This is a genomic window from Streptomyces sp. NPDC058052, from assembly GCF_042885515.1.
In the GTDB taxonomy this organism is placed as follows: Bacteria; Actinomycetota; Actinomycetes; order Streptomycetales; family Streptomycetaceae; genus Streptomyces.
Window position 1 is genome coordinate 257,247 of sequence record NZ_JBHVRX010000002.1, and the last position, 86,129, is coordinate 343,375.

Below are 86,129 nucleotides of genomic sequence, written 5' to 3' on the forward strand. Positions count from 1 at the left end.
CTATTCTGTGTATGCCCCTTTCCGCGTCACCCCGGCCCCCCGCCGGGGGGGGGGGGGGGGGGGGGGGGGGGGGGCGGGGGGGGGGGGGGGGGGGGGGGGGGCCCGGGCGGGGGGGCCGGCCCCACCACCGCCCCCCGCCGACGGGTCGGCCGACGGTCAGCGGGAGAGGAACTCCTGCCGGAGGGCGTCCAGGACGCGGGACGCGTCCGGATGGCCGGTGTTGCGGCAGCGGGCCGCCGCGGTGGTGAGACGGGCGATGGCCTCGTTGGTGCGGTCCAGGCCGTCGCCCTCGATCAGGGCGGCGACGCGGACGGCCTCGGCGCGCGCGAGTTCGCCCCGTTCGCCGCCCTCCTCGTGGGCCGAGATGGCGGCCTCGGCCTCCGGCAGTGCCTCGTCGTGGCGGCCGGACTCGGCGAGGACGCGGGCGCGGCGGTAATGGATCTCGCCGCGCTCGTACCAGACGGCGAAGCCGTCCTCGTCGGGCGCCAGCTCGGCGAGGACCGCGTCGGCGCGGGCCAGGTGCTCCAGGGCGGTGCCGGTGCCCTCGGTCTCGCGGCTCCGCATGGTGAGGCGCGCGAACTCCCGCATCATCAGGGTGATGAGCGGCGGGTTGGGGGCCTCGGCGTGGGCGGCGACGGCGCGTCCGTACGCCAGGTCCGCCGCGTCCCAGCGGTCCGCGAGAGCGAGCGTGGTCGCCGCCTCCGCGGCCACCAGGGTGAGGACGGCGCCGCGGTCCTCCTCGGGCCAGCCGGCGACGGTGTCCGCGAGGCGGAGCAGTTCCTCGGCGGCCGGGAGGTACTCCTCCAGGTCGCGCAGGCCCCGGCCGAGGGTCAGGCGGGCCTGGGCGACGGCCCGTTCGCCGATGCCGGACGTGGAGTCGTCCGCGAGGACGGACTCCAGCACGGCGACCGCGTCGGCCTGCCGGCCGGAGCGGGAGAGGACCTCGGCGAGCTGGAGGCGCGCCTCGGTGGCCTCGCCGGGCTCCTCCGTCTGGTCGAACCGGGCCGCGGCCTCGGAGAGATGGCGGACGGCGCCGTCGAAGTCCCCGAGGTGCGTGGAGGCGTGGCCGAGGAGCCTGTACGTCGGGGCGAGCGCGAAGGAGGTGTCGTCGTACGCGACGGCGTCCGCGATCGCGGAGTGGAGCAGGTCCACCGCCTCCTGCGGCTGGTCCTGGGCGAGCAGGGTCTGCGCGAGGAGCGCGGACGGGCGCGGGCGGCGCCAGGGCCGGCCGGCGGCTTCGATGTCCTGGAGCGCGGCGCGCAGCTCCCGCTCGGCCTCGGCGAGATCGCCCCGCCGGCCGGACATGTCCGCGCGGAACTGGCGCGCGTTGGCGCACTGGTGCGGGTGGCCGAGGCGTGTCGCCTCGGCCAGCAGCGCGTCGACGGCCCTGTCGAACCGTGCGGCGACGGCCGCGGTCTCATCCGCCGGCGTCAGGGCCGCCGCGTCACCGTCCTGGCCCCCGTCCGCATGCTCCCCGGACGCCCCGGACGCTCCGGACGCCCCGGACGTCTCGCCCGCCTCGCCCGTCCGGACCTCCTCCGGCGCGTGGCGGTGGGCCCGGCCCAGGACGTCGAGCAGTTCCTGGTACGCGGCGAAGGCCGCCGAGTAGAGGACGGCGAGGTACGCCAGGGTGCGCTCGGCGCGCAGGTCGGTGCCGAAGGCGGCCTCCGCCGCGCCGAGCGGCCGCCCGTCGAAGGGGGCCTCGGCGAGCAGCTTCTCCGCCTCGCGCAGCACCTCGTCGAGCGCGGTCCGGGCGGCGTCGCGGTCCGGGCCGGGGCCGCCCTCGCGGGCACTGGGGGCGGTCGTCCAGGCGAGGGAGCGGGCGCGGGCGGAGAGGGCGTGCCACGGCATGGCGAGGCGCTCGAAGCCGTCGACGGCGGAGGCGAGTGCGGCGGCGCCCGCCGTGTGGTGGTCGTCCAGCCAGAGCCGCTGGGCCTCGTGCTCGGCCAGTTCGGCGCGGAGCAGGTCCTCGGGGCCGAGGGTGTCGTCGTGCGGCCCGGTGGACGCGGCGAGGCGCTCGGCGATCCGGGTCCAGAGCCGGGAGTCGCCGGGGTGGCCGTCGCGCGCCAGGCGGCGGGCCTCCCGCACGAGGGCGGCGAAGTCGTCCGGGACGGCGATCCGGGCGGCGGCCGGCGCGGCGGACGCGGGGGCCGGGGCGGCGGCACGGACGGTGGTGGACGCGCGCAGGCCGAGCGGCAGCGGCTCGTCGAGCGGCGGACGGCGGGCGAGCCGCTCCCGGCGCCGGTCGCCGACGGCACCGGTGCCGTTGCGGGCGTCGAAGGCGGCGGCGAGGGGTTCGGCCTCGGCGCGGACGTGGGCGAGGAGTTCCGCGGCCGTCCAGGCGCGGCCGGGCGGGCCGGCGACGGCGGTGTCGCCGTGGCCGTCCTCGACGAGCCGGGCGAGGAGCACCTCGGCACCGGTGAGGAAGCCGAGGCGCGCGAGCGGGGCGCCGGTCGCCTCGAAGAGGGTCCGGTTCTCGGCGAGGATCTCCAGGCCGCGGCCCTCGTTGCGGGAGAGCGCGCAGAACTCCAGGTGGAGCCCGACCTCGGACTGCATGCCGGTGTTGCCGCGCACCTTGCGGTAACCCGTGAGGTGGTGGGAGCGGGCCTCGTCGGTGCGGCCGGTCCGCAGCAGCGGCAGCAGGGCGCACGCCTGGCTCATCTGCGGTTCCTCGCTGCAGCTCTGCTCGCCGTCGAGGACGGGCCGCCAGGCGTCGAGCGCCCTGGCGTCGTCGCCGCCGGTGACGTGGTACCAGGCGTGGTGGCGGGTCTCGCACGCCTCGCAGTCGCTGAGCTCGGTGCGGGGCCGGGTGGCCCACAGGTCGTACGCGTCGGCGGCGCCGGTGCCGGTGTGGTGCGCCAGCTGGTAGCCCATGGCGGCGACGGGCTGGATGCCGTGGCCGGCGGTCTCGTACCGGTCGCGCATCTGGTCGATCCAGCCGCGGATCGCCGTCAGGGGCATCTCGGGCACCTGGAGGAGCGAGGTGGTCACCCACTTGAAGCGCCAGAAGACCTGGTGGGCCTCGTAGGGGCTGAAGGACTCGGGGTCGGAGTCCCACAGCTTGAGGATGCGGGCGAAGGCGACGGGCGACTTGCGCTGCTCGCCGGTGAACTCGTAAGCCGTCATGAGTTCGAGGAGCGCGGTGACGAGCACGTCGGGCTTCTCGAAGACCTCGGCGGCCTCGACGAGTTCCTCGGCGGTGACGGTGCGCGACAGGCCGTGGGGGCGCTCGTGGTTCTCGCGGAGTGCCTCGACGACGGCCTCGGGAGTGTCCAGCATCTACAGTTCCTTCCGGGGCTCGGAGCCGGGGCCGGCCGTGCCGGGCTGGTGCATGGCGTGGGTGAGCAGGCCGATGAAGGCCCGGTTGAGCAGCGCGCTCTCGGAGGCCCGCAGCGGTCGGCGGCTGAGCAGCAGCGCCTGGCCGTAGAGGGCTTCGGCGGTGGTGACGGCGAGGCCGCGCTCGCCGATGGTGAGGGCCTGCCGGACCAGCGGGTTGAGGTGGTTGAGGACCAGCTGGGCGCGCGGGGTCTCGTTCCGGAGGGAGCCGAGGATGTCGGCCCACAGGCCGTCGCTGTCGGCGGCGAGGCTCGACCGGGTGCGCTCGTGCCGGGCGTCGCGGTTGTCGAGGAGCAGCGCGGGGGCGGTCACGGGCTGGAAGTCGCGCAGGACGACGTCGCAGTCGTGGACGCCGATCGTCTCGCGGGCGACCGCGAGGAAGGCGGCGGCGCGCAGTTCGGCGCTCGGGTCGACGGCGTCGAGGTGGGCCGTGACGGTGGCCGGGTCGAGGTCGGTGACGGCGGTGCCGGGCCGGATCTCGGGCAGCCGGTGGACGAGGTCGCGGTCGTAGGTGTAGCCGCCGTTGACGACGCCGAGCCCGGCGGCCGAGGCGATCGGCGCGACCTGGCGGAACTCCTCGACGCTGCGCGTCACGAGGAGCGTCGGGTGGGTCCGCGCGAACTCCTCCAGGGTGACGTTGCCGTCGGTGGTCTCGAACGGCAGCCAGGGCAGCACGATCCGCAGCAGCTCGTCGTCGTAGCGGGCGAGCGCCTTGACCGCGAGGTGATGGGTGTCGATGAACCGGTGGAGGAGCGCCGGGTCGCTGGCGGCGAGCCCGGTGAGCCAGTCGCGGATCCGGTCGCCGAGGGCGTCCCGTACCGCGGACAGCGTGCCGTCCTCGTACAGCGACTCGCGGGAGGCCGTCGGGCGGAGGCTGGTGGTGTCGACGACGCAGCGCACGAAGAACGCCCACTCGGGGAGCAGTTCGGGCGCCTGGTCGGTGAGCAGCATGCCCTTGAGGTGGACACGGTGTCCGGCCCGCTGGGCCGGGCTCACGGCGGCCGGCAGGACGTAGGCGACACCGCGCAGCCCGGCGGCGGGCAGGTCCAGCTCGATGGTGTCGAGCGGGGTGAAGTCGAAGAGCTCGCGGCAGTACGCGGTGTACGCCTCGCGCTTGGCCAGCGGGGAGCGGTGCGCCTTCTCCCACGGCGGCGCCTCGTTGATCCGGTGGCTGTCGCCGCGCGCGTCGACGACGGTCACCTCGTGGCGCAGCAGCCCGCCGTAGTGCCGGGCGAGGGCGACGACCTGCTGGGGGCCGGTCCACTCGGCGTTGTCCGCGCGCGGGACGAGCTTCACCGTGGTGCCGGGCTCGGGGAGCGTCGCGGACGGCAGGGTGCGGATGGTGTACCGGCCGTCGGAGTGGCCGCGCCATTCGACGGTGGGCGCGGCCGGGTCGGCGGCGGAGCGGCTCAGCACGGTGATCTCGTCGGCGACGACGAAGCAGGCGAGCAGACCGATGCCGAACTGGCCGATGAACTCCCCGCGGGCGGCGTCGAGCCCCGCCCCGTCGAGGGCGCCGTCGGCGGTCCGCTTGGAGCTGCGCCCGATCGTGGCGAGGAACCGGTGCACGTCGGCCTCGGTCAGACCGATGCCGGTGTCGGTGACGGTGAGCGTCTCCCCGGTCCGCACGGTGATCGTGCCGGGCGCGCCGGGGGTGAGGGCCTGCCGGGCGGTGATCGCGTCGACGGCGTTCTGCAGCAGTTCCCGCAGGTAGACGCGGGGGCTGGAGTAGAGGTGGTGGGAGAGCAGGTCGACCAGGCCGCGCAGATCCACCTGGAAGGTGTGGGCGGTCGGGGAGCTCGGGGAGGTCTCGGAGTGGGACACCTGGCGCAGTCCTTCGGTGCGCGCCCGCGCGCTCTGCGACGCGGACGGGGTGCGGTGGGGTGGGTCGGTACGAGGGGGTGGTCGGTACGAGGGGGTGGTCGGTACGAGCGTGTGCGGGAGCGGTGGGGGTGGGACGCGGGGCCTGGGCGGGTGCCGGGCCGATGCGGAGGGGTCGCGGTGACGGGTGTTCGTACGGTGGAGCCGGTGCGGGTACGCGTACGGGCGGGCGCCCGCGGCTGTTCCTGGGCCGGGGCGCACCGCTGCCGGTCCTGCCGTCACCGACTCGGGCCGTCGGCGGCGGTGTGCCGTCGCGAGGTCCGGCCCGGGCCTGGTGCGCACGCGTTCCGGACGCGGCCCGCGACGGCGGGGGCAGGAGCCGTCCCGCCCCCGTTCCGTCCCGCTCGCCCCCGCCCCGCCCTGCCGCTGCCGCTGCCGGTCAGCGTCCGGCGCGGGAGCGGTGCTCCTTGTACGCCCTGGCCGGGTCGGAGCCGTCGAGGTAGCACCACGGGAACTCGGTGACGCGTCCCTCGGTGGCCCGGAAGAACGCGCGGGCGGCGGTGAGGTCGCCGGCCAGGGCGAAGGCCATGGCGAAGGCGTTGTGCGCCTGGAGCCAGCCGCGTCCGCGGACGAAGTCCCGGTGGCGGACGGAGTGGTCGGCCGCCTCGTGGAGGGAGGCGATCACCTGGGGCTGCCCGATGTAGCGGGCGTCGGGCCCGGAGTCGAGGGCGAGCCAGTGCTCCAGGTGCGCGACGGCGACGAGCTGGCCGAGGAGCGTCCCGCCGGGCGCGCCGAAGGCCGACGCGCGGGCGAAGGCGTGCATCTCCTCGTGGGAGCCGCTCCACTTCTCGCAGACCTGCTGCAGCTGCTGCCGGTGCGCGCCCAGGTGGTGGGGGTCGCGGCGCACGGTCGCCTCGAAGCGGCGCCGGGCCACGTCCTGTCCGACCTGGAGCCCGCGGCCGGTGACCTGGAGGCCGTACCAGGGCGAGGTCCATCCGGGCTCCCGCTCGGCGACCTCGTACAGCCACGTCTCGGCCGTGGCCAGCCGCTCGTGGAAGACCTGGAACTGTTCGCGGGACACGTGCGCGGCGCGGGCGGCCGTCCTGGCCTCCCAGCCCCAGCTGATGTGCCGGACGGCCGCGACGAGGCGCGGCAGGGCGGCGTCGGGCTCGGCGGCCATGACGCCGGCGATCCACCGCTCCACCCCGGCGACCTCTCCGACGGTCCACAGGAGACCGGTGCGGTCCTCGCTCTCGGGCCGCGCGTCGAGGATGTCCCGTACGCCCGCCCAGTCCGCGGCCTCCGCGGCGGCGCGGACGCGCGGTACGTCCGGATCGTCACCGTCCTCGTCGACGCGCGCGACGGGCCGGCCCGTCCATCGTCCCAGCGTGGTCCCCACGTCACGGAGCAACGCCATTTCCCCACCCCTTGCTGTGTTCGCACGGGGTGGCTGATGATCGTCCCACCCCGTGGGTGTAGTGACTATCACGCACGACCGACAACCGCACACCCGTTTGAGGTCGCAGGTCAGGTCGGCAGGACCGCGCCGGGTGCGGACTCCCGGCGGCACCGGGCGGAGAAGGCGGAGGGTGCGGCATGCGGGTGGTGGTGAGCGCGTACGGGGCGCGCGGGAGCGTGGAGCCGATGGTGGGCCTCGCGGTGCGGTTGCGGGAGCGCGGCGCCGAGGTGCGGGTGTGCGCGCCGCCCGACGAGGAGTTCACGGAGCTGCTGGCCGAGGCCGGTGTGCCGTCGGTGCCCGTCGGTGCGCCGGTGCGTCCGCTGGTGACGACCGTGAAGCCGGGGTCCGCGGAGGGCCTGGCCCAGCGGGCGGCCGATCTGATGGCCGCTCAGTTCGGCGCGGTCGCCGACGCGGCGGACGGATGCGACGTGCTGGTGGCGACGGGCCCTCTGCCCGTCACGACGGGAGCGCGGTCGGTGGCCGAGCGGCTCGGCATCCGCTACGTGTACGTCACGCACACGCCCGTCGTCCTCCCGGCGCCGCACCAGCCGCCGCCCGGACGGCGGGGGCGGCCGCTGCCGCCGGAGGTGAGGGACAACCGTGAGCTGTGGGACCTCGACGCCCGCCTCGCCGACGACATGTTCGGCGGGACGCTGGAGGCTCTCAGGGCCTCCGTCGGTCTGCCACCGGTCCGGAACGTCCGCGACTACGCCTTCACCGACCGCCCGTGGCTCGCGGCGGACCCGGTCCTGAGCCCCTGGCCGCCGTCCGGCCCGGCCGTCGTGCCGACCGGCGCGTGGCTCCGCCCCGACGACCGTCCGCTCCCGCCCGCGGTGGTGGCCTTCCTGGACGCCGGCGCCCCGCCCGTGTACGTCGGCTTCGGCAGCACGCCCCTCGGCACGCGCGCCCCCGACCTCGCGAGGGCGGCCGTCGAGGCGATCCGGGAACGCGGCCACCGCGCGATCGTCTCCCGGGGCTGGGCCGGTCTCGCCGCCCCGGACGACGGGGACGACTGCCTCACGGTCGACGAGGTCGACCACCGGGCGCTCTTCCCCCGGCTGGCCGCGGTCGTCCACCACGGCAGCGGCGGCACCACGACGACGGCCGCCCGGGCGGGCGTGCCGCAGGTGATCGTCGCCCAGGGCGGGGACCAGCCGTACTGGGCGGACCGGGTGACCGCGCTGGGCATCGGCGTCGCGTACGACGGCCCGACGCCGGCCCCCGGGTCGCTCTCGGCCGCCCTGGCGACGGCCCTGCGCCCCGCGACCCGTGCGCGCGCCGAGACCGTCCGCGGCACGGTCCGGTCCGACGGCGCCTCGGTGGCCGCGCGGTTGCTGTACGAGACCGCCGGCCGCCGGCGGCGCGGACTGGGCCGCCGGGACCGGGACCCGATGCCGTCCTCGGCGGCCGGCGACTCGGCGTCCTCCGGGACGTCCTCGTCCGCGCGGCGGCACAGGGGCGTCCTCGGCGTCGGCGGCGGAGCCGGGGAGTTCGTACGCGACCGTGACGCACATACCCCTGGGCCGGTGGCGGATCCGGTCCAGGGGCGGGCCACGGGAGGCCGACCGGGTCAGCGGTCGGCCGTGGGCTCCGCCCCGCAGTCGGCGAGCAGGGCGGCGAAGGCCGCGTCGGCGGCGTCCCCCGGGAACTCCCGCACGACGGAGCCGTCCCCCGGGGACGCGATCACATAGCTCCCGGCCTGGTACGAGAGACCGCCCCAGGGCTCCCGCGTGTGAGCCCGTGTCAGCACCCGTCCGCAGCGCTCGCAGACGATCCACGGCACGAGCACGCCCTCCGCCGCGCCACCGCCGATGCCGTCCCCGCCGATGCCGTCCCCGGTGCCGCCCGCCCCGTCGTCGTGCTCGATCAGCCGCACCCGCGACGGCATCCCGTCCCCGAGGACCCGCTGGATCCCGGGGGTCAGGGCCTCCCTCTCGCCCCAGCTCTCCGCGACCACGGAGATCCGTGCCCTGTCGGTCCCGCCCACCGGCACCCGTCGGGCGACGAGCGACGAGACGAGCACGCCGAGCCCCGCCTCCTGCTCGCCGATGGCCCAACAGTCCCGCACTTCCCGGGCCTCGGCCTCCGGCAGCAGGGCGGCGAGCCGGTTCCAGGCGACGACTTCCTCGCTCATCCGCCCCACGCTAGTACGAGGAGTCCGACCGCCCGCGTCCATGCGAGCCCCGTCGGGGCCTTTCGGGCTCGCGGACGAGCAGGGGACCGGCGGGCCCTGGCCGGCCGGGGAGGGCGATGATGGGCGCATGACCACGGACCTCGCGCTCTTCGCCGACTACTTCCAGATCCACGTCCTGGACGACGGCTCGGATGCCGACCTCGGCGGTGCCTGGACGGAGCAGGCCGTCCTGGACGGGCTCGGGGTCGCCGACGGGGGCCTGGCCCTCGGGACCGCCGTCAACGTGACCGTCGCCGTGAGCGTGCAGGTGCTCGCCGCGGAGCCGGACGACGACCGGGACGACTTCGACCACGTCGTGGAGGCCGGTCTCGACGTGGCGTCGGGGCGGCTCGTCGTCCTCGGCTGCACGGACTACCTGCCCGACGCGGCCCGCTTCGCCCTGCCCGCCGGGTGGACGCGGGTGCGGGCCTCCCGGCGGAACCTCGCCGCCGCCGTGCGCGCGGACGTCGCGTCGGACGAGTCCCCCGAGACCATGGAGCACCTGCGGGTGCAGGCATGGCCGGCGCCGTACGCCGGGCCGCGGGTCGTCAAGCGGTGGACGCCCCCGGAGTCGTGACCCCTGGCCCGGACCTCGCCGTCACGGGCACAGCAGGGGAAGGCCGACGGCCGCCCAGAGGGCGCGGGGCGCGGCGGGGAGGTCGCCGGGCGGCTGGTCCTCGGGCCTCCAGACGCGGGCGGCGCGGCCGGTCGCGTCCTCGACGGGGGCCCAGCCCGGGTCGCCGGTGGCGGCGAAGCCGGCCCAGGCGCGGACCATGCGGCGGGCCAGGTCCCGGTCCGCGTCGGTGGGGGCGCCGCCGATGAGGAACGACAGGCGGGGGTCGTCGTGGTTGCCGAAGGCGAAGGGGATGTCCGCGCAGTGCCAGGCCCGGACCGCCGTGCCGTCCCCTCCCCCGCGCCGGCGGTCGAAGCGGGCGAGGTACGCCCGCCCGCCCGCCCCGGACTGGGCCTCCGCGAGGCGCTGGGCGAACTCGCCGAAGAGCAGGTCGCCGAAGACGGCGAGGTGGACGTCGCCGGCCGGGGCGTGCGGCAGCGCGGCGCGGTAGCCGGCGACCAGCTCGCCGGGGAGGCCGAAGTCGGCCGCGAACCGGGCGAGTTGCGTGTCGGTGGTGAGCTTCGCGCAGCTGCCGACGGCGTCGAGGAGCCAGTACTCCTCCGTGGTGTGGCAGACCAGCAGGTCCACGCACCGGCCCGCTCCGGCGGCCAGCGCCGTGAGGGGGTCCGCGGGCAGGGTGTCACCGTCGAGGACGGGCGCGAAGAGGGAGGGGTCGTAGTGGCGGGACCCCGAGCCGGGGTCGTCGCGGTACGCCTCCACCACCCGGTCCGCGGCGGCGACGAGGGCCTCGGGCGCCGCCGACGCCCATCCGGCGGCCGTGGCGGGGCAGTCCGCCTCCGCCGCGATCTCGCGGGCGGTCGCCGCGGCGATGTCCGGGGTGTGGAAGACGCCGGCCGGGCTGTGGGCGATGGCGCGGTGGAACAGGCCCCGGGCCGCGTCCATCACCATCAGGCACGCCACCGACGCCGCGCCGGAGGACTGGCCGGCGAGGGTGACGCTGTCGGGGTCGCCGCCGAACGTGGCGATGTTCTCCCGGATCCAGCGCAGGGCCGCGACCTGGTCCAGCAGCCCCCGGTTGGCGGGGGCGCCGGGCACCTGGCCGAAACCCTCGAAGCCGAGGCGGTGGTTGAGGGTCACGACGACCAGGCCGGCCCGCGCCAGCGCCGTACCGTCGAAGTCGGGCTGGGCGGAGGAGCCGAAGGTGTAGGCGCCGCCGTGGAACCAGACCAGCACCGGCAGGCGGCCGCCGGGCGCCGGGGTCCAGACGTTCACGGTGAGGACGTCCTCGTCGCCGGGCGACCACACGGGCGCCCCGGGCAGCTCCGCCGACTGCGGGGCGATCGGCCCGAACCCGGTACCGTCCCGCACCCCGCTCCACGGCACGGCCGGGGCCGGCTCCCGGAACCGGTGGGGGCCGAACGGCGGCGCGGCGTAAGGGATGCCGAGCACGGCGACGACGTCGTCCGCGGCCCGGAAGCCCTGGACCGCGCCGCTCCTCGTCTCGAAGACGTCGTCCAAGGAGAGTGCCTCGTTTCGCTCGCGGGAGGTGGGGACGGGACGGGCGGGGTGCCCGGAGCCAGCTTCGCGCCCGGCACCCACCCGGTCCAACACCGGAGCGGCCGCGATCCACGCACCTGTGTTGTGAATGCGCGGTCGCGGGCTTCGCGCGTCCCGCCCAGGGGCCTTGAGCATCCCCGCAGGGGCCGCTGCTAGATTCGTCCGCCATGCGATCACACGAGTTCGACCGCGACTTCCGCGACAAGGCCCGGCGTACGAGCGCCTGGGGCGTGGGCCTGCTGGCCGCGGCCGGGCTCCTGTGGGCCTGGTGCGCGGTGCTGCTGCTGACGTCCTACGAGGTGGACCGGAAGCCCGACGACCCGTACCCGGCCGAGTGCGAGGCGCGCCTCCTGACCGACGAGAGCACCGCCAACCGGGGCCTCCGCCAGAACTCCTGGTGCCAGAACGAGCGCGACTGGCCCGAGGCGCTGGCCGTCCTCGGGCTGTCCGTGCCCGTCTCGATCGCCGGCGTCGCCCTCCTCACCACCGGCACCGTGAGCCGCCGCATGAGCGCCCACGCCCAGGCCATGCGCGAGCTGGACCGGATCGCCGAGGCCCGCGGCGTGTGACCTCCCGGCTCACCGGTCGTGCTTCCGGCCGATCAGCTGGAGGAGACGCGCGGTGTGCATGTACGGATGGCGTCCCGTCAGGGCGAGTTCGAGGCGTTCGAGGTCGGCGTAGAAGGCGGGCTCGTGCTTGCGGGCGTCGTCGGTGAGGTAGTCGCAGACGGTGCGGATGCCGTAGTGGCTCACGTCCCCGCAGCCCAGGCCGGCGAGATGGCCGGTGAGCTCCTCGGCCGTGTGCAGGACCAGTGTCGAGCCGAACATGTGGGTCGCGGCCCGGTCGGAGTCGAGCGCGGCCGCCGCCGCGGGCAGGTCGAGCTCCCGCACGGCGACGGTCAGCGGCTGCGAGTGGCGGTTGATCGCCATCAGCGAGAACAGCCCGCCGGCGCGCAGCGGAGCGAGCGCCGCGGCCAGGGTGCCGCGGGCGTCGTCCGCGTACTGGACGAGGTTGTGGCACAGCACCACGTCGAATCCGCCGCCGGTGAGCCCGGCGGGGAGCCGGTGCACGTCGGCCTCGACGCAGTCGATCCGCTCCGCCAGCCCGGCCGCCCCGGCCCGCTCGGCCGCCGCGGCGAGCATCGCGGGCGCGTGGTCGACGATCGTCACGTGGTGCCCGCGCGCCGCCAGCCGCACGGCGTCGCCGCCGTCCCCGCCGGCCAGGTCGAGCACCCGCAGCGGCCCGTCGCCGAGCGCCTCGGCGTGCCGCACGAGATTCGCCTCGGCGACGGCGTAGCGCAGCCGCCCCCAGGGGGCCTCCTGCCATTCCTTCCAGACGTCCATGGCACGGTCGAACTTCGCTGCGGCTTCAGACATCCGCCGACGATAGCGCGCCTCCGGCGGCCGCCCCGAGGGTCCGCCCTCCGACCAGGTCCCCCGGCCCGCTCTCCGGCTGTCGGCGGCACGACCGGCGCGTCCTTTCGTACGCTGGCGGCATGCGTATGCGGCCTACTTTGAGCTGGACTCCGACCGAGGACCTCCCGCCGGGGACGACGGACCTGGAACCGGTCGTCGGTGTGGTGCGGGCCGGGGGTGTGCTCGTGCTCAGCGGGGCCGGGATCTCCACCGAGTCGGGGATCCCGGACTACCGGGGCGAGGGCGGGAGCCTGAGCCGGCACACGCCGATGACCTACCAGGACTTCACCGGGGGCGTGCGGGCCAGGCGCCGGTACTGGGCGCGCAGCCATCTCGGCTGGCGCACCTTCGGGCGGGCCCGGCCCAACGACGGGCATCGGGTGGTGGCCGCGTTCGGGCGGGAGGGGCTGCTGGCCGGGGTGATCACCCAGAACGTCGACGGGCTGCACCAGGCCGCCGGCAGCGACGGGGTCGAGGAGCTGCACGGGAGCCTCGACCGGGTGGTGTGCCTCGGCTGCGGCGACGTGAGCGCGCGGCGCGAGCTGGCGCGGCGGCTGGAGGAGGCCAATCCCGGCTTCGATCCGGTGCCGGCCGCGCTGAATCCGGACGGGGACGCCGATCTCACGGACGAGCAGGTCGCGGGCTTCCATGTCGTGCCGTGCGTGGTGTGCGGCGGGGTCCTCAAGCCGGACGTGGTGTTCTTCGGCGAGACGGTGCCGGCGGAGCGGGTGGAGCGCTGCCGCGCGCTGGTGCGGGAAGCGGCCTCGGTCCTGGTGCTGGGGTCGTCGTTGACGGTGATGTCGGGGCTGCGGTTCGTGCGGCAGGCGGCGCAGGCCGGTACGCCGGTGGTGATCGTGAACCGGGATCCCACGCGCGGCGACAAGCTGGCCGCCGCCCGGGTCGCGCTGCCCCTCGGGAAGGCGCTCACGGCCGTCGCGGAACGGCTGGACGTCGCCGTGGAGTGATCCGCCTGTCGCGAGGCGAGGCGAGGCGAGGCGGGGCGGGGGGGTGGCCCCCCTGTCGCGGGGCGAGGGGGGGCCGGGCGTGAGGGTGGTCCCCCGCCGCGAGGCGAGGGGGGCCGGGCGTGCGGCGGGCCGATCCGCCGCCGGGTCAGGTGAGGGCCTGAACGGCGTAGAGGGCGCCGATGGTCGTGGCGAGCGTGCCGAGGAGGAGGCGGAGGGCGCGCTCGGGGAGGCGGGGCTGGAGGCGGGCGCCGAGGTAGCCGCCGACGAGACCGCCGAGGCCGCAGGCGAGGCCGAGCCACCAGTCGGGGGCGATGTCGCCGGTGCCGGCGAGCGCGAGGACGGCGTACGTCGCCGCGCCGACGACGGACGTCACGAACGTGGTCGCGAGGGCGGCCGGCGCGACCCGGGCCACCGGAAGGCCCCGGGCGACGAGGACCGGGCCGATGAGCGAACCGCCGCCGATGCCGTAGATGCCGCCGACGACGCCGACGACGAGGGCGAGGGCGGTGAGCCCTCCGGGGGACGGCTCCGCGGTCGGAGCGCCGCCGGACGGCGCCGGCCGGGGGCGGCGGGCCGGGAGCAGGGTGCGGGCGCAGAGCCACACGCCCAGCGGCAGGAGGAGGCCCGCGATCAGGAGACGGTAGACCGTGGGGCCCGGGAGGGCGTAGACGCGGATCACCGCGCCGGCCACGACTCCGGGCAGCGTTCCGGCGACGAGGCGCCGGGCCAGCGGGCCGCGCAGGGCGCCGTCACGGCGGTAGCGCCAGAGGGCGCCGGGCCCGGCCACCACGTTGAACAGCAGGTTCGTCGGCGTGACCGCGGGGTTCGGCACGCCGAAGACGCTGAGGTGGACGGGGAGCAGGAAGACGGCGCCCGACACCCCGACGGGCGCGGTCACCACCGAGATCAGCAGGCCGGCCAGCACGCCCGCCACCCATGTCCACTCCACCGTACGGTCCCCCGCCCCGTGTCTTCCCCCGGCCCGGCCTCCGCCGCCCGGCCCTGTCCGGCCGCTGCCGTCCGGACCCGGCGGCCCGGCCGCTGTCGTGCGGCCCTCGCCGTGGCGCACCGCCCGGCCGGGTCAGTATCCGCTGTCCGCTCTCCGGGGCGGTCAGGGGGAGGCCGTGACGCCCCAGGCGGCGGCCCGGGCCGCGGCGGCCGCCCGGTTGGGGACGCCGAGCTTCGCGAGGATGTGCTCGATGTGGGTGCCGACGGTGCGCGGGGTGACGTACAGCCGCTCGGCGATCTGCCGGTTGGTGCGGCCGGTCGTCAGCTCGGCGAGCACCTCCAGCTCCCGCGGCGAGAGCCCGCCGGGCCGTCCCGTCTCCGCCTGCCCGGGCGCGGTGGCCTTCCGGGGCGGCGGGGCGTCGCAGGAGGCCACCGCCGCGGCGAGGGACTCGGTGAGCAGGGTCACGACGGCGCGCGCCGGATCGGGGGTGCGGCGGGGGCGCCGGACGCTGATGTTCAGCATGCCGACGTACCGGCCGTCGGCGGCGAACAGGCACTGGGCGACGCCGTCCTCGATGCCGAGGGGGGACAGCACGTCCTGGAATCCCGGGGACGCGGCCAGGAGGTGCGCGGGGACGTCCCTGAGCCAGAGCCCGCCTCGGGCCGGGCTCCGCAGCACGGGGAACACCGGGTCGTGGTGGAGGCGGGTCTCGATGTAGGCCGTGGCGTCCTCGGGATAGCTGCCGGCCAGCGTGGTGTGGCGCCGCCGCTCCGGGTCCCAGCGGGAGAGGGAGGCGTGGTCGTGCTCGACCACGTCCGACAGGGCCGCCAGGACCGTGTCGACGCCGGTCGCGCCGGCCGTGGCGCTCATGGCCGCTTCGCGGACCCGGAGGGCCGAGTCCAGAAGGTCCGCCGTGTCGTGCTGTGCTGCCATTCCTCCAGGATGATCATCTACCTGGAGTACGTCAATCGCGCAGGGTGTCGTGCACGACCTTCCCGTCCATGACGGTGAGCACCACGGGCATCCCCGGGATGGCGTGCGGGTCGGCGCCGAGCAGGTCCCCGTCCACCACGCACAGGTCGGCGACCTTGCCGGGTTCCAGGGAGCCCTTCCAGTCGTCGGCGAAGTCCTGCCGGGCCGCCTCGATCGTGTACGTGCGGATCGCCTCGGCCAGCGCGATGCGCTGCTCCGGGCCGCTGACCCGGCCGGCGGCCTTGGACTCGCGCAGCACCATGGTGGCGACGCCCTGGCGCCAGTCCGGGTGCGTGACGGGCGCGTCGGAGCCGCTCGCGACGCGCACGCCCGCGTCGATGGCGTCGCGGTAGGGCCAGGCGTAGGCGGCGCGGCCGGCGCCGACGAACTCCTCCTCCATGTCGGCGACGGTCCACTTGATGGTGGGGTTCATGTTGACGCCGTAGTCGTGGGCGGCGAGCACCTTCATGGCGTGCGGGGTGAGGAAGTCGCCGTGGATGACGTAGTGGCGGGCGTCCGTCCTCGGGTGTGCGGCCGCGGCCTCGGCGAAGGCGTCCGCGACGGTGTCGATGGCCCGGTCGCCGGTGGCGTGGACGCCCAGCTGGTGGCCGGCGGCGTGGGCGTGCCGGATCATCGCCCGGATCTCGGCGGTCCGCTCGTCGTCGATCTCGCCGCCGACGCAGAGGGAGCCGCAGCCGCCGCCGACGTACGGCTCGTGCATCCAGGCCGTCTTGTTGGGGACGATGCCGTCGGCGAAGACCTTCACGCCGTGGATCGCGAGGCGGCGCGGGTCGTCTCCGGCGGTGGTCCCGTCCAGCTCGTCGAGCGTGCGGGCGAACTCCTCGGCGGTGCTCGCCATACCGGTCGGCAGGAGCAGGACGCCGACGCGGGCGGTCAGCTCGCCGTCCGCGAGGAGCTCGCGGTAGACCTCCAGCGTCGCCGTGCCCAACGCGCCGCGCATGATGCCGTCGCCGCCGGGGCCCAGGCCGGGCTCGGTGTAGCTGGTGACACCGAGGGCGGCGAGCGTGGCGAGGGTGGACCGGATCGCCTCGGTCCGCTCCTGCCGGCCGAGCGGCGGCAGCGCGTTCTGGACGAGGGCCTGCGCGCCCTCGTGGAGAAGGCCGGTGGGCTCGCCGGCGCCGTCCGTGACGATGGCCCCGCCGGGCGGCGCGACGGTGTCGCGGTCGACGCCCATGAGTTCCAGGGCCTTGGAGTTGACCCAGGTGGCGTGCCCGGAGAAGGAGTACAGGACGACGGGACGGTCGGGGCCGACGGCGTCGAGGTCGGCCCGGGAGGGCTGCCGGGACGGGTCGGCGACGCACTCGTCGAGGTAGCCGGTGTCCCAGCCGTGCCCGGTGATCCACTGCCCGGCGGGGGTCCGCCCCACGGCCTCCCGCACCGCCTCGGCCACGTCCGCGAGTGACGCGACCGCCGGGTGGCTCAGGTCGAGGGAGAGCGGCGGGGAGGACATGCCGAAGGCGCAGCCGTGCAGGTGGGAGTCGTTGATGCCGGGCAGCAGCGTGGCGCCCTTCAGGTCGACGACGCGGGTGTTGGGCCCGACGAGCGGCGCCATGTCCTCCCGGGTGCCGACGGCGCTGATGACCGTGCCGGTCACCGCCAGCGCCTCGGCCACGGTGAACTCCGCGTCGACCGTGACCACCCGTCCACCGACGAACACCAGATCCGCATACGTACCCACAGCAGGGTCCTTTCGAAGAGCGGGCGCACGACCGGCGCCCGCGAACGATCTCCGAGGACTATGGCCGGACGGGCCCGCGTCGCACATCGGTCGTTCCACCGATACGGGTGTCCGCACCTGACCGCGCCGGCCCCCGGGCCACCCGCCCGGGCCGGAACCACCGCGCGGCGGCCCGGGAAGGAGACCGCGCGCTGACCTGACCGCCCTGTGACCAGGGACCGGACGGCGCCGTGGGCTGCCGGTCCGGTCCCTTCGCACGGGGCGGGTGCCGCACCTTGCCGGCTCTGCCCGCGCCTCGGTACCGGCGCCGGCAGGGCCGGCGGCTGCGAACGGCGTCAGACGGCCGAACGGAACGCGGGCAGGTATCCGCCCGACTGCCCGGCGGCCTTCGGGTGGTAGGAGTTGTACACCGGCACGGACAGGCTGTGCAGCCAGGCGTCCCCGGAGCAGATCTCGTGGCCCGTGAACTCGTCGACGACGCTGGAGAAGGTGAAGCCCGCGTTCGCCGCCTGCTTCGCCAGAACGGCGTTGAGGGTGTCGGAACCCCGGTTGATGGCCGCGCGCTCGGTCTCGCTGAGTCCGGCGATGCAGCTTCCGGACAGCTTGTAGAACCGGGGGTACCCGAGGACCACCACGCGCGCCTGGGGTGCGCGGTTGCGGATGTCCCCGTAGAGGGCGGAGAGGCCGCCGGGCAGCGTGCCGTTCATCTTCACGATCGCGGCGTTCACGGCCGCGACGCAGGTCGCCTCGCTGTTGAGGACGCAGGTCTGCATGATGTCCGCGAACCCGACGTCGTTGCCGCCCGCCGTGACGCTCACCAGGGTCGTGGTCGAGTTGAGGGGGCCGAGCTGGCCGCTGCGGACGGATCCGGTGGTCGCACCGGAGCACGCGGTGAAGGAGAACGAGGCGGGGGAGTTGGCCGCCGCCCACAGACGGGGGTACGCGTTGGTGCTGCGACGGCAGTCGCCGCTGTCCGAGAGGTAGCTGCCGGCGCCGACGCCGGAGGAGTACGAGTCCCCGAGGGCCACGTAGCGGTGGCCGGCGGCGGAGGCCGGCTGGGCGAGTCCGAGGCTCGCGGCGGCCACGGCGAGCGCGGTTGATGCGGACAGCACGAATCGTCGCCAGAGCATGGCGGTCAGCCTCAAATCCGGGGTGGGGGAGGTGGGTTGGGTTGAACGCGACACTTCTAGCAGGGCGTGCGTACCGGCGGGTAGCCCCCGGGACGGATGTCGTCCGCTTTGGGCGCATGTTTTTTCTCCGCGCGTAGACTCCGTCCCGATTGCGCCCGTTGCGCCACGCCCCCGAGCCGCCGTCCGGCGCGCGGAGGGGCGCGCGCCGGGCGGAGCCGTCAGGAGTCGGACCGCCGGCGTCCGAGGCGTTCCGGGCCGTGGCCCGGGAGAGCGCCGGCCGCCCGGAGGCGGTCACGGCGGATGCCGCGCGGTTCCCGGACCACCCGGTTCCGGGGGTCTCGTCAGGCGTCCGGGTTCTTGCCGGTGGCCGAGACCTTGATCCGGTCCGTCTGGAGCCTGGCGAAAGGCTGGAGGTCTCCGGGGGCGGACAGTTCGCTGCCGGAGACCCACGCGACGACGGTGCCGACCCGGAGAACGGCCGTGGCCTCCGCCTCCTTCGTGTACGCCTCGCCCTCATCGGCCCCGGCGTCGAGCGCGAGGGGCTTCGACGTGGCGCCGTCCTTGTCGCGGCCCTCGGCGAGAAGGGTCTTCATGCCGACCTTGGCGTTGTCCACGGAGTCGTAGGCGAGCAGGCCGAAGGTGACCTCCCGGCCGGAGGAGGCTTCGGCGTCGTACTCGGTCTCGCCCATCGCGGTGAGGCCGACGCAGCTGAGCGCCCCCGCGTCCTGGCATGCCTCCAGCGCCTTGCCGCCGTCGATGACGTTCTGCTCACCGCCTTCCCACCCCTGCGGCGCCGACAGCTTGCTGGGCAGCGCCTGGGCGACCTGGGACGGATTGAAGGGCGCCGCCGCGGGGCCGCCCAGCGGGTCCCCGGAACCCCCCGATCCGTCCGAGCAGGCCGTCAACCCCAGAACCAGGGCGGCTCCCATGGCGATTCCGCGGATCCCCCGTGCCATTCGACACTCCTCATGTTGGTGACCAGGCGTCACACATCGCGCGTGAACCCACGCGTACGACGTGTCATGGCTCACTCAACATCATGATCGCCGAAGTCTCCAACTCACTTACGGGCAGCGAGGGTACGAACGGAGAGGCCGCGCCGCTCGCGCACGTCAGGGCCCGGGCGAGGTGGCTGTGGCGGGTGTGGCACCCGCACTCCCGCGGAGTGTCGTGTCGCCGGTGAACCGGTCCGGAGGCCGACAGGCGACGGTGCGCGTCACAGCACGTCCCTCCGGTCGTCGGCCGTGGGCGCGACGGGAGGGACGACCATCCGGCGCCGGCGCAGGATGCTGGTGTAGACGAGGGTGCCGATGATGCCGACGGCCATCAGGATCAGCCCGACCATGTCGAGGTCGACCGATTCCGCTTCCCAGTCGGTCGCGAAGGTCAGGATGGCTCCGACCGCGGTGAGGATGATGCACAGTCCCAGGCCCATGGTTGTTCTCCTCCCTCGGGGGTTGGATGCGCTGCGCGTACCCCCGCCTCCCGGGTTCATTCCGCCCGGCCCGGGCATCGGACGGAGCCACCGCGAAGCCCACCGCTCCCGCCGGCGCGGCGAGTTCGGGTCCGCCGCCGCACGGGGCGCGCCCACGCCGTCGTGACGGCGTGGGCGCGGAGGAACGGTGCGGCGCGCGCGCGGGAGGGCGTCGGACGTCGGGTCAGAAGACGCTGACGCCGTAGGCGCTCAGCGCCTCCGTGACGGGCTGGAAGAACGTGGTGCCGCCGGAGGAGCAGTTGCCGCTGCCGCCGGAGGTGAGGCCCAGGGCGGTGGAGCCGGAGAACATGGCGCCGCCGCTGTCGCCGGGCTCGGCGCAGACGTTGGTCTGGATCAGGCCGTAGACGATGTCGCCGTTGCCGTAGTTCACGGTGGCGTTGAGGCCGGTGACGGTGCCGCCGCGCAGGCCGGTGGTGCTGCCGCTGCGCTGCACGGACTGGCCGACGTAGGCGTTGCCGGCGGCGGTGATGTCCCGGTAGCTGCCGTTGTAGAGGTAGACGCGCCCGTCGGCGGCGGAGGCGTTGGAGTGGCGGATGATGCCGTAGTCGTTGGTGGGGAAGCTGGTGCCGGCGCGGCTGCCGAGCAGCGCGGTGTTGGCGGAGTTGGTGTACCAGGTGCTCGCGGAGTCGGTGCAGTGCCCGGCGGTGAGGGCGTAGTAGGTGCTGCCGCTGCGGACGTTGAAGCCGAGGGAGCAGCGGCCGCCGCCGGCGTAGATGGCCTGGCCGCCCGCGATGAGCTTGTCGATCTTGCCCGGGGTGCGTTCGATCTTCAGGTGCGCGGCGTTGGCGCCGGCCGCCTTGCGGAGGGTGGCGATCTCGTCCTGCGAGACGGTCGCGTCGACGGTGACGACCACCTTGCCGGTGGCCTGGTCGGTGTACCAGGCGGTGCCGGCGACGTCGGCCTGGAGGACGGCCTCGCCGGTGGAGGCGAGCGTGCTCGCGGTGGCGCGGGGGGCGCCGGCCGGCTGGGCCGAGGAGGTGGGGACGGCCAGCGCGGACGCGGCGGCGAAGGCGCCGAGGACGGCGAGGAGGCGGGTGCCCTTGGTGAGGCCGCGGCTTCGGGTCGAACGGTTCACTGGATCCTCCGTATGGGGGGCGGGCCGCTGGGTGGGCGGCTCGGGCGGGGAGTGCGGTCGGCCGGGTGTGCCGACATGAACCTGACAAGCTCAGGAGGAATCCTCGACTCCGCCAGGAGGCGCGGCAAGGTGGACTTTCGGCCGCTCTACGCGCGTCCACCCGACCGTGACGACCCGTCGGCCGAGCGGACCCGCCATCCGGCTCCGCGCGGAAGGTGGATCGGAAATTTTCAGAGACCTGTTGCAGTTCAGGCGCCGGGGGCCGGGCTCCCCCGGCCCCCGCTCCCCCGACGCCCCCGCACGGCGGCGCGGGAGCGTTCCCACGGGCTCCGGCTCCGTCGGTACGGGGGCAGTGGTCCCCGTTTACGGCGTTCCGCCGCATGGCCGGATCCCGACCTTGCGCGGCACCGGGAGGCCGGTCAGGACAGGAAGGCACCGTCCCGGGCGACGACGACGCCGCCGTGCACGACGAGATCGCGCTGCGGCATGTCGACCACGACCTGGGGCAGGCCCTGGCCCCGTACGAGGACGAAGTCGGCGGGGGCGCCCGGCGTGAGGTCGGCGTGCGGCAGACCCATCACGTCCGCGCCGCCGTGGGCCGCCGCGCGGTAGCAGTCCCTCAGCTCCTCGTCGAGGCGGACGTCGGTGACCCAGCCGAGGATGTGCGCGCGGTGGAGCATGTCGGCGTTGCCGAAGGGGCTCCAGGAGTCGCGGACGCCGTCGGAGCCGAGGCCGACGCGGACGCCGTGCTCACGGAGCCGGGCGATCGGGAGGACGAGGTCGCGGGAGGGGGCGACGGTGGTGAGCGCGATGTCCTGGTCGGCGAGGCCGGCCGCGAGGACGCCGAGGTCACGGTCGGAGAGGCCCGGCAGACAGAACACGTGACTGATCGTCACCTTGCCCGCGAGGGAGAGGGCCCGGGTGCGGTCGATGATGCCGCGGATGGCCCGGACGCCCTCGTCGCCCCCGTCGTGCAGGTGGATGTCCACGCCGACGCCGTGCCGGTCGGCGATGCCGAAGACGGTGTCGAGGTGCTCGTCGAGGGCGTGGTCGAAGCCGATGGGGTCGATGCCGCCGATCATGTCGACGACGCCCCGGCGGGCACCCTCCTCCAGGAGCCTGGCCGTGCCGGGCGTGCGGATGACGCCGTGCTGCGGGAACGCGACGATCTGCACGTCCAGCGCGTGGGCGAGGCGGCGGCGCGCCTCGGCGAGGCCCTCGACACCGGCCAGGCCGTACGCCGGGGCCACGTCGGCGTGGGCGCGCATCCCCCGCGTGCCGCGGCTGACCGCGTGGCTCATCAGCCCGTACGCGCGCTCCGCCACCGAGCGGGTCTGGGCCCGGAACAGTTCCACGTCCTGCTCGACGAAGTCGGCGATGGTCTCCGCCGGCCGGCGCGAGACCCACGGTCCGCCCCACGTCGTCTTGTCGGGGTGGATGTGGGCGTCCACGAGGGACGGGAGGGCGATCCGGCCGCCGCCGTCGACGACCTTCGCGCCGCGCGGCGCCGGCCCGTCCGCGATCTTCCCGTCCACGACCACCAGGTCGGTGGCCGCCCCGCCGAACGGGCGCACGTCACGGAAGACGACGGTACGGGACCTGCGGTCCGCTCCGCCCCCGGCCCCGCCCCCGGCACCGGGCGCTGCGGCCGGCGCGGCGGCGGAGGCGGGGGCGGCGGTGACGGCGGCCGCCGCGGTCGTACCGGCCAGGGCCGCGGCACCGGCCAGCATGGAGCGGCGCGAGACCGCACCGGCGGGAGCGGAGGACTGCTGCATCGGGACTCCTTGTGGAGAGGAAGCGAGGGACGGGGAAAGACGGGAAGCGGGGAGGGGCCGACGCCGGTGACGCGAACGGCGGGCGGGTCAGAGGGGGATGCCCGCGCGGATCACACGGACCGGCGTCTTCAGGAGCGAGAGGTCGGCGAGCGGGTCGCCGGCGAGGAGGACCGCGTCGCCGGCGTAGCCGCGGGCGAGCCGTCCTGCCGTGCCGTCGAGGCCGAGGAGGCGGGCGGCGCCGGTGGTGGCGGTGCGGAGGGCGTCGAGCGCGGGGAGCCCGGCGGCGTGCATGAGTTCCACCTCGCGGCCGACGGGATCGACGGTGCCGCCGGAGGAGTCGGTGCCGGCGGCGAGCGGGACGCCGAGCTCGTGGGCGGCCCGCACGGCCCGCTGCAGGACGGGCAGGAAGGTGCGGCCGCGTTCGGCCAGGACCGGGTCGGCGCTCTCGGCGAGTCCGGCGATGGCCGTGAGGGTGGGGGTGAAGTACGTGTCGCGGCGCCGCATCTCACGGAGGGTGCGCTCGCCGGCGAACACGCCGTGCTCCAGGGAGCGGATGCCTGCCGTGACGGCGTCGTGACAGCCCTTCTCGCTGTAGCTGTGGCACAGCACGCCCTTGCCGTGCCGGCGGGCCGCCGCCACGATCTCGGCCAGCTGCTCGTGCGTGTACACCTGCGCGAGCGGATCCTGGTCGGGGAGGCCCGCGCGCTCGTTGACCCTGGTCTTGATGACGTCCGCGCCACGGGCGGCGTTGACGTCGACCATGCGGCGCAGCGCCTCGGCCGACCGCACGCCGTCCCTCGCCCGCGCCAGCGGGGTGAGGTCCGGGTCGGCGAGGAGGGTGTCGCCGGGAAGCGGCGTGACGAAGACGCCGGCGGCGCGCAGGCGGGGCGCGAGTTCGGGGCTGTGCCGGGCGAGTTCGCGGATGGCGATGTCCTGGTAGAAGGAGGTCGAGCCGCTGCGCGCGCTCGTCACGCCGTGGCGGAGCGCGGCGCGGGCCTCGGCGGTGGTGCTGAGGTGGATGTGCGCGTCCGTGAGCCCGGGCAGGACCCAGTGGCCGTCCGCCTCCAGGACCGGCACGCCGGCCGGGACCCTCACGGAGCCGGTGCGGCCGGCGGCGGTGACGACGCCGGCCCGGATGACGACCACCGCGTCCTCGGTGACGTGTCCGGTCGCGGGGTCGAGGAGCGTCCCGCCCCGGACGACCAGGTCGCCTGTGCGTGGACGCGCTCCGCCGGACCCGCCCGCTCCGCCGGCGGCTCCCGGGGAGCCGGGCACGGCTGCCGCGGCCGCGCCGGCGGCGGCCACGGTGCCGGCGAGCGCGGCGGCGCCGGCGAGGACACCGCGGCGGGTCAGGCCGGAGGGAACGGGCGAGTGGGCGTCGACACACATGGGGACTCCTCGGGAGCGGAAGGACCACGGGTCCCCGTTTTGTATACCAAGTAAAGGATGCGGAACAAGGGGTACCGATCTCCAGGTGCGCTAGAACCTGGGCATTCCGTCCACACCAGCCCACGGAAAGGTTTGAAGACTCCAATCGCAGACATGTTTGGTATACACAGAAGACCCAGGAGTACCGCACCGACGCCCGCCGCCCGTCCGGCGCGCGCTCGCCGCCGCACCAGCTCCCCCGCCGGCCGCACCGCCGAGCGGATCCCCTCGTCGCCACCGGCCTCCATCCCGCACACCCCGTCGCCGCCGCGGTCACCCCGTGCCCGGGGCGGGTGCGCGGGAAGGCTTCGGCTGCTGTTCACGGAGGGGGGCCCGGCACGAGGGGTGGTGTTCGGACGGGGCCGGGACCGTCGTGGCGCTCTGCCCCTCGAACCCCAGGACGGACTTCCGTGACCGTTTCGCGCGCACGCCGCCGGCGCCGTGATCTGCCCCTCGCCCTCACCGCCGTACCGGCGCTCCTCCTCGGCGCGCTCGCCGCCGCGCCCGCGCAGGCCGCGCCCGCCGACGACATCCGGATCAACGAGGTCGTCACCACCGGGTCCGTCGAGGACTCGATCGAGCTGTACAACAAGGGCGCGGCGGCCGTCGACGTGTCCGGCTGGATCCTCAAGGACGACAACAACAGCTCGAAGTTCACGATCGCCGCCGGCACGACGCTGGCCCCCGGCGCCTTCCGCTCCTTCGACGTCCACGGCAGGTTCGGGCTCGGCTCCAGCGACAAGGCGCGCCTGTACCTCGCCGACGGCAGCACCCTCGTGGACAGCCATGCATGGAGCGGCCACTCCTCGCCGTCCTGGTCCCGCTGCCCCGACGGCACCGGGGCGTTCAAGGCGGCCTCCGTCACGCTCGGCGCGGCCAACGCCTGCGGCGGAACCGGCGGCGGTACCGCCCCGGCGGCCTGGCCCGGCGGCAGCACGGTCGCCACGGCCGACGCGGCGAACGTGTTCGGCGGCGACCTGAGCGGCCTCCACCAGGAGGGCGACGTGCTCTGGGCCGCACAGAACAGCGGGAAGCTGTGGCGACTGGTCCAGGACGGCTCCGGCGACTGGACGCCCGACCCGACCGGCGGCTGGTCCTCCGGCAAGACCCTGCGCTTCCCCGGCGGCTCCGGCGCCCCCGACGCCGAGGGCGTCACCGTCACCGGGGCGGGCGCCGCCGCGGGCGTGTACGTCGCGAGCGAGCGGAACGGCGACGCGTCCGGGACCAGCCGGCTCTCCGTGCTCCGGTACGACGTCTCCGCCACGGGCTCCGCGCTGACCGCCGCCCGCGAGTGGAACCTCACCGCGAGCCTGCCCGCGACCGGCTCCAACCTCGGCTTCGAGGGGATCACCTGGGTCCCCGACACCGCGCTCACCGGCGCCGGCTTCAAGGACGCGTCGACGGGCGCCCTCTACGCCCCGGCGGGCTACGGCCCCCACGGCGGCGGCGTGTTCTTCGTCGGCGTCGAGGGCACCGGGGCGGTCCACGGGTACGTCCTCCAGGACAGCGGGGCCTTCACCCGCGTCGCCACGGTCGCCACCGGGATGGCGGGCGTGATGGAGGTCCAGTGGGAGCCGCAGGCGTCCCGGCTGTGGGCGGTCTGCGACGACACCTGCGGCGGACAGCACCGCACGCTGAAGGTCGACGCGTCCGGCGCCCTCGCCGTCAGCGCCGTGTACGCCCGTCCGGCCGGCATGCCCGACCTCAACAACGAGGGCTTCGCCCTCGCCGGAGCCGAGGCGTGCGTGGGCGGCGGCAAGCCCGCCTACTGGTCCGACGACTCCAACACCGGCGGCCACGCCCTGCGCAGGGGCACCGTCAGCTGCTGACCCGCACCACCCGGGCTCCCGCCGCGCGACCGGTCACGGCCGCTTGGCGGGAGCCTTCCCGGCGCCGGCACTCTTGGCGAGGGCCTTCTTCGCGAGGGTCTTCTTCGCGGACGCCTTCTTCGCGGACGGCTTCTTCGCGACCGGCTTCTGGGCCTCCGTCTTCTTCGAGGGGGCCTTCGCCGGTGCGGCCTTCTTGGGGGTCGCCTCCGCCTTCTTGGGGGCGGGCTTCTTGGCAGCCGCCGTCTTCTTCGGGACCGCCTTCTTCGTCTCCGCCTTCTTCGTCTCCGCCTTCTTGGGAGCCGGCTTCTTCGCGGTATCCTTCTTCGCGGCCTCCTTCTTCGCGACCGGCTTCCTGACGGATGCCTTCTTCTCGGAGGTCTTCTCCGCCGCCTTGCCGGACGCCTTCTCAGACGTCTTCTTCGGCGCGCCGGCGACCGGCCACTTGAGTTCGACCTCCAGTTCGACCTCGCCGTCCTCGACGGACAGCTCGACCTCGCCGCGCATGTCCTCGGGGATCCGGAGGTTCAGTACGCCCCCGCCCCAGGCGAGTTCGGCCTCGCCGCCGGCCCGGAGCGCGGCCGCGAGGGCCGACAGCTGGTCGGCGGCCTCCGCCCGGGAGAGCGAGCGCTTCCGCTCGTACTTGAAGTCCTTCATGACGGCCTCCGGTCGTCGCGTGATGGCGTACATTGCGGACAATACTATCGATCTTGGTCGACCGCTGGCCGGGTGAAGGTCGGACGGACGCGGTGCGGCGGGCGGGGGCGGACCCGGTCGCGGTGGTAGCCGTCGGCCATGCAGCCGCAGTCAGCAGGGCCGCCCCGGGTGGCCCCCTTCCTCCGCACGGCCGCCGCGTACGCGTGGCGGCTGCTCGTCGTCGGGCTCCTCGTCTACGCCCTGTTCGCCCTCCTCGGCCGGTTCCACGAGATCGGCGTGGCCCTCTTCCTGGGGCTCGTGATCACCGCACTGCTGCGGCCGGTCGCGGACGTCGTGGCCCGCGGGATCCCGCGCGGGATCGCGGTGGCCCTCACGCTGCTCGGCGGGCTGGCGCTCGTCCTGGGCGTGCTCACACTGGTCGGCGAGGCCGTGGCCGGCGAGCGGACCACGCTGGTGCGGGAGTTCCGGGAGGGGATCGGCCGCATCCAGCGGTGGCTGGAGGCACCGCCGTTCCACCTGCACCCCGGAGCCCTGGCGGACATGGAGGCGCGGATCGGGCAGTTCCTGTCCAGCCACCGCTCGACGCTGGTCGGCGAGGCGGTCAGCGGCGCGCACCACGTGGTGGCGGTCCTGACGACGCTCGCCCTGGCGCTGTTCGCGTCGGTGTTCTTCATCCACTCCGGGGACCGCCAGTGGGCGTGGTTCCAGGAGCAGCTGCCGGTTCCGGCGCGGGGGCGGGTGGCGGCCGGCGGCCGGGCGGCCTGGCGCACGTTCACCGGGTACACGCACGGGATCGTGCTGGTCGCGGCGGTGAACGCGATCCTCGTCGGGGTCGCGCTGTGGCTGCTCGGCGTGCCGCTCGCGGTGCCGCTGGCGCTGCTGGAGTTCGCCGCCGCGTTCGTACCGCTGATCGGGTCACCGATCGCGCTCGCGGTGGCGGCCGTGGTGGCCCTGGCGTCGCAGGGCCCGCTGGTGGCGGCGCTGGTGGTGGCGCTGATCGTCGTCATCGGCCAGATCGAGGGACATCTCCTGCATCCGCTGGTGATGAGCTGGGCGGTCCGGCTGCATCCGCTGGTGGTGGCGATCTCGGTGGTCGCGGGGTCGATCGCGGCCGGCATCGTCGGGGCGGTGGTGGCGGTGCCGCTGGTGTCGGTGGTCTGGTCGGTGTACGCGGCCCTGCGGGAGGAGGCCCGGGGCCGTACGGAGGAGGCACGCGCGCGCGTGGGGGACGAACCGGGGGGTACGGAGGAGGCCGGGGCGGGGTGAGCGGGGCGGGGCCGCCGGGGTGACGGCCCGACGGCCGGCCGGCTCAGGACGCTTCGATCGCGGCCTTGATGCGCTGCCCGAAGGCGGGGGCGTCCTTGCGGGCCGCGGCGAGGGCGAGGCCGACGAGGAGCCTGCCGAGGCCGTGGCCCTCCAGGACGTTGTGGACGCGGACCCGGGTGCGGCCGCCCGGGAGCGGCTCCAGGTCGTAGCCGCCCCGGCTCGCCGTCACCAGGTTCTTCGACTCCTCGGCCCAGCGCAGGGTCCGGGGCGGTTCGAAGGCCGTGATCCGGAAGGTGCGCGCGGTCTTCATCCCGGCGTCCTTGACGGTGCTGCGGAAGAGGGTGCCGACAGCGGTCGGACCCTCGGGGATCCGGTCGATCCGCAGGACGCGGGGGCTGAACCGCGGATCGTTGCGCCCGTCGGCGAGGTACGCGAACACCTCGTCGACGGGGCGGTCGACCTCGACGGTCGCCTCGAACTGGCCGGACATGACGACTCCTCCTTCACGCGAAGAACCCGGACGGACCCGGACGGACCCCCACATCGTCACAGGTCGTCCGGGTCCGGGGCGTTCGACGCACCGCCGGCCGGGGCCGCTACGCGAAGGCGGCCGGAAGGGGCTCGCGGGCCGTGTGCCAGGAGGCGGGGAGGGCGGCGGTGCCCGTACGGGCGGCGATCACCCCGCCCGCGATGGCGCAGGTGGTGTCGATGTCGCCGCGCCCCGCGACGGTCTTCCACAGCCCCTCGTGCAGGTCGTCGAGGTGTCCGGCCGCGCACCACAGGGCGTAGGGGACGGTGTCGGGTCCGGACATGCGGTAGCCGGAGCCGAGGACCTCGGCGGCGTGCCGGACCGAGGTGCGCGCGGGCATCCGGGCGGCGACGCGCAGCCCGGAGCGGACGTCGCTCTCCGGGAGGCGGGCGGCGACGTCCAGGAGGAAGTCGGGGCGCGCCGGGGCGGGGCCGCCGCGGCTGCGGGCCGCGAGCGCGGCGGCGAGGGCGACGGCCACGGCCCCGGCGACCGCCTCGGGGTGGTGGTGGGAGACGACGGACTGGCGGGCGGCCTGCTCCGCGGCGGTGTCGAGGTCGGCGGCGTGCCAGGCGCCGAGGGGGGCGACGCGCATGGCGGCGCCGTTGCCCCAGGAGCCCTGGCCCCCGAACTGGCCGGAGACGACATCGCGCCAGGGCTCGCCCGCGCCGATGCGGCGGAGGACGTCGTGCATGGAGGCGCCGTAGCCGCGGTGGGTGTCGTCGGCGTAGGCCGCCGCGAGGGCCCGGGCGAGGCGGTCCTGGTCGACGGTGCCGGCGCCGTCGGTGAGTTCGCGCACGAGGACGAGGGCCTGGGCGGTGTCGTCGCTCCAGCGCCAGGGCGTCTCCTCGGGCAGGGTGCGCGCCGCCAGGGGCGCGTCGCCGTCCCGGCGGAGGATGCGGAACCAGCGGTCGCCGAAGGAGTCGCCGAAGGCGAGCCCGTGCAGCGCGTCCCGTACGGCGGTCGGTGTCTCGGTCATCGGAGCAGTAGACCAGCGGGGCGGGTGCTCAGGCACCTGGTTTCGGTCCCGCGGCACCGTCGAGGACGAGGTCGACGAGGCGGGTGGCGAGGTCCTCGCCGAGGGGGGCGCCGCTGATGAGGGCGCGGGTGAAGAGGGGGCCGCCGAGGGCCTCGATGACGAGGGAGGGGTCGGTGTCCGGGGGGAGTTCGCCGCGGTCGACGGCCCGGCGGACCATGACGGCGCCGCGGTCGAGGCGGTCCGACCAGTAGGCGAGGCGGCGGTCCGGGAGGGTGTCGTCGCGTTCGGCGCTGAGGCGGAGCAGGGCTTCGCCCTGGGGGGTCGCGAGGAGGCGTGCGAGGGATCCGAAGTAGGCGACGAGGTCGTCGCGGACGCGTCCGGTGTCCGGGAGCGGCACGGCGGCGTCGGCCTGTTCGGTCAGGGCTTCCAGGATGAGGTTCTCGCGGGTCCTCCAGCGCCGGTAGACGGAGGTCTCGTGGACGCCGGCGGCGCGGGCGACGGCGCCGACGGTGGTGCCGGCGAGGCCGTGCTCGGCGAGGACGTCCACGGTGGCGGCGAGGACGGCGGAGCGCATGCGGGCGCCGCGGCGGCGCAGGGGCGGTGCGGGCGGGTCGTCGGGAGCCATGATCCGAGCCTAACGCAGGTCCACTTGCTTTATGCCGCGAAGCGGACGTACGGTGCATCGCAAGGCGACTTGCGTTAAGGGCCTCACGGCCCGGGTCGCCCTCGTGTCAAGGAGGTCACGTCATGTCGCAGATGCTCGCCGCCCGGCTGCACGTCCCCAGCCGCACCCTGCGGATCGAGGAGGTGGCGAAGCCCGCGCCCGGGCCCGGCCAGGTGCTCGTGAAGGTGGAGGCCGCGGGCGTCTGCCTGTCGGACGTCCATCTGATCGACGGCACCCTCACCCCGCTGCTGCTGCCCGGCGACACGGTCACGCTGGGCCACGAGGTGTCCGGCACCATCGCCGAGACGGGTCCCGGCGTCACCCGCTGGACCCCGGGACAGCGGGTCGTGCTGTACGCGGGCGAGGTCCGCGACGGCGTCACGTACACCCGGGGCGTCGACTACGACGGCGGCTGGGCCGAGTACGCCCTCTCCGCCGAGGACGCCCTCACCGCGCTGCCCGACGCGATCCCCTTCGACCAGGGCGCGATCATCCCGGACGCGGTCTCCACCCCCTGGGGCGCGATCACGGTCACCGGCGCCGTGAAGCCGGCCGAGGCGGTCGGCGTCTGGGGCGCGGGCGGGCTCGGTGTCCACGCCGTCCAGCTGCTCCGGGCCGTCGGCGCCTGCCCGATCGTGGCGGTCGACCCCAACCCGACGGCCCGAGAGCGCGCCCTCGCCCGGGGCGCGGACCTGGCGCTGGACCCCGCCGACCCGGCGCTCCGCGAGCGGATCGGCGCCGTGACCGGCGGGGCGGGCCTCGCGGCGGCCTTCGACTTCGCCGGGGTGCCGGCCGTCCGCGCCCAGGCGCTGTCGGTCCTCGCGCCCAAGGGCCGCCTGGTCCTGGTGGGTCTCACCGACAAGCCGCTGACCGTCTCCGACGGCACCCGCTTCAGCTATCTGCAGCAGCAGATCCTCGGCCACTACGGCTCCGACATGCCGGTCGCGCTGCCGCAGCTCCTCGCCCTCGTCCAGGGCGGCCGGCTGGACTTCTCCGGCTCGATCAGCGGCGAGCTGCCCCTGGCCCGGGCCGCCGAGGCGGTGGAACGGCTGGAGAGCAAGACCGGCGACCCGATCCGGCTGATCCTGCGCCCCTAGGCATGTCCGGACCCCGCCGGGCCCGCCCGGAGGAAACGACCGGGCGCCCCTGTACCGGGCCCGTGCCGCCCCCACCCCTGGGCGGCGCGGGCCCGTCCGCGTGCCCCGGGGGCCTACAGCGTCTCGCCGGCCGAGTCGGCCAGGCGGCGGCGGGCGGTGCGGACGGCCGGGGTCAGGGCGGCGAGGGCGCCGGTGGCGGTGACGGTGAGGACCAGGGCGGCGAGGACGGCCGGGTCCGGGAGACGGGCCACGCCTGCGCCGAGGCCGGTCGCCGCGGCCTCGGCGTCGACGAGGCGGTGGCCGAGAGCCGCGCCGGCGGCGGTGCCGAGGAGCGCGGCGGCCAGGGTGGTGAGCGCGGCGGAGGTGACGACGACGGCGCCGATCTGGCGCGGGGTCAGACCGATGGCCCTGAGGGCGAGCAGGTCGCGCACCCGGTCGCGCACCCCGGTGCCGATCAGGGTGAGGAGTTCGACGAGGGCGATCAGGGCGAGGACCGCGACGAGGGCGGCGAGGACGCCTCGGGGGGCGTCCTCGCCGTCGGCCGGGTCGGCCGTGCCGCGGATCTCGACGTGTGCGGGAGCGGCCGCGGCGACGGCGGCGGCGACCGTCCGGGGGTCGGCGCCGGGTTCGAGGACGAGGGCGTGGAAGGCGGGCCGGAGGCCGGGGGCGCCGTCGCGGAGGGTGTCGAGGGTGGTGGTGACGACCCGGCCGCCGTGGTCGGGTTCGATGCTGCGGCCGACGAGGTGGAGGATCTGCGGCCGGCCCTCGACCGTCATCCGCACCCACTCCCCCACCCGTACGCCGAGCAGGTCCAGGAGGCCCTGGCCGGCGACGGCCTCGTCGGGGCCGTCCGGTGCCCGCCCCTCGACGACGGTGTGGGGGTAGGGGGCGCCGCCGGAGCCGAGGCCGCGCAGGGTGATGGTCCCCGTCTGGCCGGGGACGAGCGCGACGGACTCAGTGCCCGGGACGGCGTCGGCGACCCCGGGGACGGCCTCCAGGGCGGCGGCGAAGTCGCCGGCGGGCGGGGCCTGTTCGGTGCGGACGGTGAGGGCGGCGGCGCGGCCGACCCGGGCGGGGTCGGTACGGAACTGGCCGAGGGTCGTCCAGGCGACGAGGGCGACGGTGATCAGGGCGAGCGGGAGGGCGAGCCGGGCGGTCGAGCCGAGGGCGCGGGCGCGGCCGGGCGCGGTGAAGGCGGAGCGCCAGCCGAGGACGAGGACCGGCGAGAGGCGGAGCCCGAGGGCGCGGCGCCCGAGGGCGGAGAGCGGGCGGGCGGCGGGGTGGGCGGAGCGGGCGGCGGGGACCGGGGGGACACGGCCGGCGCGCCAGGCGGCGAGCGCGGTGGCGGCGGCGATGAGGAGGACGGCGGCGACGGGGACGCCGACGACGGCGGCGCGGTGGCCGGGCATGCGGGGCCAGAGGGTGACGGCGTCGCCGATCCGGCCGGGGATCCACCGTCCGCAGGTCAGGGTGGCGGCGGTGCCCAGGGCCGCGCCGGCGACGGCGAAGCCGAGGTGCTGGAGGAGGAAGCCGCGGACGACCTGGCCGGGGGTGAAGCCGACGGCCTTGAGGACGGCGATGTCGCCGGCCTGTCCCCTGATCCGGGCCCGGACGGCGCCGGCGACGGCGACGGCCGCGGCGAGGAGGGCGGCGAGGCCGAAGGCGGCGAAGATCTGGCCGAGGAGCCGGTCGTCGCCGCCGATGTCGGCCTTGGCCTGCTGCCATTTGGTGACCTGGTCGATCCGTCCGGCGCCGAGGAGGGTGACGGCGCGCTGGACGGCGTAGTCGGTGTCGGCGGGGTCCTTCAGGCGGAGTCCGGCGGTCTGGCCGGTGGCGGCGGGCGCGAGGCGGTCGAGGGTGCCGGGGAGGATCCAGCCGGTGCCGTCGCCCTGGCCGGCCCGGTAGCGCGGTTCGGCGGTCTCGGCGACGCCGGCGACGTACAGGGTGCGGGTGGTGGGGCCGTCGCGGCCGGCGAGGGTGAGGGTGACGGTCTCGCCGGGTTCGGCCCACAGGGCCCGGGCGAGGCCGCGCTCCAGGACGATCTGGTCCCGCGGGCTCCCGCCGGTGAGCCAGTGGCCGTCGGTGAGGAGGGGGCGGGCGGTGCCGGGCGGGCGGGCCCCGGTGGCGCGCAGGACGACGCCGGCACGGGTCCCGCCGGTCTCCAGGGTGGCGGCGGCCGTCCGGAAGGGCCCGGAGACGGCGGCGACCTCGTCGAGGGAGGCCAGCGGGGCGAGGGCGGCGGGGTCGAACCCGTCCCGTCCGTCGCGGCCGTGGAGCCAGACGTGGGCGCCCTGCGACTGGTTGAAGACGCGCTGCCAGGGGTTGACGGCGTAGCTGAGGAGGGCGGCGGAGAGGAGGAGGGAGGCGATGACGCCGGCGCAGGCGAGAACGGCGAAGAGGGCTTCGCCGCGGTGGGTGCGGAGGTCGGAGTGGACCCACCGCCAGGTCGCGCGCATGTCGCCTTCCCTTCGTCGCTGCCTCGGTCCTTCCGTGCGGTCAGTCCTTCAGGTCGAGCACACCGGTCACCCCCGGGCGGGCGGGGGCGGGGTCGCCGAGGGGGGCGTCGTCGGCGACGCGGCCGTCGAAGAAGCTGATGACGCGGTCGGCCGCGCTCGCCATCCGGGCGTCGTGGGTGACCATGAGGATGGTCTGGCCGCGGGCGTGGAAGCGGGCGAGGAGGCGCAGGACGTCGCGGGTGCCCTTGCTGTCGAGGCTGCCGGCGGGTTCGTCGGCGAGCAGCAGGGCGGGCTGGTTGACGAGGGCGCGGGCGAGGGCGACGCGCTGCTGCTCGCCGCCGGAGAGGGCGCCGGGGAGGGCGTGCTCCTTGCCGCGGAGGCCGAGTTCGGCGAGGAGTTCGTCGCGGCTCGCGCGGGCGGCGCGGGGGCCGGCTCCGGCGAGGAGGGCGGGGAGCTCGACGTTGTCGGCGACGGTGAGGTGGGAGACGAGGTTGAAGAACTGGAAGACGACGCCGACGCTGCGGCGGCGCAGGACCGCCCAGCGGGCCTCGCCGTAGCCGTCGACGCGTTCGCCGCCGAGCCAGAGGCGGCCGGCGTCGGGGCGTTCGAGGCCGCCGACGAGATGGAGGAGGGTGGACTTGCCGGCGCCGGAGGGGCCGGTGACGGCGACGAACTCGCCCTCGCGCACGGTGAGGTCGACGCCCCGGACGGCGTGGACGGGGGCGCGGTCGCCGTGGTGGGTCTTGGTCAGGCCCACGGCGTGCACGATCGCCCCCGGCGGGGGCGGGCCTCCGGCGGGCCCCGCGTCGGTCATTCGAGCTCCTCCTGACAGCGCTCCAGCCAGTCGAGGTCCGCCTGGAGGTGCAGCATGGCGCCTTCGATGAGGAGTTGGGCGATCTTGTTGTCGCGGTCCTCGGCGGCGGCCAGCCGGGAGAGGCTGCGCATGGTGTTGAGGTGCTGCCGCCGCTGCCGGTTGATCAGGGCGATCGGGTCGGCGATTCCGGTGAGGGGGGCGAGGGCGAGTTTCATGAAGAATCCGTCGCGCACCCGGGGTTCGTCGGTGGTGTCCTCGAACCACGCGGCGACGGCCTCCCGTCCGGCGTCGGTCAGGCGGTAGATCCGCTTGTTGGGGCGGCCCGTCTGCTCGACGTCCTCGCCTTCGATGAGTCCGCTCTTCTCCAGCCGGCCGAGGGTCACGTAGACCTGGCCGACGTTGGGCTGAGGGTAGGCGGAGCCGAGGAGTTGTTCAAGGCCCTGCTTGAGCTCGTAGCCGTGGGCGGGGCCCCGGGTGAGGAGTGCCAGCAGCTGCTGCCGCACGCGCTCCCCCTTCTGTGTCGTGCGCCGTTCCCGGCCCGGTGATGGCGGCCCGGGGGCCGGTGGACCGGCGGTCGCCGGGTCCGCCGGACCAGTATCACCGATGGGGCGCGCCGTGGGTCTGCCACGATGGGTCGTCGCGTTCGGCACCATGTCCGGGAGGAACGCATGGGGTGGGTACGGTCCGTCGTGAGAGGCGTGCTGGTGGTCTCGGTCCTGCTGGCGGGGTGCGCCGGGGGCGCGCCGCCGTCGGGGGCGGGGCCGGCCGGGGGGCGGGGCGCGCTGACGTTCGTGACGGCGGGGGATCTCACGGACTATCTGGCGCCGCTGGTGGCGGAGTGGAACGCGGAGCGGCCGGCGGAGCCGGTGACGCTGGTGGAGCTGCCGGACGCGGCGGACGAGACGCGGGCGCAGATGCTGAGCGAGCTGCGGTCGGGGAGCCGCCGGTTCGACGTGCTGAACATCGATGTGGCGTGGACGTCGGAGTTCGCGGCGGCGGGGCTGATCGCGCCGCTGGAGCGGGAACGGTTCGATCTGGCGGCGTTCCTGCCGCCGGTGGTGGGGACGGCGACGTTCCGGGGGCGGCTCTACGCGGTGCCGTACGTGACCAACGCCGGGTTGCTGTACTACCGGAAGGACGTGCTGGAGGCGGCGGGCGAGCGGCCGCCGCGGACCTGGGCGGAGCTGGCGCGGCTGGCGCGGACGCTGGCGCCGGAGCACGGGCTCGGCGGCTACGCGGGGCAGTTCCTGCCCTATGAGGGGCTGACGGTGAACGTCACGGAGGCGATCCAGTCGGCGGGCGGGACGGTGCTGCGCGAGGAGGGCGCGCGGGTGGGGGTGGATTCGGACGCGGCGCGGGCGGCGCTGTCGTTCCTGGCGGGCGGGGTGCGGGAGGGGTGGATCCCGACGGAGGCGCTGCGGTTCAAGGAGGAGGAGTCCAGGGCGGCGTTCGAGGAGGGGCGGCTGCTGTTCCTGCGGAACTGGCCGTACGTGTACGCGGACGCGGGCCGCCCGGGGTCGAAGGTGGCGGGCCGGTTCGAGGCGGCGCCGCTGCCGGGGCCGGACGGGCCGGGCACGAGCGTGCTGGGCGGTTCCAACCTGGCGGTGTCGGCCCGGTCGCGGCACCCCGCGACGGCCGCCGACTTCCTCGCGTACCTGACGAGCGAGCGGGTGCAGCGGCAGGTGCTGACCCGGGGGTCGCTGCCGCCGGTGCGCGCCTCGCTGTACGCGGATCCGGAGCTGGTGGCGGCGCACCCGTACCTGCCGATCCTGCGGGAGAGCGTGCTGGCGGCGGTGCCGCGGCCGAAGAGCGCCCGGTACGACCAGGTGAGCCTGGCGGTGCAGGCGGTGGCGCAGGACGTGCTGGCGCTGCGGACCTCGCCCGAGGAGGGGGTGCGGCGGCTGACGCGCGAGCTGGCCGCGATCCCCCACGACGGCCGGGAGGCGGTGGTCCCGGCCGGTTCCTGACGGCACGTCCGTCCCTCCCTTCCCCGGACCCCTCTACCTACACGTTAGGTAGAGGGGTTCTCCGTTCTCCCGCCTGTCTGCCCAAAGAGCTTGCCCATCAAGCCTGTTGGGTCGCAACGGTTGACATGCTTTCGTCGCTGCTACTTAACATGAAAGCATCGAAGCGAAGGAAGGACGACCATGCGACGACCCTCCCTCTCCACCCTCCGCGCCGCCGGAGCGCTCTCCGCGACCCTCGCCCTCGCCCTCACCGCCACCGCGTGCGGAGACGACGGCGGCGGCACGAAGTCCGGCGGCGAACTGAGCGGCACCACCGTCACCGTCGCCGGCGTGTGGACCGGCGGCGAGCAGAAGAACTTCAAGAAGGTCCTCGACGCGTTCAGCGCGAAGACCGGCGCCAAGACCGTCTTCGTCCCCTCCGGCGACAACGTCTCCACCTTCGTCGGCAGCAAGATCGAGGGCGGCAACGCCCCCGACGTGGTGCTCGTCCCCCAGGTCGGCGTCCTCCAGCAGTTCGCTGAGGCGGGCTGGCTCAAGCCGCTGTCGGAGAAGGCCGCCACGACCGCCGGCGGGAACCTGGCGCCGGTCTGGAAGGAGTACGGCACGGTCGACGGCACCTTCTACGGCCTGTACTTCAAGGCCGCCCACAAGTCGACCGTCTGGTACGCCCCCGACGCGCTGGAACAGGCCGGGGTCACCGAGCCCGCGACCTGGGACGAACTCCTCGCGGCGGGCCGGACGCTCGCCGACTCCGGCAGACCCGCCTTCGCCGTCGCCGGCGAGGACGGCTGGACCCTCACCGACTGGTTCGAGAACGTCTACCTGTCCCAGGCGGGACCGGAGAAGTACGACCGGCTCGCCCGCCACGAACTGAAGTGGACCGACCCCAGCGTCGTCACCGCGCTCACCACCCTCGCCGAGGTGTTCAAGGACGAGCGGCTGGTGGCCGGCGGCGCCGCCGAGGCGCTGCGCACCGACTTCCCCGGCTCCGTGGAGAAGGTCTTCGGCCCGGAGCCCGAGGCCGCCCTGGTGTACGAGGGCGACTTCGTCGGCGGCGTCGCCAAGGACGAGTTCGGCAGGAAGCCCGGCGAGGACGCCCGGTTCTTCCCCTTCCCGCCGGTCGGCGGCGGGAAGGCGCCGGTGGTCAGCGGCGGCGACGCCGCCGTCGTCCTCAAGGACGCGAAGAACGCGGACGCCGGGATGAAGCTCCTGGAGTACCTCGCCACCCCGGAGGCCGCCGAGGTGTGGGCCGGGGCCGGCGGCTTCCTCTCCCCCAACAAGGACGTGAAGCCGGAGGCGTACGCCGACGACACCGCGCGGGCCACCGCCGCCTCGCTCGTGGCCGCGGGCGACTCGGTCCGCTTCGACATGTCCGACCAGGCACCCGCCGCGTTCGGCGGGACCAAGGGCGCCGGCGAGTGGAAGCTGCTCCAGGACTTCCTGCGCGACCCCTCGGACCCGAAGCGGACCGCGGCCGCCCTGGAGGCCGCGGCGGCCAAGGCGTACGGGAACTGAGGCCGGACCCCCATGGACCGTCAGTCCGCGAGGGACCGGCAGCCGAAGGCGCGCGCCGCGGTGGACCCGCGGCGCCGCGCCCTGCGCAGGAGGCGGCTCCTCGGCGCCGCCTTCGCCCTGCCCGCGCTCCTGCTCCTCGGCGCGCTCGTCGCCTACCCGGTCGTCTTCTCCGTCGGCCGCAGCCTGTTCGACGCGGGCGGGGAGCGGTTCGTCGGCGTCGCCAACTACGTCGAGATGATCCGGGACCCGGCCACCCTGAAGGCGCTCCGCAACAGCGCGATCTGGGTGGTGGTCGCCCCCGTCCTGCTCACCGGCCTCGGCCTCCTGCTGGCAGTGCTGACCGAGCGGGTCCGCTGGGCGACCGCGTTCAAGCTGGTGCTGTTCCTGCCGATGGCCGTGTCGTTCCTCGCCGCGGGCATCGTCTTCCGGCTGGCGTACGAACAGGACCCCGGCCGGGGCGTCCTCAACGCGGTGGTGGTCGGCGTCCACGACGCCTTCGAGGAGCCGGCCCCCTATCCGACCGCCCGCGCCCGCGAGGGCGAGGGCCTGGCCGGCGGGCCGGCCGGCGGATACACCACCGGCGCGCTCCGGCCCGGCTCCGTCGCCGTCCTGCCCTTCGTGGGCGTCGCTCCCGGGGCCGTCCCCGGGCGGGCGGAACCGGCGCGGGCACCGGCCCCGGCACCGGACGCGCTGACCGGGACGGTCTACCTCGACTTCACGCCCGGCACCGGCGGCCGGCCCGGGGTGGTGGACGGGCCGGAGAAGGGGCTGCCCGGGATGACGGTCGAGGCCGTCCGGGACGGCAGGACGGTCGCCACCGCGCGTACGGCCGCCGACGGCACCTTCCGGTTCGACGGCCTCGGCGACGGCACGTACCGGCTGCGCGTGCCGGCCGGCAACTTCGCCGCCGGGTACGGCGGGGTCGACTGGCTCGGCCCGGCGCTCGTCACGCCGGCGATCATCGGCGCCTACCTGTGGGTGTGGACCGGCTTCTCCATGGTGCTGATCGGAGCCGGGCTCGCCGCCCTCCCCCTGGACGTCCTGGAGGCGGCCCGGGTGGACGGGGCGAACGAACGGCAGATCTTCCGCCGGATCACCGTCCCCCTGCTCGCCCCGGTGCTCACCGTCGTCTTCGTGACCCTGGTCATCAACGTGATGAAGGTCTTCGACCTCGTGTACGTGATCGCCCCGGGCCCGGTGCAGGAGGAGGCGAACGTGCTGGCCACCCGCATGTGGCTGGTCTCCTTCGGCGGCGGCAACGACCAGGGGCTCGGCAGCGCCCTGAGCGTGCTGCTGCTCCTGCTCGTCGTCCCGGCGATGGTCTTCAACATCCGGCGGTTCCGGAAGGGCGGCGGCTCATGAACAGGCCCACGCGCGTCACCCGGTGGCTCGGGAGCACGGCGGTGCAGTCGCTGCTCGTCCTGGTCGCCCTCGTCTGGATCACGCCGCTGGCGGGGCTGCTGCTCTCCTCGCTCCGCGACGAGCGGGACAACGCCTCGGACGGCTGGTGGACCTCGCTGGTCGAGCCGTCGCAGCTGTCCCTCGACAACTACCGCGTCCTGCTGGAGGATTCGGGGCTCGTCCAGGCGTTCTGGAACACCGTCCTGATCTCGGTGCCCACCACCGTCCTCGTCGTCGGGGTGGCGGCCCTCGCCGGATACGCCTTCGCCTGGCTGGAGTTCCCGGGCCGGGACGCGCTCTTCCTGGTGGTGGTCGGCCTGCTGGTGGTCCCGGTGCAGATCGGGCTGCTCCCGGTGGCCAAACTCTTCGGCGCCGTGGGCCTGTTCGGGACGGTGGCGGGGGTGGTCCTCTTCCACGTGGCGTACGGGCTGCCGTTCGGCGTCTTCCTGCTGCGGAACTTCTTCGCGGAGATCCCGCGCGAGATGCTGGAGGCGGCGCGGCTCGACGGCGGCGGCGAATGGCGCATCTTCCGGCGGCTCGTGCTGCCGCTGGGGCGGCCGGCGCTGGCGAGCCTGGCGATCTTCCAGTTCCTGTGGGTCTGGAACGACATGCTGGTCGCCCTGCTCTTCGCCGACGGCGAGTCCCAGCCGCTGACGGTGGCGCTCCAGTCGCAGATGCGGCAGTTCGGCAGCAACATCGGGGTCCTCGCGCCGGGGGCGTTCCTCTCCCTGGCCGTGCCGCTGGTGGTGTTCTTCGCCTTCCAGAAGCACTTCGTGCAGGGGGTGATGGCCGGTTCGGTCAAGTGACCGGCCCCGGCGCGCGGAGCCACCCGAACGGCGGATGCCGGAATCACAGCGGAGCGGTCGTGGCGGAAAGTATGATCAGGCGATGTCTGACATGACTGAGACCACGCCCGGCTGGATGACCTCGGACGAGCTGGACACGGCCCGCGCCCGGATGCCGATCCTGTACGTCGACGCGATTCCCGTACGGGTGGACGACAGCGGCGAAGTCACGAGCATCGGACTGCTGCTCCGCATCGGCGCCGACGGAACGATCAACCGCACCCTCGTCTCCGGACGCGTCATGCACCACGAGCGCGTCCGGGACGCCCTTCTGCGGCACCTGGAGAAGGACCTCGGCCCGGTGGCGCTCCCGCGCGTGCCGGCCTCGCTCCAGCCCTTCACGGTCGCGGAGTACTTCCCGACCGCGGGCATCACGCCCTTCCACGACCCGCGCCAGCACGCGGTCTCCCTCGCCTACATCGTGCCGGTGAGCGGCGACTGCCGCCCCCGCCAGGACGCCCTCGACCTCGTCTGGTTCAGCCCCCACGAAGCCGCCTCCCCCGCCGTCCAGAGCGAGATGCCCGGAGGCCACGGCGTCCTCCTGAAGCAGGCACTGGCCCATGTGGGGGTCACGTACTGAACGTGGCTCCACCGCTCCGCACACTCCGGCCCGGCCGCGCGTCCGCGTGGCCGGGCCGGAGTGCTGAGGCGTCAGATGCCGCAGGAGGAGGCGGACCAGTAGCGGGAGGGACGGTGGTCGACGTGGGCGTGGTCGGAGTGGCCGGGGTAGCCCGGGCCGAGGATGCCGTTGAAGCCGTGGTTGCGGGCCTGCTGGGCCAGGCGGCAGAGGGAATGCGGGCCGGCGCCCAGGTCGGCGGCGTCGCCGTAGAGGTGCCGGCTGGAGGAGGCGCCGCCCACCGCGTCGTTGCAGGCGGTGCTGCGGAAGCCGCTGGTCACCCGGAGGGGCTCGTCACCGAGGGCGTGCCGGAGGGCCTCCAGCTTCCACATGGTGCGCAGGGCGTTGGACTTGGCGGTGGCGGCGCTGACGGCACCGCCCGCCCAGGTGGAGTTGCAGTTGTTCAGCTCGGCGTAGGTGAAGTGGATCGGGGTGCAGTCGTCGTCCTGGAGCGCGTAGAGCTTGCTGAAGGTCGCGGGTCCGGCGACGCCGTCGGCGGCGAGGCCGTAGGCGGACTGGAAGCGCTTCACGGCGGCGGCGGTCGCCGGGCCGTAGGAGCCGTCGATGCCGAGGACGGCTCCGTAGCCGGGGTAGCCGGCGACGCGGATCTGGAGCTGGGTGACGTCGGCTCCGGTCGCGCCCTGGGAGAGGGTCCGCGACCAGGTGTAACAGCCGTCGGCGCGGGCGGGGCTCGCGCCGGCGACGACGCCGGTGAGACCGGCGACCAGCAGGACGAGGGCGAGCAGGAGTCTGGCCACGGGGGACGCGGCGGGAACGAGCGGACCGGGAGCGCGGGTGTGCGGGGACATGGGGCGGGCCTCCACCTCGGCGGGCACGTACAGCGGGGACATGGTGTGTCATGCATCTGTCATAGAGCGCCTGTCGGGAGGAAGCCTGGCCCGTCGGGTATACGCGCGTCAACCGTGCCGTGGCACCGCCGTCCGGCGGCACCGCGGCGGGCCGGGATCCGCCCGCGCCGCGATGATGGGTACGTGAAGGGCGGCGAGCGCACGGGAGGGCCCGGCGGGCCCCGGCCGGACGGGTCCCGGAACGGGCCGGACACCGGCGCGGGGCCGCCCGTCGACCCGCGCATGTTCGACGGCACCGTCGCCGCCGTCGCCGTGCTCGCCGGTCCCGACGGCCGGCTGCTCTACACGAACTCCGCGTTCACCCGGCTCTTCGGCGCCCGCCGGCTCGGCCTGCCCGCCCACGCCGCCTTCCCGGACCCGGACGGCCACCGCTTCCTGGCCGTGCTCGACTCCGTCCGGGCCACCGGCCGCGCCCGGCAGGTCGTCGGCGAACGGCGGACCGACCCCGGGGCCCCCGGTCAGGCCCGGCACTTCGTCTACTCGTGCAGCCCGGTCACCACCGGGCAGGGCCCCGGGATCCTCGTCCTCGCCATGGACACCACCGCGGAGACCCAGACGCTCCAGCGGTACGAGGCGCTGGTCTCCGCCGTCTCGCAGATGGTGTGGGTGATGGGCGCCGACGGGACCATGGAGGAACTGGTCCCCGGCTGGGAGCAGCTGACCGGATCGCCCTGGCACCCGCGCGCGGACGAGGGCTGGTACCCGCACATCCACCCGCGCGACCGGGAGACGCTGACCGCCGCGTGGCGGCGCGCGGCGCGGGACGGCGAGCGGCCCGGCGTCTTCGAGGCGATCTTCCGGGTGCGGGCCGGGGACGGCTCGTACCGGCACCTGTCCACCCGTTCCGTGCCGGTGCTGCGGGACGGACGGATCACCGAGTGGGTCGCCGCGACCGCCGACGTCGAGGACGCCTGGGGCACGCGGCTGCGCGAGCGGCTCCTCGCGCAGGTCGCCGCCGTGTCGGGGGCGAGCCTGCCGGAGGCGTTCGCCGAGGTGGTGAAGGTCGTGGTGCCGGAACTCACCGACGCCTGCCTGATCCTGCTGCTGTCGCACGACGAATGGCCGCTGCCGGAGCACGCCGGGGTGACCGCCCGGCGGATCGCGTCGGCGACCCGGCCCGGACTGCCCGCCCCGCCCGCGCTGCGCGGCCAGCGGGTGGCGGTGACGCCGGCGGTCCGCGAGGTGCTGAACGGGCGCGAGCCGGTCACCTACCGGCTGGAGCCCGGCGACCCCGTGCCGCCCGGACTGATCCCCACGGTCAGCGAACGCTGGCTGACCGCCTCGGGGGCCACCAGCCTCACCCTCGTCCCGCTGATCGTCGACGACCTCGTCCTCGGATACGCCGCCACCAGCAGCAACGGCGACACCCCGATCCCCGGACCGGCCGAGACCGAACTCCTCCGGGAGGTGCTGCACCACGCCCAGCGCCCCATCCGGAAGGTCCTGGACCTCCAGCAGGCCCGGCGCACGGCCCTGGGGCTCCAGCGGGCCCACCTGACGGAGCCGCCGCCGGTCCCGGGCGGGACGCTGGCCGCGCGCTACCAGCCGGCCAGCTCCAGCGGGGAGATCGGCGGCGACTGGTACGACGCCTTCACCCTGCCGGACGGCACGCTCGTCCTCGGCATCGGGGACGTGGCCGGCCACGACCTGACGGCGGCCACCGCGATGGGACAGATGCGCAGCATGCTGCGGGCCCTGGCCTACGCGGGCGGCCCGGAGGCCGCACCGGACGAGGTGCTGGCCCGCCTCGACCAGGTCTCCGCCGGCCTGGCCACGGCCCCGCTGGCCACCGCCCTGCACGCGACCCTCCGCCGGGACGCCGCCGGCTCGTGGACGCTGCGCTGGACCAGCGCCGGCCACCCACCACCGCTGCTCGCCCCGGCCGACGGGGACGCCGCGTACCTCCCCGGCGCGGCGGACCCGCCGCTCTGCGTGGCCTCGGACCTCCCGCGCACGACCCACGTCCACGTCCTGCGCCCCGGCGACACCCTCCTCCTCTACACCGACGGCCTCATCGAGACCCCGTCCGCGCCCATCGACGAGGGCCAGCGCCGCCTGGCCGCCGAGTCCACGCTCTGCCGCCGCCGGTCCCTCCCCGATCTCCTCCGCATCCTCCAGGGCCTCTCGGACCACCGCGACGACACGGCGCTCCTCGCCTTCCGGGTGGACGGGGGCTGACCCCGGCGGCCCGGGCGGCCGGAGCACGGGACGGGCGGCGCCCGGACGCGGGGCGGCGCGGTGGCGGCGGGTCCCTCAGCGCCGGGGCACGCGCAGTTCGGCCAGCTCCGCGTTGAGCGCCTCCAGGAACCGCAGCACGGTGCCGAGTTCGTCGGCGTCGAAGCGCTCCCGGGCCTTCTCGGTCGCCTCGGCCAGCGGCCGGAAGTGGTCACGGGCGACGGCCTTGGCCCCGTCGGCGTACTCGACGTGCACGACCCGGCGGTCGGCGCTCTCACGGGTCCGCCGGATGTGCCCCGCCTTCTCCAGCCGGTCGAGGCACGCGGTGACGGCACCCGACGTCAGCCCCAGGTGGGTGCGGAGCAGACCGGGGGTGACGGGGCCCTCGTGGTCGAGGACGAAGGACAGGGCCTGGACGTCGGTGGGGTGCAGCCGCTGGTCGGCGGCGAAGCCGTGGGCCACGCGGTTGACCTCGCCGAGGGTACGGCGCAGCGCGACGGCGAACCGCTGGAGGCCGACGTCCCCGCCGCCCGCCGTACCGCCGTCGCCGTCCCGCGTGTCCGACACGTCCCGCTTCCCCTGTCCACTGGCCACCCGACCAGCGTATACAGCGGACCGGAGCGCGCACGGGCCGGGACGCGGAGGGCAGGGGCCCGGAGGGCGGCGCGGACGCGGAGGGGGCGGGACGCACACGGGCCGGGCCCCCCGGTGCGGGGGTCCCGGCCCGGTGGCGCGCGCCGCCGGCGGCGGTCGTCAGTAGCGGAGGACGGCGGCGATGCGTCCCTGGCCGTCGAGGGTTCCGCCGGGCACGAACCGCACCTCGGCCCCCGTGTCCAGGGCCCGCTCGACGATCTCGTCGACCATGTCGTCCCGGGCCCCGGGGTCGCCCGCCTCGGCCGGCTCCAGGTGGTCGCCCTCCTCGCGCACGACCGTCCGGTAGTCGTCCTCGACGGCGACGAGCCGGGCCCGGCCCTCCTTGGCCGCCCGCCACACCTCGTCGATGCCGCCGGCGAACTCGCGGCGGCCGCGCGCCGCGTCGAGCTCGGCGGAGAGCGCCGTCACGGCGGCCGCCGCGCGGGCGGCGCGGGCGGGTTCGACGGCGGCGTGGACCGCGGCGGCCGGGGCGTCGGCGAGACCGCCGTGCGGGACGGTCACGGTGTCGGGGGCGAGCGGGCCCAGGTCCTCCAGGAGCGCGAGCGCCTCGGCGGAGCCGAGGACGTACAGGGGGCGCGGCTCGGCGGCGAGGACGGCCCGCAGCTTCTCGTGCGCCTCGCGCAGGAACTGCCGGGTGGCCTCGTCCTGGAAGGTGCTGGGGAGGTCGCCGATACGCTCCTTGCGCTCGGCGTCGGGGTCCTCCAGGCTGCGGGTCGACGGGAAGCCGTCCCGGTCGGCCTCGGTGGCCCGCTCCGGGTCGCCGCTCCACAGCGAGACCCGGTCGGCGGCGACGGCGAGGGCCCAGTAGGGCTGTTCGGCGGCGCGGGCGGCGACCAGGTTCCGTGTGAGGAAGGTGTCCGAGAGGACCACCCGCTCGGGCACGGTCCTGGGCAGCGACCACACCTGGTGCTCGCCCTGCGCGGCGTAGATGACGAGGCCGTCCTCGGCGTGCGCGAGGTCCACCTCGGCGGCGGCGCGGGTCAGCTGGTCGAGGATGTCGAGCCGCCGCTCGCGCGGCACGTCCGGATCGCCGGTGAGCGCCTTCTCCGCCTCGGAGAGCAGGTTGCGCAGGCGCACCGGGTCCTGGGCGTTGTCCGGTTCGCGGCGGTGCGTCGGCATCACCAGCGAGACGGCCGGGTACGGCCGGGGCCGGCGCAGCTTCGCGAGCAGCTCACTGCTGAGCACGGGGTCCATGGGGAGGGCCTTCCTGTGGGGCCGGTCGGGCACCGGTGGGAGGAACGGGAGGGGACGGGAGGTATCGGGGCGGGCGGGAGGGGCGGCGGGCGCGAAGGGTCACGCGGGGCCGGCGAGCTGCTCGGCCAGCTCCTTCTCGTCCGCGTCGCTGAGGGACGTCTTCAGGAGGGTGCCGCCGTGGCGCTGCATCGCCGCGGTGAACTTGTCCTCGGTGAGCTTCGCGGCCATGATCACGACGGCGGCGGTGTCCGGCCGCAGCAGGTCGCCGACCTGCTGCCGGAACCGGTCGTCGATGCCGGACTTGCTCAGCCGGCCGACGAGCCCGCCGAGCGCGGCGCCGGTGAGGGCGCCGACCGCCGGGGCCAGGAAGAGGATGCCGAAGATGGTGCCCCAGAGGGCACCCGTCGCGGCCGTGACACCGACGACCCGGTTCGACGTGTCGACATGGGTGCGTCCCTCCGCGTCCACGGAGACGACAGCGAGCCCGTTGAGGACCACCACCTGGTCGCGCTGGAGGTCCTGCACCGTGCCGAGGGCTTCCTCGGCGGCGGCACGGTCCTCGTACCCGATCACGATGAGTTCCGACACTGACGCCTCCTCGGACACGCGCGGGGCGGCGGGGCCGGCCTCGCGACCGCGCGGGGACGTCGTCACACGCCCCCTCTCCGCCCGATCCTTGCCCGATATGCCCGCTCCCGCGAATCGAGCGGGTCCTCCTGGGCGTGCTGCCGGGTGAGGTGCGGGCGTCCGGCGCCCCCTCGTCAGGAGGGCTCGGACGCCAGGGTCTCCAGGGCCAGTTCCGCGGCCCGCCGGTGCCAGAGGGCGGCGCCGCGCAGCATGGCGTGGCCTCCGGTCGGCATGGGGACGCCGGTGGCGTCCGCCCCGGCCTCCTGGGCACGGCGGACGAACTCCCACGAGTCGCGGGCCGCGGTCACCCGGTCCGTCTCGTCGTGGAGGAGGTGCAGGCGGCGGCCCGCGAGGTGGGCGACCGGCTCGCCCCGCGGGCACCAGGGCGCGAGGGCGACGACGCCCCGGACCGCCGGGTCCCCGGCGACGGCGAGGGCGGCCCGGCCTCCCATCGAGTGGCCGACGAGGACGACCGGCAGTTCCCCGAAGCGGGCGCGCAGGGCGGCCAGCGCGGTCTCGGCGTCCCGGGCGGCGTCGGCGCGCTCCCCGTTCCAGCCCCGGTGCCGGTAGCGGGCCTCGGCCACCAGGACCGCCCGGCCGCTCGCCGCACGCCGCACGGCCTCGGCGAAGGGCCGCATCCGCAGGGCGGGCAGATTGAGGAACGGCGGCGCTTCGAGCCCGTCGGCCCGCCCGCCGTGCAGCAGCAGCACCGCGCCGGCCGGCGCCTCGGCCCCGTGCCGCAGGAGCAGCTCCGGCGACGCGGCGGACCGGGAACGTACGGACATCGGGTCTCCAGTCGGCCGATCGAGTGAGGGGCGGTGAGGCCCGCAGTCTCGCACGGACCCGCTCCCCGGCCCGGAGCGGGCCCCTGGGCCTCCTCCCATGGTGCCGCGACAGACCCGGGGCCCGTCGGAGGGGCCCCCGGAGCCCGTCGGCGGGGCCTCGGGCGGCGGCGTCCTCGAAGCCAGGCGGCGCGGCAGTCCGGGGACCGGTGGCGCGCGTGCGCCCACCCGATCGGGGGCCGGGCTCCGGCCGGGGCGCTTCTCGCGGGGCGCGGGGCGCGGGGCCGGTGATTGTGCCGATGACGGCGGTACGGGACGGCTCCACAGTGGCGGGGCCGTCCCACGGCAGCGGTCCGCCCTCCCCACGGGGCGGCCGTACCACGACACGAGAGGACGACTTCGTCGTGAAGCGATCCCTTGCCGCGGCCTCCGCCGTCGCCGCCGGCCTCGCGCTGCTCCTCGCCCCGGGCGCCGGAGCAGCGGCCGGCAATCCGTACCAGCGCGGTCCCGCGCCCACCGAGACGAGCGTCGAGGCGCTGCGCGGCCCGTACGCGGTCGCGCAGAGCTCCGTCTCCTCGCTCGCCGCCACCGGGTTCGGCGGCGGCACCATCTACTACCCGACGAGCACGAGCGACGGCACGTTCGGCGCGGTGGCCATCTCGCCCGGGTTCACCGCCACGCAGTCGTCGGTCGCCTGGCTCGGGCCGCGGCTGGCGTCGCAGGGCTTCGTCGTCTTCGTCATCGACACGCTCACCACCCTCGACCAGCCCGACAGCCGGGGCCGCCAGCTCCTCGCCGCGCTCGACCACCTCACCCAGAAGAGCCCGGTGCGGGACCGCGTGGACGCCTCGCGGCTCGGCGTGATGGGGCACTCGATGGGCGGTGGCGGCACGCTCGAAGCGGCGAAGAGCCGGCCGGGCCTGAAGGCCGCCGTGCCGCTCACCGGCTGGAACACGGACAAGACCTGGCCCGAGCTCCGCACGCCGACGCTGGTCATCGGCGCCGACGGCGACACGGTCGCGCCCGTCGCCACCCATTCGGAGCCGTTCTACGAGAGCCTGCCCGCGGACCTCGACAAGGCGTACCTGGAGCTGAACGGCGCCACGCACTTCACGCCCAACACGTCGAACACGACGATCGCCAAGTACAGCCTCGCCTGGCTGAAGCGCTTCGTCGACGACGACACCCGGTACGAGCAGTTCCTCTGCCCGCTGCCGCGGCCGAGCCTGACGATCGACGAGTACCGGGGCACGTGCCCGCTCGGGTCCTGACGGTTCCCGATCGGGTCCGGACGGGTCCTGACCGTGCTGTGCGCGGGCACAGCACGTCGTACGGGGGGCTGGGCTCCGGCCCAGACTCCCGTGCCGCTCCGTTCCCGCCCCTCGCCGGGCCCGTTAGCGTGACGGGCGTGACCGCCGACACCGGGCCCGTGCTGTACGGCCGGGAGGCCGAACTCGCCGCCGTCTCGCAGCTGTTGTCCCCGACGTCCGTGCCGCTCGGGGCCGAGCGGGTGGTGTGCGTGGCCGGCGGCCCCGGCGAGGGGCGTTCCGTGCTGCTGGCCCGGGCGGCCCGGGACTTCCCGGGCGCGGCGTGGGTGGTCGGCGCGCCACACCGGCACGTGCCGTGGAGCGGGGCGCGGGCGCTGTTCGCCGCGCTGTCCGTCTCCGGGGCGGCGGCCTGCCGGGCCGCCCGGCTGGCCCGGGGCCCGGACGGGATCGCGGCGGCGCTCGCCACCTGTCTCCCCGGCCGGGGGCCGGTCCTGCTCTGCCTCGACGACTTCCCGTTGTGGGACGCGCACTCGCGGGCCGCGTTCGCCGCGCACTGGCGGGCGCCCGGCGCGCGAGGCGCGGGCCGCGTCGGCTGGCTCGTGGCGTCCGCGCCCGGCCGCCCGCTGCCCGCCCCGGACCGCGCCCCGCTGGTCCGGCTGCCGCGTCTGGGCCGGGCGAGCGCCCGCGCCCTGCTGCACGACGTGGGCGGAGGGCGCGCCGGAACCGCCGTGGCCGAGCGGCTCCTCGACGAGGCGGGCGGGCACCCGGGCGTCCTGGCCGAGACCGTCCGCCGGCTCGCGCCCGCCGTGCTCGCCGGAACGGCGCCCTGGCCGGGGAGGCTGGTGGACGACGGCGTCCTGGGCGCGGTGTACGGCGGGCTGCTCGGCGCGCTCCCGGTGGACGGGCGCCGGCTGCTGGGCGTGGTGGCCCGGGCCTGCGGTACGCCGGACGCGCCGGGCCCGGTGCCCGGGGACCCCGACCGCACGGACGTGGGCACGGCCCTGGCCCGCGCCCGGTCCCTTCGCGTGCCGACCGAGACCCTCGACGGCCTGGTGGCGGCCGGCCTGCTGCACCGCCGGGGCGACGCGCTCGCCTTCCCCGACCCGTTCCTGCGCCGCGCGGCGGCGTCCCGCCACGGCGACCGGGCCGGCCCACGGGAGGAGGACCGGAACCGGAGCCGGACCACGGAGCGGACGCGGAGCGAGGAACAGGTACGGGAGCGGGGACGAGAGCGGGAGCGGGGACAGGACGAGAGGCGGGCACCGGGGCAGGACCGGGCGCGGCTGCCAGGGCACGCCCCGGGCCGGGACGGGACGCCTGGCCGCCCCCGCGACCGCGTGGGTCCCCCCGCCCCGACCGCCGTCCCCGACCGTCACGAGCGGCACCGGGCCGACCGGCTCGGGCCCCCGCCGGCCGTGCGGGCGCGCTCCGCGGCGGCACGGGGGCGGGCCCTGCTGACGCGCGGGTTCGCGGCGCTCGCGGGCGGGCCGGTCATGGACGCGCACGAGGCGTTCCTCCAGGCGGCGAAGGCGCTGCGGGACCGGGAGCCGGCCGAGGCGGCGGACGCGCGCTTCCTCGCGATGGAGGCCGGGTGGGCGGCGGGGGACGTCGGCGCCTGCCTCGCCGCGCTCGACCTGGCACCGGCCGTGCCGGGCACCGAGCGGGCCTTCGCCGATGGGCTGCGGGCGGCGCTCACGGTCCGCCCGGACCAGGCGCGCACCCCGCTCGCCTCGGTGGTCGCGGTCGGCGCGGTGCGGGAGGAGCCGCGGCTGCTGCTGCGGGCGGGATCGGCCGCGCTGGTGCTCGGGGACGTCGCGGCGGCGGCGCGGCTGCACGGGCGGGCGCTGGCGCGGGCGCGGGCCGAACAGCGGGCCTCGCTGCTGCCCCGGATCCTCGAACACCTCGCGTACGCCGAACTGCGGGCCGGACGGTACGCCCGGGCCGGGCACGCCGCCGGGGAGGGCCTGCGCGCGGCCCGCGCCACCGGCCAGCTGAACTCCGCGGCCCACCAGCACGCGGTGCTGGCGCTCGTGGCGTCGGTGACGGGCGACGGGCCGTCCGTCGCGGAGCACGCGGGACGGGCGCTGGCGATCGGGCGCCCGCACGGGCTCGCCCAGGCGGTGACGCTCGCCGAATGGGCTCTGGCCCGAGCCGAGTTGGGCGTCGGCCTCGCCGCCCAGGCGGCCGCGCGTCTCGCCCCGCTGGTCGGCCCGGGACCGCGCGGCGGGCATTTCGCGCTCCGGATGCTGGCCGTGCCGTGCTTCGTGGAGGCGGCGGTGGCGTCGGGGCGCGCGGCGGAGGCCCGGGCGGCGACGGAGGAGTACGCCCGGTGGGCCGGGTTCGGGATCGACCGCCCGGCCCCCGCCCAACTGGCCCGCTGCCGGGCTCTGCTGGCACCGCGCGGCGAGGAGACGAGCCGCTGGTTCGGCGAGGCCCTGCGGCGCCACGAGGACGGCGGCAACGACTTCGAACGGGCCCGCACCCTCTTCGCGTACGGGACCTGGCTGCGCCGCCGGCGGCGTCCCGGCGAGGCGCGGGGCCCGCTGCGCGACGCGCTGGTCACCTTCGAGCGGGCCGCCGCCGAGGGGTGGGCGCGGCAGGCCCGTGCCGAACTCCGGGCGACGGGCGCCCCGGCCGCACGACTGCCGGAGCCCTCCGCGCTGGCGGATCTCACCCCGCAGCAGCAGCGGATCGCCCGGCTCGTCGCGGACGGGGCCACGAACCAGGAGGTCGCCGCCCGCCTGTCGCTGAGCCCCCGGACGGTCGACCACCACCTGCGCGGGGTGTACGCCCGGCTCCAGATCCGCTCCCGGGTCGAACTGTCCGCCCTGATCGCGGCGACGGACCGCTGACCGCCCCGCTCACGGCCACGGACCGCCGGCCGGCCCGATCCCGGCGAGGACCGCAGGCCGGCCCGATCGCGGCGACGGACCGCCGGCCGGCCCTGGCGCCTCAGCGGGCGCCGAACACCTGGGTCCAGTAGGGGCCGCCGTCGTTCTGGACGCCGACGCCGAGCTCCTTGAAGTCGCAGTTGAGGATGTTCGCGCGGTGGCCGGGGCTGTTCATCCACCCCTCCATGACCTGCTCGGGCGTGCTCTGGCCCATGGCGATGTTCTCGCCGTAGGTGGACCAGGGGTAGCCGGCGGCCGTGACGCGCTCCCCCGGGCCGTCGCCGTCGGGGTTGGTGTGGTCGAAGAAGTCCCGGGCGGCCATGTCGTCGGAGTGGCCCTGCGCGGCGCGCGCGAGGGTGGCGTTCGCGGTGAGCGGCCCGCAGCCCGCCTTGGCGCGTTCGGCGTTGACGAGGGAGAGCACCTGGTCCGCCGCCGAGCCCTGGCCGGCGTCGTTCTGCGCGCCGCCGCCGGGGGCCGGATCGGTGTCGGCCGTCGGCTTCGCCGTCGTCCGGGTGGGCTCCGGGGCGGCCGTGGGGGTGGCGGTCTTCCGCGGCAGGGTGGGGGCCGGGACCGCGGTGCTGCGCTGCGGGGTGGGGGTCGCCGTGGTCGGGCGCGCGGAGGGGGTCTTCTTGGCGGTGGTGCCGGGCGTGGCGGAGGTGGTGGCCCGGGCGGACGGGGTGGCGGAGGGCGTCGCGCCGACGGTGGCGGGCGTGGCCGAGAGGGAGTCCGGGTCGTGGGTGAGCGGCACGTCGGGGCCGGGGACGACGGCGCGGTTCGCCTCCAGCAGCTCCTCCTGCCCGCCGCGCCCGCCGTACATCGAGAACGCCCCGCCCGTCACGGCGACCACCGCGATCCCGGCCGCGACGGCGGCCCTGCGCCGGGTCCGCTCCTCGACCTGGCGCCGCCGGCGGCGGTCCGCCCGCGTCCCGCGCCGTCCGGCGGGGACGGCGGCGAGCCCGCCGAGGTCGTACGCCCGCGTCGCGTCGTCGTCCCCGGCCCCGGCGCCGGCCGGAAGCCCCGCCTGGACCCCGGCCTCGACCTCGGCCCCGGCGGGAAGCCCGTCCTGGAGTTCGCCCCCGGCCTCGAAGGGCTCGGGCGTCACGTACGCGGGCGCCACGGGCGCCGCGGGCTCCCTCCCGCCGCACATCCCGCAGTGGCTCGTGTGCGCGGCCAGGTGGTCGCGCCACCCGGCACCGGGCCGCCCGTCCCATCCGGCGGTCAGCTCCTGGAGCCGGGGGCAGCGGGGCCGCCGGGCCAGCGCGGCACCGACGGACCGGGCCGCGTCGACGCGGGTCCGCACGGTCTCCATGCGGAGCGCGGTGTCCTCCGGCGTCCACTGGAGCGCGGCGGCCGTCTCGTACCGCAGGAGCAGCCCCTCGTCCTCCAGCGACCCGAGGGCGGCGAGCATCGCGTCCTGCACGTCCAGCCATCCGCCGGCCTCGTGGAGGCCGGCGGCGGCGTGCCCGAGGGTGGTGTCCACGGCGAGCGCGACGAGCCAGGGCCGGAACGCCTCCGGGGACGGCAGGGTGTGCAGGGTGCCGTGCGCGCGGCGCAGGGTGTCCCGTACGACGGTGTCGGCGGCGACGGAGGGGCGGGCGACGAGGGCGCGGGACACCAGGGCGTGCACGAGCGGCCGATGGGCGCCGAGGACCTGGTCGCACGCCCAGGGGTCCCCGTACTGCGCCGCCCGTATCCACTCGGTCGTCTGATCCACACCCATGGTCCGCTGCACGCCGTCCGTCCTTCTCTCGCCCGTTCCCGGAGTTTCCTGCGCCTGGGAGAGCCTCGGCCGAGGACGGGGATAACGGAAAGAGGGAAAGCGGAATCCGTGATGTGGGTCACATCAGGCCGGAGGCCGGGGAGGCGGCTCCCCCGGTCACCGCCGCACCGGCCCCGTCCGCCCCTGGAAGGGCGGCGCACCCGGTACGGGCGAGGTCGTCGTCCGGGCGCCCGGACGCATGGCCGGGCCGGGTGGGACGGGCAGGACCTAGGGTGACCGCATGGATGGGGAGCGGCAGGGTGACGGGCGGCTGGCGGAGCGGCTGCGGGCGCTGACGGGCGGGGGGTTCCCGGTCGCCGGGGCCGTGGTCGGGCCCGGGGGGACGGTGACGGCCTCGGTCGGGGCCGGGCTCGGGGCCGACTACGAGATCGGGTCCGTGTCGAAGGGCGTGACGGGGCTGCTGTACGCGGACGCGCTGGAGCGCGGGGAGGTGACGGCGGGGACGCCGCTCGGGGCGCTGCTGCCGCTGGCGGACGCGCCGGCCGGCGGAGTGACGCTGGGAGCGCTGGCCACGCACCGGTCGGGGCTGCCGAGGGTGCCGGGCTCCGCGCGGCCGTGGCGGCGGACGATCGCGCTGTGGCGGCACGGCACCAATCCGTACGGGGAGGATCTCGCCGCGCTGATCGACCAGACGCGTGCGGTGCGGCTCGGGCCGCCGCGGCCCCGCTACTCGAACCTCGGATTCGAACTCCTCGGGCACGCGCTGGCGACCGCCGCCGGGACCTCGTACGCGGAACTGGTCGCCGAGCGGATCGGCGGGCCGCTCGGACTGGACCGCTTCTACCTCCCGGCGGACCCCTCCGGGCTGCGGCCGGGCGCTCTCGCGGGGACGACCCGGCGGGGCAGGCCGCGCGAGCCGTGGACGGGCGAGGCGCTGGGGCCGGCCGGCGGCATCCGGGCCGACATCGGCAGCATGGCGCGCTTCACCGCCGCGCTCCTCGACGGCACCGCGCCGGGGACGGCCGCGCTCGAACCGGTCGCCTCGTTCAGCGGGGGCACGCGGATCGGCGCCGCGTGGATCACCGTGCGGCTCAGGGACCTGTCGGTCACGATGCACAACGGCGGGACCGGCGGCTTCCGTTCCTGGCTCGGCCTGGACCGCGGCTCCGGCACCGGTGTGGTGGTCCTGGCCGCCGCGAGCGTCCCCGTCGACCGGCCGGGGTTCGCCCTGCTCACGGAGGACCGGCCGCGGACCTGACCACCCGCCGACCGGGCCCGGTCCGCCGGTGCGGGGCTACGCGTGCGCGTTCCGGGTCCGGGCCGCCCGGCGGGCGACCGGGCCGGTCGCCGCGGCGGCCAGGACGAAGACGCCGCCGAGCAGCAGCCAGCCGACGGGGCCGCCGCCGATGAGGAGGGTCGTGACGACCAGGGGCCCGAGGGCCCGTGCCACGGGGACTCCGGCGCCGTAGAAGCCCTGGTACTGGCCGACCCGGTCGGCGGGCGCGAGGCCGAGGCCCAGCTGCCAGGAGCCGGCCGCGTGCCGCATCTCGGCGACGACGAGGAGCACGGCGCCGAGGACGAGGACCGCGACGGCCGGGCCGGCGCCGAGCCCCGGGAGCGCGGTCAGCGCGAAGACGGCGCAGGCCGCGAGCATGACGGCGCCCGCGCCCCGGACCGCCCCGGCGGCCGTCTCCAGGCCGGTGACCGACCGGGCGGCACGGACCTGGAAGAGGGTCACGGCGACGGTGTCGAGGACGAAGAGCGCCGAGGCCGTCCAGCCGGGCGCCGCCGTCCGCTGCACGATCCACAGCGGCAGGGCCAGGCTCAGCACCGGCATCCGCAGCAGCATCAGCGCGTTGAGGAGCGTGAGGACCACGTAGGGGCGGTCGCGCAGCACGGCCGCGGCGGAGGCGTCCCGGGAGGGGGACGCGGCGCGGGGGGCCGGAGCCGGGAGCCGGGCGAGCAGCAGGGCGCAGAGCAGGAAGCCGGCCGCGTCGAGGGCGAGGACGGCGAGGTACGCGCCGCGGGTGCCGGCGTGCAGGGCGATGCCGCCGAGGGCCGCGCCGACGGCGAGTCCGGCGTTCAGGACGGCCTGGAGCCGGGCGAGGACGGCGGTCCGGCCGGCCGGCGCGACCAGACCGGCCAGCAGCGCCTGCCGGGCGGCGGCCAGGCCGCTCTGCGCGCAGGCGTAGACGATGGCGGCGGCGAGGAAGGCGGGGAACGAGCCGATGACGAGGAAGCAGGCGACCGCCGCCGCCGTCACGAGCGCGAGGAGGACGGAGACGCCGCGCGGGCCGCGCCGGTCGGCGAGCGCCCCGAGCGGTACCCCGGCCGGCGAACCCACCGCCCAGGCGACGGCGAGTCCGGCCCCGACCTGCGCGGCGGAGAGCCCGACGACACCGGTGAAGTACAGCGCGGAGGTCACGTAGAAGGCGCCGTCGCCGACGGAATTGCTCAGCTGGGCGAGGAGCAGGGTGCGGGGTGCGGACGGCGCGGCGCCCCGGGGAGCGGAGCCGGGGGCGGGGGCCGGGCCGGGGGCGGGGGCCGGGCCGGGGGTCGCGACGGTGGGGTGCGCCGGGGTGGTGTTCGCCATGGACACGACGCTATGGCGAAGTGGCCCGGACCTCTTGGTCCATTGACGGCCCGTGAGGCTGGGCCACTTCGACGGCAGTGAGGCCGGGACCCGTGGAGCGGTCGGACGCGGCGCTTCGACGGGCCGGGCGGCCGGGTCGCTTCGACGGGCCGTCAGCGGCCGTACATGCTCCGGCACAGGTCCGCCGCGCCCATGGGGGCGTCGATCCGCCGCGCCTCGCGGCACAGCGCCCGCATCTCGGGGGCCTGCCCAGCCGCCGCCGGGCGGGACGCGGGCGCGGTCCCGCGAGGAGGGGTCGCGGCGCGGAGCCGGGCCGGGCGCGGCTTCTCGGCCGGGCGGCGTTCCGTCGTACGCGGCTCGCGGGCGGGAGCGGGCGCCGCCGCGGCCGCGCCGCCGTCCCGTGCCTGTTCCCGCCCCGCCGGCCCGCCGCCGTAACGGGCCCCTTCCCCCGCGCCGCCGTCGTGTCCTGTCCGTACGGCGCCGTCCCGGGGCCGTACGGGAACGGTCCTTGCCCGGGAGTCGCGCGCGGGCACCGTCCCGGCGCCGGTCCCGGGCGTGCGCGTCTCCCCCTCCGCCTCCGCCAGTTCCTCGCGGGGCTCCGCCTCCACCGGCCGTTCCGGGGGCGGGGCCGGCAGCGCCGACGGGGGCCGCTGGGCGGCGGGCGCGAGGGCGGGCGGCCGGGTCTCCGGGGCGTGCGGGGCGGAGGGCGCGGACGGCTCCGGCAGGGCGACGCAACCACCGGCGAGGAGGGCGGCGAGCAGGGGGAGCACGGTGCGGCGGACGTTCATGACGGTCACGCTGCCGCACCCGGGAGGGGGCGTGGCCCGGTACGGGCCGCGACCACCACCATGGGTGAACGGCGGGGACCCGACACGACGGTGCCGCGCCCGCGCTCCCCGCCGTCAGGACGCCCGGGCGCGTCAGCGGGCCGGGCGGGGGCCCGCCGCGCGGAGGGTCTCCGTGAGGGCGAGCAGGAGGGAGACGTCGGGGGTGTAGCGGGTGGGCGCGACGACCAGGGCGCCGCGCCGGCCCTCGGCGCGCACGGTGAGGGTGCCGTCCTCGATCTCGACCTCGCTGATCAGGTGCCAGGGGGCACAGGCGCGGCCCGAGCCGAGGTCGGTGGCGGTGAGCCACACGATGCCGAACTCCAGCCGCTCGCCCGCGTCGAGGCGGACGAGGGCGCCGGGCAGCTGGGCGCGGGCGGCGTCGTGGCGCAGCAGCGGCCCCCAGACGTCGCCGCCGGCGAAGACGCTGCCGACGACGAGGTTGCGGCCCCCGGTGTCGGTGAGGCCGAAGGAGTGCGTGACGGAGAGGGTCCGGCCGTGCCGGGTGCGGCGGACCGTGTTGTCGAGGATCTTCGTGTCGGCGTAACGGACCACCCGGATCCGGCCCTTGAGGTGGAGGACGAGCCCTCCCTCGTACTGCTCCAGGCGCGCGTCGCCGGTGCCGGCGCCGAAAACGAGGTGGCCCAGGAGCGAGACGGCGCAGAGGGCCAGGGGGAGGCCGGGGACGATCGCGAGGGGGCCGTGGCCGGTCGCGAGCGCGGCGGCGACGGCCGCGGCGAGGACGGCCGCGAGGATCGAGACGCCGAGGGCGCCGCGGCTTCGCGCGGGGGCGGTCGAGCCGTGGCCGCCGCGGTGCCCGCCGAGGCCCTCCCGTGCCGCGGCCTCCCTCATCAGTCTCTGGCGGTCGCCCTGTTCGGTTCCCGTGCGCGTCATCGTCTCCCCCGGTCCCGCGTCGGTGTCGTCGGTGTGCGTCGCTATGCTACGGGCAAAACAGAATCTTGTTCTAGAAAATTGCTCGGAACCACCGGTGACCCACAGGGGGACTCCCGATGTCGTACCCACCGCCGTCCTGGCACCCACCGGGGCAGCCGCCTCCGCCGGGGCGCCCCTCCCGGCGCGACCGCGGACTGACCGCGCTCGCCGTCGGCCTGGCCCTGCTCGTCGTGGCCGTGGCGGGGGCCGGGTGGTACGGACACGTGCCCGACCGCGGACGGTCCGCGGCCGCCGCCGGACGGACCACCGCGCCGCCCTCCGGCGCGGCCTCCGCCCGGCCCGCTCCCCCCGCTCCCCCGCCGCCCGGCGTCCCCGGCGCCCGGGAACTCGCCGAGGCCCGCCGCCCCGGCGAGGCCACCGCCTGGATCGCCTCGGACTCCACCGACCTGCCCCGGCGCACCGTCCCGGTCGACGGCCCCTGGATCGTCGGCGACACCGTCGTCCAGGCCCTCTACCGCGAGGTCACCGCCTACCGCCTCTCGGACGGCGCCGAGGTCTGGAACCTGACCCTGCCCACCCCGGTCTGCGAGGTGCCGGACAATCCGGCGCCGGACGGCCGGATCGTCGTCGTCCTCGCGACGAGCACCGCGCAGCGCGGCGCGCGCTGCGACCGGTTCCAGATGATCGACCTGCGGACCGGGCGAGCGGGCTGGAAGAAGGAGCTGCTGCGGGACCCCGGCCGGGACACCCCCGTCCTCGTCGTCGACACCGCGATCAGCGGGGACACCCTCGCGGTCGCGGAGGGCATGGGCGCCACGGCGTTCCGCGTCTCGGACGGCTCCCGGCTCTACGCCGTCCCGGCCGAGAATCCGGGCCGCTGCCACCCCGACAAGGTGGCCGGCGGCAGCCGGCTCCTCGTCGCCGCCGTCTGCGCGCCCGGCGTCGACCGCCGCGCGACCTACTCCCAGCTCCGCGAACTCGACCCCCGCACCGGCACCGTGCGCTGGCGCCACCGGACCCCGGCCGGCCGGACGGTGGAGCGGATGGTCTCCGTCGACCCGGTGGTGTACACGTCGATCGACAACGACCGGCTCACCGACGACTGGCGGATCGTCGCCCTCGGCCCCCGCGGCGAGCACCGCCGCACCATCGACCCCCGCGCGAAGGGCTTCGAGCACTGCGCGAACGCCGGCGTGGACGCGGGGCTCCAGCCCTGCCCGGGCATCCTCGTCGCCGGCGGACTGGTCCACGTCGGCGGCACGGACCGCGTCGGGGCCTACGACCTGGCGACCGGGAAGCTCGTCCGGGGCGTCCGGAACCACGACAGCAGGGTCCTGACGCCGGTGGGTTCGTCCTCCGCGTCCGGGACCGTCGTGTACGAGTCGGCCACCCCGAGCCGGCCCGGCCGGACCTTCCTCCTCGACCGGGCGGGAGCCGGCCGGGAGAAGGTGCTGACGAGGCACCCGGCGGCGGCCGCCGCGGCGGAGTACGGCACCCTCTCCGGCCGCGTCCTCCACGTCCGCGGACGGATCCTCGCCATGCCCAGGCACGTCAGCGGCGACGACGCCCGCGGCCAGCCCCGGATGATCTCCTTCGCCCCCGCGCCGGACTGAGCCCGCGGGACTCCAGAGAGCGCTCTCAAGCTCCTCGCCGGTACGGATATCCTGGCCCCGGAACATCACGCGGTCCGTCCGGGCAGCCGCCCGCTCCCGGACCGGAGCAGATGAAGGGGGCCCGACGTGGCCGAGCAGACGACGGGAGCCCGCCCGACCCTGGAGGCCGTCGCGGCACTCGCGGGCGTGTCCCGGGCGACGGCCTCCCGGGTCGTCAACGGCGGCGCGGGGGTGCGCGCCCCGCTGGTCGACAAGGTGCGGCAGGCGGTGGAGGAGCTCGGGTACGTACCCAATCTCGCGGCCCGCACCCTGGTCACCCGGCGGAACGGCGCCGTGGCCGTGGTCATCGCGGAGCCGGAGTTCCGGATCTTCTCCGACCCCTTCTTCCAGGAGCAGGTGCGCGGCATCAGCCGTGAGCTGACCGCCCACGACTCGCAGTTGGTACTGCTCTGGGTGGAGAGCCCGGGCGACTACGAGCGGATCGCCCGCTATCTCGGCGGCGGTCACGTGGACGGCGCCCTCGCCTTCTCGCTGCACGACGAGGACGAGCTGGCGGGGGTGCTGCGCCGGGCGAAGATCCCGACGGTGCTCGGCGGCCGGCCGACCGACGGGATCGGCCCGGACATGCCGTACGTGGACTGCGACAACCGGGGCGGGGCCCGCGAGGCCGTCCGGCTCCTCGTCGACCGGGGCTGCCGCGCCGTGGCGCACCTCGCCGGTCCGCGCGACCAGACCTCCGCGGTGGACCGCGCCCTCGGGTACGGCGACGCCCTCGGCGACCCGGACCCCGGCCTGCTGTGCCACGGGGACTTCACGGCCGAGAGCGGCGCCCGGACGATGGCCGAGCTGCTGGACCGGCGCCCGGACGTGGACGGGGTGTTCGCCGCCAACGACCTGATGGCCTCGGGCGCCCTGCGGGTGCTGCGGGAGCGCGGGCTGCGGGTGCCGGAGGACGTGGCGGTGGTCGGCTTCGACGACGTGGCGTCGATCGCCGAGCGGACGGAGCCGCCGCTGACGACGGTCCGGCAGGACATCGAGGGCATGGGCCGGCTGATGGTCCGGCTGCTGATGAGGCTTCTGAACGACGTCGGGTCCGGGACCTCGGCCCCGGACCCGCTGATCACTCCGACGACGCTGGTGCGCCGGGCCTCGGCGTGAGGCCCGGCGCACCCGCTCGGTCGTACCCGGTCAGTCGAAGGGGATGACGAGCACGGAGTCCGCCGTGCCGGTCCTGACGGTGGCCGGGCCGTTGCCGATGGCGCTCCACAGCTCCACGCGGACGGTGCCGCCGCGCAGGTCGCCGAGGGTGCCGGTGGCGGACTTCAGGCCGCGGGTCTGGTCGTAGCGCTCCCAGCCGGACACCGGGTCGGTGGCGAAGTAGTGGTACGTCTCCGTGCGGTCGAAACTGCCGTCGCCGGTCAGGTCGTAGCTGACGCGGGCCTGCTGGCCGAGGCCGACGGAGGTGCCCGCGTCCACGGCGAGGCGGAAGGCGGTGGCGGCGCCCGGGGTGAGGGTGCCGGTGACGTTCCGGGCCTCGTAGACGAGCGGCTGGTACGGGGTGCCGTCGTGGTTGGCGCCGCCTGCGGACGCGATGGTGTCGGCGCCGGCGGTGGTGTCCGTGGCGGTGGTCAGCTGGCCGCCGCTCTTGAGCCGGAAGGTGTCGCCGTTGCCCGGCTCGGGGCAGACGGGGCCGCCGGGCTGGCCGCAGGGAATGGTGCCGGTGCCCTTGCCGGTGGCGGTGGAGCGGGCCGGGACGGTCAGGGACTTGCCGTCGGAGAAGGTGACGGTGACCGGGGCGGAGCCGTGGTTGTGGGCGGCGTAGGTCCGCTCGGTGCCCTTCAGGAAGACGGCCGAGGTGGGGATCGAGCCGGTGACGGAGGCGTCGGGGGCGCCGAGCCCGTCCAGCGTGGTCAGCCAGTGGTAGGTGTGGGCGCGGGTCTCGCCGGCCTCGGGGGTGTAGTTGCCGCCGGTGGCGTCGAAGCGTCCCTTGGCGCGGGCCGGTTCGGCGAGCGACTCGAACTCCCAGAGGATGTCGCGCCATTCGACGGCAGGTCCGCCGTTCTGCCGCTCCATCTCCGCCAGGTTGCGGCGGATTGCGCCCGGGTAGGCGCCCATGTGCAGCGCGTTTCCGGCGGTCACCGGCAGGGTGTTGATGCCGTGGATCTCCTCCGGGTTCGCCGTCCACCAGGTGGAGTAGGCGCCTCCGCTGCCCCAGACCATGCCGACGGTGTCGTGGGTGAAGGAGCCGGGGAAGACCTGCTGGTCGGCGTCGAACCAGTACTGGCCGATGGCGTCGGACTCGGTGGCGAGGAGGTAGCCGCCGAGGTCGCGCAGGGCGGTGTCGCCGGTGGCGGAGCCCCACAGGACGAGCGCGGCGCTCAGGTTGGTGGACTCGGAGGAGGACTCCTGGTTGTTGCCGGCGGCGAAGCCGGAGTGGCCGGAGGCCCAGCTGTGCCCGGCGTAGACGTCGAAGCCGCGCAGGAACGGGAAGGCCGTGTCGGTGCGGCTGGGGTTGGCGACGTCGCGGACCAGGGTCTTCACCATGCCGCCCCAGGCCGAGTCGGCGGCCCACGCCTGGTCGTACTGGGCGACGATCGCGGCGGCGTACACGTAGTAGCCGTAGTGGAAGTGGTGGTCGTTGAGCTCGGTGTCGCTGCCGTAGGAGGCCGGGTAGCCGGTGAGGGTCTTCCAGGTGCGGTCGTACGAGAACTCGTTCGCGCCGCCGGCGGTGAACCAGTCCTGGAGCCGGCCCTTGAGCAGGCCGAGGAGCCGGTCGCGCAGGGCGGTGTCCCCGACCTGCTCGGCGAGCGGCACGAGCTGGGCGAGCTTGCCGAGCGCCTTGCCGGTCCAGTAGGTGTCGGTGGCGCCGGAGAACGGGTCGGCGGAGTTCACCACCTCGGCGAGGTAGGTCCGCAGCCGCGCCTGGTCGACGCCGCCGCCGGCGGGCAGCCCGGGGAGGACGGCGGCCTGGTTGCGGCTGGTGGTGAAGGTCCTGCTCTCGCGGACCTTCATGGTGCCGCGCGGGGAGACGTACGTGTACGGGGTGAGGGCGTCCGTGGTGTTGAGCCACTGGTGGCGGTAGAGCGCCTGGAGGGTGCCGGTCTCGGTGCCCTCCTTCGCCTCGGTGGTGAGGGCGTACGTGGCGTTGGACCTGCCGCCGGAGGACGACCAGGTGACACGGGAGCCGGTGACGAAGCTGAAGGCGTACTTGCGGAAGGTGGCGAGCGCGTCGGTGGAGGGCAGGACGGCGACGGAGAAGTAGTCCTTGCCGCCGAGGCCCGCGGTCACCGTCGTGCCGGAGACGTTCCAGTCGGTGCCGCTGGGCGAGAAGAGGGCGTAGTGGTGGCCGCCGACGGTGATGCCGAGGACGTTGCCCTGGTCGGCGAAGACGGTGGGGGTGGCGGCGGTGGTGATCCGGGCGTCGCCGCCGGTGCCCTTGGCGTACACGAAGGGCAGGCCGTGGCCGATGGTGGTGCGCAGGGTGCGGGCGCCGTCGGACCAGTAGGGGGTGACGGTCCAGTCCGACCAGTCGTCGGCCCTGGTGTCGGGCGCGTTGAGTCCGGTGAGGCCGAGGGTGAGGTCGGCCTTGTGGGCGAACTCGTACTGGCGCCCGTCGCCGACGATCGCCGGGGTGGTGGGGTAGCCGATCTGGAGGCCGCCGGCGACGGCCTGGTAGGTGAGCGGGTGCCCGTACATGGGCGTGGAGTACGGGTTGTCGCCGTAGCGCTGGAAGGCGAGCGAGGACCACCAGTCGTTGGTGGGGACGGGCCGGTCCTTGGCGGCGGCGGTCACCTTGGGGGTGACGGGGGCGCCGGTGTTGGTGGTGGGGCCGGAGGTTCCGGCGGGGCGGGTGTCGGAGTATCCGCCCGCGCCCACGGGGACGGTGGCTGCGGAGGCGGGACCGGCGGCGGCCGGTACGAGACCGGCCGCGGCCAGGGCGGCGGTGAGGACCAGCGACGCGGCCGGTCGGGAGCGGGGAGCTGACACGTACAGCACCTCGTTGGCTCGGTGGAGGGGTGTGGGGATCGTCCCGCGGGGCCCGGAGGAGACCGCGGAAACGGTTTTGAGAGCGCTCTCAACAGTGCGCAACGTAAAACTCCCGAAACCTGGGCGTCAAGAGAGGCGACGGGAAGCCGAGTTGGGACGCGTGGCCCGTACACGCCCTTCGATTCCGAGCCGTTACGCCTTCGAGTCTTGACGGGAACCGGCGAGTCGGGGCACGCTCCAGACCGTTCTTGAGAGCGCTCTCAAGCGTTCTCGGGACTCCGGGGAAGACCCGGCGCTGCCCACTCCTCCGAATCCCGGTTCCGATCCGTCCCGAAGCCAAGGGAGCCCGTCCATGCCCATCACCCGAGCCGCCACCCAGGCCGCCCTCCGCCTCGGTGCGGTCGCGCTCGCCGGTTCCCTGCTCACCGCCTGCGGATCCGGCTCCACCGGCACCGCCTCCGACAAGCCGGGCGGCAAGGTCACGATCACCGTCGACCTCTTCGGCTCCTTCGGCTACAAGGAGGCCGGGCTCTACGCCGAGTACGAGAAGCTCCACCCGAACGTCACCATCAAGCAGACCGACACCGAGGACGAGGCCGACTACTGGAAGTCCCTCCAGACCCGGCTCGCCGGCGGGGGCGGCCTCGCCGACGTGCAGGGCATCGAGGTCGGCCGGATCGCCTCCGTCACCCAGCAGCAGGCCGAACGCTTCGAGGACCTGCGCGCGTACGGCGCCGACGGGCTCAAGAGCCAGTTCGCCGACGCCAAGTGGGCCGCCGCCACCGGGAAGAACGGCGAGGTCCTCGGCCTCGGCACCGACGTCGGCCCCGAGGCGATGTGCTACCGCACCGACCTCTTCAAGCAGGCCGGACTGCCCACCGACCGCGCCGAGCTCGCCAAGAAGTGGTCCACCTGGGACGGGTACCTGGAGCTCGGCAAGCAGTACAAGGCCAAGGCCCCCGCCAAGAGCGCCTGGCTGGACAGCGTCGGCAGCCTCTTCTCGATCATGATCGGGCAGGAGAAGGAGCGCTACTACGACGCCTCCGGCGCCCTGATCTGGGAGACCAACCCCGCCCTGAAGACCGCCTGGGAGACCTCCGTCGAGGCCACCGACGCCGACCTCAGCGCCAAGCTCGACCAGTGGTCCCCGCAGTGGAACCAGGCGTTCGCCGCCGGATCCTTCGCCACCATCCCCTGCCCCGCCTGGATGCTCGGCTACATCAAGGGCCAGGCCGGCGAGACCGGCAAGGGCAAGTGGGACATCGCCGCGCTGCCCGGCGGCGCCGGCAACTGGGGCGGCTCCTACCTCGCGGTGCCGCGCGCCGCGAAGAACAAGAAGGAGGCGTACGAGCTGATCAAGTGGCTCACCGCCCCCGAGCAGCAGGCCAAGATCTTCGCCAAGCAGGGCAACTTCCCCTCCTCGACCGGCGCCATCGCCGAGGTCGCCGGCACCACGGACCCGTACTTCTCCGGCGCCCCCATCGGGCAGATCTTCGGCGACGCGGCCAAGGCCGCCCCGGTCCAGGTCCTCGGCATCCACGACCAGAACATCAACCAGCAGATCACCAACGCGCTGAGCGAGGTCGAGCGCAAGGGCCTCGCCCCGGAGAAGGCGTGGGAGAACGCGAAGAAGGGCGTCGCGAACACCCTCGGCTGACCCCGCGCCGGCCGAACCCCTCCCCGGGCCCCGGCCGGCCGCCCCGGCCGGGGCGGCTCCCCCCGCCCCGGCCCCCACCCGCGAGACCCCGTCCGCGACTCCCCCGTGACCACCTCCCGAAGGGCCGCACCGTGACCCTCACCGCACCGGCGAAAGCCGTCACCGCCCCCCGCCAGCCGGTCCTCCGGCGGGTGTGGCAGGCGGTGTCGCCGTACACGTACGTCGCCCCGTTCTTCACCCTCTTCGCCGCCTTCGGGCTCTTCCCGCTGATCTACACCGCGTACGTCTCCCTCCACCGGGTCGAGCTCCAGGACCCCGGCTCCATGGAGTGGCGCGGGCTCGGCAACTACACCGCCCTCCTCGGCGACGAGTTCTTCTGGACCGCGCTGCGCAACACCTTCACCATCGGCGTCCTCTCCACCGTCCCGCAGCTGGTGATGGCGCTCGCGCTGGCCCATCTGCTCAACCACCGGCTGCGCGGCCGGACCTTCCTGCGGACGGCGATGCTGCTGCCGTACGCCACCTCCGTCGCCGCCGCCACCCTCGTCTTCGCCCAGCTCTTCGGGCGCGACTTCGGCCTCTTCAACTACGTCCTGGGCCTCGTCGGCGTCGGACCGATCGACTGGCAGTCCGGCACCCTCAGCTCCCAGATCGCCGTCTCCACCATCGTCGTGTGGCGGTGGACCGGCTACAACGCCCTCATCTACCTCGCGGGCATGCAGTCCATCCCCTCCGAGCTGTACGAGGCGGCCGAGATGGACGGCGCCTCCCGGTGGCGGCAGTTCTTCCACGTGACGCTGCCCGGGCTGCGGCCGACGATCCTCTTCACCGTCGTGGTCTCCACGATCGGCGCGACCCAGCTCTTCGGCGAGCCGCTGCTCTTCGAGGGCTCCATGTCGGGCGGCATCTCGCACCAGTACCAGACCCTCGGCCTGTACATGTACGAACAGGGCTGGGGCTTCTTCCACCTGGGCCGGGCGGCCGCGATCGCCTGGGTGATGTTCCTGCTGATCCTGGTGCTGGTCGGGGCCAACGCCCTGATCGCGCGCCGCCGTTCCCGCAAGGAGGCCGGCCGATGACCGCGCTCGCCGACCCGCCCGCCGCACCGCCCGCCGCGCCCCCCGCCCCCGCCCGCCGGGGACCGACCCGCCGGCGCCGGTCGGGCGCGGGCCGGACCCTGAAGGCCGGACCGTTCGCGTACGCCGTGCTGATCCTGGCGGTCCTCGTCTCCGCCTTCCCCTTCTACTGGACCATCGTCGCGGCCAGCCGCACCAACGCCGACCTCGCCCAGGTGCCGCCGTCGCTGGTGCCGGGCCCGCACCTGATCCGGAACTTCGAGGCCGTCCTCGCCGAGGCCGACATCGGCAAGGCGCTGCTCAACTCGCTGATCGTGTCCGGGTCGATCACCGTCGGCACCGTGCTGTGCTGCACCCTGGCCGGTTTCGCCTTCGCCAAGCTCCGCTTCCGGGGCCGGGGCGCGCTGCTCGCGATCACCGTCGGCACGATGATGATCCCGCCGCAGCTCGGCGTCATCCCGCTCTTCATGCTCATCGCGGAGCTCCAGTGGGTGAACCAGCTCCAGTCCGTGATCCTTCCGGGCCTGGTCTCCGCCTTCGGCGTCTTCTTCATGCGCCAGTACCTGGTGCAGTCGCTGCCCGACGAGCTGATCGAGGCCGCCCGGGTCGACGGCGCCTCCACGGCCCGGATCTTCTGGTCGATCGTGGTGCCGATCGCCCGCCCCGGCATGGCCGTCCTCGGGCTGCTGACCTTCATGGCCGCCTGGAACGACTTCTTCTGGCCGATCGTGGCGCTCTCCTCGCAGGAGCCGACCGTCCAGGTGGCGCTCCGCCAGCTCGGCGGCGGCTACGTCCACGACCAGTCGGTGATCATGGCGGGCACCCTGCTGGGCACGCTGCCCGTGCTGCTGGTCTTCGGCCTGCTCGGCCGCCAGATCGTCGGCGGCATCATGCAGGGCGCGGTCAAGGGCTGACCCCGGCGCCCGCCCCTTCCCTCCCTCCCCACTCCCTGGAGTTGCCTCCTCATGACCGCAGTCGACGCCCGCCCCGAGTCCCCCGCGACGCTCCGCTTCCCGGAGGGCTTCCGCTGGGGCACCGCCACCGCCGCGTACCAGATCGAGGGCGCGGCGACGGAGGACGGCCGGACGCCGTCCATCTGGGACACCTTCAGCCGGACGCCGGGCAAGGTCCGCAACGGCGACACCGGCGACATCGCCGCCGACCACTACCACCGGGTGCGCGAGGACGTGGCCCTCCTGCGCGAGCTGGGCGTGACGGACTACCGGTTCTCGGTGGCCTGGCCGCGCGTCCAGCCCACCGGGCGCGGGCCGGCGCTCCAGAAGGGCCTGGACTTCTACCGCCGGCTCTGCGACGAGCTGCGGGACGCGGGCATCCGGCCGGTGGCGACGCTCTACCACTGGGACCTGCCGCAGGAGCTGGAGGACGCGGGCGGCTGGCCGCGCCGGGAGACCGCCGCGCGGTTCGCCGAGTACGCGGGGATCGTGGCGGACGGGCTCGGCGACCGGGTCGCGACCTGGACGACGCTGAACGAGCCGTGGTGCGCCGCCTTCCTCGGGTACGGCAACGGGGTGCACGCCCCGGGCCGCACGGACGACGCGGCCGCGCTGCGCGCCGCGCACCACCTGAACCTGGCGCACGGCCTCGCGGTGGGGGCGCTGCGGGAGACGCTGCCGGCCGGGTCGGAGGTCTCGCTGACGCTCAATCTGCACGTGGTGCGGGCGCTGACGGAGTCGGCGGAGGACCGGGACGCGGCGCGGCGGATCGACGCGGTGGCGAACCGGATCTTCCTGGACCCGGTGTTCCGGGGCCGGCTGCCGGAGGACCTGGTGCGGGACACGGCCGGGGTGACGGACTGGGGCTTCGTGCGCGACGGGGACCTGGAGGCGATCGCGGCGCCGATCGACTCGCTCGGCCTGAACTACTACTCGCCCACCGTGGTCGCGGCGGGCTCGTCGGAGTCGCCGTCGCCGTGGGCGGGCGCGGAGCGGCACGTGCGGTTCCTGCCCGCGCCGGGGCCCCGGACGGCGATGGACTGGCCGGTGGACGCGGACGGGCTGTACGAGCTGCTGGTGCGGCTGCGCGACGAGCTGCCGGACGTCCCGCTGGTGATCACCGAGAACGGGGCGGCGTACGACGACTACGCGGACCCGTCCGGGCAGGTCCGCGACCCGGAGCGGGTCGCGTACCTGCACGGGCATCTGGCGGCGGTGCGGCGGGCCGTCGAGGACGGCGCGGACGTGCGGGGCTACTTCCTCTGGTCGCTGCTCGACAACTTCGAGTGGGCCTTCGGGTACAGCAAGCGGTTCGGGATCGTGCACGTCGACTTCGCCAGCCAGCGGCGGACGCTCAAGGACAGTGCCCGCTGGTACGCGGACGTGATCGCGCGGGGCGGGCTGCCGTCCTGAGCGTCCGCGCCGCCGGTCAGACGGTGGTGAGGACGACGAGCCGCTGGGTGGCCCGGGTCATCGCCACGTAGTGGTCCACCGCGCCCTCGACGCCCTCCCCGTACTCCTGCGGGTCGACGAGGACGACGAGGTCGAACTCCAGGCCCTTGGAGAGGCTCGGGGTGAGCGCCCTGACCCGGGGGCGGTCGCCGAGCCCGGGCAGGCGTCCCTCGGCGGCGATGACGCAGGCGACGCCGTCGGCATGGTCCGCGAGCCAGGCGTCGAGGACGGTGTCCAGGTCCGTGACGGGGCCGTGGACGACGGGCAGGCCGCTCGCGCGGACCGAGGTCGGCACGTTGGCGTCCGGGAGGACGGCGCGGATGACCGGCTCGGCCTCGGCCATGACCTCCTCCGGGGTGCGGTAGTTGATGCTCAGGGAGGCCATCTCGATCCGGTCGAGACCGATCCGCTCCAGGCGCTCGCGCCAGGTCTCGGTGAAGCCGTGCCGGGCCTGGGCGCGGTCGCCGACGATGGTGAAGCTGCGGGACGGGCAGCGGAGCAGCAGCATCTGCCACTCGGCGTCGGTGAGCTCCTGGGCCTCGTCGACGACGACGTGGGCGAAGGGACCGGCCAGCGGGTCGGTGGTGGCGGCGGGCAGGCCGGCGTCGTCCACCAGGCTGTCCTGGAGGTCCTTGCCGAGGAGCATGGTGACGGCGCCCTCGCCGTCGTCGTCGGAGCGCACGATGCTGTCGATGACGCCGGCCATCCGCTCCTTGCGGGCGGCCAGGGTCGCCTTCTCGCGGCGCTTGCGGGCGGCGGAGCGGGGGTCGCCGAGCCGCTGCCGGGCCGCGTCGAGGTAGGGCAGGTCGGACTCGGTCCACGCCTGGGCGTCGGCCCGCTGGAGGGTCCGCACCTCGTCCCGGTCGAGCCAGGGGGCGCACAGGCGCAGATAGGCGGGGACGGTCCACAGGTCGCCGACGAGGTCGGTGGGCTCCAGCATGGGCCAGGCGCGGTCGAGGGTGGAGACGAGCTCCCGGTCGTGGCGCAGGGCACGCTCGAAGAGGACCTCCGGGACCTCGTCGGCCGCCTTCTCCTTCAGGAGGGTGACGAGCTCCTCCCAGATCAGTTCGCGGGCCTCGTTGTGCGGGGTGCTGGGGCCGGGCGCGTCGAAGACCTCGGCCCAGTCCTCCGCGGTGACGGTGAGGTCGCCCCAGTCGGTGGTGACGCGGGTGGCCTCGGACGGCGGCTCCTCGTAGAAGCGGACGGCCTTCTCGATGCCGCGGACGAGGGCGGCGGAGGACTTGAGCCGGGCGACCTCGGGGTCCTTCTCGGGCCCGGCGGCGGCGCCCTCGGGGACGAGGTCGCGGACGGTGCAGGTGCGGACGCCCTCCTCGCCGAGGCTGGGCAGCACGTCGGAGACGTACGCGAGGTAGGGCTGGTGGGGGCCGACGAAGAGGACGCCGCCGCGGCGGTGGCCGAGCCGGGGGTCGGAGTACAGGAGGTAGGCGGCGCGGTGGAGGGCGACGACGGTCTTGCCGGTGCCGGGGCCGCCGTCGACGACGAGGGCGCCGCGCGAGCCGGCGCGGACGATGGCGTCCTGGTCGGCCTGGATGGTGGAGAGCACGTCGCGCATCCGCTCGGAGCGGTTGGTGCCGAGGCTGGCGATGAAGGCCGACTGGTCGTCGAGGGCCGCGTGGGCGTCGAGGCCGCCCTCGGTGAAGACCTCGTCCCAGTAGTCGGTGATGCGTCCGCCGTTCCAGCGGTAGCGGCGGCGGCTCGCGAGGCCCATCGGGTGGGCGTGGGTGGCGCCGAAGAAGGGTTCGGCGGCGGGCGAGCGCCAGTCGACGAGCAGCCGGTTCCCGGCGCTGTCGGTGAGGCCGAGCCGTCCGATGTAGAGGGGCTCGGAGCCGTCGGCGGAGACGATCCGCCCGAGGCAGAGGTCGAGCCCGAAGCGGCGCAGGGCGCGCAGCCGGCCGGAGAGCCGGTGGACCTCCAGGTCGCGCTCCATCGCCTCGCGGCCCACGCCGCCCGGCGCGCGGCGCACGGCGTCGAGCCGCTCGGAGAGCTCGGCGATGGCGAGGTCGAGGCTCTCCGCGACGGCGGCGAAGTGCTGCTCGTCGTCGGCGATCAGCGCCGGGGCGGCCTTGGCGGCGAGGCGGTCGGGAAGCTCGAAGGGGCCGGTGGTGCGCTGAGGCATGGGCACGCGTGCAACTCTCGTTTCGGCTGGTGACGGGGTAGGTGTGCGATTGTGCGGCATGTGGGGGGCCTTGCCGCAAGGCCCCCCTTGCGCTATACCTTGAGTATGGCGGGAGGTGTTCCCGCCTTTTTCTGTACCCGGCTCTTCTGTGCCCCGGCTTCCGTGCCCGGCTTCCGCGGGCCCGGTCCTTCCCCGTCCGGCTCCTTCCGTGCCCGGCCCCGTCGGCCGTGGCTCCGGTCGGTCAGCGGGTGTCGCCGGACCAGTCGAACCGCGCCGGGTCGCCCGCCCGGGGACCGTACACCGCCTTGCCTCCGGGTCCGAAGCTGCCCAGCTCCGTCTCCAGGACGGCTCCGGCCCGAATCCGCTCGCCGGTCCAGTCGGTCACGTCGAGCAGCAGCCCGTCGAGCGGGCCGCCGACGAGCTCCGCGTAGGCCCGCCCGGGGCGTGGTCCGGGGCGCGGGTCGTCGTGGTCCTGGCCGTAGACCCGGCCCCGCAGAAGCTCCTCGTCACGGTCCCCTCCCATGCCGCCGCCCTTCCCCCGGTCACGGGGAGTGTCGCTCTGCCTGTCCATGGCCTCAGCGTGACAGCCGCCACTGACAACGGCCCGCCGGCCGGCCCCGTACGGACGTTCCCGGGGGTCCGGTGGAACCTGAGGGGCCTCCGGCCCGTCTTCCGGAGGAGAGCCGCCGGAGCGTGTCCGGCGGCCCCCACCAGGAAGGATGCCGATGACGATCACGCTCGCCGAGGAGATCACCCTGCTGTCGCTGGACGACGAGTCCGGGGCGGCGAAGGAGCGGCAGGCCGCCTCGTGGGCGGTCGCGGGCGGCATCCTGCTGGACCTGGCGATCGCCGGGCGGGTGTCGGTCACCGGCGGGCGGCTGGCCGTCACGGACGAGAGCCCCACCGGGGAGCCGCTGCTGGACGAGCGGCTGGCGCTGATCGCGGCCTGGGCGGGGAAGAAGGGCAAGGCGCCGAAGGTCACGGAGTGGCTGACGAAGGACCAGACGAAGGCGCCGGCCGCGACGGTGGCGCGCCTGTGCGAGCGGGGCCTGGTCGTGGAGGAGAAGCACAAGGTCCTGGGCCTGTTCCCGGTGCGGCGCTACCCGGAGGCCGACGGCTCGGTGGAGCGGGAGCTCCGTGAGCGGCTGCGGGCCGTGGTCCTCGACGGCGCCGCGCCGGACGAGCGGACGGCCGGGCTGGTCGCGCTGGTGCACGGGGCGAAGCTGCACCGCCTGGCCTTCCCCGGGGTGCCGCGCAAGGAGGTCTCCGCCCGGATGGAGAAGCTCGCGGACGGCCAGTGGGCGGCCGCGGACGTCCGGAAGGCGATCCGGGACATGCAGGCGGCGATGGCCGCGGTGTCGGTGGCCACGATCGTCGTCGTCACCTGACCTCGTCGGGGCTCAGGTCACGGCGTGGCCGTACGCGGTGGCCAGGGCGTCGAGTTCGGGGTCCCCGTACAGCCGGCGCAGGGCCTGGAAGACGGTGACCTTCTCCTGGCCGAAGCGGCCGATGCGCACCTCGAAGGTGTCCGGGGAGACGAACCGCGGCGGGGTGCTCTTGCTGTGGAACTTGTCGGCGTACATGACCATCCGCTCCTCGGGCGTGACGGGCACGTAGTCGGCGGGCGGGATGGGCAGGCCCTGGGCGAGGATGTCCTCCTGGGTCAGGCCCACGCCCGTGTGGCAGGAGCAGAAGCGGCAGAGGGCCTCGGGCAGGCCCTCCTCCGCGAGCAGCTGGTGGCCGAGGACGCCGTGGGTGACGTACGAGGTGCCGTCGATGCGACCGGCGGCGTCGTACAGCCGGTAGACGCCGATGTCGTGCAGCAGGCAGCCGGCGCGGACGAGCGCGGCGTCGGCGCCCCGGCCGGAGCGGGAGAGCAGCTGGTCGGCGATGGCGGCGACGATCTCGCAGTGGGTGAAGACGAGTTCGAAGGCGGCGTCGCTGGGGGCGTGCTTCCGGTGCAGCGCCCGGATTTCGTCGTATGAGGGGATCTCCACTCCGGAAGGATAACGGGGCGGGATCCCGGTCCCGCCGGGGTACGGCGGGCGGGTGACGTCCGGGGACGCGCCCGCCGGCGGGCCGCCCTCCGGGAGAAGGAGGGGAGCCCGGCGTTCCGCGGATCTGCGGACGGCGTCGAACTCTCCTTCGCTTTGCGGCAACTGACGACGTGTTGTCTCATCGGACAGGTGCGTTCCGATGACGGAAGGACTTCCATGCAGCGCAGGTCCCTCTCCCTCCTGGCGGCCGCGGCGGTCCTTTCGGCCGCGTCCGTCTCCCTCGCCGAGGCCCGCCCGGCCCGCTCCTCCGCCGCCCCCCACCCCGTGCACGGCGCCGTCCAGGTCACCAGCACGCCGGCCCGGGGCGTGACGCTCACCTCCCTCACGTACGGGCAGCGGGACGCCGACCACGTCTGGACCGTCCAGGTCGGCCTGCCCCAGCTCCCCGACGGACCGTTCGCCGGGGCGCCGCTGGCTCTGGGGCCGCGCGAGACCGCGCTGCGGGTGGCGGAGGCGGTGCGGGCGGCGGACTTCGAGCCGCGCGTCGAGGAGGTGACCACCCCGGCCTACGCGGACCTGCGGCCGGGGGTGCTCGGCTGGACGGTACGGGCCGGCCGGTCCGCGGACGAGGCCGGGGCGACCGCGCTCGCCGACCAGCTCCGGGCGGCCGGATTCACCGCCCGCACCCGCTACACCGCGCAGGACGGCACCGACGACGACGCGCCCCAGCGCGTCCACGTCCTGCGGATCGACCTCGACGCCTTCGGCGGCAGCCTGCAGACCGGTCACGGCCCCACCCTCCACGGCACCGAGAAGCTGACCGCCCTGATCGGCGCCACGGGCGCCGTCGCCGGCGTCAACGGGCAGTGGTTCTACGACAACGCCCCCGGCGGTCTGTACGTGAAGGACGGCCGGATCCTCGGCTCCGCCACCCAGGGACGGGCCGGCGTCCGGCTGGAGCGCGGCGGGCGGTCCTTCGCCGTCGACACGTTCACGGCACGGGTGACGGTCACGGCGGCCGGGGAGACCGCGGAGGTCGACGGGGTCAACCGGCTTCCCGGCGTGATCTGGAACTGCGGCGGCGTCGGCGGCGACCTGCCGACCGAGCGCCCGCAGCACGACGTCCGGTGCACCGACGCCGACGAGCTCGTCCGGTTCACCCCCGAATGGGGCGCTCCCCCGGCCGGTCCCGGCGCGGAGGCCGTCCTCGACGCCCGGGGCCGGGTGACGGCCGTCCGCGCCACCCGCGGCGCCCCCGTCCCGCCCGGCGGCTCGACCCTCCAGGCCACCGGCGACGCCGCCGCCTGGCTGCTGCGGACCGCGCGCGCCGGCGCGACGCTCACCTTCACCGAGCGGGTCCAGGACGGGCGCGGCCTCCCGGTCCCCCTCCGGCCCGACACCACGATCCTCCAGGTCGGTCCTGCCCTGGTCCGCGACGGGCAGGTCGCGGTGAACGCGGTGGCCGACGGCATCGTCCGCGAGGGCCCGGACCCGTCCTTCACCTACGACTGGACGGTCCGCGCCAACCCCCGGTCCATGATCGGCGTCGACGACGGGGGCCGGCTGATGCTGGTCGTCGCCGACGGTCGCCGCCCCGGCACCAGCGAGGGCCTCGGCGTCGACGGCGCCGCCCGCCTGATGCAGGCCCTCGGCGCCCGCGAGGCGCTCAACCTCGACGGCGGCGGTTCGAGCGTCCTCGCGACGGCCGCGGGGGTCGTCAGCCGCCCCTCCGACGCGGCCGGCGAACGGGCCGTCGGCACCGGCCTGCTCCTCCTCCCGCCGCCCGCGCGCTGACGTCCTCCCCGGGGCGCGGCCCGGCGGACGGGGGCGCGGCGACAGGCGGAGCGCCCCCGGAACGGCCAGACTGGGCCTGGACCGGATGTCGACCGCTGGCAGGGGTGCACATGTCCGAGGACGTTCCCTCCGCGCTCGACCGCGCCGTCCTCGACACCGTGTTCCGGCAGACCGCGGTCGGCGTGCACGTCCTCGACCGCGATCTGCGGGTGGTCCGGGTCACCGGCGCCACCCTCGCCACCCGGGGCGTCGCGGCGGAGGAGGTGCTGGGGCGGCCGGCGGCCGAGGCGTACCGGGTCTTCGGCGTCGAGGTGAAGGAGAGCGTGCTCCGCGAGATCCTCGACGGCGGGCCGCCGCTGCGGGACGTCCTCGTGCCGGGCCGGCCGCCGCACGCCGCCGGCCACGAGCACGTCTACTCCGTGTCCGTGTACCCGCTGCGCGCACCGGGAGCGGGCGGCGAGAAGCGGCCGTCGATCGGGCTCGTCGCCACCGTCATGGACGTCACCGAGCGGATCCGGGCCCAGCAGCGGCTGGGGCTGCTGTACGAGGCCCGCGACCGGATCGGGCGGACCCTGGACGTGGAGCGGACCGCCCGTGAGCTCGTCGAGGTGACCGTGCCCGGGTTCGCCGGGTCGGTCGTGGTCGCGCTGACCGACGCCGTGCTGCGCGGCAAGCCGCCGGAGCTGCGCCGGCCGGGCGAGACGCCGCTCCTGCGCTGCACCGCGGTGGGCGGCTCCGGCGACGCCGGCGCGGACGGCCCGCTGCCGGAGCCGGGCGCGGTCCTGCTGCCCGGCCTGTTCGGCGAGCGGCTGCCCACCGCGCCGGAACTCGTGGGCGCGGACGGGGACGTACGGGTGGTGGCGCCGCTCGCGGTCCGCCAGCAGCTGCTGGGGGCCGTGGTGTTCCGGCGCCCGCCCGGGGCCGATCCGTACACCGAGGACGACCTGGCGCTCGTCGAGGGCGTGACGGCGCACACCGCGACCTGCCTGGAGAACGCGCTCCGCTTCACCCGCGAGCACATCGTGATGACCGCGCTCCAGTCCTGGCCGCTGCGCCCCGAGGGCGAGACCCGGCACGCCGTCGACGTGGCCCAGCGGCACCGGTCGGGCGGCACCGGCGCGGGCTCCTGGTTCGACGTCGTCCCGCTGCCGGGCGCGCGGGTGGCGCTGGTGGTGGGGCAGGTGGAGCGGCCGGGGCTGAGTTCGGTGGCGACGATGGGCCGGCTGCGGACCGCCGTCTACAGCCTGACGACGCTGGACCTCGCCCCGCACGAACTGCTGGCCCGGCTCCACACCGTGACCCGGCGTCTCGCCCGGGAGCAGGGACGCCACGGCGCGGACGAGGCCGCGGCGAGCTGCACGATCGCCGTCCACGACCCGGTGACGGGGCGCCTGGACCTCGCCCGCGCGGGCTCCTCGCTCTGTGTCGCCGTCCGGCCGGACGGCTCCCTCGACGCGGACCTGGTGGACGAGGGTCCGCTGCTCGGCGGCGTGGACGGCCCCCCGTTCGCCTGCTCCTCGCACCTCCTTCCGGAGGGCACCACCCTGTGCCTGGCCTCCTCCGCGCGCGCCGACGGTGGCCCGACGCAGGCCCGGGTCGCGGAGGCGCTGGCCTCACCCGGCCGCGGCCCCCATCCCATGGCGGACGACCTGGCGGAACTCCTCGCGCCCGAACGGGTCCTGCTGGTGGCCCGCACGCTGCGGCTGCCGGCCTCGGACGTCGCCGAGTGGGAGGTGCCGGGCGAGCTGTCCGCGGTGGCGCCGGTACGGCACGCGGCGGAGGAACGCGTACGGGAGTGGGGTCTGGCCGTGGACCCGCTCACCGTCGAGCTGATCGTCAGCGAACTCGTCACCAACGCGGTCCGGCACGGCGCCCCGCCGTACGCCCTCCGGCTGCTCCGGGGAGAATCCACGCTCACCGTGGAGGTGCGCGACGGCGCGGCCACCGCCCCGCACCTGCGCCACGCGAAGGCCGGCGACGAGGGCGGCCGCGGTCTGCACATCTGCTCGACGCTGGCGCAGGCGTGGGGCGTCCGGTACGAGGAGGCGGGCAAGACGGTGTGGGCGGAGGTCGCGCTGGACGGCTCCCGGGACTGGGCCGACCCGCCCCGGCGGGTCAGGCGAGGCCGTACGACCGGGCCGTGAGGGGGGTGACGGCGTGCGGTGCCGCCACGACGCCGAAGCCGTGGTTGGCGGCGACGGCGCGGATGTGGTCGGCGGAGAGCGAGCCGTGCCGTTCGAGGACCAGCGCGGGCAGGCCCGAGCGGGTGTGCCCGGCGGTGCGGTGGAAGGACAGGACGCTGACGGAGGTCGGCCGGTGGAAGGGATGGCGCCGGCGGGCGGCCTCCTCGTCGGCGTGGGCCAGGACCCGGACGCCGGGCTCGGCGCCGAACGCGTCGGCGAGGCCCTCGGCCCGCCAGTGCGCGGGCTCCTCGGCCCGGCCGGTCAGGTGGTGCGAGCGGTTGGCGGAGGTGACGGCGAGGAAGTCGCCACCGGTCCGGCCGAGCGCGGCGCCGAGGAAGGCGTGCGACGGGCAGTGGGTGCCGGGCACGATGACCCGCACGGTACGGGTGCCGCCGTCGGTGGCGGCGAGCGCGCCGGGCACCCGGTCGGCCGCCGGTCCGCGCAGGCCGACGGGTCCGATCCCGAGCAGTTCGTCCATCAGCGACCGCACCTGCTGCCGGGGCACACCGTCGGGGAGCCGGGTCCAGTCGAAGGCGGCGGGGATCCGCTCGGGGACGGTGACGAGGCTCGCGGTCCGCCCCGCGGGACGGCCCTTCATCCGGTTCACCCGCTCGACGGTCTCGCGGTCGGGACGGAAGGCCAGCGCGTAGATGTTGCCGAACCCGTGCGCCACGGCCCGTCCTTCGGCGAGTGCCGTGGCCGCCTCCCGTACGTCCTCCGGGTCGTCGAGCACCCAGGTCCTCACCGCCGTGGCCTGCTGAACGCTCACGGAAACCACCTCCGCGTCTTCGCCGTGTGATCGTTTTACGCGTGCAACGACCCAACGCTGCCGGGGTCACCCGAACCGCCCCTTCGGCCCACGCGCCCCTCCCCCGGTCACCCGACGTGCACGGCCACCGCGCACAGCCCGTACCCCTTGGCCACCGCCGTCCGCCACACCCGCGGCGGCCCGTCGAGCACGGACTCCTCCCCGTCCCCGTACCAGAGCCGGTCCCGCGCCTCGGCCGCGGCCCGTTCGGCCGCGGAGAAGGCGAAGGCCCGCTCGACCGCCGGCAGCGCGGCGGCCGTCTCGGCGGCGGTGAGCAGGAAGTTTCCGCACCAGCCGGGGAGGAGCGCGGCGCGGGCGGGGCCGAGGGCGTGGAAGAGGGAGGAGACCGCGTACTCCTTGCGGTGGACGGAGAAGAACACGTCCTCCTCGTCGAGGTCCTGGTCCCAGACGCCGTCCATGACGTGGAAGTCGGGGTCCCGGGTGCCGTCGCAGACATCCTCCACGGCCGGTCCGGGGCAGGTGAGTTCGTGGAACGCCCCGATCGCCGCCGGGTCGGCGGCCGGCGTCCCGGGCGGCGGCGCGACCGCGTACCAGGTGCGGTGGTCGGGCAGGGGCGCCCGGCACCACGCCGCCCAGCGCTCCCGCGCGCCGGGCCGGTCGCGGTCCTCGCGGAGCGCGGGCAGCAGGCGGGGGGCGAGAGCGGCGATGGTGGTGTCCGGGTGGGCGGTGACGGCCCAGGCGCTGGTGAATCCCATGTCCGGTGACGGTAGCCCGGGGGACCGACAGCGGCCTCGGGCCGCGGTCGCCGAACTCGCTGGGCGGGGAGGGGAGATGGCGTCTACGATCACGTGTTCGCCTCGGAGCACGCGCTCCGGGGCTCCGTTGCGAACTGCCGGGCGCCGCCCGGCGAGAGGACGTCACATGAAGGCTGCGCACGTGCTGAACGATCTCCTGGCCTTCCTGTGGGAGATGCTCGCGCTGGGAGTGCTCGCCTGGTGGGGGTGGAGCGTCGTCGATCCGGTGTGGCTGCGGGTGGTGACGGCCGTCGCGGCGCCGGGGGCGGCGGCGACGCTCTGGGGGCTGTTCGCGGCCCCGAAGGCGCGGTTCCAGGTGCCGGTCGCCGCGGTCCTGGTGGTGAAGACGCTCGTCTTCGGGGCGGCGGCGCTGGCCCTGGCGGGGCTCGGGCACGACACGTGGGCCGTGGTGTTCGGCGTCGTGGCGGCGGCGAACACGGTGTTCGTGACGGTGTTCCGGCGGTCCTCCTCGTACGGGTACGGGCACTGACGCCCGGCCGCGCCGGTCACGGCCCCCCGGGAGGGCGGCCGTGACCGGTGGCGGCTCGGTCCGTCAGACGACCGCGCCCGTGGGGTCGGCGGTCCGGCTCCGCGCGGGGCGGGCGGGGGCCGGGGAGCGGGATTCGAGGGTGACCGTCAGCGGGAGGGCCGTGAAGACGGTCGAGGCCATGCCCAGGACGACGCCGGCGAGCAGCGCCACGGAGAAGTCCGTCAGGGTGTCGCCGCCGAGGACGGCGAGGGCGGCCAGGACGAAGAGGGCGCCCATGCCGGTGTTGACCGTGCGGGGCAGGGTCTGGGCCACCGCGCGGTCGGCGAGGTCCGCGAGGGGCAGCCGGCCGCCCTTGCGGCGCAGTTCGCGGAGGCGGTCGAGGACGACGACCGAGTCGTTGACCGAGTAGCCGACGACCGTCAGCAGCGCGGCCAGGAACACGCTGTCCACCGGCTTGCCGAGCCAGGCGAAGAGACCGACGACGAGCAGGACGTCCTGGACCATCGCGGCGACCGCCGCCGCCGCGTACGTCCAGCGGAAGCGGACGGACAGGTAGGCGAGCTGGGCGGCGACGGCGAGGCCGAGGGCCAGGAGCGCGTGGGTGCGCAGCTCGCCGCCGAGGCTCGGGCCGATCAGGTCGTCGCGTTCGACGGTGACCGGGCCCGCCGCCTCGGTGAGGGCCTCGGTGATGCGGCCGTGGGCCTCGTCGTCGGTCTCCCCCACCCGGACGGTGACGTCCCGGCCGCCGTCGCCGGTGGTCTGGACGACGGCGTCGGGGAAGCCGGCCGCGGCGACGGCCGCGCGGGCCGCGTCGGCGTCCACCGGCCGGGTGGCGGTGTACTGGACGTCCCGGCCGCCGGTGAACTCCACGCCCAGCTCGACGCCCCGCACGCCGATCCCCGCGAGGGCGACCAGGAGCAGCGCCGTGCTGACGGTGAACCAGCGGCGCCGGTGGACCATCAGCCGGGGTGCCCGGCGGTTGAGCCGCGTGCGGAGCCGGCCGAGGCCGGCCATGCCGGTGAGCGCGGGCCTGCGGCGTACGGCGGGCAGGGCGAGGGCCGCGTCGGCGAGCAGCCGGGTGATCACCATCGCGGTGAGCATCGAGGCGAGGACGCCGATGGCGAGGGTCACCCCGAAGCCCTTCACGGGGCCGGTGGCGAAGGCGAAGAGGAGGCCGGCGGCGAGGAGGGTGGTGATGTTGGAGTCCGCGACGGCGCTCCACACCTTGCCGAAGGCGGCCGCGAGCGGGCGGCGCGGGTCGCGGGTCGCGGCGGAGCGGCCGAGGGCGGCGTACTCCTCCCTCGCCCGTTCGAAGACGAGGACGTTGGCGTCGACGGCGATGCCGACGGCGAGGACGAAACCGGCGAGGCCGGGAAGGGTGAGGGTGGCGCCGAGCGCGACGACCGCCGCGTACGAGATCAGGCCGTAGAGGAGCAGGGCGATCGTGGCGAGGAGGCCGAGGAGCCGGTAGACGGCGATGACGAAGACGCCGGTGCAGGCGAGGCCGATGACGGCGGCGAGGGCGCTGGCGCGGATGGCCTCGGCGCCGAGGGTCGGGCCGACGGTGCTCTGCTCGACGGTGGTGACGGGGACCGGCAGGGCGCCGCCCTCGACGAGTGCGGCGAGGTCGCGGGCCTCCTGGGCGGAGAACCCGCCGGTGATCTGGGTGGCGCCGCCGGCGATACCGCTGCCGCAGGCCACGCCGGTCTGCATGGCGGGGGCGGAGACGATCCGCCCGTCGAGGACGATCGCGACCCGGCGGGCGGGGTCGCCGGCCGGGGCGCAGGCGGCCTCGCCGGTGAGGCGGGCCCAGTCGGCCGCGGCGCCGTCGCGGAAGGCGAGGTCCACGGTCCAGCCGCGCCCGCTCGTGGTGTCGAGGACGGCCTCGGCGCTCTTCACGCCGTCGCCGGTGAGGGCCGGCGCGGCGAGGGTGAGGAAGCCGCCGGAGCCGGGGGCGGCGTCGGGGTCGGCGAGGACCCTGGTGCCGTCGGTGGCGGCGGGCTTCGCCGGGCCGCCGGACGCGCCGGTGACGGCGTGGATGGTGAGCTGGGCGGTGCGGCCGATGACCTCGGCGGCCTCGCGCGGGTCGCGGAGACCGGGGAGTTCGACGACGATCCGGTTCTCGCCGGAGCGGGCGAGCGACGGCTCGGCCACCCCGAGGCCGTCGACGCGCTTGCGGAGCACCTCCAGGGCGCGGTCGGTGGCCTCGGCGTCGGCGCGGACCCCGGGGGCGTCCCGGGTCTCCAGGACGATCCGGGTGCCGCCGCGGAGGTCGAGGCCGAGACGGGGCGAGGTGGTGAGGGCGGTCCAGAGGGCGAGCGCGACGACGGCGAGCGCGAGGAGCGCGCGCCGGAGCACGGCGGACGAAGGCATGGGTTCTCCACGGGCGGTGCACGGCCGTGCGCCGGGACGGCGGGCCGTGCGGGGCGAGCTGGGGTACGCGCGCGTGGCCGGGCTGCGGGCATGCCGGGGGCCCGGACGGCGGCGCGGTGGAACGGCGTCAGCTGTGCCGGGTGGAGGGTGGCCCCCGAGGGGCCGTGGGGACGGACGGGAGGCCGGGCGGCGCGCGCTCCCGGCGGGGGTCGCCCGCGACGCGGCCGCGTCCGGGTGCCTCGTCGGCGCTCCGGACGACCGGGGGCGCGGCGGGCGGCGCCGGGAACCGTACCGACTGTTCGACGACGGCGGGCAGTTCCGCGGTCTCGGCGGCCGCCACGTGGGTGTCGGGCGCGGACACCGCCGGGTCGAGGGCCGCGACGGCGACCGTCGGGCTGCCGATGCCGACGGCGGCGCTCGCGGGGGCCACGAGGAACGCGCAGAGCGCGCAGAGGAGCGCCGGCAGGAGCCGGGCCAGGGCGCGGACGGAGGACGGCTTCGTGACGTGCACCGCCCACCCCCGTCCTCCGTCGTGACCTCGCGTCGGGCCAGCCTAGACGGATCGGGGGGAGCGTGGGACACCAGGTGGGGGCGGGCGGCGGAGTTGAGTACGGGGTGAGTACGGGCGCCCATGCCGGAGGCGGGGGTTCCGGCCGACGATGGGCGGGCCGTCGTCGTACCGGTTCCGAAGGTGGAGGGTCCGCCCGTGCTCAGTCGTCTCGCCGCACATCTCGTCCCGTTCTTCGGGCGGTTGACCGTGACCGCGGATCCCGCCGCGCGGATCGAGCCGGGCAGCATCATCGTGGTCAACCACACCTCGCTCGCCGACCCGGCGCTGGTGCTGGCCGCGCTGCGGCGGCGGCTCGGCGCCGAGCCGGTGCTGCTCGCGGCGGCGGGGCTGTGGCGGGTGCCGGGGCTGGGGCGGGCGCTGTCGCGGGACGGGTACGTGCCGGTGCACCGCAACACCGCGCACGCCTCGGCCGCGCTGGACCGGGCCGCGGTGGCGCTCGCCTCGGGGCGGCCGGTGATGCTCTACGCGGAGGGCCGGATCCCGCCGCGCCGGGAGGCGTCGGAGGCGCCGCCGGAGGAGTTCCGCACCGGGCTGGCGCGGCTCGCCGGGGCGACGGGCGCACCGGTGGTGCCGGTCGGGCAGGCCGGGGCGCGCCGCATCACGTCGGGCGGGACGGTGAAGCAGATCGCGGGGGTGCTGACGGCCCCGCTGCGGCGCCCGTGCCTGCATGTGCACATCGGGGCGCCGCTGCGGCTGCCGGCGGACGTGCCGGCGGCGACGGCGCTGGCGCACGGGGCCGTCACGGAGGCGTGGCGGACGGCGGCGCTGGCGCTGGGCGAGCCGGCGGCAGGAGCGGAGCCGGCCGGTCGGCCGGCGGGGCCCGTCTGACCGTGCCGCCGCGGCCGTCGGGAAGGGTCAGCCGGGGCCGAGTCCGAGGTCGCCGCCGGGCGGGGGCGTGAAGTAGCGGGCGACGTCGGCGTCGGTGACCTCGGCGAGGGTGGCCGGCCGCCAGCGCGGGTTGCGGTCCTTGTCGACGACCTGGGCGCGGATGCCCTCGACGAGGTCGTGGCCGGTGACGGCGGCGCAGGAGGCGCGGTACTCCAGGTCGAGGACGGCTTCGAGGCTGCCGAGCGCGCGCCCGGCGCGCAGCACGGCGAGGGTGGCCTTGAGGGCGGTCGGGGACTTGGCGAGGAGGGTGGTCGCGGTCTCCTTGGCGGAGGGGACGCCACTGTCGAAGAGGCGGTCGACGATCTCCTCGACGGTGGGGGCGGAGTAGCAGGCGTCGATCCACTCGCGCTGCTCGGCGAGGACGCCGGGGGCGGGCGGGGTCGTGTGGCGGGCCAGGGCCTCGTCGGCGGGGAGGCGGGTGAGGTCGGCGGCGAGGGCGTCGAGCGCGCCGGCGGGGACGTGGTGGTCCGCGAGTCCGGTGAGGAGGGCGTCGGCGGCGCCGATCTGGCCGCCGGTGAGGGCGAGGTGGGTGCCGAGTTCGCCGGGGGCGCGGCCGAGGAGAAAGGTGCCGCCGACGTCGGGGACGAAGCCGATGCCGGTCTCGGGCATGGCGATCCGGGAGCGTTCGGTGACGACGCGGACGGAGCCGTGGGCGGAGACGCCGACGCCGCCGCCCATGACGATGCCGTCCATGAAGGCGACGTACGGCTTGGGGTAGCGGGCGATGCGGGCGTTGAGGCGGTACTCGTCGCGCCAGAAGGCGGCGGTGGCGGTGCCGTCGGCGAGGGCGTCCTCGTGGATGGCGCGGATGTCGCCGCCGGCGCACAGGCCCCGCTCCCCCGCGCCGCGCAGGACGACGGTGGTGACGGCCGGGTCGTGCTCCCAGGCGGTGAGGGCGGCGTCGAGGGCGCGGACCATGGGGTGGGTGAGGGCGTTGATGGCCCGGGGCCGGTCGAGGGTGAGGAGTCCGGCGCGGCCCTCGACGCGGCGCAGGACGTCCGCGTCCCGGTCGGCGGGGGCGTCGGCGGGGTGTTCGGCGGGCACGGCGATCACTCGGTCCTTCCCGGGGCACGGCACTGTGTCGCCGCCCACGGTACCGGGCGGGCGGCGGGGCCCCGGAGGCCGGTCCGGGCCCCGCCGGCGGGGGTCGGCCGACGGCGGGACGGCGGTCGCCGGCGGTGGGGGCCGGGTCCCGGCGGTGTCGGTCGCGGAGAGGTTCGGGGGCGCGGTCCGGCCGGTGGCCCCGGCGCGGCAGACGTCGATCACACCGGTCACCCGAGGAGCCGGTGACCCGTTCGCCGGGCCGACGGGCGGGGAGCGCGGGCGCGGCCTAGCGTGGATCCGGGGGACGGTCCTAAGGAGGGATCGCGGCCATGGGCACCACCGTCGACAGGGCCAAGGGCAAGGTCAAGGAGATCGCCGGGAAGCTGACCGGCGACGAGAGGATGGAGGCCGAGGGCCGGACGGACCGGACCAAGGCCGATCTGAAGAAGGCTCTGCGGAGCCTGCGCAAGCATGCCAGGGGCGTCGCGGACTCGCTGCGGCGGAAGCGCTCCTGACGGGCGCGGCCGTGCGGGCGGCGGAGCCGCGCTCCGGGGCGGCGTACGAGGGCAGGGGTCGGCGTCATGGTGCTTGACCTGCTGATGATCGGGCTGGCGGTGACCTTGTTCCCGCTGCCCGTGATGGCGTTCGTGCTGGTGGTGGCCTCGCCCCAGGGGGTGCGCAAGGGGCTGGTGTTCATCGTGTCCTGGCTGGCCTGCCTGGTGGCCGTGATCGGGATCGTCGTGCTGTTCACCGGCGGGCAGCCGCCGGCGCCGCGCTCCCCGCCGTCGAGAACGGCGCAGGTGGTGACGCTCGTCATCGGACTCGGACTGATCGGGTACGCCTGGTACCGGCGCCGCCGTGTCCTCCGGGGCGCGCCGGACACGGACGGCGCCGCGGAGAGGACGTCCGCGCCGGGCGGGGTCTCCGTCCGGTCGGCCGCGGTGCTCGCTCCGCTCCTCCAGCCGTGGGGCATGGTCGGCGCCGCGGCCGCGACCGTCGTCCACGCCGACCTCTCGGACGCCGGGAACGTGCTGGCCCTCGTCGTCTTCTGTCTCCTCGCCACGTCCACGCTGCTGGCGATGGAGCTGTCGATGGTGTTCTCGCCCGAGCGGGCCCATCGCACCCTGACCGGGCTGCACGGCTGGCTGAAGCGCCACAAGGAGCCCGCCGTCATCGGCGTCTGTCTGCTGCTGGGGCTGTGGCTGGTCAGTCGCAGCCTCTACCAGCTGACGTCGTGACGGGCTCCTCGTGGTGCCTCGGGCGCCGGACTACCGCACGATCGGGTTGTCGGACTTGACGACGCACAGCGCCCAGATGACGAAGCCGGACATGGCGATCATCAGGATCGACCAGGCCGGGTAGTAGGGCAGGGACAGGAAGTTCGCGATGACGACGAGGGCGGCGATGGCCACGCCGGTCACGCGCGCCCACATCGACGCCTTGGAGAGGCCGAAGCTGACGACGATGGCGACGGCGCCGAGGACGAGGTGGATCCAGCCCCAGCTGGTCAGGTCGAACTGGAAGACGTAGTTGGGCGTCGTGAGGAAGACCTCGTCCTCCGCGATCGCCATGATGCCCCGGAAGACGCCGACGACGCCGGTGATCCCGAGCATGACGGCGGCGAAGACGGTCAGTCCTCCCGCCCACAGCTGGCTCGTGCTGTCCGTCCGGTGCGGTGTGTGCGTGGCGGCCATGGTGGACCTCGCTCTCGATTCACCGGGTACGGACCGGCGCCCGGTACCCGCGTTCCTTCCATGGTCGTCCCGGACGCCCCGGCGCGCGCGGCGCGGCCGGAGCGCTCAGGTCGCGGGGGTGTCCGACCCTCCCAGGCGCCGGCGGCTCCTGGCCTCGGGAACGTCGGCGGACTCCTTCAGGTCGCCGCCGGAGGCCGCGAGGGCGCGGCGGTACCAGGCTCCGTAGGCGCCCGCGAGGGCCGGGGCGGTGGCGCCGTGGAGGAGGACGCTGAGGCCGACCGTGACGGCCACGACGCGGCCGATCGTCGTGGTGCCCGCGACGTGCTCCTCGGCGACCAGGAGCCCGAGGACCACCGAGGCCAGGCCGCGGGGCCCGAACCAGCCGATGTAGAGGACGGTGGGCGGGCGCAGACCGCTGCCGAGCAGGGAGAGGGCGACGGGGACGAGCCTGACCACGGTGAGACTGAGCAGCGCGTAGAGCACGATCTGCCAGGTGAGGTGCTGGAGGGCGGGACCGAGCAGGACGGCTCCGAAGAGGAACAGGGCGATCGAGGCGAGGAGTCCGCCGAGGTCCTCGGCGAGTTCGGGGGTGGTGTCCCGGCCTTCGTCGGGGCCCGGTGCGGGGGCTCCGGGGGGACTCACCGGAAGGGCGCGCAGGGCGTGGCCGAAGGCGAAGCCGGCGACCCAGGCGGCGATGAAGCCGCTGCCGTCGACGACGACGGCCAGTTCGTAGGAGAGGGCGGCGACGGCGAGGACGTAGACGTGGCGCCATTCCCGGGTGATCCAGCCGCGGGCCCGGGCCGCCTGGAGCAGCCGGCCGGCGAGATCTCCGGCGAGCAGGCCGATGGCGGTGCTGAGCAGCAGGGAGCGCCAGAAGGTGCCCCCGATGCCCTCGGCGGCGTACGTGGTGCCGGGCACGGCGGCGAGGAAGACGACGAAGAAGGGCAGGACCATGCCGTCGTTGAGGCCGCTCTCGACGTTGAGGCCCTGGCGGACCAGCGGCGGGACGCGCCGGTCGGAGAGGGCGGACTTGCCCAGCGCCGCGTCGGTGGGCGCCAGGATCACGCCGACCAGGGCGAGTTCCCACACGGTGAGTCCGGGCAGCAGGGGCCAGGCCAGCAGCCAGCCGGCCCCGATGCTCAGCAGGAGGCCGATCCCGAGCAGGCGCCGGGGCAGGAATCCGCCCCGCGTGAGGTCGCGGCGGCGGACGGCCATGGCGTCGGTGAACAGCACCAGCGTGAGGGCCGCCTCCAGGAGGGCGGTGATCGGCGCGGCGTCGTCGCCCCCGACGACGTCGAGGACGGCGGGGCCGAGGAGGACGCCGCAGCCGGTGAACACGATCGCCGAGGAGACGGGGGTCGTGGCGAGGCGCCGCGAGCCGAGGGCATAGGCGGCCGTGACACCGGCCACGGCCAGGACCGTCCACGCGCCACCACTCATGGGACCGCCTCCCTCGCCCGCCCGGCGGCGTCGCCGGCGGGGAGGCGGACGGAAGAGATGAAGGGGCGGGAAGGACTCACCCGCTTCTCGCGGATCCTGATTGCACGGTGCACGGCCTCGGGGGACCGCTACTCCGTGTCCTCACACGGAGTCCTTCCCGTCACCTCCATGAAAACACCCCGTCGCGCCGCCCGCAGCCGGACGACCTCCAGTCCCCAGGCGGCGAGCAGTTCGCGGTAGCGCGGGCTGGAGCTCAGCATGCTGGTCACGCCGG

Annotated in this window: 70 protein-coding genes; 29 read left to right on the plus strand and 41 right to left on the minus strand. The window is 75.6% G+C overall.

Annotation, left to right across the window (positions count from 1 at the left end; translation table 11 throughout):
- Positions 1–156: 156 nt before the first annotated feature.
- From ACFVU3_RS03795 to ACFVU3_RS03805, 3 genes are all read right to left on the minus strand, one after another.
- Positions 157–3,279, minus strand: a complete 3,123-nt coding sequence (locus ACFVU3_RS03795) for a hypothetical protein (protein ID WP_390063358.1) — start codon at positions 3,277–3,279, stop codon at positions 157–159.
- The gene (locus ACFVU3_RS03800) at positions 3,280–5,160 is read right to left on the minus strand and encodes an HSP90 family protein (RefSeq protein ID WP_390063360.1); all 1,881 of its coding nucleotides are present in this window, start codon (positions 5,158–5,160) and stop codon (positions 3,280–3,282) included.
- A gap of 436 nt (positions 5,161–5,596) precedes the next feature.
- Positions 5,597–6,574: a hypothetical protein gene (locus ACFVU3_RS03805; RefSeq protein ID WP_390063361.1), complete on the minus strand. Its 978-nt coding sequence runs from the start codon at positions 6,572–6,574 to the stop codon at positions 5,597–5,599.
- Between the two features lie 179 nt (positions 6,575–6,753).
- Here ACFVU3_RS03805 and ACFVU3_RS03810 point away from each other — a divergent pair, with 179 nt between their 5' ends.
- Positions 6,754–8,307, plus strand: a complete 1,554-nt coding sequence (locus tag ACFVU3_RS03810; protein WP_390063363.1) for a glycosyltransferase — start codon at positions 6,754–6,756, stop codon at positions 8,305–8,307.
- Between the two features lie 570 nt (positions 8,308–8,877).
- A complete protein-coding gene (locus ACFVU3_RS03815; protein ID WP_390063364.1) occupies positions 8,878–9,366 on the plus strand; it encodes a hypothetical protein in 489 nt (162 codons plus the stop codon).
- Between the two features lie 21 nt (positions 9,367–9,387).
- Here the strand turns inward: ACFVU3_RS03815 and ACFVU3_RS03820 are convergent, their stop codons facing one another.
- The gene (locus ACFVU3_RS03820; RefSeq protein WP_390063366.1) at positions 9,388–10,881 is read right to left on the minus strand and encodes a carboxylesterase/lipase family protein; all 1,494 of its coding nucleotides are present in this window, start codon (positions 10,879–10,881) and stop codon (positions 9,388–9,390) included.
- 206 nt (positions 10,882–11,087) lie between these two features.
- Here ACFVU3_RS03820 and ACFVU3_RS03825 point away from each other — a divergent pair, with 206 nt between their 5' ends.
- Positions 11,088–11,489, plus strand: a complete 402-nt coding sequence (locus ACFVU3_RS03825; protein WP_390063368.1) for a hypothetical protein — start codon at positions 11,088–11,090, stop codon at positions 11,487–11,489.
- A gap of 9 nt (positions 11,490–11,498) precedes the next feature.
- Here the strand turns inward: ACFVU3_RS03825 and ACFVU3_RS03830 are convergent, their stop codons facing one another.
- Positions 11,499–12,296, minus strand: a complete 798-nt coding sequence (locus tag ACFVU3_RS03830) for a class I SAM-dependent methyltransferase (protein WP_390063369.1) — start codon at positions 12,294–12,296, stop codon at positions 11,499–11,501.
- A 119-nt stretch (positions 12,297–12,415) separates the two neighbouring features.
- Between ACFVU3_RS03830 and ACFVU3_RS03835 the strand changes: the two genes are divergently transcribed.
- Positions 12,416–13,300 (plus strand): NAD-dependent protein deacetylase, encoded by an 885-nt coding sequence (locus ACFVU3_RS03835; protein ID WP_390063370.1) that lies wholly within the window; start codon positions 12,416–12,418, stop codon positions 13,298–13,300.
- A gap of 145 nt (positions 13,301–13,445) precedes the next feature.
- On the opposite strand, the gene ACFVU3_RS03840 is transcribed toward ACFVU3_RS03835, so the two are convergent.
- The 9 genes from ACFVU3_RS03840 to ACFVU3_RS03880 form a co-directional block, all read right to left on the minus strand.
- On the minus strand, positions 13,446–14,249 hold the full coding sequence (locus ACFVU3_RS03840) for a sulfite exporter TauE/SafE family protein (protein ID WP_390063371.1): 804 nt from the start codon (positions 14,247–14,249) through the stop codon (positions 13,446–13,448).
- A gap of 162 nt (positions 14,250–14,411) precedes the next feature.
- The gene (locus tag ACFVU3_RS03845; RefSeq protein WP_390063372.1) at positions 14,412–15,182 is read right to left on the minus strand and encodes a response regulator transcription factor; all 771 of its coding nucleotides are present in this window, start codon (positions 15,180–15,182) and stop codon (positions 14,412–14,414) included.
- Positions 15,183–15,213: 31 nt separating this feature from the next.
- On the minus strand, positions 15,214–16,920 hold the full coding sequence (locus tag ACFVU3_RS03850) for an amidohydrolase (RefSeq protein ID WP_390063374.1): 1,707 nt from the start codon (positions 16,918–16,920) through the stop codon (positions 15,214–15,216).
- A gap of 335 nt (positions 16,921–17,255) precedes the next feature.
- Positions 17,256–18,050, minus strand: a complete 795-nt coding sequence (locus tag ACFVU3_RS03855; protein WP_390063375.1) for an SGNH/GDSL hydrolase family protein — start codon at positions 18,048–18,050, stop codon at positions 17,256–17,258.
- Positions 18,051–18,391: 341 nt separating this feature from the next.
- Positions 18,392–19,006, minus strand: a complete 615-nt coding sequence (locus tag ACFVU3_RS03860; protein ID WP_390063376.1) for a hypothetical protein — start codon at positions 19,004–19,006, stop codon at positions 18,392–18,394.
- A gap of 260 nt (positions 19,007–19,266) precedes the next feature.
- Positions 19,267–19,485, minus strand: coding sequence for a DUF6458 family protein (locus tag ACFVU3_RS03865; RefSeq protein WP_390063378.1), 219 nt, complete (start codon positions 19,483–19,485; stop codon positions 19,267–19,269).
- Positions 19,486–19,708: 223 nt separating this feature from the next.
- A complete protein-coding gene (locus tag ACFVU3_RS03870; RefSeq protein ID WP_390063379.1) occupies positions 19,709–20,620 on the minus strand; it encodes a S1 family peptidase in 912 nt (303 codons plus the stop codon).
- A gap of 419 nt (positions 20,621–21,039) precedes the next feature.
- Positions 21,040–22,395 carry an amidohydrolase gene (locus ACFVU3_RS03875; RefSeq protein ID WP_390063380.1) on the minus strand — a complete coding sequence of 452 codons (1,356 nt, stop codon included), beginning with the start codon at positions 22,393–22,395 and terminating at the stop codon, positions 21,040–21,042.
- A gap of 87 nt (positions 22,396–22,482) precedes the next feature.
- Positions 22,483–23,784 (minus strand): amidohydrolase family protein, encoded by a 1,302-nt coding sequence (locus ACFVU3_RS03880; protein ID WP_390063382.1) that lies wholly within the window; start codon positions 23,782–23,784, stop codon positions 22,483–22,485.
- Positions 23,785–24,233: 449 nt separating this feature from the next.
- Between ACFVU3_RS03880 and ACFVU3_RS03885 the strand changes: the two genes are divergently transcribed.
- Positions 24,234–25,652 carry a lamin tail domain-containing protein gene (locus ACFVU3_RS03885; RefSeq protein ID WP_390063384.1) on the plus strand — a complete coding sequence of 473 codons (1,419 nt, stop codon included), beginning with the start codon at positions 24,234–24,236 and terminating at the stop codon, positions 25,650–25,652.
- 33 nt (positions 25,653–25,685) lie between these two features.
- Here the strand turns inward: ACFVU3_RS03885 and ACFVU3_RS03890 are convergent, their stop codons facing one another.
- On the minus strand, positions 25,686–26,339 hold the full coding sequence (locus ACFVU3_RS03890; protein ID WP_390063386.1) for an amphi-Trp domain-containing protein: 654 nt from the start codon (positions 26,337–26,339) through the stop codon (positions 25,686–25,688).
- Between the two features lie 105 nt (positions 26,340–26,444).
- On the opposite strand from ACFVU3_RS03890, the gene ACFVU3_RS03895 reads away from it, so the two are divergent.
- On the plus strand, positions 26,445–27,572 hold the full coding sequence (locus ACFVU3_RS03895; RefSeq protein WP_390063387.1) for an AI-2E family transporter: 1,128 nt from the start codon (positions 26,445–26,447) through the stop codon (positions 27,570–27,572).
- A gap of 43 nt (positions 27,573–27,615) precedes the next feature.
- Here the strand turns inward: ACFVU3_RS03895 and ACFVU3_RS03900 are convergent, their stop codons facing one another.
- The 3 genes from ACFVU3_RS03900 to ACFVU3_RS03910 all read right to left on the minus strand — a co-directional run bounded on the left by ACFVU3_RS03900 (position 27,616) and on the right by ACFVU3_RS03910 (position 29,702).
- Complete coding sequence (locus tag ACFVU3_RS03900) at positions 27,616–28,062, minus strand: SRPBCC family protein (protein WP_390063389.1); 447 nt, start codon at positions 28,060–28,062, stop codon at positions 27,616–27,618.
- A gap of 106 nt (positions 28,063–28,168) precedes the next feature.
- Positions 28,169–29,077, minus strand: a complete 909-nt coding sequence (locus ACFVU3_RS03905) for an ADP-ribosylglycohydrolase family protein (RefSeq protein WP_390063390.1) — start codon at positions 29,075–29,077, stop codon at positions 28,169–28,171.
- Positions 29,078–29,105: 28 nt separating this feature from the next.
- Complete coding sequence (locus ACFVU3_RS03910) at positions 29,106–29,702, minus strand: TetR/AcrR family transcriptional regulator (protein ID WP_390063391.1); 597 nt, start codon at positions 29,700–29,702, stop codon at positions 29,106–29,108.
- A 122-nt stretch (positions 29,703–29,824) separates the two neighbouring features.
- Between ACFVU3_RS03910 and ACFVU3_RS03915 the strand changes: the two genes are divergently transcribed.
- Positions 29,825–30,838, plus strand: a complete 1,014-nt coding sequence (locus ACFVU3_RS03915; protein WP_390063392.1) for a zinc-binding dehydrogenase — start codon at positions 29,825–29,827, stop codon at positions 30,836–30,838.
- 113 nt (positions 30,839–30,951) lie between these two features.
- On the opposite strand, the gene ACFVU3_RS03920 is transcribed toward ACFVU3_RS03915, so the two are convergent.
- Genes ACFVU3_RS03920 through ACFVU3_RS03930 form a run of 3 tightly spaced genes read right to left on the minus strand, consistent with a single transcriptional unit; the run spans position 30,952 to position 34,611 of the window.
- Positions 30,952–33,294 carry an FtsX-like permease family protein gene (locus ACFVU3_RS03920; protein ID WP_390063393.1) on the minus strand — a complete coding sequence of 781 codons (2,343 nt, stop codon included), beginning with the start codon at positions 33,292–33,294 and terminating at the stop codon, positions 30,952–30,954.
- Positions 33,295–33,334: 40 nt separating this feature from the next.
- Entirely contained in the window at positions 33,335–34,108 is a 774-nt protein-coding gene (locus ACFVU3_RS03925) for an ABC transporter ATP-binding protein (RefSeq protein ID WP_390063395.1), read from the minus strand.
- Positions 34,105–34,611, minus strand: a complete 507-nt coding sequence (locus ACFVU3_RS03930) for a PadR family transcriptional regulator (protein WP_390063397.1) — start codon at positions 34,609–34,611, stop codon at positions 34,105–34,107. The genes ACFVU3_RS03925 and ACFVU3_RS03930 overlap by 4 nt, the downstream gene beginning before the upstream one ends.
- A gap of 165 nt (positions 34,612–34,776) precedes the next feature.
- On the opposite strand from ACFVU3_RS03930, the gene ACFVU3_RS03935 reads away from it, so the two are divergent.
- The 5 genes from ACFVU3_RS03935 to ACFVU3_RS03955 all read left to right on the plus strand — a co-directional run bounded on the left by ACFVU3_RS03935 (position 34,777) and on the right by ACFVU3_RS03955 (position 40,416).
- Positions 34,777–36,075, plus strand: coding sequence for an ABC transporter substrate-binding protein (locus ACFVU3_RS03935; RefSeq protein ID WP_390063398.1), 1,299 nt, complete (start codon positions 34,777–34,779; stop codon positions 36,073–36,075).
- Between the two features lie 180 nt (positions 36,076–36,255).
- A complete protein-coding gene (locus ACFVU3_RS03940) occupies positions 36,256–37,590 on the plus strand; it encodes an ABC transporter substrate-binding protein (RefSeq protein WP_390063400.1) in 1,335 nt (444 codons plus the stop codon).
- 12 nt (positions 37,591–37,602) lie between these two features.
- The gene (locus ACFVU3_RS03945) at positions 37,603–38,952 is read left to right on the plus strand and encodes an ABC transporter permease subunit (protein ID WP_390063401.1); all 1,350 of its coding nucleotides are present in this window, start codon (positions 37,603–37,605) and stop codon (positions 38,950–38,952) included.
- Positions 38,949–39,797: a carbohydrate ABC transporter permease gene (locus tag ACFVU3_RS03950; RefSeq protein ID WP_390063402.1), complete on the plus strand. Its 849-nt coding sequence runs from the start codon at positions 38,949–38,951 to the stop codon at positions 39,795–39,797. The genes ACFVU3_RS03945 and ACFVU3_RS03950 overlap by 4 nt, the downstream gene beginning before the upstream one ends.
- Before the next feature lie 82 nt (positions 39,798–39,879).
- A complete protein-coding gene (locus ACFVU3_RS03955) occupies positions 39,880–40,416 on the plus strand; it encodes an NUDIX hydrolase family protein (RefSeq protein WP_390063403.1) in 537 nt (178 codons plus the stop codon).
- Positions 40,417–40,487: 71 nt separating this feature from the next.
- Here ACFVU3_RS03955 and ACFVU3_RS03960 read toward each other — a convergent pair whose 3' ends face one another.
- The gene (locus tag ACFVU3_RS03960; protein WP_390063660.1) at positions 40,488–41,261 is read right to left on the minus strand and encodes a D-Ala-D-Ala carboxypeptidase family metallohydrolase; all 774 of its coding nucleotides are present in this window, start codon (positions 41,259–41,261) and stop codon (positions 40,488–40,490) included.
- 183 nt (positions 41,262–41,444) lie between these two features.
- Here ACFVU3_RS03960 and ACFVU3_RS03965 point away from each other — a divergent pair, with 183 nt between their 5' ends.
- Positions 41,445–43,499, plus strand: a complete 2,055-nt coding sequence (locus ACFVU3_RS03965; protein WP_390063405.1) for a SpoIIE family protein phosphatase — start codon at positions 41,445–41,447, stop codon at positions 43,497–43,499.
- 75 nt (positions 43,500–43,574) lie between these two features.
- Here ACFVU3_RS03965 and ACFVU3_RS03970 read toward each other — a convergent pair whose 3' ends face one another.
- The 4 genes from ACFVU3_RS03970 to ACFVU3_RS03985 form a co-directional block, all read right to left on the minus strand.
- Positions 43,575–44,063 carry a MarR family winged helix-turn-helix transcriptional regulator gene (locus ACFVU3_RS03970; RefSeq protein WP_390063661.1) on the minus strand — a complete coding sequence of 163 codons (489 nt, stop codon included), beginning with the start codon at positions 44,061–44,063 and terminating at the stop codon, positions 43,575–43,577.
- Between the two features lie 186 nt (positions 44,064–44,249).
- A complete protein-coding gene (locus ACFVU3_RS03975) occupies positions 44,250–45,344 on the minus strand; it encodes a chemotaxis protein (protein ID WP_390063406.1) in 1,095 nt (364 codons plus the stop codon).
- 99 nt (positions 45,345–45,443) lie between these two features.
- The gene (locus ACFVU3_RS03980) at positions 45,444–45,932 is read right to left on the minus strand and encodes a DUF1269 domain-containing protein (protein ID WP_390063408.1); all 489 of its coding nucleotides are present in this window, start codon (positions 45,930–45,932) and stop codon (positions 45,444–45,446) included.
- Between the two features lie 173 nt (positions 45,933–46,105).
- Complete coding sequence (locus tag ACFVU3_RS03985; protein WP_390063410.1) at positions 46,106–46,756, minus strand: alpha/beta hydrolase; 651 nt, start codon at positions 46,754–46,756, stop codon at positions 46,106–46,108.
- A 296-nt stretch (positions 46,757–47,052) separates the two neighbouring features.
- On the opposite strand from ACFVU3_RS03985, the gene ACFVU3_RS03990 reads away from it, so the two are divergent.
- Positions 47,053–48,024, plus strand: coding sequence for an alpha/beta hydrolase family protein (locus ACFVU3_RS03990; protein WP_390063412.1), 972 nt, complete (start codon positions 47,053–47,055; stop codon positions 48,022–48,024).
- Between the two features lie 137 nt (positions 48,025–48,161).
- Positions 48,162–50,873, plus strand: a complete 2,712-nt coding sequence (locus ACFVU3_RS03995; protein ID WP_390063413.1) for a LuxR C-terminal-related transcriptional regulator — start codon at positions 48,162–48,164, stop codon at positions 50,871–50,873.
- Between the two features lie 100 nt (positions 50,874–50,973).
- Here ACFVU3_RS03995 and ACFVU3_RS04000 read toward each other — a convergent pair whose 3' ends face one another.
- Positions 50,974–52,626 (minus strand): CAP domain-containing protein, encoded by a 1,653-nt coding sequence (locus tag ACFVU3_RS04000; RefSeq protein ID WP_390063414.1) that lies wholly within the window; start codon positions 52,624–52,626, stop codon positions 50,974–50,976.
- Positions 52,627–52,912: 286 nt separating this feature from the next.
- Between ACFVU3_RS04000 and ACFVU3_RS04005 the strand changes: the two genes are divergently transcribed.
- Positions 52,913–53,890 (plus strand): serine hydrolase domain-containing protein, encoded by a 978-nt coding sequence (locus tag ACFVU3_RS04005; RefSeq protein WP_390063416.1) that lies wholly within the window; start codon positions 52,913–52,915, stop codon positions 53,888–53,890.
- A gap of 36 nt (positions 53,891–53,926) precedes the next feature.
- Here ACFVU3_RS04005 and ACFVU3_RS04010 read toward each other — a convergent pair whose 3' ends face one another.
- From ACFVU3_RS04010 to ACFVU3_RS04020, 3 genes are all read right to left on the minus strand, one after another.
- The gene (locus tag ACFVU3_RS04010; protein ID WP_390063417.1) at positions 53,927–55,225 is read right to left on the minus strand and encodes an MFS transporter; all 1,299 of its coding nucleotides are present in this window, start codon (positions 55,223–55,225) and stop codon (positions 53,927–53,929) included.
- A 152-nt stretch (positions 55,226–55,377) separates the two neighbouring features.
- Positions 55,378–56,013 (minus strand): hypothetical protein, encoded by a 636-nt coding sequence (locus tag ACFVU3_RS04015; protein WP_390063419.1) that lies wholly within the window; start codon positions 56,011–56,013, stop codon positions 55,378–55,380.
- Positions 56,014–56,145: 132 nt separating this feature from the next.
- A complete protein-coding gene (locus ACFVU3_RS04020; RefSeq protein WP_390063421.1) occupies positions 56,146–56,943 on the minus strand; it encodes a DUF6585 family protein in 798 nt (265 codons plus the stop codon).
- Positions 56,944–57,059: 116 nt separating this feature from the next.
- Between ACFVU3_RS04020 and ACFVU3_RS04025 the strand changes: the two genes are divergently transcribed.
- On the plus strand, positions 57,060–58,556 hold the full coding sequence (locus tag ACFVU3_RS04025) for a PQQ-binding-like beta-propeller repeat protein (protein ID WP_390063423.1): 1,497 nt from the start codon (positions 57,060–57,062) through the stop codon (positions 58,554–58,556).
- 126 nt (positions 58,557–58,682) lie between these two features.
- Positions 58,683–59,714, plus strand: a complete 1,032-nt coding sequence (locus ACFVU3_RS04030; protein WP_390063425.1) for a LacI family DNA-binding transcriptional regulator — start codon at positions 58,683–58,685, stop codon at positions 59,712–59,714.
- A 30-nt stretch (positions 59,715–59,744) separates the two neighbouring features.
- Here ACFVU3_RS04030 and ACFVU3_RS04035 read toward each other — a convergent pair whose 3' ends face one another.
- Positions 59,745–62,543, minus strand: coding sequence for a glycosyl hydrolase (locus ACFVU3_RS04035; protein WP_390063427.1), 2,799 nt, complete (start codon positions 62,541–62,543; stop codon positions 59,745–59,747).
- Positions 62,544–62,895: 352 nt separating this feature from the next.
- On the opposite strand from ACFVU3_RS04035, the gene ACFVU3_RS04040 reads away from it, so the two are divergent.
- The 4 genes from ACFVU3_RS04040 (at position 62,896) to ACFVU3_RS04055 (ending at position 67,642) form a co-directional block, all read left to right on the plus strand.
- Positions 62,896–64,200 carry an extracellular solute-binding protein gene (locus ACFVU3_RS04040; RefSeq protein ID WP_390063429.1) on the plus strand — a complete coding sequence of 435 codons (1,305 nt, stop codon included), beginning with the start codon at positions 62,896–62,898 and terminating at the stop codon, positions 64,198–64,200.
- Between the two features lie 131 nt (positions 64,201–64,331).
- The gene (locus ACFVU3_RS04045; RefSeq protein ID WP_390063430.1) at positions 64,332–65,279 is read left to right on the plus strand and encodes a carbohydrate ABC transporter permease; all 948 of its coding nucleotides are present in this window, start codon (positions 64,332–64,334) and stop codon (positions 65,277–65,279) included.
- Complete coding sequence (locus ACFVU3_RS04050) at positions 65,276–66,190, plus strand: carbohydrate ABC transporter permease (RefSeq protein WP_390063431.1); 915 nt, start codon at positions 65,276–65,278, stop codon at positions 66,188–66,190. The genes ACFVU3_RS04045 and ACFVU3_RS04050 overlap by 4 nt, the downstream gene beginning before the upstream one ends.
- A 51-nt stretch (positions 66,191–66,241) precedes the next feature.
- The gene (locus tag ACFVU3_RS04055) at positions 66,242–67,642 is read left to right on the plus strand and encodes a GH1 family beta-glucosidase (protein ID WP_390063432.1); all 1,401 of its coding nucleotides are present in this window, start codon (positions 66,242–66,244) and stop codon (positions 67,640–67,642) included.
- Positions 67,643–67,658: 16 nt separating this feature from the next.
- Here the strand turns inward: ACFVU3_RS04055 and helR are convergent, their stop codons facing one another.
- Together helR and ACFVU3_RS04065 are read right to left on the minus strand one after the other, a co-directional pair.
- Entirely contained in the window at positions 67,659–69,818 is a 2,160-nt protein-coding gene (gene helR, locus ACFVU3_RS04060) for an RNA polymerase recycling motor ATPase HelR (RefSeq protein WP_390063662.1), read from the minus strand.
- Positions 69,819–70,059: 241 nt separating this feature from the next.
- The gene (locus ACFVU3_RS04065; protein WP_390063663.1) at positions 70,060–70,341 is read right to left on the minus strand and encodes a hypothetical protein; all 282 of its coding nucleotides are present in this window, start codon (positions 70,339–70,341) and stop codon (positions 70,060–70,062) included.
- A 202-nt stretch (positions 70,342–70,543) separates the two neighbouring features.
- Between ACFVU3_RS04065 and ACFVU3_RS04070 the strand changes: the two genes are divergently transcribed.
- The gene (locus ACFVU3_RS04070) at positions 70,544–71,206 is read left to right on the plus strand and encodes a GPP34 family phosphoprotein (RefSeq protein WP_390063433.1); all 663 of its coding nucleotides are present in this window, start codon (positions 70,544–70,546) and stop codon (positions 71,204–71,206) included.
- 12 nt (positions 71,207–71,218) lie between these two features.
- Here the strand turns inward: ACFVU3_RS04070 and ACFVU3_RS04075 are convergent, their stop codons facing one another.
- The gene (locus ACFVU3_RS04075; protein WP_390063434.1) at positions 71,219–71,815 is read right to left on the minus strand and encodes an HD domain-containing protein; all 597 of its coding nucleotides are present in this window, start codon (positions 71,813–71,815) and stop codon (positions 71,219–71,221) included.
- A 216-nt stretch (positions 71,816–72,031) separates the two neighbouring features.
- On the opposite strand from ACFVU3_RS04075, the gene ACFVU3_RS04080 reads away from it, so the two are divergent.
- Positions 72,032–73,609 (plus strand): phosphodiester glycosidase family protein, encoded by a 1,578-nt coding sequence (locus ACFVU3_RS04080; protein WP_390063435.1) that lies wholly within the window; start codon positions 72,032–72,034, stop codon positions 73,607–73,609.
- A 110-nt stretch (positions 73,610–73,719) separates the two neighbouring features.
- Positions 73,720–75,753: a SpoIIE family protein phosphatase gene (locus ACFVU3_RS04085; protein ID WP_390063436.1), complete on the plus strand. Its 2,034-nt coding sequence runs from the start codon at positions 73,720–73,722 to the stop codon at positions 75,751–75,753.
- On the opposite strand, the gene ACFVU3_RS04090 is transcribed toward ACFVU3_RS04085, so the two are convergent.
- Complete coding sequence (locus ACFVU3_RS04090) at positions 75,725–76,561, minus strand: hypothetical protein (protein ID WP_390063437.1); 837 nt, start codon at positions 76,559–76,561, stop codon at positions 75,725–75,727. The genes ACFVU3_RS04085 and ACFVU3_RS04090 overlap by 29 nt on opposite strands.
- A 107-nt stretch (positions 76,562–76,668) precedes the next feature.
- Positions 76,669–77,316, minus strand: coding sequence for a hypothetical protein (locus ACFVU3_RS04095; RefSeq protein WP_390063438.1), 648 nt, complete (start codon positions 77,314–77,316; stop codon positions 76,669–76,671).
- Positions 77,317–77,482: 166 nt separating this feature from the next.
- Here ACFVU3_RS04095 and ACFVU3_RS04100 point away from each other — a divergent pair, with 166 nt between their 5' ends.
- Positions 77,483–77,845: a YrdB family protein gene (locus tag ACFVU3_RS04100; RefSeq protein ID WP_390063439.1), complete on the plus strand. Its 363-nt coding sequence runs from the start codon at positions 77,483–77,485 to the stop codon at positions 77,843–77,845.
- 63 nt (positions 77,846–77,908) lie between these two features.
- On the opposite strand, the gene secD is transcribed toward ACFVU3_RS04100, so the two are convergent.
- Positions 77,909–80,218, minus strand: a complete 2,310-nt coding sequence (secD, locus tag ACFVU3_RS04105) for a protein translocase subunit SecD (RefSeq protein WP_390063440.1) — start codon at positions 80,216–80,218, stop codon at positions 77,909–77,911.
- A 127-nt stretch (positions 80,219–80,345) separates the two neighbouring features.
- Entirely contained in the window at positions 80,346–80,729 is a 384-nt protein-coding gene (locus ACFVU3_RS04110; protein ID WP_390063441.1) for a hypothetical protein, read from the minus strand.
- Between the two features lie 195 nt (positions 80,730–80,924).
- Between ACFVU3_RS04110 and ACFVU3_RS04115 the strand changes: the two genes are divergently transcribed.
- Positions 80,925–81,617 (plus strand): lysophospholipid acyltransferase family protein, encoded by a 693-nt coding sequence (locus ACFVU3_RS04115; protein ID WP_390063442.1) that lies wholly within the window; start codon positions 80,925–80,927, stop codon positions 81,615–81,617.
- 27 nt (positions 81,618–81,644) lie between these two features.
- Here ACFVU3_RS04115 and ACFVU3_RS04120 read toward each other — a convergent pair whose 3' ends face one another.
- On the minus strand, positions 81,645–82,721 hold the full coding sequence (locus ACFVU3_RS04120) for an enoyl-CoA hydratase/isomerase family protein (RefSeq protein WP_390063665.1): 1,077 nt from the start codon (positions 82,719–82,721) through the stop codon (positions 81,645–81,647).
- 329 nt (positions 82,722–83,050) lie between these two features.
- Here ACFVU3_RS04120 and ACFVU3_RS04125 point away from each other — a divergent pair, with 329 nt between their 5' ends.
- Both ACFVU3_RS04125 and ACFVU3_RS04130 read left to right on the plus strand, forming a co-directional pair.
- Positions 83,051–83,236 carry a CsbD family protein gene (locus ACFVU3_RS04125; RefSeq protein ID WP_390063444.1) on the plus strand — a complete coding sequence of 62 codons (186 nt, stop codon included), beginning with the start codon at positions 83,051–83,053 and terminating at the stop codon, positions 83,234–83,236.
- Between the two features lie 66 nt (positions 83,237–83,302).
- Entirely contained in the window at positions 83,303–83,959 is a 657-nt protein-coding gene (locus ACFVU3_RS04130; RefSeq protein WP_390063445.1) for a GAP family protein, read from the plus strand.
- 30 nt (positions 83,960–83,989) lie between these two features.
- Here the strand turns inward: ACFVU3_RS04130 and ACFVU3_RS04135 are convergent, their stop codons facing one another.
- Entirely contained in the window at positions 83,990–84,415 is a 426-nt protein-coding gene (locus tag ACFVU3_RS04135) for a hypothetical protein (protein WP_390063447.1), read from the minus strand.
- Between the two features lie 105 nt (positions 84,416–84,520).
- The gene (locus ACFVU3_RS04140; protein WP_390063448.1) at positions 84,521–85,855 is read right to left on the minus strand and encodes a cation:proton antiporter; all 1,335 of its coding nucleotides are present in this window, start codon (positions 85,853–85,855) and stop codon (positions 84,521–84,523) included.
- Between the last annotated feature and the right edge of the window lie 274 nt (positions 85,856–86,129).

What these genes read in the sequence shown, in the direction of transcription:
- ACFVU3_RS03795 (WP_390063358.1), bottom strand. Translation starts at nt 3,279, where the DNA reads ATGCTGGACACTCCCGAGGCCGTCGTCGAGGCACTCCGCGAGAACCAC.
- ACFVU3_RS03805 (WP_390063361.1), bottom strand. Translation starts at nt 6,574, where the DNA reads ATGGCGTTGCTCCGTGACGTGGGGACCACGCTGGGACGATGGACGGGC.
- ACFVU3_RS03810 (WP_390063363.1), top strand. Translation starts at nt 6,754, where the DNA reads ATGCGGGTGGTGGTGAGCGCGTACGGGGCGCGCGGGAGCGTGGAGCCG.
- ACFVU3_RS03815 (WP_390063364.1), top strand. Translation starts at nt 8,878, where the DNA reads ATGACCACGGACCTCGCGCTCTTCGCCGACTACTTCCAGATCCACGTC.
- ACFVU3_RS03825 (WP_390063368.1), top strand. Translation starts at nt 11,088, where the DNA reads ATGCGATCACACGAGTTCGACCGCGACTTCCGCGACAAGGCCCGGCGT.
- ACFVU3_RS03830 (WP_390063369.1), bottom strand. Translation starts at nt 12,296, where the DNA reads ATGTCTGAAGCCGCAGCGAAGTTCGACCGTGCCATGGACGTCTGGAAG.
- ACFVU3_RS03835 (WP_390063370.1), top strand. Translation starts at nt 12,416, where the DNA reads ATGCGTATGCGGCCTACTTTGAGCTGGACTCCGACCGAGGACCTCCCG.
- ACFVU3_RS03845 (WP_390063372.1), bottom strand. Translation starts at nt 15,182, where the DNA reads ATGGCAGCACAGCACGACACGGCGGACCTTCTGGACTCGGCCCTCCGG.
- ACFVU3_RS03855 (WP_390063375.1), bottom strand. Translation starts at nt 18,050, where the DNA reads ATGCTCTGGCGACGATTCGTGCTGTCCGCATCAACCGCGCTCGCCGTG.
- ACFVU3_RS03860 (WP_390063376.1), bottom strand. Translation starts at nt 19,006, where the DNA reads ATGGCACGGGGGATCCGCGGAATCGCCATGGGAGCCGCCCTGGTTCTG.
- ACFVU3_RS03865 (WP_390063378.1), bottom strand. Translation starts at nt 19,485, where the DNA reads ATGGGCCTGGGACTGTGCATCATCCTCACCGCGGTCGGAGCCATCCTG.
- ACFVU3_RS03875 (WP_390063380.1), bottom strand. Translation starts at nt 22,395, where the DNA reads ATGCAGCAGTCCTCCGCTCCCGCCGGTGCGGTCTCGCGCCGCTCCATG.
- ACFVU3_RS03880 (WP_390063382.1), bottom strand. Translation starts at nt 23,784, where the DNA reads ATGTGTGTCGACGCCCACTCGCCCGTTCCCTCCGGCCTGACCCGCCGC.
- ACFVU3_RS03890 (WP_390063386.1), bottom strand. Translation starts at nt 26,339, where the DNA reads ATGTACGCCATCACGCGACGACCGGAGGCCGTCATGAAGGACTTCAAG.
- ACFVU3_RS03895 (WP_390063387.1), top strand. Translation starts at nt 26,445, where the DNA reads ATGCAGCCGCAGTCAGCAGGGCCGCCCCGGGTGGCCCCCTTCCTCCGC.
- ACFVU3_RS03900 (WP_390063389.1), bottom strand. Translation starts at nt 28,062, where the DNA reads ATGTCCGGCCAGTTCGAGGCGACCGTCGAGGTCGACCGCCCCGTCGAC.
- ACFVU3_RS03905 (WP_390063390.1), bottom strand. Translation starts at nt 29,077, where the DNA reads ATGACCGAGACACCGACCGCCGTACGGGACGCGCTGCACGGGCTCGCC.
- ACFVU3_RS03910 (WP_390063391.1), bottom strand. Translation starts at nt 29,702, where the DNA reads ATGGCTCCCGACGACCCGCCCGCACCGCCCCTGCGCCGCCGCGGCGCC.
- ACFVU3_RS03915 (WP_390063392.1), top strand. Translation starts at nt 29,825, where the DNA reads ATGTCGCAGATGCTCGCCGCCCGGCTGCACGTCCCCAGCCGCACCCTG.
- ACFVU3_RS03920 (WP_390063393.1), bottom strand. Translation starts at nt 33,294, where the DNA reads ATGCGCGCGACCTGGCGGTGGGTCCACTCCGACCTCCGCACCCACCGC.
- ACFVU3_RS03925 (WP_390063395.1), bottom strand. Translation starts at nt 34,108, where the DNA reads ATGACCGACGCGGGGCCCGCCGGAGGCCCGCCCCCGCCGGGGGCGATC.
- ACFVU3_RS03935 (WP_390063398.1), top strand. Translation starts at nt 34,777, where the DNA reads ATGGGGTGGGTACGGTCCGTCGTGAGAGGCGTGCTGGTGGTCTCGGTC.
- ACFVU3_RS03940 (WP_390063400.1), top strand. Translation starts at nt 36,256, where the DNA reads ATGCGACGACCCTCCCTCTCCACCCTCCGCGCCGCCGGAGCGCTCTCC.
- ACFVU3_RS03945 (WP_390063401.1), top strand. Translation starts at nt 37,603, where the DNA reads ATGGACCGTCAGTCCGCGAGGGACCGGCAGCCGAAGGCGCGCGCCGCG.
- ACFVU3_RS03950 (WP_390063402.1), top strand. Translation starts at nt 38,949, where the DNA reads ATGAACAGGCCCACGCGCGTCACCCGGTGGCTCGGGAGCACGGCGGTG.
- ACFVU3_RS03955 (WP_390063403.1), top strand. Translation starts at nt 39,880, where the DNA reads ATGTCTGACATGACTGAGACCACGCCCGGCTGGATGACCTCGGACGAG.
- ACFVU3_RS03960 (WP_390063660.1), bottom strand. Translation starts at nt 41,261, where the DNA reads ATGTCCCCGCACACCCGCGCTCCCGGTCCGCTCGTTCCCGCCGCGTCC.
- ACFVU3_RS03975 (WP_390063406.1), bottom strand. Translation starts at nt 45,344, where the DNA reads ATGGACCCCGTGCTCAGCAGTGAGCTGCTCGCGAAGCTGCGCCGGCCC.
- ACFVU3_RS03985 (WP_390063410.1), bottom strand. Translation starts at nt 46,756, where the DNA reads ATGTCCGTACGTTCCCGGTCCGCCGCGTCGCCGGAGCTGCTCCTGCGG.
- ACFVU3_RS03990 (WP_390063412.1), top strand. Translation starts at nt 47,053, where the DNA reads ATGACGGCGGTACGGGACGGCTCCACAGTGGCGGGGCCGTCCCACGGC.
- ACFVU3_RS04005 (WP_390063416.1), top strand. Translation starts at nt 52,913, where the DNA reads ATGGATGGGGAGCGGCAGGGTGACGGGCGGCTGGCGGAGCGGCTGCGG.
- ACFVU3_RS04010 (WP_390063417.1), bottom strand. Translation starts at nt 55,225, where the DNA reads ATGGCGAACACCACCCCGGCGCACCCCACCGTCGCGACCCCCGGCCCG.
- ACFVU3_RS04015 (WP_390063419.1), bottom strand. Translation starts at nt 56,013, where the DNA reads ATGAACGTCCGCCGCACCGTGCTCCCCCTGCTCGCCGCCCTCCTCGCC.
- ACFVU3_RS04020 (WP_390063421.1), bottom strand. Translation starts at nt 56,943, where the DNA reads ATGACGCGCACGGGAACCGAACAGGGCGACCGCCAGAGACTGATGAGG.
- ACFVU3_RS04025 (WP_390063423.1), top strand. Translation starts at nt 57,060, where the DNA reads ATGTCGTACCCACCGCCGTCCTGGCACCCACCGGGGCAGCCGCCTCCG.
- ACFVU3_RS04040 (WP_390063429.1), top strand. Translation starts at nt 62,896, where the DNA reads ATGCCCATCACCCGAGCCGCCACCCAGGCCGCCCTCCGCCTCGGTGCG.
- ACFVU3_RS04050 (WP_390063431.1), top strand. Translation starts at nt 65,276, where the DNA reads ATGACCGCGCTCGCCGACCCGCCCGCCGCACCGCCCGCCGCGCCCCCC.
- ACFVU3_RS04055 (WP_390063432.1), top strand. Translation starts at nt 66,242, where the DNA reads ATGACCGCAGTCGACGCCCGCCCCGAGTCCCCCGCGACGCTCCGCTTC.
- helR (WP_390063662.1), bottom strand. Translation starts at nt 69,818, where the DNA reads ATGCCTCAGCGCACCACCGGCCCCTTCGAGCTTCCCGACCGCCTCGCC.
- ACFVU3_RS04065 (WP_390063663.1), bottom strand. Translation starts at nt 70,341, where the DNA reads ATGGGAGGGGACCGTGACGAGGAGCTTCTGCGGGGCCGGGTCTACGGC.
- ACFVU3_RS04070 (WP_390063433.1), top strand. Translation starts at nt 70,544, where the DNA reads ATGACGATCACGCTCGCCGAGGAGATCACCCTGCTGTCGCTGGACGAC.
- ACFVU3_RS04080 (WP_390063435.1), top strand. Translation starts at nt 72,032, where the DNA reads ATGCAGCGCAGGTCCCTCTCCCTCCTGGCGGCCGCGGCGGTCCTTTCG.
- ACFVU3_RS04085 (WP_390063436.1), top strand. Translation starts at nt 73,720, where the DNA reads ATGTCCGAGGACGTTCCCTCCGCGCTCGACCGCGCCGTCCTCGACACC.
- ACFVU3_RS04095 (WP_390063438.1), bottom strand. Translation starts at nt 77,316, where the DNA reads ATGGGATTCACCAGCGCCTGGGCCGTCACCGCCCACCCGGACACCACC.
- ACFVU3_RS04100 (WP_390063439.1), top strand. Translation starts at nt 77,483, where the DNA reads ATGAAGGCTGCGCACGTGCTGAACGATCTCCTGGCCTTCCTGTGGGAG.
- secD (WP_390063440.1), bottom strand. Translation starts at nt 80,218, where the DNA reads ATGCCTTCGTCCGCCGTGCTCCGGCGCGCGCTCCTCGCGCTCGCCGTC.
- ACFVU3_RS04125 (WP_390063444.1), top strand. Translation starts at nt 83,051, where the DNA reads ATGGGCACCACCGTCGACAGGGCCAAGGGCAAGGTCAAGGAGATCGCC.
- ACFVU3_RS04130 (WP_390063445.1), top strand. Translation starts at nt 83,303, where the DNA reads ATGGTGCTTGACCTGCTGATGATCGGGCTGGCGGTGACCTTGTTCCCG.
- ACFVU3_RS04135 (WP_390063447.1), bottom strand. Translation starts at nt 84,415, where the DNA reads ATGGCCGCCACGCACACACCGCACCGGACGGACAGCACGAGCCAGCTG.
- ACFVU3_RS04140 (WP_390063448.1), bottom strand. Translation starts at nt 85,855, where the DNA reads ATGAGTGGTGGCGCGTGGACGGTCCTGGCCGTGGCCGGTGTCACGGCC.